A 115,343-nucleotide genomic window follows, 5' to 3' on the forward strand; every position below is an offset into this window, starting at 1 on the left:
ACGGCGATCTGTTCCACGTCGGGCCGGTGTCGATCGGCAACGACGCCACGATCGGCGCCCGCACCACACTGCTTCCCGGGGCGACGGTCGGCAAGAACGCCGACGTCGCCCCCGGATCGGCCGTGATCGGCAAGGTCAAGAACGGCCAATTCTGGAAGGGCTCCCCCGCCGTGAAATCGGGCAAGGCCCGCCACCCGTGGCCCGATCACCGGCCGGGCCGCGCCCCGCTGTGGGTCGCCGTGTACGGGGTGTCCTCACTGCTGCTCGCCGGTCTGCCGTTGCTCGCACTGGCCGCAGGCCTGGCGGTGATCATCTGGGCCGTGCACGGCACCGCCTCGCCGGCCGAAGCCCTGGTGCCCGCGCTGGCCTGGACCCCGGCCGCAGCGGTCGTCGCAATGGTGACCTACGCCGCGCTGACGGTGATCGGGGTGCGCATTCTCTCCGTGCGACTCTCGGAGGGGTACCACCCGGTGCGCAGCCGGGTGGGCTGGCAGTTGTGGACCACCGAGCGCCTGATGGACGCGGCCCGCAACTACCTGTTCCCGATCTACGCCAGCCTGCTCACCCCGTGGTGGCTGCGGCTGCTCGGTGCGAAGGTGGGCAAGGACACCGAGATCTCGACGGCCCTGTTCACCCCGAAGTTCACCGAGGTGCAGGACGGCGCGTTCCTGGCCGACGACACCATGGTGGCCTCGTATGAACTGGGTGGCGGCTGGATCCACGTCGCCAAGGCCACCATCGGCAAGCGCGCCTTCCTGGGCAACTCGGGCATCACCCAACCAGGCCGCAAGGTCCCCGACGACGGTCTGGTGGCCGTGCTCTCGGCCACCCCGCACAAGGCCAAGGCCGGCTCGTCGTGGCTGGGCAGCCCACCGGTTCGGTTGCGCCGCAACGCCACCGCCGCCGATGCAATGCGCACGTTCCATCCTTCGCCCCGGCTCAAGATCATGCGCGCGGCTGTCGAGACGTGCCGCCTGATCCCGGTGATCGTCACGTTCGCGATCGGTATCGCCGTGCTGGGTGCGCTGCAGGCCATGACGATGCGGTTCGGTTTCCTCTGGGCCGCACTGTCCGGAGGTGTGGTGCTGCTGGTCGCCGGCGTGGTGGCCGGGAGCACCGCGGTGATCGCGAAGTGGTTGGTGGTCGGCCGGATTCGAGCCGTCGAACATCCGCTGTGGTCGTCGTTCGTGTGGCGCAACGAGGTGTCGGACACCTTCGTCGAGACCGTCGCCGCACCGTGGTTCGCCCGGGCCGCCAGTGGCACCCCGGTGATGAACCTGTGGCTGCGCGGGCTGGGCGCGACGATCGGCCGCGGCGTGTGGTGTGAAACCTACTGGCTGCCCGAAGCCGATCTGGTGGCACTCGAGACCGCCGCCACCGTCAACCGCGGCTGCGTCGTGCAGACACACCTGTTCCACGACCGCATCATGCGACTGGACAGCGTCGTCCTCGAAGAGGGGTCGACGCTGGGGCCCCATTGCGTGGCGCTACCGGCGGCGCGGCTGGGTGCCGGCGCCACGGTCGGTCCCGGCTCGCTGGTGATGCGCGGCGACGAGGTACCGCCGTCGACGCGCTGGCAGGGCAACCCGATCGCGCCGTGGAACATGTTCGGCAAGAAGCGTTCCGCCGACAAGGCCGGCGACAAGAGCGCTGACAAGGCCGCCAAGAAAACAGAAAACCCGGCCGCGTGACCCGATCCAAGAAGGCTGCGAAAAAGTTGGCACCCCCGCCCGTGATCGACCCGTATCTGCCACGCAACGGCAATTTCGGGTACCGGGTCTCGCGCTACGAACTCGACCTCGAGTACAAGGTGGCCATCAACCGACTTGCCGGGACAGCGACCATCACCGCGGTCACCCTGGCCGCGCTGCGCAGCTTCACCCTCGACCTGTCCGACGCCCTTGCGGTGTCGCGCGTTTCGGTGAACGGACGGCGGCCGGCCCAGTACCGATGTTCGAGCGGGAAGCTGTCGATCACCCTGTCCTCGGCGTTGCCGTCCGGGGCGGCGATGACCGTCGTCGTCCGCTACAACGGAACCCCGCGCCCCATCGAATCCTATTGGGGCGACGTCGGTTTCGAGGAACTCTCGAACGGCGCTCTGGTCGCCGGCCAGCCCAACGGCGCGGCCTCGTGGTTCCCGTGCGACGACCATCCCAGCTCGAAGGCCAGCTACCGGATCCAGATCAGCACCGACAGTCCCTACTATGCCCTGGCCAACGGTGAACTGATTTCCCGCAAGGCGCGCGCCGGGCACACCGTGTGGACCTACGAGCAGGCCGAACCGACGTCGAGCTACCTGATCACCCTGCAGATCGGCCAGTACGAGCGCCAGCGACTGACAAAGGCGCCGGTACCGATGCACGCCGTCCTGCCCGCCCGGTTGCGCCGCGAGTTCGACCACGACTTCGAGCACCAACAGCAGATGATGAAGTTGTTCATCAAGCTGTTCGGCCCGTATCCGTTGGCCAGCGGCTACACCGTGGTGGTCACCGACGACGATCTCGAGATTCCGCTGGAAGCCCAGGGCATCTCGATCTTCGGGGCCAACCACTGCGACGGACACCGCGGTGCCGAACGCCTCATCGCCCACGAGCTGGCCCACCAGTGGTTCGGCAACTCGGTGACGGCGCGGCGCTGGCGCGACATCTGGCTGCACGAAGGATTCGCCTGCTACGCGGAGTGGCTGTGGTCCGAGCACAGCGGCGGGCACAGCGCAGCGGAGTGGGCCCGGCATTATTACGACCGCTTGCGGGACAAGCCCCAGGACCTCCTGTTGTCCGACCCCGGCCCCGAGGACATGTTCGACGACCGCGTCTACAAGCGCGGCGCACTGACCCTCCATGCGCTGCGCACTCTGATCGGTGACCGCAACTTCTTTGCGCTGCTGCGGGATTGGACGGCACGGTACCGGCACAGCACAGCGTTCACCGACGATTTCACCGGGCTGGCCGCCGGCTACACCGACGAGCCACTGCAACCCCTGTGGCAGGCCTGGCTCTATTCGAAAGAGCTGCCGGACCTGTGACCGACGGCGGCGGCGCCCCCGGGTTCGATGCTCTTCGCGCAAGCGGCTCATCGGCCACAGGCCCCATCACGCGCAGCAGTGTCGCCCGCGTCGGCCTGGCCACGGCGATCAGCGCACTGTGCGGATATGCCGTGTTGTACCTGGCCGCGCGCGACCTGGAGCCCGCCGGCTTCTCGGTGTTCAGCGTGTTCTGGGGTGCGTTCGGTTTGGTGACGGGGGCCGCCAACGGTCTGCTGCAGGAGGCCACCCGTGAGGTGCGCTCGTCTCAACGCCTTGATCTCAGCGGCCGGCCCACCACCCACCCGATGCGGATCGCGGCCCTGGTCGGCATCGTCGCGGCCGTGCTGATCGCGGCCAGTTCACCGCTGTGGAGCACGCACGTCTTCGCCGAGTCCCGGGCGCTGAGCGTGGTGCTGCTCAGCGTCGGGCTGGCCGGATTCTGCCTGCACGCCACCTTGCTCGGCATGCTCGCCGGGGTGAACCGCTGGACGGAGTACGGGGCCCTCATGGTCACCGACGCCGGGATCCGGGTGGCGGTGGCGGCAGCGACGTTCGCGCTCGGCTGGGGGTTGGCCGGATTCCTGTGGGCCACCGTGGCCGGAGCCGTCGCGTGGCTGATCATGCTGATCGCCGCACCCGCGGCGCGGATGGCCGCCGGCCTGCTCACCGCGGGCAGCCCCGTGACGTTCCTGCGCGGGGCCGCGCACTCGATCGCCGCGGCCGGCGCCAGCGCGATCCTGGTGATGGGATTCCCCGTGCTACTCAAGGCCACGTCGGGTGATCTGGGCGCGGCCGGCGGTGTGGTGATCCTGGCCGTCACGCTGACCCGCGCCCCGCTGCTGGTTCCGCTCACCGCGATGCAGGGCAATCTGATCGCCCACTTCGTCGACCAACGCGACAAACGGCTACGCGCACTGCTGGCCCCGGCCGCCGCGGTGGCCGGTCTGGGGGCAGTGGGTGTGGCCGCGGCCGGACTGCTCGGCCCCTGGCTGCTGCGGGTCGGGTTCGGTGACGAGTACCGAGCAGGGGGTCCACTGCTGGCCTGGCTGACGGCGGGCGCCGTCGCCATCGCGATGCTCACCCTGACGGGAGCCGCCACCGTCGCCGCCGCGCTGCACCGGGCCTACGCGCTGGGCTGGATCATGGCCACGGTCGCGGCGGTGGCGCTGCTGTTGCTGCCGCTGGGATTGGAGGCCCGCACCATCGTCGCGCTGCTGTGCGGACCGCTGGTGGGCATCGCGGTTCACCTCGGCGCGCTGGCGCGTGCGACCCTTGAGTGAAACGGAGCGGCTCCGGCCGCGACATCAGGCCGGAGTGTAGTTTGGTGCCCATCGACATGCGCTTTCAGGACGTTTGGATCATCATCCCCGCCTTCAACGAGGCGAGCATCATCGGCGACGTCATCTCTGACGTGCGCTCGGTTTTTCCTAACGTGGTCTGTGTCGACGACGGCAGCCGCGACGGCACCGCCGAGCTCGCGTTGCAGGCCGGCGCCTACGTCGTCCCGCATCCGGTGAATCTCGGCCAAGGCGCGGCGATCCAGACCGGCGTCGAATACGCGCGGGCACGTCCCGACGCCCGGGTGTTCGCCACCTTCGATGCCGACGGCCAGCATCAGGTCAAGGACGTCATGCGAATGATCGACCGGCTGGACACCGACGGCGCCGATCTCGTGGTGGGCACGCGATTCGCCAACCCCGATGCGCACGCCGTGACTCACACCCCGCCGCTCAAGCGGATCATCCTGCGCGCCGCGGCATTCCTGAGCCCGCAGAGCCGCGCACTCGGGCTCACCGATGCGCACAACGGCCTGAGGGTGTTCAACAAAAAGGTGGCCGACGAACTCGACCTCACCATGAACGGTATGAGCCACGCCGGTGAGTTCATCTCATTGGCGTACGAAAGCCGTTGGCGCGTGGCCGAGGAGCCGGTCGAGATCCTCTACACCGACTACTCGAAGTCGAAGGGGCAGCCGCTGCTCAACGGCGTCAACATCCTCTTCGACGGGCTCTTACGCAGGAGGCTGTCCCGATGAACTGGATTCAGGCACTGCTGATCATCGCAGTGCTGGTGCTGTTGGCGTATCTGCTCGGGTCACGACGCAGCGCGCGGTCCAAGGCGTGGGTCAAGGTCGGTTTCGTGCTGTTCGTGGCAGCGGGCATCTACGCGATCCTGCGTCCCGACGACACCACCGTGGTGGCCAATTGGCTTGGGGTGGACCGCGGTACGGACCTGATGGAATACATGCTCATCATCGCGTTCGTATTCGTCACGCTCTCGACGTACCTGCGCCTCAAGGACATCGAGTTGCGCTACGCCAGGCTGGCCCGGGCAGTGGCATTGCAGAACGTGCGGAGCCCGGAAGACGTCTAGCGGCTGAGCAGCGCCGCCAGCGCCGCGATCCGGGCGTCTTCCAACTCTGGCAGCGGCAGTACCCGCCGCACCATGGCGGCGCCGTCGAAGGTGTTGAGCAGGATCGCCAGCACCACGGTCAGCGAATCCTCCGGGATCTGTTCGATCCCGGGCGTGCTCTTGGCGGCTTCGTGGATGTTGTCGATGTACTCGACCAGCACCGTCTGCAGCGGGCCGCGAAGCTTCTCGTCGGTGCGGGCCGCCATCAGCAGCTCGTGCCACACGGTGTTGGTGTCGCTGCCCGCGATGTCCCGCAGGATCGTCAGCACCGCAGGCAGCGCCGGCTGCTCGGCGGCGATCTCCGCGATGAGCTTGGCGCCCAACTCCAGCTGACGCCGCGCCACTTCCTGTGCGGTGGCCGCCATGAAGTCGCTCATGGTCGGGAAGTGCCGGAACAGCGCGCCGTCGGATACGTTGGCGCGCCGGGCGATCACAGCCGCCGACGCCCGCGCGTAGCCGACCTCGATGATGGTGTCGATGCCCGCGTCGAGCAGCCGTGCGACGGTCTCCTCACGTCGCTGCTGTTGGGTTCTGGCCATCTCAGACCGGAGTGCGGTCCCGGTGCTCGGCACCGGCCCGCAGGTAGCGGCCCGATTTCACCGACTCGCCATAGCCGTCGCGGAATTCGCCGTCGCGGAACACCACGGCACCGTTGACAGCCGTCGCCACGACGGCGTCGTCGCTGCGGTTGACCATGCGGCTCAGTCCGCCGTAGAACGCCACCGGCTCCTCGTGATAAGCCTCCACCGAGTCGTTGAGCCCGGCCGGATCGATCACGACGAAATCGGCCCGGTCGCCTTCACGCAGCGTGCCGGCAGGGACGCCGAACCAGTCGGCCACCTCGGCGGTCAGCCGGTGCACGGCGTGCTCGGTCGTCATGAACTGCCTGCCCGCCAGCTGCGCGTCGCGCACCCGCTTGAGCAGCTTCACCGGGTAGTTGTAGAACGCCATATTGCGCAGGTGCGCACCGGCATCCGAGAAACCCATGTGGACCGAGGGTTCCGTGGCCAGCTTGTCCAGATACTTGGGCCGGTCGTTGGCGACGATGGTGGTCCAGCGGACATTGCGCTCACCGTTGTCGACCAGGACGTCCAAAAACGCGTCGAGCGGGTGGATGCCACGCTCGTCGGCGATCTGCCCGAAGCTCTTGCCGATCAGGGCCCTGTCGGGGCATTCGACGATGGTGGCGTCGTGGAAGTCGCGGTGCCACAGGGTGGGTCCGAGCACGCGGCGGTCGAACGACTTGCGGAACCGGCGGCGGTACTCGGGATCGGCGAGCAACTTGTTGCGCTCGAACTGATCCTTGAGATGCAGGGCCGCGGTGCCCGCACCGAATTCTTCGAACACCGGCAGATCGATTCCGTCCGAATACAATTCGAACGGTACCGGCAGATGCTGGAAGCGCACCTTGGCTCCGAGGATGCGGTTGAGCAGCCGGACGCCCGGCCCCAGCACACGCACCGCACCGGGCGAGGACTTGGCGTCGGCCGAGACCAGCAGGCTCATCCGGACGTCCCGGCGGCGGCCGAACCAGCCGCTGCTCTCCAGGAAGAAGTTCAGTGCCTCATGGACTTTCGCCACATTCGGCGCGCTCTGCAGCATCCGTCCGCGCTTGCGCAGCACCTTGATCAGGCGCCGGCGCTCACGCCAGGTCGCGAACGTCGAGGGCAGTGCGCGTGACCGGAACCGGTCACCGTCGAGCTTGTCGATGGCCGCGTCCATCCCGGACAGGCCGAGCATGCCCGCAGTGAGGGCCTCGTCGAGGCGGGCCGCCATGGCTTCCAGTTCGGCGTCGGTCGGAGTGACCCCGCGGGTGGTGGCCCGGTCCAGCCCCAGCACCGAGGCGCGCAGATCCGAATGTCCGAGCAGCGAAGCGATATTCGGGCCGAGGGGCAGCTCGTCGATGGCGTCGATGTACTCCGCCGGGCTCGTCCACTTGCGGTGCTGCTGCAGGGCGCCCAGCACGTACTGGCGTGGGACCGCCTCGACGCGGCTGAACAGGTCGGCGGCGTCCTCGGTGTCGGCGTAGACGGTGGACAACGAGCACATGCCCAGCAGCACAGTGGTCACGCCGTGGCGCACCGACTCGCGCAGGCCCGGATCCAGCAGGACCTCGGCGTCGTAGTGCGTGTGGACGTCGACGAAGCCGGGCAGCACCCACTTTCCGCCCGCGTTGATGACGTCCGGACAGTCGGTTTCGTCGAGCGGGGTGGCCGAAACCGTGGCCACCACCCCGTCGCGGATCCCCAGCGATCGGACTTGGGGCGGGGCGCCGGTGCCGTCGAACCACAGGCCGTTGCGGACGATCACGTCGTAGGACATGGCGCAACGCTAGATGAGAAAGTGAGTACTCACAATCTTTTAGCGAGAATTACTCCGGAAGTATTCGACCGTCTTGGGAATGCCCGCGGCCAAATCCACCTGCGGTCGCCAGCCCAGCACATCCCGGGCCCGGCTGATGTCCAGCTGGGAACGACGCAGGTCACCGAGCCGCGGCGGGTGCATCTCCGGTTCGTCTGCGGCCCCGACCGCCAAGGCGATCGCGGTGTGCATTTCGCGGGTTGAGGTCTCGACCCCGGTACCGACGTTGAACCGCTGGCCACCCCCGGCGGACCCGGAAGCCTTGACGAACGCGTCCACCACGTCGTCGACGTACACATAATCGCGGGTGTCGCTGCCGTCCCCGAAGATCTTGGTGGGCCGCCCGGCCAGCAACGCCTGGGCGAAGATCGCCACCACTCCGGCCTCACCGTGCGGATCCTGCCGCGGACCGTAGACATTGGCCGGCGCGATGTGCGAGCAATCCAGGTTGTACAGATTGCGGAACATGTTGAAGTACACCTCGCCGGCCACCTTGCTCGCCGCATACGGAGAGGCCGGGTTCGTCGGGACGTCCTCACCCGTCGGGTACGACGGCGGGGTCCCGTACACCGAACCACCCGACGAGGTGTGCACCACCTTGCGCACGCCGGACTGACGGGCCGCCTCGGCCAATCGGACCACGCCCACCACATTCACCGTCGAGTCCAGTTGCGGGTCGTCCACCGACCGCTTCACCGAGATCTGGGCGGCCAGGTGAAAGATCACCTCAGGCTGGGCATCCTTGAGCAGCCCCAGCAGATCCGCGTCGACGATGTCGGCCTTGACGAACTCGAAGTTGTCATTGTTCTCGGCGCTGCTGAGGTTCTCCGCCCGCCCCGAGCTCAGGTCATCGAGCCCGACGACGCTGTGCCCGTCTGCCAGCAGCCGGTCGACCAGCGTCGATCCGATGAAACCTGCCGCTCCTGTCACCAGTGTTCGCACCGGCTCACCATACCGACGGCAGGCCCGGCCCCGCTGTATCCGTACAGTCGGCAAGAGTGAACAAGGTCGCCCGCACAGCCGCTGCGCTGATCGCGCTGCATCTGGCGGTCCGGGCGATACTCGCGTTCGGCGGCTATTTCTACTGGGACGATCTGATCCTGATCGGCCGGGCCGGAACCCAGGATCTGCTGTCCGCGTCCTTCCTGTTCGACGATCACGACGGGCACGTGATGCCCGCGGCGTTCCTGGTGTCCGGCGCGGTCACCCGCCTGGCGCCGTTCTCCTGGGTGCTGGCCGCGGTGAGCCTGGTAGTGATGCAGCTGCTGGCCTCACTGGCATTGCTGCGCGCCCTGTGGGTGATCCTCGGCTGGCGGCCGGTCCTGCTGATCCCGCTGACCTTTGCGCTTTTCACGCCCTTGGCCCTACCCGGTTTCGCGTGGTGGGCCGCGGCGCTGAACACACTCCCCATGCAGGCCGCGCTGGCCTGGGTGGTTGGTGAAGCCGTGCTCCTGGTGCGGACCGGGTCATCGCGCCACGCCGTGACGGGCGTGCTGGTGTTTCTCGGCGGGCTGTTGTTCTTCGAGAAGGCCGCTGTGATTCCCTTCGTCGCGTTCGCGGTGGTGGCGCTTCTGGGATACGTGACAGGGACCTTTGGCGTGCGCGAGGTGTGGCACCGCGGTCTTCGGCTGTGGGTCGGGTGTCTGGCCCTGACCGTCGCCTGGATCGGCGTGTACCTCGTCGTCGTCGATCAGAAGCGGTGGAGCTTCGATCTGGGCATGACCTGGGACCTGCTCAGCCGGTCGTTCACCCACGGCATCGTGCCCGGGCTGGTGGGCGGGCCGTGGTCGTGGCAGCGCTGGGCGCCGGCCTCGCCGTGGGCCACGCCCCCACTGTCCGTGATGGTGCTGGGCTGGATCGCGCTTGCCGTTGCCGTCGCGGTGGTGCTGGCGCGCAAGACTCGCATCTGGCCGGTGTTGATCGTGGCACTGGGCTACGCGGTGGCCTGCCAGATCCCGATCTACCTCATGCGGTCGTCCCGGTTCACCGCATTGGAGCTGGCGCAGACCCTTCGCTATCTGCCGGATCTGGTGGTGGTGCTGGCGCTGTTGGCGGCCGTGGGATTCTGTGCGCCGAACCGGGAATCCTCCCGCCTACTTTCGGCGTCGCGAGCGCGCAGTGCCGTATGTGTCAGTGTGGCAGTGCTTTTCGTGGCCAGCAGCATGTATTCGACCTTCACCTTCCTGAAGGTGTGGCAGGACAATCCCGTGCCCGCCTACCTGAACAACGCCCGCGCGTCGTTGGCATCCACCTCCACGGCCGCACCACTACTGGATCAAGAGGTCGACCCGCTGATCCTGCAGCGCGTCGCCGGTCCGGAGAACCTGGCCAGCCACATGTTCGCCCTGGCCAGGCCGCGACCCGAGTTCGCCTCGGCCACAACCGATCTACGAATGTTCGACCGGACCGGGAAGTTGGTCGACGCCAAGGTGACCTGGGTGCGCACCCTCGTGCCGGGACCGGCACCCAAATGCGGATTCCTGGTGCAACCCGACGAACCCGTCGTCATGCCACTCGACGGGCCCCTGTTGCCGGCTGACTGGACCGCCGAGATCAACTACCTCGCCAACAGCGACGGCTCCTTGACCATGGCACTGGCCGAAGGACCCGAGGTGAAGGTCCCGGTGCGGCCCGGGCTCAACCGCGTCTTCGTCCGACTGCCCGGTGCCGGGCAGTCGATCGCGGTACGCGCCAATACCGCTGCGCTGTCGGTGTGCATCTCTCCCGGGCCCGTCGGATTCCTGGCACCGAGGTAGGTAAACCACTGAGATACTGAGGGGTACTGCCGGAATTCTGTCGAGGGGGACGTTCTGTGAGCGCGCTTGATGGCTTCTATTCGACGTGGTCAAAAGCGCGGGCCACTTTCGGCGAAGGCACTCCGAGCGACGGGAGCCACTACGACGGCAGCAGCTCCCAGTTGCTCCGCATGAAGGGCATGATCGAATCGGCCGCCCCGGACGACCGCTGGCAGGGCACGGGGTCGGAGGCCTACGCCGCGGCGAACCAAGAACATGCCGGCGTCTACGCGAAGCTCGCCGAGCTCGACAAGAAGATGGCCGCGGAGGTCACCAACGCCGCCAATGTGGTGACGAGCGGACGCAATCAACTGAGCGCCACGAAGTCCTGGGTCGACAGCATGGTCGCCTCGCTACCGGCGACCACCGCGCAGGACCGCGAGAACAAGCTGATCCCGATCGCCAACCAAGGCATCAGTCAGGTCAACACCACCGTCCAGAACGCCAACAGGGACATGTTCGCGATCGGTACGCGAGTCACCGGGATCAAGGGCGAGTACGACGGGCTGACCAATCAGAAGTTCGGGCCAGGCGAGAAAACGCCGACGGGCCTCGAGGGTGAAGGGAATCCATCCGATCCCCCGCAGCGGGTGCCGGAAGATCCCGAAGAGTTCCGCGAGTTCTGGGAGAAGCTCAGCCCCGAAGAAAGAAACCGACTCTACGAGCAGGACCACAGGATCGGGAACCATCCCGGGATGCCATTCGGTGGCGATGAAACGGATCCCGGGAAAAACTACTTCAACAGCAAGCATCTTGCCGAACTGCAAGAATTGAAGCAGGCGGAGGTGAACCAGCTGCAATCGCGAGTGGATGAGCTCATGCGCAAGGTGTACATGGGCGACAAGAGCACCGCCACTGGCAGCGAACTCGCCTCAGCTGCCGAGGCGCTACGAGAAAGTCGCCACACATTAGACGGCTACAACGCCGTGCAATCCACCCTGGACAAAAACGACGGGACACAGCGCTATCTCGGCTTTCTCGATGATCAAGGGCATGCATCGGTCTCGATCGGCAACCCTGACAACGCATCCCGGTCAGCCATATTTGTCCCTGGCACCGGCCAGGACATGGCGGCCTTCGATGGCAGCGACAACAAGTCGCTCAAGATGTACCAAGCCGCACTGGCTGCCGATCCCAATCTCAAGCCCGGCGATGTCTCCGTCACCACCTGGATGGGCTACGACCGACCAATGGATCTGATCGAAGCCGCCGATCCGGAGTACGCCGCCAACGGTGGTTCGGCACTCGATACGTTCATGGACGGAATGCACGCCTCACACAACGGTCCGCCGGCAATCGATACCGTCATCGGCCACAGTTATGGGTCAACACTGGTCGGTGGGGCCGCTACCGGCGATGGCCACCTCGCGGCAGACAACGTGGTCGCCGTCGGCAGCCCCGGAATGCTGACTCCACATGCCAGCGACCTCAACCTCGAACCCAACGCAAACGTCTACTCGATGACGGCAGAGAACGACGTGATTCAGTTCGCCACCGATATGACGCTGGGCTCCGACCCATTTGCAACGGAATATGGCGCTACCCGCCTCGCCGCAGCGCCAGGACCCACATGGGGTCCCGACTTGCCCTCTGTTCCCGCACACAGTAGCTACTGGGACCGAGGCAATCCGGCGCTGGACAATCTGGGTGCGGTCATCGCTGGACTCCCGCCAACCCAACTCGCACCCCCGGAGATTCGTCGATGACAACAAGAATTCTCGTCGCCATCGTGACCGGGCTCTGCCTGGCCGCCACCGCCTGCACCACCGGAGGTCAACCTGTGAATACCGTTGTGCCCCAATCGCAACAAGAAGCCCAGGATACCGTTCTGAGGTACCTGAAACGAACTGTCGACGCTCTGCCACCAGGCACCGTCCTGGATGCGACACGATACGGCTCTGCCGGCTCGACCGGCTACTGCGACGACAATGACAGCACACCCACAGCACCGAGAAATTTCAGCACCATCGGTGAGCTCCGCTCGCCCCCGGGGACCGACAACAACGCCACAGTGCGGAAGGTCGGCGACATCTGGCGCAGCTGGGGATGGAGTGTGACCGAGCGCGATGAGTTCCGGAAACCCAACCAGTTCGGGTACGGCCCGGATGGCTACCGCCTACAGATCGTGTCCGCCTCACCGACAACGTTCCCACCCACGATGGACGCAATCTCACCTTGTTACCCCGGAACCATCGCCCGCGACGACATCAGCTTTCCGATGCAGATTGCATCCGAAAGCTAGCCGTCGATTCTCTGAAGGCCGCTGCGCGGACAACGATGACGGCCTGGGTCGACACCGAACTCGAAGGCCATATGACCAACCAATAGTTCAGGCGGGAAACCATCGGTGACAGCGGACCAAACGGTGCGAAGGCGAAAAGACCAGTGGCGGTGGCCAATTCCTGGTTCGCTGAGCGCGTGCCAGTTGAGACAAGGCAGGACACCTGCCTAGCAGATCGCACCACGTGGCGCCGGACCTCAGCGCCAGAAGAAGCGCACCTGTCGCCATTTCCATTGGAGGCTGACGACCGATTCTGAGGCCGTGCCAAGCTGGCAGGCATGACAGACGTACGTGAACAGGGCCTGCGAGTCCTCCAGGAGATGGTTCCGCACCTGCCGGCAGACGTCGTCGAGCCCGACGGATCATTCGGCGACGAGATGATGGCCATCGGGGTCGACAATGTCTTCGGTCGGCTGTGGAGCCGCGAAGGGCTGAGCCGACGTGACCGCAGCCTGGTCACCATGGGCATCCTGATCGCCCTGCGGGCCACCGACGAGTTCGAGTCGCACGTCAGGATCGGCCTGAGAAACGGCCTCACCGAGGACGAGATCGCCGAGGTCATCTACCACTCCAGCGGCTACGCCGGATTCCCCAACGCCAATACCGCGATGAAAGTGGCCAAAGGGGTACTCGACGGTTCGTGACCGCAGTAACCCATCATCGGACCACCGTCGACGGTGTCGACACCTTCTACCGGGCCGCCGGCCCCGTCGACGCTCCGTTGCTCCTGCTCCCCCACGGCTACCCGGCCTCGTCCTACGTCTACCGCAACCTCATGGCGCGTCTCGGCGACCGATGGCGGTTGATCGCGCCGGATCTACCCGGATTCGGTTACACCGCAACCCCGTCGCCCGACGACTTCGCCTACACCTTCAGCGCGTACAGCCGTTTCCTCCAGTCCTTCGTCGACACCATGCACCTCGACCGCTACGTGATCTGGTTGCACGACTACGGATCTCAGTTCGGGCTCCAGCTCGCCATCGCCGAGCCCGAACGCGTTGCGGGCCTGGTCATCCAGAACGGTGACATCTACGAGGACGCCTTCGGTCCGAAGTACGACTTCCTCAAGGAATCGTGGAACAACCCCGGCCCCGAGTCGCGGCGCAGGATCGCCCAACACGTCACCCTGCAGGGTTTCGAGACCGAGTTCCGCGGTGAACTCCCAAACGAGGTCGCAGACCGGATCAGCCCCGACCTGTGGACGCTGCACTGGTCGCTGATGTGTACACCGCAACGCGTCGCCAACCTGATCAGGCTGTTGGAGGACCAACCCACCACGCTGGGCTGGTTCGCGGAGGAACAGACCTACCTGCGGGAGCACCGGCCACGGACGTTGATCGTGTGGGGGCCGCATGACGGCTACATGCCGGAGAAATCCGCCCGAGCCTATCTACGTGATCTGCCCGACGCGCCGATCCACCTGCTCGGCGGAGGGCACTGGCTGCTGGAAACCCACCTTGACGAAGTGGTTCCGCTGGTCGAGGAGTTCCTGACGAACACCTACGTCAACTGAAGAAAAAGAAATGGAGCCACCCAGGGGAATCGAACCCCTGACCTATTCATTACGAGTGAATTGCTCTACCGACTGAGCTAGGGTGGCGCGCTCGGCGAACCGGGCGGCACGAGTCTACGGCAGCCATGCCCGAGCCTCCAAAGTGATCCCGAGTCGCTGGCTCCTGCGCGCCGGACGTCACCCGCGCAAAGCCTGACCGACCGTCGCCACCATGGCGTCGACCGCGAACTTCGGCTTGACGTTGACGGCCAAGGCTTCGCGGCATTCCAGCACCGCTTCGATGCAGCGCAGCAGCCGGTCGGCCGGCACATGGGTGGCCATGGCCTCGACCTTCTCGGCCATGTCCGGGTGGTTCGCCGTGACACCGCCTGCGCCCGACGACACCAACAGCGCATCGCGGAAGTAGGTCGCCAGGTCGATCAGGGCCCGGTCCAACGCATCACGAGACGCCCGGGTCTGCCGGGATTTCTGCCGCCTCTCCAGGTCCTTGAGTGCTCCGGCGGTGCCACGGGTCGTCGCCGCGGTGCCCTTTCCGGTGCCACCCGCACCGAGAGCCGTCTTGAGCTCCTCGGTCTCGGTCTCGTTGCGTCCGACGGTCAACGCCAATGCCTCGGCCTCGGCGACGGCCACCATCTCCTCTGCGGCCGCGTACGCCCGCGTCGGCGTCGCTGCGTCGCGGGCCAGCCCGAGCGCCCGTTTGCGACGGTCCCTGGCCTCGGGATCGGTCGCCAGCCGGCGGGCGCGGCCCACATGTCCGCCGCTGACCGACGCCGCCCAGCGGGCGTCCGCCTCCGGCAGCCCGTCTCCGGAGATCAAGACGTCGGCGATGGCGTCCACCGACGGGGTGGTCAGCGCCACGTGCCGGCACCGCGAGCGCAATGTGATCGCGATGTCCTCGGGATCCACCGACGGCGCGCACAGCAGGAACACGGTCGACGGTGGCGGCTCCTCCACCACCTTGAGCAGCGCGTTGGCCGCACCTTCGGTGAGCCGGTCGGCATCCTCGATCACGACGATCTGCCAGCGTCCGGTCCCTGGCCGGCGCGACGCGATCTGGACGATCTCGCGCATGTCCTTGACCGCGATGGACAGCCCCTCGGGCACGATGCGGCGCACATCGGCATGGGTGCCGGCCATCGTCGTCGTGCACGCGCGACACTCCCCGCACCCGGGAACGCCGTCCGACGTGCACTGCAGGGCCGCCGCGAAACACAGCGCCGCCACCGAACGTCCCGATCCAGGCGGACCCGTGATCAGCCAGGCATGTGTCATGGTGCCCACACTGGTGGCGCTGTGCCCCGAATCACTACGGGTGTCACCCCGAGCCGCCAAGGCGGCCGCCACCAGCTCCTGTTCCACCGCATGCTGGCCGACCAGCCGCGAAAAGACCCCGCTCATCGTCCCCAACAGTAGTGGTCAAGCCGACACAACCACGTCACAGCAGGCGCTGAACGTCCCTGTGGCCCGATACGGTGAACAGGTGACCACGGAGCCCATACCGATCGCGCGAATCGGTGCATTCGCGCGATGGGTGGCGCGTACCCCGTGGCCGGTGTTCACGCTGGGCATGCTGCAGGCCGACATCATCGGCGCGCTGTTCGTGCTGGGCTTCCTTCGCTTCGGTCTGCCCCCCGAGGACCGCATCCAGCTCCAGGATCTGCCGGTGGCCAACCTGGCGATCTTCCTGGGCTATCTGTTCGTGTCCTTCACCGTCGGCGCCTACCTGGCCCTGCGGCTGCTGATCCCGGTGATCCGGTGGCAGCGCCGCGACACCCTGCTGGCCAAGTCCGACCCCGGCATCACCGAGCTGGCGCGGGTGCGGGCGCTGAAGATGCCCTTCTACCGCACGCTGATCAGCGTCACGAACTGGTTCCTGGGCTCGATCGTGTTCATCGTGGCCAGTTGGCCGGTGGCCAGCAAATCGGCTCCGGTGGTGCTGGTCGCCACCGCGCTGGGGGCGACCGCGACCGCGATCATCGGTTACCTGCAGTCCGAGCGCGTGTTGCGGCCGGTCGCGGTGGCCGCGCTGCGCGGCGGGGTGCCGGAGAACTTTCGCGCTCCCGGGGTGATTCTGCGCCAGGTGCTGACCTGGGTGCTGTCGACGGGCGTGCCTGTCTTGGCCATCGTGTTGGCCTTGGTGGCCAGCAAGTTCTCGATCCTCAGCGCGTCCGCCGATCGGCTGATCACCCCGCTGTTGTTGCTCGCCATCGCGGCGCTGGTGATCGGGCTGAGCGGCACGGTGCTGGTGGCGATGTCGATCGCCGACCCGCTGCGCCAGCTGCGCTGGGCGTTGGGCGAGGTGCAGCGTGGCAATTACAACGCGCACATGCAGATCTACGACGCCAGCGAGTTGGGCCTGCTGCAGGCCGGGTTCAACGACATGGTGCGTGAGCTGGCCGAGCGGCAACGGCTACGTGACCTGTTCGGCCGGTACGTGGGTGAGGATGTGGCCCGTCGCGCCCTGGAGCGCGGCACCGAGCTGGGCGGTCAGGAACGCGACGTGGCGGTGCTGTTCGTGGACCTGGTGGGGTCGACGCATCTGGCGTCGACCATCCCGGCCACCGACGTGGTGAACCTGCTCAACGAGTTCTTCCGGGTCATCGTCGACACCGTCAACCGTCACGGTGGGTTCGTCAACAAGTTCCAGGGTGACGCGGCGCTGGCCATCTTCGGCGCACCCATCGAGCATCCCGACGCGTCGGGCGGCGCGCTGGCGGCGTCCCGCGAACTGCACGACGAGCTGCTCAGCGTGCTGGGGACCGACACCGAATTCGGTATCGGCGTATCGGCCGGACGGGCGATCGCCGGCCACATCGGTGCCCAGGCCCGTTTCGAGTACACCGTGATCGGTGACCCGGTGAACGAGGCCGCCCGGCTCACCGAGCTCGCGAAGCTGGAGGAGGGCCACGTGCTGGCCTCCGCCATCGCGGTCAGTGGGGCCTTGGACGCCGAGGCGCTCAGTTGGGACGTCGGCGAGATCGTCGAACTGCGCGGCCGCACCGTGCCCACCCAGCTGGCCCGCCCGATCAATCTGATGACGCCGCGCGATCTGCAGCGCGAAACCGAAAGTGACGTCTCGAGCTAACCGGGTCGCCGAATGGCCAGTTAATGCAGGCCTTTTCGCCGATCACGTGACACAACTGGCCGTTGGGCGCAGAGGCTAGGCCTTCTTGGCGGCGGCCTTCTTCGCCGGGGCTTTCTTGGCGGCCTTTTTGGCCGGGGCCTTCTTCGCGGCCTTCTTGACCGGCCCGCGGGCGCGGCGATCGGCCAGCAGCTCGGAGGCCCGCTCATCGGTGATCGACTGCACGTCATCACCCTTACGCAGGCTGGCGTTGGTCTCACCATCGGTGACGTAGGGGCCGAAACGGCCGTCCTTGATCACCATCGGCTTGCCCGAGGCCGGATCGGTGCCGAGCTCACGCAACGGCGGGGCGGCCGCGGCCTGGCGCCCACGGCGCTTGGGCTCGGCATAGATCTTGAGCGCCTCGTCGAGGGTGATGGTAAACATCTGCTCTTCGGTGGCCAGCGAACGAGAGTCGGTGCCGCGCTTGAGGTATGGGCCGTAGCGGCCGTTCTGCGCGGTGATCTCCTCGTTGTTCGACGGATCGACGCCGACCACGCGCGGCAGCGACAGCAGCTTGAGCGCGTCGTCGAGGGTCACCGTCTCCAGATCCATTGAGCGCAAGAGCGATCCGGTGCGCGGCTTGGGACCGGTCGGCTTCTTACCCTTCTTGGCCGTCGTCCCGGCATCCGGATCCTCGGGCGGTTCCGGAAGAATCTCGGTGACGTAGGGACCGAATCGTCCGTCCTTGGCGACGATTTCGTGTCCGGTCACCGGGTCGACACCCAGCACCCGTCCCTCTTGCGGTGTGGCGAAGAGCTTTTCGGCCAGCTCCAGGGTCAGCTCGTCAGGAGTGAGCTCGTCCTTGAGGTTGGCGCGCTGCGGCTTGAGCTCCCCGGGATTATCCGGGTCGGCGATCATGCGCTCCAGGTACGGCCCGTTACGGCCCACCCGGACGACGATCGCGCGACGTTCGGCATCGTCGAAGAGCTTGATGGAGTTGACTTCTCGCGCGTCGATGCCTTCGAGATTTCCACCGACGAGCTGCTTGAGCCCACCGGCCCGGGCGATCGAGCCCTCGACGCCGTGCTCACCGCCGAAGTAGAAGTTCGAAAGCCAGTTGGTGCGCTGCTCCTGACCGTTGGCGATCTCGTCGAGCTCGTCCTCCATGGCCGCGGTGAAGTCGTAGTCCACCAGCCGGCCGAAGTGCTGTTCGAGCAGTCCGACCACGGCGAAGGCGACCCAGGACGGCACCAGGGCGCTGCCCTTTTTGACCACGTAGCCGCGGTCTTGGATGGTCTTGATGATCGAGCTGTACGTCGACGGCCGGCCGATGCCCAGTTCTTCGAGAGACTTGATCAGCGAGGCCTCGGTGTAGCGGGCCGGCGGGCTGGTGGTGTGTCCGTCGGCGGTCAGGTCGGCGGCGTCGACGCGCTGTCCCTGAGTCAGGTTCGGCAGACGGCTCTCGGCGTCGTCGGCCTCACCGCCGGCCTGCTCGTCAAGACTCTCGACGTAGGCCTTGAGGAAGCCCGGGAACGTGATGGTGCGACCGGAGGCGTTGAACACGACCTGCTCGCCCGAACTGGCGGCACCGGCGATGCGCAGCGACAGCGTGGTGCCGCGCGCGTCGGCCATCTGCGAGGCCACGGTGCGCTGCCAGATCAACTCATAGAGCCGGAACTCGTCGGTGTCGAGCTGTGCATGCAGCTGACCCGGGGTCTGGAACACGTCACCGGCAGGACGGATGGCCTCGTGCGCCTCCTGGGCGTTCTTGACCTTGCGCGTGTACTGCCGCGGCGACGGATGCACGTACTCGTCGCCGTAGAGCTGCCTGGCCTGGTTACGCGCGGCGTTGATCGCGGACTCCGACAGGGTCGTGGAGTCGGTACGCATGTAGGTGATGTAGCCGTTCTCGTACAGCCGCTGCGCGATGCTCATGGTGCGCTCGGAGGAGAACCGCAGCTTGCGGGCGGCCTCCTGCTGCAGCGTCGACGTCATGAACGGCGCGTACGGGCGCCGGGTGTACGGCTTCTGCTCGACGGAGCTGACGGCCAGCTGGGCACCGCGCAGGCCCGCGGCCAGGGCTCCGGCGCTGGCCTCGTCGAGCACCAGCACCTCGTCGGGCTTCTTCAGCTGGCCCAGCGAGTCGAAATCGCGGCCGGCGGCGACCCGGCGGCCGTCGACGGTGTTGAGCTTCGCGGTGAACTTGGGCGGGGTGGCCTGTGGGTCGGACACGGACGCGTCCAGCTCGGCGCTGACATCCCAGTACGCGGCGCTGCGGAACGCCATGCGCTCACGCTCACGCTGCACGATGATGCGCGTGGCCACCGACTGCACACGGCCGGCCGACAACTTCGGCGCGACCTTCTTCCAGAGCACAGGCGAGACTTCGTAGCCGTAGAGCCGGTCGAGGATGCGGCGGGTTTCCTGCGCGTCGACCAGGGCGATGTCCAGGTCACGCGGGTTTTCGGCGGCGGCCCGAATGGCCGGTTCGGTGATCTCGTGGAACACCATCCGCCTGACCGGCACCTTGGGCTTCAGCGTCTCCAGCAGGTGCCAGGCGATCGCCTCACCCTCGCGGTCACCGTCCGTCGCGAGATAGAGCTCGTCAACGCCCTTGAGCAGGTCCTTCAGCTCGGTGACGGTGCTCTTCTTGTCGGGGCTGACGATGTAGAGCGGTTCGAAGTTGTCGTCGACATTGACCCCGAGACGCGCCCATGGTTCGGATTTGTACTTGGCGGGCACGTCAGCCGCATTGCGCGGCAGGTCACGGATGTGCCCCCGCGAGGATTCGACCACATAATTGGAGCCCAGGTAGCCAGCTATCTTCCGCGCCTTGGTCGGCGACTCCACAATCACGAGTCGCCGGACGTTTCCCTTGCTACCGCTGCCGCTATCGCCAGCCAACTGTGCTTACGCTCCACTTCTATAGTTGCCGCGCCACGCCCGGCAACTGACAATTTCGCATTACGCGCGAGCCTACGCAAACCGGCTCTCCGCGTGGGCACCATTAAATACGGGGCCAATGCGCCAACGCCGCGGCCTCCCCCGGTGGTTCCCCGACGTTTTCCACCAGGCGTGACAAGCGTCGCCGGCCACTGATCCGCAGGGCCGGATGAGAGCCTCTCGTACCGATCAGAGTCGGAGCGATTCCCACCCGCATCATGGCCGCGGCCAGCGCGGGGTGGGTGTCGGGCGCGTGCGGGTCGAGCCCCAGAACGTAGCGGTCGTCGGCTTCGGGTTCGCCTGCCGCCAGAGTCCAGGCCCGCAGCTCACGGGCCCCGGGCAGCCACCCGGGCGGCACTGTCTTGACCGCGCCCATGGTCCATTCGCGCGCGATCGGCATCAGCTGAGGGTCCGGCGCCGTACGCACCAGCGGATTGTCCTCGTCCGTCCGGGAAATCTCAGCCGCCAGCCCGACCTCGCTGATCATCTCGGCCAGGCCCTGCGCTCGCCACATCTGGTCGACGACCACCGAAATCCGGGCCGCCTGCTGACCTCCGTTGCCCGACAGAACGATCTGTCCGGGTCCGGCGAGCACCCCGGTCAGGTCGGCCACCGCGGGCGGCACCGACTCGGCCGAGAAGAAGGACAGCTGACTCACGAATCGACACTAGGCCAGCACGGGCCTTAAAACCGAGAACACCCCCGCGGTGTCCTGTGCGGACTCACGCGGGGGTGTCTCGTTTGGGTCTTGTGGCTCAGATGGCCCGAACACCCGTGGCCTGCGGCCCCTTGGGGCTTTGGCCGACCTCGAACTCAACCTTCTGGTTCTCCTCCAGGGTGCGGAAACCGCTGCCCTGGATTTCCGTGTAGTGGACAAACACGTCGGCAGAGCCGTCCTCCGGAGCAATGAAGCCGAAGCCCTTCTCCGCGTTGAACCACTTCACAGTTCCCTGTGGCATCTTTTGTTCTTTCCTTCTCTTTCAACCGGGTGCGGTCCACCGACTTCCGATGTACCGGGCCCGTTCCGACCGCCATACCAACGCGCGAGTCGACCGGAACTTAGACCCGACCTACAACCCTCGCAGGAACCGCGATCGCAACGACGATCCTGCGAGTGCGAGTACAAACACAGAAGCTGCGACCGTGATCAGTCAATCATGTTCGGGGCTCCCGCGACAGTCTCGAAACTCGGCGCGTGGTGAACAATTCGTTTACAAATCCGGGCCGAGATCGGCGGGGTGGATCGTAGGAGGGCGAACGGTGCTGCATCAGGGGTCCGATTTCGGCCGTGAGCTGCTCGCTTGCGCCGTCGACGGAACCCCTTCCGGCGAAGATCCGCTACGCCATGTTGCGGATATACCGGCGCGTCAGGGCAAACCGTTGCAGTGGCCGCGATGGGCCCATCCGGAGGTCGTTCGGGCGTTGGTCGACCGGGGTATCGCCGCGCCGTGGTCGCACCAACTCGCCGCCGCGGATTTGGCTCACGACGGACGTCACGTGGTCGTGTCCACCGGAACCGCGTCGGGTAAGTCTCTCGCCTACCAGCTGCCGATCCTGTCGGCGTTGGCCTCCGACCGGCAGGCCCGAGTGCTCTACCTGTCACCGACCAAGGCGCTGGGCCACGACCAGCTGCGCACGGCACAGCACCTGACCGAGACGGTGGCCGCGCTGCGCGACGTCGCGCCCGCTCCGTACGACGGCGACAGCGCCACCGAGGTGCGCCGGTTCGCCAGGGAGCGGTCGCGGTGGATCTTCTCCAACCCCGACATGATCCACCTGTCGCTGTTGCGCAACCATGCCCGCTGGGCCGTGTTCCTGCGCCACCTCAAGTTCATCGTCGTCGACGAATGCCACTACTACCGGGGCATTTTCGGTTCCAACGTGGCGATGGTGCTCCGCCGCTTGCTCCGGTTGTGTGCCCGGTACTCGCCAGATGGGTCGGGGCCGACGGTGATCTTCGCCAGCGCCACCACGGCATCCCCGGCGGAGACCGCCGCCGAATTGATCGGGCAGACCGTCGCCGAGGTGACCGAGGACGGCTCCCCGCAAGGCGCCCGCACGATCGCGCTGTGGGAGCCGGCTCTACTGACCGACCTCATCGGCGAGAACGGCGCGCCGGTCCGGCGTTCGGCCGGCGCCGAGGCAGCCCGGGTGATGGCCGACCTGATGACCGAGGGGGCGCGCACCCTGACGTTCGTCCGGTCCCGGCGCGGCGCGGAGCTCACCGCGCTGGGTACCCGGGCCCGATTGGAGGAGACCGCACCCCAGCTGGCTGATCAGGTGGCCTCCTACCGCGCCGGCTATCTCGCGGAGGACCGCCGTGAGCTGGAACATGCGCTGACCGACGGGCGGCTACGCGGGCTGGCCACCACCAACGCGCTGGAACTCGGTATCGACATCGCCGGGCTGGACGCGGTGGTACTCGCCGGGTTCCCCGGCACCGTCACCTCGTTCTGGCAGCAGGCGGGCCGGTCCGGCCGGCGCGGACAGGGCGCGCTCATCGTGCTGATCGCCCGCGACGATCCCCTCGACACCTACCTCGTGCACCATCCGGCCGCGCTGCTGGACAAACCGATCGAGCGCGTGGTGATCGACCCGACGAACCCGCACGTGCTGGGCCCGCAATTACTCTGCGCCGCAGCCGAACTACCGCTCACCGAGGCCGAAGTCCGGTTGTGGAGCGCCGAGGCGGTGGCCGAGACCCTGGTCGACGACGGCTTGTTACGCAAACGTCCAGGCGGCTACTTCCCCGCTCCCGGGGTGGAACCGCACGCGGCCGTGGACATCCGCGGCTCCAGCGGCGGCCAGATCGCGATCCTGGAGGCCGATACCGGCCGAATGCTGGGCAGTACCGGGGCCGGCCGCGCGGCAGCCACGCTGCATCCCGGTGCGGTGTATCTGCACCAGGGCGAGACATACCTCGTCGACTCGCTGTCGTTCGAGGACGGTGTCGCGTTCGTGTATGCCGCCGATCCCGGCTACAGCACGTTCGCCAGGGAACTCACCGACATATCGGTCACCGGACCCGGCGAGCGTAGGGCGTTCGGCCCGGTCACCGTGGGCCTGGTTCCGGTGTCGGTGACCAACACCGTGGTCGGCTACCTGCGCCGCCGCATCGACGGCGAGGTCATCGACTTCGTGGAACTGGACATGCCGCCAAGCACGCTCGACACCATGGCGGTGATGTGCACGATGACCCCGGAAGCGTTGCAAGACAACGGCGTTGACCTTCTTGCCGTGCCGGGAAGCCTGCACGCGGCCGAACACGCCGCGATCGGTCTGCTCCCGCTGGTGGCCAGCTGCGACCGGGGCGACATCGGCGGGGTTTCGACGGCCGTCGGCCCGGTCGACGGCCTGCCGTCGATCTTCGTCTACGACGGATACCCGGGCGGCGCCGGTTTCGCCGACCGCGGATTCCGCAATCTGGCTACGTGGTGGGGCGCGACGGCCGACGCGATCGAGGCTTGCGAATGTCCGAACGGCTGTCCGTCCTGCGTGCAGTCACCCAAATGCGGGAACGGCAATGACCCGCTGGACAAATCGGGCGCGGTAAGAGTGCTCCGCCTGGTGCTCGGCGCGCTGAGTACTTCCTCAGCGATCCCCCGACCGCGTTGACGGCCGACCCCTCGACGGCCGACTACACGGATCGACAACTACGTGGCTGCATTCGGCCACGCCGAACACCAGACGTTGCGACGAACGGTCGGACAACGCGATCCGTTCCCAATCCCGGAGGCCGGGCGCAGTGGCAAAGTACGTGAACTCACTCATGTTTGCAACCCGACAGACCTGACTTGGGACACCTGTGACCATGATCCGCAGATATTCGGTGCGGATTCCGTCGTCGTCGGACGTCAAGCCAGCTACCGGCCCGCCGGTAAAATGCCGCGCATGACCCACGACTGGCTGCTCGTGGAGACACTGGGTAGCGAGCCTGCGGTGGTCGCACGAGGTCTGCAGACAAAGAACCTCGTCCCGATCAGTGTGTTTCTGCGCCGAAATCCGCATCTGATGGCAATTCAGAGCGCGATCAGCGAAACCGTGCAGGCCGGCCAGGGTCTCAGCAGCATCACTCCCAAGAAAGACCGCGTAATCCGCACCGAGGTGGTGCGGATGTCGGACGGACACATCCACGGGGTGCACGTCTGGATCGGACCGTCCGACGCCGAGCCGCCGCAACGCCCTGTCCCGGGGCCGCTGGTCTGGGACCTGACGACGGGGGTGGCCACCGATACCGCCGAATCCCTGCGCAACAGCGGCATGAACCCGGAGACCGAAGCCACCCACGACCGCGCGTTCGCCGATGACCTGCCTGCCAGGGACCTCAACGGCAGTGAGGCAAAGGTCCTGGCCATGGCACTCAAACCCGTGGTGGGCGGCACCTTGTGCACCACCTGGGATGTCACCGACCACAACGGAGAGCTCATCACCGTCGGATTCGTGGCCCGGGTCCTGCTGGAACCACAGGACGACGGCTCCGAGCGACTGGTCTCCCGGGCCATGAACTGGCGCAGCGAGCGCGAGAAGGCTGCGGTGCGCCCCGACAATCTCGCCCAACGCATCCTCGACGGGCTTGCTCAGCCAGGCGTGCATCGCGCGCTTGTCGGCCTCGACGACTGGAAGCTGCTGAAGTGGCTCGACGATCCCGCACCGTTCTTCGACTGGCGTAACCGCGACGGCGGGCAGTCCCGTATCCACCCGGCCGACGCCAGGCACATGGCGCGGATGACCGCGGATTTCACCGACGGGGTCACCACGGCCGTGTTGAGGATGCGCGCCGAGGACGGCGGTTGGCAGCCCGTGCACATGACGATCAACCGCATCGAACTCGACGAGGACACCTTCGCGGGCCTCATCGCCCTGCGGCTGCCGACCGAAGACGAGGTCGCCGCGGCAGATCTCGACCAGCTCGACTAATCGCCGCAACTCGACCGCACGGCGACTCGATTACACGACCACTCGATTACACGGCGACATCCACCGGTCCGGCGCGCGCGACCGCCCGGGCGGGGCCGACTCCCCACCGACCGAGCCGAACCGGAACCGAGACCTCGAGCACGACGTCGAGCCCCTCGATCCGGCACTCCGCGACCACCGACCGCATCCGGGCCGCGATCTGACCGGCCTGCCGGCACGCCGCGTCCGGGCCGGAGACCACGGCGCCGGCAGCGCCCACCGCGGCCAGGTCCGCCGCGGCTTGGGCCCGGTGCCGGGCCGTCGCCGCGGCGCCGAGGTAGGCGCCGCCGGCCGCGAACGCGATCAGCATCGCGATCATCGCGGCCGCCAGCGGTGTGGCAGACCCCCGCTCACCCGACGCCGGGTTCGGCAGCCGCGACCGCCTCGGCGGACACCGTGAGCCCCGGCAGCACCGTCGCTGCACTGACCCGCGCCACCACGAAACCGCCGTCCTGGCCGACGTGCACCATCGCGCCCGACGGGGCGACCCGGCGTGCGGCCGCCGTGGCCGCCTCACCTTCACCCCGCGCTGCCAGGCGAGCGGCTTCCCGCGCGGCGTCGATGCAGCGGATCTGCATGCCGACCGCACTGACACCGCCGACGCACAAGACCAGAACAACCACCAGTGAGGCGATGGCAAAAGCTGCCTCGACGGTGACCGCACCCCGATCATCCAGACGGTCATCTACACGTTGGTGTTCAGTGCCCGGCTGATGATGTTGGTCAGCGCGGTCACGATGGAGTCCCCGGTGACCACCGTGTACAGGATCGCCCCGAATGCCGCGGCCGCGATGGTGCCGATGGCGTACTCGACGGTGGACATCCCTGATTCGTCGAGCATCAGCAGCGCCGCCCTCGCGTTCGCGCGCCGAAAGATGCCTTCTGCCATAGTTTTTCCTCCCTTTGCGGTGTGTGTTCACAACAGTCCTGAACCCAGCACGTCATCGGCCAGGCCGGCGACCACGGGTATGACGCCCAGACACAGAAACGCCGGCAAGTAGCACAGCCCGAGCGGACCGGCGACCAGAACCGATGCCCGTTCTGCCACCGCGTCGGCCGAGGTGGCCGCGTCGTGACGAGTTTGCACGGCAAGCTCGGCCACCCCGTCGGCCAGCGCACTACCCGAGGCGGCCGACCGGCGGGCCAGGCGCAGCAAGGCCTCGGCGTTCTTGTCCTGGGGCACAGCGGCGTTGCTTTCATGGCCACCGGTCCAGGCCCTGGCCGGATCCGCCCCGAGCGCCAGGAGTTCGGCTGCCCGGCGCAGCAGCGGTGCCAGTGCCGGTGGAGCCGCCGGGGCAACTGCCGCGGCGGCGGTCGACACTGCCAATCCGGCGGTGAGACAGGCCGCGAACAGATCGAAGGTCGAGGCGGCAGCCAGCGGGTCGTCGGTCTGTGCCCGTTGCAGGTTTGCCCGCCGTACCGGCGTGGGCGCGGCGCGGCTGCGCACCCGCGCCGGATCCGCGCCGATGAGCAGGGCGATGGCGAGAAGCACTGCTGCCCAGCTCATCTCAGTGCCCGTTCGGTGATCCGGTCCGACCACAGCAGCCCCGCACAGGCAAGGAGCACTCCGGCCATCAGAAGCCAGCCGCCCACGCCCGCGCCGCACAGGAAGTTCAGGGGCCGCGCACCGATCAGCTGGCCCAGCGCGATACCGGCCACCGGCAGTCCGGCCAGCACCGCCGCCGTCGCCCGCGGGCCTGCCATCGCCGCTTCGACATGCGAGGAAAAGCGTTCGCGCTCAACGATGTCGCGTTGAGCGGTGCGCATGAGGGTGGCGATCGACAGGCCGTACGCGTGGGCCAGGCGCCAACAGTCCGCGAGCCGGTGCCAGTGGGTCGGTAGGTGGGAGGCTGCCGCCGCATCTTCCAGACCGGCTGCGACGTCGGCGCCCAGGCGTGCCCGGGCGGCCACCGCACTCATGCCCTCGTGGACCGGCCCGGACACTTCCGCGGCCGCGGTCGCGAAGGCGTTGACCGGATGGACACCGGTGCGCAGTTCACCGACCAGCACGTCCAGGGCGGCCTGCAGCGCCGCGGATTCGTGTCGTCGCTGTCGGCGGGCGGCACGCTGCCTGCGGCGTAGTGTCGCCGTGCCCGCCACCAGTGCCACAGCCCCCGCGACCGTCAGCGGTACCAGCCAAGCCAGAACTACTCCCGCCACCACCACGACCGACGCTGCATACCCCCGGCGCCGGCCAGGCACATCCAACCGCCGCAACGCGGCTGCCCGCCGGGGTGTTGCCGGCCACAGCAGGAGAGCGGCCGCCAACGCGAGTGCACTCGCCGTCACGACGCAAGCCGACGTTCGACCAGCGCGTTGAGAGCGTCTGCCCCGCAACCCAACCCGGTTTCGGCATGCCAGGCAGTGACAACCTCCAGGTCACCGCGGACCGTACGGCGCAGAACCGCGATCTCGGCGAGCCTGCGCTGCCCGGCACCGTCGCGCCCGACGTGCAGCAGGACCTGCACGGCCGCCGCGAGCTGACTGATCAGCGCGGCGCGGTCCAAACCGCCGAGCGCACCGAGGGCCTCCAACCGGGCCGGTACCTCCGCGGGACTGTTGGCGTGCACGGTGCCTGCCCCACCGTCATGTCCGGTGTTCAGCGCGGTCAGCAGGTCGACCACCTCGGCCCCACGAACCTCACCGACGACGATGCGGTCCGGACGCATTCGCAAGGCCTGCCGGACCAAGTCACGTACGGTCACCTCGCCGACGCCTTCGACGTTGGCGCCCCGGGCGACCAGCTTGACCAGATGTGGGTGCGGCGGCGCCAGTTCGGCGGCGTCCTCGACACAGACGATGCGTTCGTGACCGGCAACGGCACCGAGCGCCGCGGCCAACAAGGTGGTCTTGCCACAACCTGTGCCGCCCGAGATCAGAAACGCCAGCCGGGCCCGGATGACGGCGCGCACGAGGTCGGCTGCCTGCGGAGGAATAGCCCCGGATCGGGTGAGGGTGTCGAGATTCTGAGTGGCGGGCCGCAATACTCGCAGCGAAAGACAGGTCCCCGCCGCAGCGATCGGCGGCAGGACTGCGTGCAGACGCACGGTGAACGGTCCGACGCCGGTGAGCTGACCGTCCACCCATGGCTGCGCCTCGTCGAGTCGGCGCCCCGCCAGCAGCGCCAACCGCTGGGCCAACCGGCGGACCGCCCCTTCGTCAGGGAAACGCACTGTGCTGCGGTGCAATCCGCTGCCGTCATCCACCCACACCGCATCAGGTGCGGTGACGAGGACATCTGTGGTGGTCGGCGCACACAGCAGCGGTTCAAGGACGCCGGCACCGGTCAGTTCGGTCTCCAGGAGCCGCAGGTTGCTCAGAACCTCGGTGTCGCCGAGCAGGCCGCCGGACTCGGCCCGGATCGCCGCGGCGACCACCAGCGGACTGAGCGCGCCCGGGCTCGACGCCGACGTTTCGGCGACCAGCCGCTCGCGCACCCGGTCGATCAGTGAGACGCTCATGCCGCCTCCTGCGCGGGGTGTCCGGCCAGCACGGACAGCACTCGCCGCGCCGCCACGCCCAACGGGGAGCGTGGCCGGACCCGCAAGCCGCCGCGTTCCAAGAGCTCGGCGATGCCGGCCTGGGGTCGCATCGCGGCCAGCAGCGGCAAGTCGACGATGCGGGCCACCTCGGCCGCCCGCAACCCGCCAGGCGACGGGCCGCGCACCACCACACCTGCATTCGGGTTACAGGCCAGCACCCACGGCCGCGCGGCCGCCGCCGCGGTACACGAACGCACATCGGCAGGGGTCACCAGGACCACCAGATCGGCTGCGTCCAAAGCAGTTTCGGCTGCGTCGGTGGCGCGCCGGGGCACATCGCACACGACCGTCACGCCGCCACGGCAGCCCGCATCGATGACCGCGCCCAGCGGCCCGGCCTCGATATCGCTGCCCGAACGCCCGCTGGAGAGGACGCTGACCCCGTCACGGCGGGGCAGCGCGTCGCGCAGCGCCGGATAGCCCAACCGGCCGCCCTGCAGCGCCAGGTCGGGCCAGCGCAGGCCGGCCAGGTCCTCACTGCCCGCCACCAGGTCGATCCCTCCACTCCACGGGTCGGCCTCGACGAGCAATGAGGTGGGCGCCGTTTGCGCCAGTGCCACCGCGAACACCGACGCTCCGGCGCCTCCACGTGCTCCCACCACTGCCACCACCGGACCGCGCCCGGCATCGTCCCGGCATGAGGCTTCGGAGAGGGCCGCGACCAGGTCGGCGTCCTGGGCGGGAAGGGTCACGACGTGTTGCGCGCCGACCGAGATCGCTGCCTGCCAGTCGTCGGGCCGAGGGGCGTCGCGACCGATCAGGATGACCCGAGAGCGACGGGGCAGCCCGCGGGCGGCGCATCGCTGTGCGGCCGGCGCATCGAGCAACACCGCGGCCGCCGCCGTCCAGACCTTCTTTCCGGAGGGTTCGTCGACGAGGACGAGTCCGACGCCGGCAGCGGCGGCGACCCGGGACACGTCGTCACGCAGCAGGGGGTCCCCGATGAGGGCCAGCACGGTGCCGGGCGGGTTGATCGAGGTGTTCGAGTCGGCCATATGCCCACCTTGCGGGCAACCACACGGCGGGCACCATCACCAATTCACGGATTGTGGATGAAGTCGGGCCTGTGGATCGATCCGCGGCAGAACAGCAGGAAAGCGGGGCCGGGCGCCAGACTGAAAATACGGTTCCGCTACCAATGGGCTCAGCGGCGGAAGATTCCTACCCCAGAAAAAGGACGACCCCCGCCAGGGGGGGAGGAGGCGGAGGTCGTCGTGTATCAGCCCCGGGGGGTCGGGCTGATACACCCTCGGCATAAGCCGAGTAATGCTCACTATACACACGGAACTGCCAAAACACGCAAGAGACACCGCTGTGGGCTACCAAACAAGATCCGGGCATCGCGTCCGGAAGAATATGTCTTGAACTGCCATTTTACGTCGCCGGTCGAATAACGCGGCGCACGTGCCTCTATGCTGGCGCTGTGACCGCATCCGATCGGGCTGCCGGGGAATCGATCGCACAGCAATCCGGGCCGCACGACCTTCGGCCAGTGCGCACCGCGGCCTTCTTCGACCTCGACAAGACCGTCATCGCCAAGTCGAGCACGCTTGCTTTCAGCAAACCGTTCTTCGATCAGGGCCTACTCAATCGGCGAACGGTCCTCAAGTCGACATATGCCCAATTTCTGTTCCTGATGTCGGGCGCCGACCACGACCAGATGGACCGCATGCGCAGCTACATCACCAACATGTGCACGGGCTGGGATGTCGAACAGGTCAAATCGATCGTCGGCGAGACCCTGCACGACATCGTCGACCCGCTGGTGTTCGCGGAGGCGGCCGAGCTGATCGCCGACCACAAGCTGTGCGGCCGCGATGTCGTGGTGGTGTCGGCGTCGGGCGAGGAGATCGTCGCGCCGATCGCCCGGGCGCTGGGCGCCACCCACGCCATGGCCACCCGGATGGTCGTCGAAGAGGGGCGCTACACCGGGGAGATCGCGTTCTACTGCTACGGCGAGGGCAAGGTCGAGGCGATCCGCGCGCTGGCCGCGCGCGAGGGCTACGCCCTGGACCACTGCTACGCCTATTCGGATTCGGTCACCGACATCCCGATGCTCGAGTCCGTCGGGCATCCCACCGCGGTCAATCCGGACCGGGGGCTCCGCAAGGAGGCCGCTTCGCGCGGCTGGCCGGTGCTGACCTTCACCAGGCCGGTGTCCTTGCGTGACCGCATCCCGGCGCCGTCCGGGGCCGCGGTGGCGACCACTGCGGCTGTTGGGATCAGCGCCCTGGCGGCCGGCGCACTGACGTATTCGATGTTGCGACGTTTCACGTCATGACTTACCGCATGCGGTAGCTGAAACCCCGGCGTAACGATCAGAAGTCGGGTGCATTTCACCCTTGCTGTGACCGTGGTCACGTAGTACAAAGGAACCACGGAAGCTTGGATGAGGCCAAGGTCTAGCCGGAAGAGAAGGCTAAATCTCCCGAACCGAGCTCCCCAGCACGGGTCCCGGCACCCACGCGGAGCACATGCCGCGGAATAGGCAAAAGTGTTGCGGGCCTGCGTGATTGCGAGGAGCGGACGGCCACGACGGCCCTTTGGGTAGGGTTGCAGCCGAAGCGCATCGCAAGGACGCCGAGGCCACCCACGCAACCCATCTGGCACGCTTGGTAACCGGAATCCGTGCTAGCGGGCGGCGAGCCGAAACACCGTTTCGGACCGTCGCCCGCTTTCGTTTGCTGAGAGCACCTAGGAGTGGAGCGTCAGCCCGCCGCTGACTGGGCGATCTGCAGCGCCTCCCGCGCGCCGCCCTTCAGCGCCTCACTACTGAGCAGCAGCCATGCGGTCAGCCCGTCGGGCGTACCCGAGGCGAATCCCCGTGCGGCAGCCCGGTACTCCCCCGACTTGCGCATCCAATGCACTTCGGGAACCCCGAGTCCGTGCGGGTCCAACCCACTGGCGATCGTCACCAGTCGCGAGACTGCGCGGGCCACCACACCGTCGGCGGTACCGAACGGAGCCAGGCTGAGTAGTTCGCCGTGGGCGACGGCGGCCAGCACGGGGCCGGGCACCTTGGAGCCGCCGACCACGATCCCGGTCAGCAGCTCGAGACGACGTCCGACGTCGGGGTCCGCGCGTGGCCGGCCCAGGTGTTCGTCGTCGGTGAGGTCCGCGGCCGCCAACGCGTGCAGGCGGGCGAGTGCCTGCATCGGAGCTCGCTGCCACACACCGACCAGTGCGGTGGCGCCGCCCTCGAGAGCCTCCGCGACCCGGATGGCGCCGGCGGTCACCGGATCGGGTTCACCGTCGGCGGAGAGCTGGATGGCACCACCGTCGAGCACCGCCGAGGCCCGCGCCGCCCGCAGAGCCGCCTCAGCCGCGGTCTGCGGCCAACCGCGCAGATTGAATTTGTGGCGATGCGCCCGGCCCAGGGCCTCACGCGCCTCGTCGCTGGCCGCGGAAACACCGGGCAGGTCGACCAGCGGTGCGAGTGGATCGGTCATACGCGAAACGCTAGCCGACCGCTGAACGCCATCTCGTCGACCGTTGGGCGCAGAACGGCCACCGCCCGGCAACCGCCTTGTGAGGTCCCAACGTCACTGCAACGTTCGGTGACTAGGCTCACACTCATGTCAAACGCGCCAGCGACGTCTACTGATGTTCCGTCAGCCTATCCGCCGCCTGCCGATTTCGCGGCCAACGCCAACGCGACAGGCGAGTTGTACGCCGAGGCCGAGAAAGACCGGCTGGCGTTCTGGGCCGCCCAGGCCGAGCGGCTGACATGGCAGACCCCGTTCAGCGAGGTACTCGACTGGTCGGAGGCACCGTTCGCGAAGTGGTTCGTCGGCGGCAAGCTCAATGTCGCCTACAACTGCGTCGACCGTCACGTCGAGGCCGGCAACGGCGACCGGGTCGCGATCCACTGGGAGGGTGAGCCCGTCGGTGACGCCCGCGACATCACCTACGCCGAGCTCAAGGATGAAGTCAGCAAGGCGGCCAATGCGCTGACCGCGCTGGGGTTGACCGCCGGCGACCGCGTCGCCATCTACATGCCGATGGTCCCCGAGGCCATCGTGGCGATGCTGGCCTGCGCGCGCCTGGGCGCCATGCACAGTGTTGTCTTCGCCGGGTTCTCAGCGTCGGCTCTCAAGGCGCGGGTCGAGGACGCGCAGGCCAAGCTCGTCATCACCACCGACGGGCAGTATCGGCGCGGCAAGGCCGCCTCACTCAAAGACGCCGTCGACGAGGCCGTCTCGGATCAGCCGTCGGTCGAGCACGTACTGGTGGTGCGCCGCACCGGCATTGATGTCAACTGGACCGACGGCCGAGATCTGTGGTGGCACGAGACCGTCGACAGCGCGTCGACCGACCACACTCCGGAAGCCTTCGACTCCGAGCATCCACTGTTCCTGCTGTACACCTCGGGGACCACGGGCAAGCCAAAGGGCATCGTGCACACCTCGGGCGGTTACCTGACCCAGGCGGCGTACACGCATTACAACGTCTTCGACCTCAAGCCCGAGACCGACGTGTATTGGTGCACCGCAGATATCGGCTGGGTGACCGGCCACACCTACATCACCTACGGCCCGCTGGCCAACGGCGCGACCCAGGTGGTCTACGAGGGAACCCCCACCTCACCGACCGAGCACCGCCATTTCGAGATCATCGAAAAGTACGGTGTCACGATCTATTACACCGCGCCCACGCTGATCCGCACCTTCATGAAACTGGGCCGCCAGATCCCGTCGGCGCACAACCTGTCGAGCCTGCGGCTGCTGGGTTCTGTGGGCGAGCCGATCAACCCCGAGGCCTGGCGCTGGTACCGGGAAGTCATCGGCGCCAACAAGACTCCCGTTGTGGATACGTGGTGGCAGACCGAAACAGGGGCGATCATGATCTCCCCGCTGCCCGGTGTCACCGAGGCCAAACCCGGCTCGGCGATGACCCCGCTGCCCGGCATCTCGGCCAAGATCGTCGACGACGAGGGCAACGATCTGGTGCCCGGCGCCGACGAAGCCGAACACGTCACCGGCTATCTGGTGCTCGACAAGCCGTGGCCGTCGATGCTGCGCGGCATCTGGGGTGACCCGCAGCGGTTCAAGGACACCTACTGGTCGCGCTTCGCCGAGCAGGGCTGGTACTTCGCCGGTGACGGCGCCCGCTATGACGCGCAGGGCAACATCTGGGTGCTCGGACGCATCGATGACGTCATGAACATCTCCGGGCACCGCATCTCGACCGCTGAGGTGGAGTCGGCCCTGGTCGGCCATTCCGGGGTGGCCGAGGCCGCCGTCGTCGGCGCCAGCGACGACACCACCGGGCAGGCGATCTGCGCGTTCGTCATCCTCAAGGCCTCCGCGCACGGCGGGGCCGACACCATGATCGAGGAACTGCGCGCCCAGGTGGCCACCGAGATCTCCCCGATCGCCAAGCCCCGCGAGATCCATGTGGTGCCCGAGCTGCCCAAGACCCGCAGCGGCAAGATCATGCGCCGTCTGTTGCGCGATGTGGCCGAGGGCCGCGAGCTCGGCGACACCTCGACCCTGGTCGACCCCAGCGTCTTCGAGGCCATCCGCGCCAGCAAGTAGTTCCGCCGAGCAGACGCGGACTCGCACGAAAACCGGCCTGACGGTGTGAGTCTGTGTCTGCTCGCGATGAAGGATCAACCGATCGGGACGAAACCCGTTCCCGGTCGGTTCTTGGCGGTGATGTCAGCCAACTGCGTGTTGAACGACATCGTCACCGCCGGCGTATGTAGGGGCACGAACTGCACCACGCAGGTCGGCAGGTCGTCGGAGTAGGCGCCGTGGATCATGCCGACGAGCCGGTTGTTGACGGTGACCGGCGCGCCCGAGTCGCCGGGCTGTCCGCACACCTGGTTGACGATGGTGCCCGGATCCTTGCCCGGCCCCCATGTGACGCCACACGAATAGCCCGTGGTGCGACCGAGCTTGCAGGCCACGTCACCGAACGCCGGATCGGGACCCAGGCCGTCGATCTGGAAGCCGTTCACGTTTTTGGTCGGAGTCACCTTCGCCGGATCGAACTGGATGACGGCATAGTCGAGCAGGTCGTTGCCGGCCACCATCGTGCCCACCACGCCTGCGCCGTTGGCGCCCTCCGCCGACACCACAGCGCCTGGACCACCGCAGTGGGCCGAGGTGAAACCGATGAGGCGGCCGGCGTTGTCGTGTCCGATGGTGGTGAGCGTGCAGAACGACTCGCCGTTCACCACGATGCCCGAGCCGCCGCCCAACACCACCGGTGGATCAGCGTGGGCAATCGCCGGCGTGAAGATGGCAACGAGGGCCATGATCGGCGCACCAATCAGCGATTGCCAGCGGTGCCTGCTCGTCAAATGTCCTCCGATCGACGCGCCCGACCCGCGCAACTCAAGATTGCGCTCAGTCTACTAAGACTGTGATGTCGGCCGGGATCGTTAACGGCTTCGCCGCATGGCAACATGAACGCCATGAGCACAGGCGACCGCAGGGACGGCGTTCCGACGACGGTGACCTCGATTCCGCTCGTGGACCCGCATGCCCCCAAGCCCGACCCGTCGATCGGTGACCTGGTCAAGGATGCGACCGCGCAGGTTTCCACCCTGCTGCGCGCCGAGGTGGAACTGGCCAAGGCCGAGATCACCCGGGATGTGAAGAAGGGCCTGACCGGCAGCGTGTTCTTCATCGCCGCGCTGGTGGTCCTGTTCTACTCGACCTTCTTTTTCTTCTTCTTCCTGGCCGAGCTGCTCGACACCTGGATCTGGCGTTGGGTGGCCTTCCTGATCGTGTTCGGCCTCATGGTGCTGACCACCGGGGCGCTGGCGCTGTTCGGCTTCCTGAAGGTGCGACGGATCAAGGGCCCACAGCAGACCATCGAATCGGTCAAGGAGACACGCGAGGCGTTGACGCCCGGCCACGACAAGGTCGCGGTGCCCGCTCTCCAGACCCGGCCGGCCACCGACCCGTCGGGCTGGTAGTGCCCCCACCCGACCCGTCGATCGCCAGGATCGATGGGCCATGGCGGCATCTGCAGGTGCACGCCAACGGGATTCGCTTCCATGTCGTGGAGGGCGAGAGCTCGCAGCCCGACCGTGTGAGAGGGGGCGAGAGCTCGCAGCCCGACCGCCCGCTGGTCATCCTGTTGCACGGGTTCGGCTCGTTCTGGTGGTCGTGGCGTCACCAGCTCACCGGACTGACCGGCGCCCGGGTCGTGGCGGTGGACCTCCGCGGCTACGGCGACAGCGACAAACCACCGCGCGGTTACGACGGCTGGACCCTGGCCGGGGACACCGCCGGGCTGGTACGCGCGCTGGGACACAAGTCCGCCACCCTCGTCGGGCACGCCGACGGCGGCTTGGTGTGCTGGGCGACGGCAGTGCTGCATCCGCGTGCGGTCGACGCGATCGCTCTCGTCAGCTCACCGCATCCGGTGGCGCTGAGGGCCTCCACGTTGACCCGTCGCGATCAGGGCCGCGCCCTGTTGCCGTCGATGCTGCGCTACCAGCTGCCGGTGTGGCCGGAACATCACCTGACCCGGCACGACGGCGCCGAGTTGGAGCGTGTGGTCCGCAGCCGGGCCGGGGCCAAATGGCAGGCCGGCGAAGACTTCTCCCGCACCATGGGTCATCTGCGTCAGGCCATCCAGATTCCGGGTGCAGCGCACTGCGCATTGGAATACCAGCGGTGGGCGGTGCGCAGCCAGCTGCGCGGCGAGGGCCTGAGGTTCATGCGCTCGATGAAGCGCCCGATCGGCGTCCCGGTTCTGCACATGCGCGGTGACGCCGACCCGTACGTCCTCGCCGACCCGGTGCACCGGACCCAGCGTTACGCACCGCACGGCCGCTACGTATCGATCACGGGTGCAGGGCATTTCGGCCACGAAGAACAGCCTGAGGCAGTCAACGAACAGCTGCGCCGGTTCTTGGCGCAGCTGTACGCGAACTGATCAGGAGTTGATGCACGTCCCGGTGGCGACCCGCTGAGTGTTGCCGATCTGGGCCAGCTGGTGCTCGACTTCCTTGGCCGTCAGCACAAACCCGGTGTCTGCGTCGTCGACTGCCGCACCGAACACCACGCCGAGCACCTTGCCGGCCCGGTTGATCATCGGCCCGCCCGAATTGCCTTGCCGCACCGTGCCCCTGACCGTGTAGACCTCGCGGGTGACGGTGGTGGTCCGGTAAATGTCGGGACCGTTGAGTTCGATGATCTCGCGCACGCGGGCCGGGGTGGCCAGGAAGTCACCACCACCGGGGTAACCCATCACGACGGCATCGGTGCCCTTGGGAGCCGGTTGTTCGGCGAACTGAAGCGGAGTGATCGGCAGGTCCGGGACGTCGAGGATCGAGATGTCGGCGTTGGGGTCGTAGGACACCACGCCCGCGTCATAGGTCTTGCCGTCGGCTTCGATGGTCACACTGTCGGCACCGGCCACCACGTGGGCATTCGACATCACCCGGTTGGGTGCGACCACGAATCCGCTGCCCTCCAGCACCTTCTGGCAGCTGGGCGCGACACCGCGGATCTTGACGACGCTGGCCCGGCTGGTCGTCACGATGGGATCGGTGGCCAGCGAGGCGTCCGGGGCGTCGACGTTGACGATCGGGGTACGGCCGAAGGGTTCGAGCACGTCGGGCAGGCCGGAGGTGTCCAGCAGGGCCGACAACCGGTTGGGCACCGAACGCATCCAGGTCGGGGTGTACTTGTCGACCTCGGTGAGGACGCGTGAATTCTTCACGGCCGCAGCCAGATTCGGTTGATCGGATGAGGTCAGCAGGCTGCCCAGCAGCCAGGAGGCGACCAGGACCGCGACCAGCATCAGGCTCACTCCGACCGCGGAGTCCAACACCCGGAAGAACGGGTTGCGGATGGTGCCGCGCACGGCACGGCCGAGCACCACACCGGCGATCTCACCGATCACCACGAGCGCAAGGATCAGGAACAGCGTGGCGAACAGTTTGGTGCGGTCACCGCTGATGTGCGGGATCACGTGCGGGGCCAGCAGCACACCGGCCACCGCACCGAGCACCACACCGATGAAGGACAGCAGGGAGCCGAGCGCGCCGGAACGCCAGCCTGAGATGGCTGCGACGAACCCGATGCCGAGGATTGCGAAATCGAGCCAGACCGAAGGTGTCATCTATATCCACTTCAACATGAGGCTTCACCGTAACCGTTGTCATGCCCGACGAGGGCCATTGCGTCATCGAGTCCGCGGACGTCCTCGGTGTTCCAGGGCTCGGCCCAGCCCGCGACATCGAGGATCGCCGAGATGACCTGGCCGGTGAAACCCCACACCAGCATCTCGTTGAGCAGGAATGCCGGCCCGGCGAATCGGCTGGTGTTGGCCTCTCGGTACACCATGAGCCGGTTCTCCGGGTTGATGAAGGCCCGCAGCGGAACCCGTGCCACGACCGCGGTCTCGGATTCGTCGACGACGGCTACCGGCCCGGGATCGGGCGAATACGCCAGCACCGGGACCACGTGGAATCCCGACGGTGGGATGAACATCTTCTCCAGGGTGGCCAGCGGGTACAACCGGCTGGTGTCGATGCCGGTCTCCTCCCACGCCTCCCGGAAGGCCGTGCCGACCGGGCCCTCGTCGCCGGGATCGGTGGCGCCGCCCGGGAATGCGGCCTGGCCGGCGTGGTGGCGCAGCGTGGAGGCGCGGACCGTCACCAGCAGATCGGCATCCTCGGGCAGATGCGGGGGCGCTCCTTCGCGTGGTCCCGAGAACAGCACCAGCACCGCGGCGTCGCGCAGCGCGCCGGCCTCGGCGGCTTGATTGTTGGCTTCGACGATGCCGGCCAGCACCTCGGGCGGGACCCGGCGGCGGTAGGCGTCCGGCACCCGGTCGAGGTTGTCCACCAGCGGCTTGAGCCAGGCCGGGGCGGCATCCGGGAACAGCCCGTCGCGCGTCGATCTCACTCCGGGTGCTCCTATCGGCTAGAGCGGATCTTCTCGTCGACCGCCGCCGCGATCTCGTCGGCGCTGACGAAGGAGCGGGGCAGGGTCCCGGCCACGCTACCGTCCGGGCGCAGTACCACCGTCGCAGGCATGACGTTGGGCACCTTGAGCGCGGCCGCGATCAGTCGCCGACCATCCTGCAGCGTCGGCAGCCGCACTCCGAGTTCGGCGAGGCGGACCAATGCCGCCGTCTCGTTCTCGTCCTGGTGCACCGTCAGCACCAGCACGTCGTCCCCGACCCGGCGCTGGTATTCGGCCATCGCGGGCAGCTCGTCGGCGCACGGTCCGCACCAGTAGGCCCACAGGTTGAGCACCACGGTCCGGCCTGCGAGTGCCGACGCCACGTCGACGGGCTTCCCGTCACCGGCGCAGTCCAGGGTGATGCCGCCCAGCAACCCAGAATCAGGAGCACCCGCGTCCTCCTTGTCTTCTCTGGGTCCGGGACATGGCGGAAGATCGGCACGGGCCCGGGGTCCGGCCAGGGCCTCGGGGGTGTCGGCGTCACGGTGGTCACGGGAGCTGGACTGCTGCCCGGCGCCGGCCTGCGGCGCCGGCTCGTCGCGCAACTCCATCCAGAACGCGGTACCCAGCGCCACCAGAACCACCAAGACCACCACGGTCCAGCGGGTCGAAACGCTCACGGAGTGCTCATCGCGGCGTTCACAGCCCGGCCAGCGCCAGCAGATGCTCGGTCTCCGGGCCCTTCACCAGCGCTGCAGCGGTCTCCGGATCCGTGGGTCCGAGCCCGAACGACGGACAATCCTTGGCCAGCACACATACCCCGCAGGCGGGCTTGCGGGCGTGGCAGACCCGGCGGCCGTGGAAGATCACCCGGTGGCTGAGCAAGGTCCATTCCTTGCGTTCGATGAGCTCACCGATCGCGAACTCGACCTTGACCGGGTCCTCCTCGGTGGTCCAGCGCCAGCGCCGCACCAGTCGCCCGAAGTGGGTGTCCACGGTGATCCCCGGGATGTCGAACGCGTTGCCCAGGATGACGTTGGCGGTCTTGCGTCCGACGCCGGGCAGGGTCACCAGGTCCTCGATGGTGTCGGGTACCTCTCCGTCGAACCGGGTCACCAGCTCCTGACCGAGCCGGATCAGCGAGTTGGTCTTGTTCCGATAGAACCCGGTCGGCCGGATCAGCTCCTCCATCTCGGTGCGGTCGGCCTGCGCGTAGTCCAGCGCCGTGCGGTATTTGAGGAACAGCGCGGGCGTCGTCAGGTTCACCCGCTTGTCGGTGCTCTGTGCCGACAAGATGGTCGCGACGGTGAGCTCCAGGGGATTGGTGAAGTCGAGCTCGCAGTAGACATGTGGAAACGCCCGGGCCAGTTCACGATTCATCCGTCGAGCCCGACGTACCAGCCCCAGGTGGGTTTCGGCGTCCCACTTCTTGGACCGGCGCGTTTTCCCTGTTGAAGCGGCAGCCGCAGTCACGTCAGTCAGCGTACTGAGGTCGCCGGACATTCTCCTGTGCGGACCGGTGATCATTCGTGACCCCACTGAGACCTACGCCGTGTTAACTACTGCCTTGTGTCGTGGTTGCTGGTAGCGCTCACCCCGGGGTTGCTCATGCTGGCGGCGTTCGGGCTCGAGCGGCTCGAAGCGGGTTTGGCCCGTGAACCGGCCCCGGCGGCCCCCGCCCCGCGGGTCAAGCCGGTGACCATCGACCTCGAGAGCGAGCGTTTGCCGACGCGCTACTACGAACCGCAGGCCATAAATACTGGGTTTCCTGCGTCTCGACCTGTCAATCGTGTGTAGCGTGGGCTAGTCGCGAAACCGCGTACCTCTAGACTGAGCAGGAAGTATCAGTAAGAGGACAACACACTTAATAGCTTAAGGGGCAACGTGGACGAGATCCTGGCCAGGGCCGGAATCTTCCAGGGCGTCGAACCGACCGCCGTATCGGCGCTGACGAAGCAGTTGCAGCCCGTCGACTTCCCGCGCGGGCATACAGTCTTCGCCGAGGGCGAGCCCGGCGACCGCCTGTACATCATCATCTCCGGCAAGGTGAAGATCGGCCGGCGTTCGCCGGACGGTCGTGAGAACCTGCTGACCATCATGGGTCCGTCGGACATGTTCGGCGAGCTGTCGATCTTCGACCCGGGGCCCCGTACCTCGAGCGCCACCACCATCACCGAGGTGCGCGCGGTGTCGATGGACCGTGACGCACTGCGCGCGTGGATCGCCGACCGTCCCGAGATCGCCGAGCAGCTGCTGCGCGTGCTCGCCCGCCGTCTGCGTCGCACCAATAACAACTTGGCCGACCTCATCTTCACCGACGTGCCCGGCCGCGTGGCCAAGCAGCTGCTGCAGCTGGCCCAGCGGTTCGGAACGCAGGAGGGCGGGGCGCTGCGCGTCACGCACGACCTGACCCAGGAAGAGATCGCCCAGCTCGTCGGCGCATCCCGCGAGACCGTCAACAAGGCACTGGCCGACTTCGCCCACCGCGGGTGGATCAGGCTGGAGGGCAAGAGCGTCTTGATCTCCGACAGCGAGCGCCTCGCCAGGCGCGCCCGCTAGCTTCTCTTTTCCGCGAAACGGTATTCCGGCAGCATTTGTTCGAGTAACAAGCTGCTGGAATGCCGTTTCGGCGTTCAGTCAGCTTCGCAGGTAATCCAACTGGGCCTGCACCGACTTCTCCGCGGCATCCCAGAGTTTCTGGTCGACATCGGTGTAGACGTGCTCGACGACCATGCGGGCCGAGGCATCCTCACCGAGTTCCCGTAGTGCTGCCCGAATCTGATCCAGCCGCTCCTCGCGGTGGGTCAGGTACATCGCTGTCACCGCTTGGAGATCGGGAAGGTCGGGTCCGTGTCCGGGGAGTACCGTGCGGGCGCCCAGGCCTTGCAGGCGCCGCAGGGATTCCAGATAGTCACGCAGGCTGCCGTCCTCGGTGTCGATGACGGTGGTGCCGCGCCCAAGCACGGTGTCGGCGGTCAATACCGCGTCCTCGAGCACGAACGACAGTGAATCCACGGTGTGCCCGGGGGTGGCCATCACCTTGATCCGCAGCCCGGCCGCATCGATCACTTCACCGTCGGTCAGCGGGCCACCCAGGCCGCGAAGGAAACCGCTGCCGACGGAACGGACGGTGGCGCCCGTCAACTCGACCAGCTTGTCGATGCCGCCGGTGTGGTCCTCGTGCTTGTGACTGATCAACACCAACGGGACGGTGCCCAATTCGGCGATTCGGGCGATGTGGGCCTCATCGTCGGGGCCGGGATCGACGACGACCATCTCGTCGCTGCCCGGGCCGCGCAGCACCCAGGTGTTGGTGCCCTCCAACGTCATCAGGCCGGGGTTGTCGCACAGGAGTACGGAGGCCGATTGGGTGACAGGCCGCAGCAGCCCGTAAGCCGGGTGCTGCAGATCAGACCCAGCCGTCACGCGACCTCTACGGTGATTTCGACTTCGACCGGCGCATTACGCGGCAGCTCCGACACGCCGACGGCCGACCGTGCGTGCGCGCCCGCCTCGCCGAAGATCTCACCGAAAAGCTCAGAGGCGCCGTTGACGACGCCGGGCTGTCCGTTGAAGCCGGGCGCGGAGGCGACGAAACCGACCACCTTGACGATCTTGACGACGGAGTCGATGCCGACGAGCGCGTGCACTGCGGCCAGCGCGTTGAGGCCGCAGATCCGGGCCAGCTCCTTGCCCTGCTCGGGACTGACCTCGGCGCCCACCTTGCCGGTGGCCTGCAGTTCACCGGCCTGGATAGGCAACTGACCAGCGGTATAGACCAGGTTGCCGGTCCGCACGGCGGGCACGTAGGCGGCCAGCGGGGCCACCACGTCGGGCAGTTCGATGCCGAGCTCGGTCAGCCGGGCGCTGACGCTCATTTGGGCCGCTTCAGGTAGGCGACATGCTGCTCGCCGGTCGGGCCGGGAAGCACCGAGACGAGCTCCCAGCCGTCCTGTCCCCACTGGTCGAGAATCTGTTTGGTGGCATGGGTCAACAACGGGACCGTGGCGTATTCCCATTTGGTCGCTTCGCTCATGGGCCGAGCTTATCGGTCGGACACACAGGCTTGGTTAGCATGCACTGGTGGCAACCACTGAGAGCGGCGCCAAACATGTCGGCTGGCCGTCGCGGCTGACCAAGGCCCGACTGCATTTCGTAACGGGCAAGGGCGGCACCGGCAAGTCCACCGTCGCTGCGGCGCTGGCTTTGGCCCTGGCCGCCGGCGGCCGCAAGGTGCTGCTAGTCGAGGTCGAGGAGCGCCAGGGCATCGCGCAGCTGTTCGACGTGCCACCGCTGCCGTACGAGGAGGTCAAGGTCGCCACGGCCGATGGGGGCGGTCAGGTCAACGCGCTCGCCATCGACATCGAGGCCGCATTCCTGGAATACCTCGACATGTTCTACAACCTCGGCCTGGCCGGCCGGGCGATGCGCCGCATCGGGGCCATCGAGTTCGCCACCACCATCGCGCCCGGTCTGCGTGACGTGCTGCTCACCGGCAAGATCAAAGAGATCGTGACGCGCACGTCCAAGGACGCCAAGGGCAAGCGCGGCGTGTACGACGCCGTGGTGGTGGATTCCCCTCCCACAGGCCGTATTTCGCGGTTCCTGGACGTCACCAAGGCGGTCTCCGACCTGGCCAAGGGTGGGCCGGTGCACTCGCAGGCCGACGGTGTGGTCAAGCTGTTGCACTCCGAGCAGACCGCCATTCATCTGGTGACGCTGTTGGAGGCACTCCCGATCCAGGAGACGCTTGAGGCGATCGAGGAGCTGACCGAGATGGGGCTGCCGATCGGGAGCGTCATCGTCAACCGCAACATCCCGGCGTACCTGCCGACCGAGGATCTGGCCAAGGCCGCCGAGGGCGACATCGACGCCGACGCGGTCCGTGCCGGCCTGAACAAGGCCGGAATCACGTTGGCGGACAATGATTTCGCAGGCCTGCTCACCGAGTCGATCCAGCACGCCACCCGGATCGCGGCTCGCGCGGAGAGCGCCGAACAGCTCGACGCCATCGACGTACCCCGCCTCGAACTGCCCGCGCTGGCCGACGGCGTGGACCTGGGGAGCCTGTATGAACTCGCCGAAGCACTCGAACAGCAGGGGGTCCGATAGTGAGTGCCAAACCGCCCACCCTTGACATGCACGCGATCCTGTCCGACACCGCCAACCGCGTCGTAGTCTGTTGCGGCGCAGGCGGAGTCGGCAAGACCACTACCGCGGCCGCGATGGCGCTGCGGGCGGCTGAATACGGCCGCACCGTCGTGGTGCTCACCATCGACCCGGCCAAGCGACTGGCCCAGGCGTTGGGCATCAAGGATCTGGGCAACACCCCGCAGCGAGTACCGCTGGCGCCCGAGGTGACCGGTGAGCTGCACGCGATGATGCTGGACATGCGCCGCACGTTCGACGAGATGGTGGTGCAGTACTCCGGATCCGACCGCGCCGACGCCATTCTGGAGAACCAGTTCTACCAAACCGTGGCGACGTCGCTCGCGGGCACGCAGGAGTACATGGCGATGGAGAAGCTCGGCCAGCTGCTGGCCGAGGACAAGTGGGATCTGGTGGTGGTGGACACCCCGCCGTCGCGCAATGCGCTGGACTTCCTCGACGCGCCGAAGCGGTTGGGCAGCTTCATGGACAGCCGGCTGTGGCGGATGCTGCTGGCGCCGGGCCGCGGCATCGGGCGGCTGGTCACCGGCGCCGTCGGGCTGGCGATGAAGGCCCTGTCCACCGTACTGGGCTCGCAAATGCTTTCCGATGCAGCAGGTTTCGTGCAGTCACTGGACGCCACGTTCGGCGGGTTCCGGGAGAAGGCCGACCGCACCTACGAATTGCTCAAGCGCCGCGGCACCCAGTTCGTGGTGGTGTCGGCGGCCGAGCCCGATGCGTTGCGCGAGGCCTCGTTCTTCGTCGACCGGCTGTCGAACGAGCACATGCCGCTGGCCGGGCTGATCCTCAACCGCACCCATCCCACGCTGTGCGATCTGCATGCCGAGAAGGCCGAGGAAGCCGCTGACGAGTTGGCGGCCGACGATCCGGATTCGCTGGCCGCGGCCGTGCTGCGCATCCATGCCGACCGGGCACACACCGCCAAGCGCGAGGTCCGTCTGCTGTCCCGGTTCACCGGCGCCAACCCGCATGTGGCGATCGTCGGCGTGCCGTCGCTGCCGTTCGATGTGTCAGATCTCGACGCGCTGCGCGCGATCGCCGATCAGATCACCGGAGAGGCGGCCGACGCCGCCTGACCGGCGTTCTCCAGATAACGACGGATTTCGCTGCCCAGCATTCCCATCGCCTCCAGGCATGGATCGCGGTGGTCCTCACCCCAGGCCCAGTTCGCCAGGACGGCGTAGCCCACCCGGCGTCCGCCGGCAGGGTGCCCGACGCATCCGATGTCGATGCGTGCATCGGAGATGGTCCCGGTCTTGTTCCAGAGTTCGAAGCCGGCGTCGGGCTCGGTGTGGGCCAGCGGGTCCAGGCCGAATGCCCGCACAGGTCATCGATCCGATGGTCCTGCTGCCGCAGCAGATAGAGGATGCCGGAATCCGCCACCCGGTCCGGTCCTCGGCGGTGGTGGCGACGACTTCTCGCAGGTTCACTCACTGCTGCTGATTACCATGTGCCACAACCGAATACACTACGGTCGGCTGCGTTCTGGCGCGCGCGGGCCGGATGAGCCCGCGTAGGTGCACCGAGGCTAGACCGCGCTGCGGTGGTGCTTGCGCTGGGCGGCGAAGAACTCGGCCCAGGAAATAACTTCGGGATGCTGCTTGAGCAGCGCACGACGCTGGCGTTCGGTCATCCCGCCCCAGACACCGAACTCGACGCGGTTGTCCAGTGCATCGGCACCGCATTCGAGGATCACGGGGCAGTGCCTGCAGATCACCGCGGCTTTGCGTTGTGCGGCGCCGCGGACGAACAACTCATCCGGGTCGGCCTGACGGCACCTGGCCTGGGACACCCAGGCGATCCGGGCTTCGCCCTCGCCTCGGTGGACCAAGTTGGCGGCTGGGGCGGAAGCGTTCGTCTTATCTGCGACAGTCCTTGTACCTGACACCAGCGATCCCTTCGTTCCAGCCATCTCCCCAGATGGCGGGCGTTGAACCTTCCGGTGTAGAACGCCATTGCGATCTACGCCACATTGCGCCAGCCTGTGTTACCTGGATCGCACTGTGTGTCCAAGCTAGGTGGTCAGAGGGTATTAACGCAACAGTTTGCGAACCACTTTTTTGGGACGGCCGTGCCGTCTGACCGGTGTTTGGGCACATTGCGGTATTTCTGCAGGCAAGCGCGATGTGTCGGTACGCCCCGCTCGCGGGCAACCGCCCTCAGCGAGATAGCTACTCTGTACCCATGCCGGAGCCGCCGACACGACCGCCCGCGCAGCCACCCCAAGCGGTCACCATCATCAAGCTCGCCTGGTGCTGCCTGCTGGCCAGCGTGCTCGCGGCCGCCTTCATGTTCCCTGTGGTGGGTGGAATCGGGCTGATGTCCAACCGGGCCTCCGACGTGGTGGCCAACGGTTCGGCCGCCCTGGTCGAGGGTGAGGTTCCCCAGGTCTCGACCATGGTCGACGCCAAGGGCAACACGATCGCCTGGCTGTATTCACAGCGCCGGTTCGAGGTGGCCAGCGATCAGATCGCCAACACCATGAAGCTCGCCCTCGTCTCGATCGAGGACAAGCGCTTCGCCGAGCACAACGGCGTGGACTGGCAGGGCACGCTGACCGGCCTGACGGGTTACATGCGGGGAGACTCCGACACCCGCGGTGGCTCGACCATCGAGCAGCAGTATGTGAAGAACTATCAGCTGCTCGTGGTGGCACAGACCGATGCCGAGCGCCGCGCCGCGATCGAAACCACACCGGCACGCAAATTGCGTGAGATCCGCATGGCGCTCACGCTGGACAAGACGTTCACCAAGCCCGAGATCCTGACCCGCTATCTGAACCTGGTCTCGTTCGGCAACGGTGCGTTCGGCGTTCAGGACGCGGCACAGACCTATTTCGGCGTCAACGCCTCCGAGCTCAACTGGCAGCAGGCCGCCCTGCTGGCCGGCATGGTGCAGTCCACCAGCGCGCTCGATCCGTACACCAATCCCGACGGCGCCCTGGCCCGGCGGAACCTGGTGCTGGACACCATGATCGACAACATCCCGCAGGAGGCCGAGGCGCTGCGGGCGGCCAAGCAGGAGCCGCTGGGCATCCTGCCGCAGCCCAACCAGTTGCCGCGCGGCTGCATCGCAGCCGGTGACCGGGCGTTCTTCTGCGACTACGCGCTGGAATACCTGGCCCGCGCGGGCCTGTCCAAGGAGCAGGTGGCCAAGGGTGGATACCTGATCAAGACCACGCTGGATCCCGACGTACAGATCCCGGTGAAATCCGCGGTCGACAGCGTCGCCAGCCCGACCGGTGACGGCGCCAGCGTCATGAGCGTCATCAAACCCGGCAAGGAATCCCATCCGGTCCTGGCGATGGCCAGCAATCGCACCTATGGCCTCAACACCGACGCGGGCGAGACGATGCAACCGCAGCCGTTCTCCCTCGTCGGTGACGGCGCCGGGTCGATCTTCAAGCTCTTCACCACCGCCGCGGCCATGGACATGGGGATGGGCATCAACACCCAGCTTCAGGTGCCCCGCTTCTTCCAGGCCAAGGGGCTGGGCAGCAGCGACACCCCTGGATGCCCGGCCGCCACCTGGTGTGTGAGCAACGTCGGCGGCACCAGCGGCAGCATGGACGTCACCAAGGCGCTGGCCACCTCGCCGAACACCGCCTTCGCCAAGCTCATCTCGCAGATCGGCGTGCAGCGCGCGGTCGACATGGCGGTGCGTCTGGGCCTGCGCTCCTACGCGATGCCCGGCACCGCCCGCGACTACGACCCCGAGAGCAACGAGAGCCTGGCCGACTTCGTCAAACGCCAGAACATCGGCTCCTTCACACTGGGTCCCATCGAGGTCAACGCACTCGAGCTCTCGAATGTCGCGGCGACCCTGGCCTCCGGCGGCACGTGGTGCCCGCCCAACCCGATCGCCCAGGTGATCGACCGCCGCGGCCAGGAGGTGTCGGTGACCACCGAGACCTGCGAGCAGGCGGTCCCCGAGGGCCTGGCCAACACCCTGGCCAACGCGATGAGCAAGGACGATCAAGCCGGCGGTACCGCCTCCGGCGCGGCCGGGTCGGTCGGCTGGGATCTGCCGATGTCGGGCAAGACCGGCACCACCGAGGCACACCGCTCGTCCGGGTTCCTGGGCTTCACCAATCAGTACGCCGCCGCGAACTACATCTACGACGACTCCACCAGCCCCGGCGAGCTGTGCTCGTTCCCGCTGCGCAAGTGCGGCGACGGGGACCTGTACGGCGGTAACGAGCCGGCCCGCACCTGGTTCACCGCGCTGAAGCCGATCGCCAACAACTTCGGTCCGGTGGTCATGCCACCGACCGATCCGCGTTACGTCGACGGCGGCCCCGGCTCGGTGGTGCCCACCGTGAACGGACTGGACGAGACGGCCGCGCGCCAGCGGCTCAAGGAGTCCGGATTCCAGGTGGCCGACGGCGCCGCCTCGGTCAACAGCAGCGCGCGGTACGGCACCGTTGTCGGCACCTCGCCGGCCGGGCAGACGATTCCTGGCTCGATCATCACGATCCAGGTCAGCAACGGGATCCCGCCGGCTCCGCCGCCGCCCCCAGTGGCGTTCCCGTTCCCGGGCGGGCCGCCGCCCGAGATCGGCCAGACAGTCGTCGAGATCCCGGGCCTGCCGCCCATCACCGTCCCGGTGCTCGGGCCTCCACCACCCCCGTGAGCATTGGTTCGCAGTAGGCTGGCGTGCATGTCAGTGAAGAAGGCAGCTGCCGTCACCGCCGGTTCGTTGGTAGCCGGGATCGGCTACGCGTCCCTGATCGAGCGCAACGCGTTCGTGCTGCGGGAAGCGACCATGCCGGTACTGGCCCCGGGCTCCTCGCCCCTTCGGGTGCTGCACCTGTCGGATCTACACATGCGCCCCAACCAGCGTCGCAAGCAGGCGTGGTTGCGGGATCTGGCGCGCCTCGAACCCGATTTGGTGGTCAACACCGGCGACAATCTGGCGCATCCGAAGGCCGTGCCCGCGGTGGTGCAGTCGCTGAGTGAACTGCTTTCGGCGCCTGGGCTGTTCGTGTTCGGCAGCAACGACTACTTCGCGCCGCGGCTGAAGAACCCGCTGAACTATCTGACCAACCCGGAGCATCGCTCGCACGGAGAGCCGCTGCCGTGGCAGGACCTGCGCGCGGCCTTCACCGAGCGCGGCTGGCTCGACATGACCCACATCCGTCGCGACGTCGAGGTGGCCGGGCTGCACATCGCGGTGGCCGGCGTCGACGATCCGCACCTCAAGCGCGACCGGTACGACACCATCGCCGGCCGGGCCAACGGCGCGGCCAACCTGACGCTGGGCCTTACGCACTCCCCCGAGCCTCGGGTGCTCGATCGTTTTGCCGCCGACGGCTACCAGCTGGTGCTGGCCGGGCACACCCACGGCGGGCAACTGTGCCTGCCGTTCTACGGGGCGCTGGTGACCAACTGCGAGCTCGACCGCTCGCGAGCCAAGGGCGCGTCCAAATGGGGCTCGCACATGCAGTTGCATGTGTCGGCGGGCATCGGCACGTCGCCGTTCGCGCCGATGCGGTTCTGCTGCCGCCCCGAGGCCACTCTGCTGACGCTCGTCGCGGCACCGACCGGCGGTGGGCATGTCGGGACCAGGGCCGGGCAATCCAGCCCGGCCGTCTCGGCCCGGTGAGCCAACCAGCCAGTACCGCGTCGCGTCCCCGGCCACGTCGGTGGGTCGACAACGCGGTGCGGCTGATCGAGGCGGATTCTCGCCGCAGCGCCGACACTCATCTGTTGCGCTACCCGCTGCCGGCGGCCTGGTCTCAGGACGTCGACGTGCAGCTGTATCTCAAGGACGAGTCCACCCACATCACCGGCAGCCTCAAACACCGGCTGGCCCGGTCGCTGTTCCTGTACGGGCTGTGCAACGGCTGGATCGGTGAGGGCACCACGATCATCGAGGCGTCCTCGGGGTCGACGGCGGTGTCCGAGGCGTACTTCGCGGCGCTGCTGGGCCTGCCGTTCATCGCGGTGGTGCCCGCCTCGACCAGTGGCTCGAAGATCGCGCTGATCGAAGCCCAAGGCGGCCGTTGCCATTTCGTGGCCGAGTCATCACAGGTGTACGCCGAGGCGCACCGGTTGGCCGAGGAGACCGGCGGGCACTATCTGGACCAGTTCACCAATGCCGAGCGGGCCACCGACTGGCGGGGCAACAACAACATCGCCGAGTCGATCTACGAGCAGATGCGGCTGGAACCCCATGCGGTCCCGGAGTGGATCGTGGTCGGAGCGGGCACCGGCGGCACGAGCGCGACGATCGGCCGCTACATCCGCTACCGCAGGCACGCCACGCAGCTATGTGTGGTCGACCCGGAGAATTCGGCGTTCTTCCCCGGCTATGCGCAGGGCCGCGACGACGTCGTCACGGGAGCGTCCTCACGTATCGAGGGCATCGGCAGGCCGCGGGTGGAGCCGTCGTTTCTGCCCGGCGTGGTCGATCGCATGATGGCTGTCCCCGACTGTGGGTCGGTGGCCGCGGCGCATCACGCCAGCCGGGTCCTCGGTCGCCGGGTGGGCCCGTCGACGGGAACCAATCTGTGGGGCGCGTTCGGCCTGCTGTCCGAGATGGTCGCGCACGGCCGCAGCGGATCGGTGGTGACCCTGCTGGCCGATAGCGGTGACCGCTACGCGGACACCTACTTCGATGCGGACTGGCTCAAGGCCCAGGGGTTGGACACCTCGGAGTCCGCGGCGGTGCTCTCGGAATTCGAGCGCTCGGGCAGCTGGGCCTGATCGGTCTCGGCCGTCACGAACAGCCACAGTGCTGCCAGGGCGAAGAACCCTAGGTAGATGAAGGCGCCGAGGACGGTCATGGGTCGTATAACGCCGCCGACGGGTGGTTCCTTCCCATCCCGCCCATCCCGCACCGCTGGTTCGCCGATTTCTACTCGTGGGTCGCGGTGCGTGGCCAACGATTCGCCGATTTCTACCTCAGGGTCGGCATCCACGCGAAGCACGACCCTGCGGTAGAAATCGGCGCACACACGACGGGCATCTGCGTACAGCTGGGCGTTTGGCTTTCGAGCTACCCGGTGCGATACGCTGTCGGAGCTTCACGCGGGGTGTGGCGCAGCTTGGTAGCGCGCTTCGTTCGGGACGAAGAGGTCGTGGGTTCGAATCCCGCCACCCCGACAGTGCAAGCAAGGCCCAGACCACAATTATCCGGTCTGGGCCTTGCTCTTTATCGGGTCAGAACCGGCTCACTCGTGCTGATGGCCTTTCTTGCCGTGGCCCTTGCCATTCCCATGTCCATTGCCATTGCCATTGCCGTCGCCGCCTTGATCCCATTCGTCTTCGGGCATGGTCGGCAAGAAAGTGGGCACGCTGGTGGCGGCCGGCACGGTCGGCTCCACAGACGTGGTGACCGGCGTGACGGGTGCGCGCTGCGGCGGCGGGTCGGAGACCAACAGGATGGCCGCCAGCGCCACACCGGCCAGCAGCCCCGCGGTCAGCAAGGCCATCTGAACGCGCGAACGCCGCGGCGGCGGCGGCGGTGGTAGCGGCAGCGACGGAGGCAGCAACAAGGTGGCGGGCCGGACCGGTGGCGCAGGCGGGGCCGGGTGAAGCGCGGCCCGCATCTGGGCGGCGTCGGCGAAGCGGTACGCCGCATCCCGCGACATCGCGCGTTCCACGACGTGGATCAGAGCCGGATCGACGTCCGGGCGCATTGCCGCAATCGGTGTCAGCGGGTCCTCGAGCACCGCTCGCATGGTGGCCACCGGGGTCTCGCGCTCGAACGGCAGCTGCCTGGTCAATGCCTCGTAGCCCAGCACACCGAGCGCGTAAAGATCGTCCGACGGCGATGCCGGCTGGCCGGTGATCCGTTGGGGGCTCAGGTAATTCGCGGTGCCGAAGACCATCCCGACGCGCGTGTGGGCGGCCCCGTCCGTCTTGGCGATGCCGAAGTCGGCGAGCTTGGCGGCACCGCTTCTGGTGATCAGGACGTTGCCGGGCTTGATGTCGCGGTGCAGGATGCCCGCGCCGTGCGCAGCGGTCAGCGCACCGAGCAGATCGGTCAGCACCCAGCGCACGCGGTCGGCGGAAAGCGGTCCCGCGGCGATCTCCTCGGCCAGCGTCGGCCCGGGCAGCCGTTCCATCACGATGTACGGCGTCCCGTCGTCTTCACCGCTGTCGTGGACCGCGACGATGTTCGGGTGGTTAAGTGCGGCGGCGGCCCGCGCCTCGTTCTCGAAGCGCCGACGCGTCACCTCGTCGGCGGCCAGCGCCGGATAGAGCAGTTTGACCGCGACCGGACGCGACAGTCTGGTGTCCCAGCCGTCGTGCACCTCGGCCATGCCGCCGCGGCCGAGAACGCCGCGTAGCTGGTAGCGGCCGCCGAGCGCCGCCGTCATAGAGCCCCTCTCCGGTATGCGCGGTATGCGCCTGAATCCAAGTATCCCGCAGGGCCGTCGTGCGGCATGCTGACACCATGCCCCGGTTCACGCTGGAACCCGCCGATGCCGATTTCTTCACGACGGCTCCGCACATTTTCACTTATCGCAAGCGCTTCGCAGCACCACCCGACAAGGTGTGGGAATCGCTGGTGTCCGATGAGTCCCTGGCCGCATGGGGCCCCTCGGTCAAGAAGGTCGACTGGTTGACGCCGAGGCCGTTCGGCGTCGGCACCTCCCGCGAGGTCACGCTGGCTCCCGGGGTCGTCCGGGTACACGAGACGTTCTTCCGCTGGGAGGAGGGCCGCCGCTACTCGTTCACCGTCGATCACGCGAGTATTCCGTCGCTGCGCCGGTTCGCCGAGGACTACCTCGTAGAACCTGCCGGCGACGGGCAGACCCAATTCACCTGGATCGTCGCGATCGAGCCGAAGCCGCTGTTCGCATGGCCGTTCAAAGGTCTGGCGCCGGCGGTCAAGGCGGCGTTCGGCCGGTTGGCCTCCGACGGCGCGCGATACTTCGCCGAGAAGGTGTGAGCGAGGCCCCAACCAAGCAGTTGATAGCCTCGGCCGATGGCCGCGCTGAGCTGGATCGCCCAACTGTTGCAGTTCGACCGCCACGGCGATGACTTCTGCATTCAGGAACCACGCCGAGGGGCGACCGAGCGGCTGTTCGGCGGCCTGATCGCGGCACAGTCACTGGCTGTGGCCGGGGCCACCGTGGATGACGGCAAGCTCCCGCAGTCGCTGCACGCCTACTTCGTCCGAGGCGGCAGCTACAACGCCGACGTCGAGTTCCACGTCGACCGCATCCGCGACGGACGCGCGTTCGCCACCCGGCACGTCACCGCCAGCCAGGACGGCAAGGTGATCCTGGAGATGATGGCCTCGTTCCACGAGCCCGAGCCAGGTCTGGACTGGTCCCCCGAGACCTCACCGTCGCTGGAGTTCGACGTGGCCGTCCCGAAGACCGACGTCATGGATTTCGGCGACAAGTTCGACCTGCGCACCATGCCGAGCGACACCTCGGAGTTCGCGATCTCACCGTTCTGGATCCGCACGCAGGACGAGATCGAGGACGATCCGCTGATCCGGGCGTGCACCCTGGCGTTTCTGTCCGACCTCGGTCCGGTCCCGTCGGCATTACCGCCGACGGTGCCGCTGCGGTCGGACCTCGGCTTCGCCGCCAGCCTGGACCACTCGATCTGGTTCCATCGCCCTTTCCGGCCTCGCGGCTGGCACCGCTACGAGCTGCAGTCGGCGAACCACAACGATTCCCGTGGCCTGGCGCGCGGTTCGCTCTACGACGCTGCGGGTGCGCTGATCGCGAGTGTCAGCCAGGAAGCCCTCTGGCGCATCTAGCCCGGCACGTTTGCAAGGCCGCCATGGCGGGCAGTCGGTGGCATGAAGATCTCCGATGTCGCGTCCTGGCCGATCGAGCTCGGTGCCGCGGTGCGACACCGTCGCCTGTTCCACCCGAGCGGCGTGCTGGCACGCGGCACCCTCGAGCGCACCGCGCCCACCAGCAGAGGGCTGCCGCTCTACTCGTGCGATGTCGTCGGGAGGCTGTCGAAAGGGGTCGGGACACCGGATTCCGTGCCGGATATCGCCGGGCTGGCCTGGCGGATGCCACCGCAACTGTCCGGCACGCCATGGGATGTGCTGTTGGCCTCCACCCTGGCCGGCAATCGATTTGTGTTGTGGCCGGCCAATTCCTGGACCGGGATCACGTTCTCGAGCGTGATGCCGCTGCGATTCGACGGTGCACTGTGGTGGCTGCGGGCACGGCTGACCACCGAGTTCGACGGCGGCGGCCTGTCCCTCGACAGCGTGAACAGTCAGTTGGAGCGTGGCGGAATCCAGTTCGACATCGAACAATCCCCTGCCACTGGCGAATTCGAGCCCTTGGCCCGGTTGTCGCTGCGCCAGAAGCTGCCGCACGGCCGCGACGTCTCATTCGATCCCGCGCTGCACGAGGCCGACGGTGTCCGCCTGGTGCCCAATTGGCTTGCCGACGTCCGCCGCTCGGCGTATCACAGCAGCCGTGTCGGGCGGGACGCTGAATAGCCTCCGGAGTGACGCTCAGTCGGGCGGTTCCTGGCTGGTGCTCTCGGTGGTGTCCACATCCGGAGTGTCCTCCGGCACGTTCTTGGCGCGCGCCCGCCGGGCGGTGTCGTCACCGTTTTTGCCCTTGCCACCCGTGTCACCGCGATCGTCCCGGTGTTGCTCGTCGTAGATCCCCTTACCCGTTGGCATCTAGGTGAGATACCCGTCGCCGTGAGTTTCAACCCGACGGGCGCGCGCCGACGGCCGGTCCCCTACGCGGGCACCGACCGTCGGCTTTCAATCACGCGGTAGCGGAGTGTTGTTCGTGGGTGAACGGCTTTTCGCCGTGCACGGCGGGGACACCGTCGGGATTGTCCTCGGCTCCGCGGTTCTTCCGGGCCTCGCTGCCGAGCCAGTCCTTCTCCGGCTTCTCGACGTACTCCCACTCCATGCCCTCGACCCACGGCCCCTGTCCCTGGTTCCACGGGCCGCGCACATCGCCGTGTCCGTTGGACATGTTGAACGCGACGTTCTGGAAGCGATCGTCGCCGGGCAACTGCCCGGGCGGGAAGTTGACCGGCAGGTCGTTGAGCGCCGCGGTGAACTGCTGGAAGTGGGTGACCTCGCGGGTCATCAGGAATGTCAGCGTGTCCTGTACGCCGGGATCGTCGGTGAACTGCTTGAGATATTCGTAGACGATCTTGGCCCGCGATTCTGCGGCCAGATTGCTCCGCAGGTCCACCGACGGGTCGCCGTTCGAGTTGACGTAGGAGCCACTCCACGGCACTCCCGCACAATTGCTCACATCGGGTCCCCCGCCGGTCAGGGCGAAGTAGAGCGGGTTGGCCGCGACCCCGTGGATGATCTGATCCCGACCGTCCGTGCTGGCCACCGCCGGCATCCAGTCGCAGCGCTCGTTGGCGATCTTCAAGTCGTCATTGAGCCCGTCCAGCAGCATGGTGATCATCGAGCCGACCATCTCCAGATGCGACAGCTCCTCGGTCGCGATGTCCATGAACAGGTCGTACATCTTCGGACTCTTCTCCCGCAGTACGAACGCCTGGGTGAAGTACTGCATGGCGGCCTTCAATTCGCCATTGGCGCCGCCGAACTGCTCCTGCAGCAGCGTGGCGAAGCGCGGGTCGGGTTCGGTGACCCGAACCTCGAATTGCAGATCCTTGTTGTGAACAAACATCCCGGGTACCTCCAGGGCTGATCGACGGCTAGGGATGCGAGCGGATACCCGGCACCTGCCGCCTCAAACTCCCTGGAGGGCCCCAGAGCTGTAGGGCCTTAGAGCTGTAGGGCCTTAGAGGCGCGCCTTGACCGCGGCCGACAACCGCGCGCCGTCGGCCTTGCCGGCCGCGATGGCGGTGGCGGCCTTCATCACCTGGCCCATCTGACGCATGCCCGGCCGCTCTCCGATCTGTTCGGCGACCTGAGCGATGGCGGTGTCGGCGACATCGGCGAGTTCGGCGTCGGTCAGCGGGGTGGGCAGGTATTCGTCGATCACGCGGGCTTCGGCGTGCTCGCTGGCCGCCAGTTCTCCCCGGCCGTTCTGGGTGTAGATCTCGGCCGCCTCGCCGCGCTTCTTCGATTCTCGGGCCAGCACCGCGATCACCTCGGCGTCGGACAGTTCCCTGGCCTGCTTGCCCGAGACCTCCTCGCTCTGGATCGCGGCCAACACCATCCGCAGGGTTGCTGTGCGCAATTTGTCCTGCGACTTCATCGCGCTGGTCAGATCCGCACGCAGCTTGTCCTTGAGCTCGGCCATAGCGTCAACCTACGCTGCGGTCAGGGCTGGCCCACATGGAATTTCGCATCGACCGAGGCCGAGACTTCGATATCGGCGGGGGCGAATTCCAGTTGGGGTCCCTCGCCGCGGCCCGCAGGCGCAGCCATTGCCCGCAGCATCCCCGGCCCGGACGGCCCCACCGGGCTGCGCCCCAACATTCCGGCGTCGGCGATCGTCACGGGCCGCACCGGGCCGAGGCCGAGCGCGTCGGAGTAACGCTGGGCACGGGTCACGGCGTCCTGCACGGCGGCGGTGTGCACCTGGCTCACCAGCTCGTCGCGGCGCTTGGCGGTCAGCGCCCATTCGATCCTGGACAGGGAAAAGCCGCCGGTGTCGGTGATGTGAGCACCGACCCACCGCGACAGCGCGGTGAAATCGCTGAATTTGACCTGGATGTCGACGCTGGCGTGGTGCACCAGCGGCAGCTGCTTGCCCTCCTTGTTCCAGGGCCGGTTGGCCCAGGTGCGCACCCGGCCGGTGGACCACCAGGTGACCGGGCCGGAGTCGGGCTTATGCAGCGGTGTGATCGATGACTTCACGGCGTCGAGGTCACCGACGACCCGCTCGTACACCGGCTCGATGGCCGGTCCTTCGTAGCCGAGCGTGGCGTGGACCGTCGCCCGTTCGGGCGGCTGGAAGGCGGAAAAGGATCCACGCACGATGATCTCGGTCGGCATGTCCTCACCGTAGTTGCTGTCCGGCAACCCGGGAGGACAGGATGGGGAGCATGACGAGCGCTCGGCCACACCTTGCTCACTTCTCGGCAGGGACCGTCATCCCGCTTCGTCCGCTGAGCCTGACCGACATCTTCAACGGCGCCGTGGCCTACATCCGCACCAATCCGAAAGCGACGCTGGGCCTGGCCACCGTGGTTGTCCTCGCGTCACAGATCATCACGCTCGCACTGCAGATCGGGCCGCTGTCCGCGCTCGGCGAATTCGACTCCTCGCTGCAGGGTGAGGCTCCGTCGTCGGGGACCATCGCGGTGTTCGCCGGTGGCGTGTTCACCGGCATCGTCATCACGACGCTGGCCTCGCTCCTGCTCAGCGGCATGCTCACCGTGGTGATCGGCCGGTCCGTGTTCGGGGCGGGCATCTCGGTCGGTGAGGCCTGGCGGCGGCTGCGGGGACGGTTGCCCGCGCTGATCGGGCTGACCGCGCTGCAGGCGCTGGCGTTGATCGTCGTCGTTGCCGGTGTCGCGGTGGTGATCGCCGGTGCGGGCTCCCTCGGCGGTGGCGCGGCGGGGTTCGCGGTGGGCGCCCTGCTGGTGCCGCTCGCCCTGCTGGGAGTGCTGTATGTGTCGACGGTCCTGCTGTTCGCGCCTGCGGTGATCGTGCTGGAACAGCTCGGCGTCGTCGCGGCGATCAGGCGCTCATTCACGTTGGTGAGCAAGGGTTTCTGGCGCGTGTTCGGCATCTGGGTGCTGGCCACCATCGTGGCCGCGATAATCGGCTGGGCCGTCGGTGCGCCGTTCAACGTGGCCGGGCAGATCATGTCGATGGTTGCCGAAGGGCCGACGCTGCCTGCACTGATCTTGACCGCCGTCGGCTCCGCGATCGGGCAGATCGTCACCGCACCGTTCAGCGCGGGCGTCGTGGTGCTGCTGTACGCCGATCGCCGGTTCCGGGCGGAGGCGTTCGATCTGATGCTGCAGACCGGCGTAACCGCCCCGGTGGAAACCACCGACCAACTGTGGCTGCCCCGGTACATCTGAGGTGACGAGCATCGACATCGACCGTGACGCGGCGCACGACGCCGCGCAGAACGAATTGGCCAAGCCCATCTATCCCCGGGCTTCACCGACCGATCAGATCGGCGAGTGGCTCAACGATCTGCTGTACCGGATCACCGCCGCCGGGTCCAGGATTCCCGGCGGCTGGTTCACCATCTCGGTGCTGGTGATCCTCGTCGTGGTGGCCGTCGTCGTGGCGGTACGCATCGCGCGTCGCACGATGCGTACCTCCCGGTCCGCGGACCGGGCCCTGTTCGGCAGTGAGGAGCTCAGCGCCGCGCAACACCGTTCGATCGCCGAACAATATGCCGCACAAGGCGATTGGTCGGCCGCGATCCGGCACCGCGTCCGCGCGCTGGCCCGTCAGCTTGAGGAGGCCGGGGTGCTGGCCGCGGTCCCGGGCCGCACCGCCACCGAACTCGCCCGCGACGCCGCCGCGGCGCTGCCCGGCCTTTCGACCGAGCTGTTCAGGGCGGCAACGATATTCAATGACGTGACCTATGGTGAGCAGCCGGGCACCGAGTCCGCCTACCGCACGATCGCCGCTCTGGACGAGGTCCCGACACGATGAGCACCGGTTCGGTCAAGGCTCGCCTGCGCACGGCCCGCTGGGTGCTGCTGACGTTCGCCGTCATCGTCGCGGTGGCGGGCCTGACGGTCTACCTCACCGCGCCGCGCCCGGGCGGGGCGATGGATCCGGAGTCGACGTCACCGGAGGGTACGCACGCGTTGGTCAGCCTGTTGCGCGATCACGGGGTCGAGGTGATCACCGCCGCCGACGTCGCCGAGGTCCAGCGCGCCGCCCGGCCAGGAACCCTGCTGGTGGTGGCGCAGACGATGTTTCTAACCGGCGACGAAACCGTCGACCGGCTGGCCGCCACCCCGGGCGACCTGCTTCTGGTGGGGCCCACCGGACGCACCCGGGAGAAGCTCGCTCCGAAGGTCACCCTCGACACGCCCACGGAGTTCGGCGGTGGCGAGCCGGATTGTGAACTGCCCGAGGCAGACCGGGCCGGCAGGACACAGCTGGGCACCACCGATACCTATACGGCTGCCGGCAGCACGCCGGTGACGCTCTGCTACGGCGGCGCACTGGCCCGTTACCACGACGGGCCGCGCACCGTGACCGTGGTGGGCACGGGCGACTTCATGACGAACTCGCGCCTGCTCAAAGAGGGCAACGCCGCCTTGGCGATGAACCTCGCGGGCGCCGCACCGCGGGTGATCTGGTATGCGCCACAGCATTTCGAGGCCAGCTCGGCCGGCGACGGCAAGTTGGCGGATCTGGTACCGCCGCAGGTCCGGTGGATCGTGCTGCAGCTGTGCCTTGTGGTGGCGCTGCTGGCGTTGGCGCAGGGCCGGCGGCTCGGCCCATTGGTGGCCGAATCGCTGCCGGTCGTGGTCCGCGCGTCGGAAACCGTCGAGGGTCGTGGACGGCTCTACCGCTCGCGCCGGGCCCGTGACCGGGCTGCCGACGCGTTGCGCGCCGCGGCGATCGGCCGGTTGTTGCCGCGGCTCGGTTTGAACGCCGCGGCGCCGCCGCAGGCGGTCGCGGCCGCCGTCGCCGCACGCTGCGGCACCGCCGCGAACGCAGCCGGCCACATCCTGTTCGGCCCGCCCCCGGCCACCGATGCCGACCTCGTCCATCTCGCACACCAACTCGACGACATCGAAAGGCAGGTCGCACACTCGTGACTCAGCCCCACCCGGAGAATGCCGGCCCAGATTCAGCCCGTGAAGCCCTGCTGGCCCTGCGCAACGAGATCGCCAAGGTGGTGGTCGGTCAGGATGCGGTGATCAGCGGTCTGGTGGTGGCGCTGCTGTGCCGCGGGCACGTGCTGCTCGAGGGCGTGCCAGGCGTGGCCAAGACCCTGCTGGTGCGCACGCTGGCGGCGGCCCTGCAGCTGGAGTTCAAACGGGTGCAGTTCACGCCGGACCTGATGCCCGGTGACGTCACGGGTTCCCTGGTGTACGACGCACGGACCGCCGAGTTCGAATTCCGCTCCGGCCCGGTGTTCACCAACCTGCTGTTGGCCGACGAGATCAACCGGACACCGCCGAAAACCCAAGCGGCACTTCTGGAGGCCATGGAGGAGCGTCAGGTCAGCGTCGACGGCACGCCTCGCCCGCTACCCGACCCGTTCATCGTGGCGGCCACCCAGAATCCGATCGAGTACGAGGGCACCTACCAACTTCCCGAGGCCCAGCTGGACCGCTTCCTGCTCAAGCTCACGGTGCCGCTGCCGCCGCGGGATCAGGAGATCACGATCCTGAGCCGGCACGCTCACGGTTTCGACCCGGGCGATCTGTCGGCGGTGCAGCCGGTCGCCGGCGCCGCCGAGCTGGCGGCCGGGCGCGACGCGGTGCGCAAGGTGCTCGCCGGTGACGAGGTGCTGGGCTACATCGTCGACATCGTCGGCGCCACCCGGCATTCCCCGTCACTGCAGCTCGGCGTGTCCCCGCGTGGCGCGACCGCACTGCTGGCCACGTCACGGTCCTGGGCCTGGCTGTCAGGCCGCAATTACGTCACGCCCGATGACGTCAAGGCGATGGCCCGCTCGACGCTGCGCCACCGGGTGGCGCTGCGCCCGGAGGCCGAGTTGGAGGGCGCCACCGCCGACGGGGTGCTGGACGGCATCCTGGCCGCCGTTCCGGTACCGCGCTGATGGTTCTCACCGGCCGCGCCGGTCTGGTGGCACTCGTCTGCGTGCTGCCGATCGCGTTGGCCCCTTGGCCCGCAACGGCTTTCGCGGTGTTGGCGGTGCTATTGGCCGTGGCCGTTGCTGCCGATGTCGCACTGGCCGGGCGGGTCGGCGGGCTTGCGCTGACCCGGAGCGGCGATTCCACGGCACGATTGGGTCAGACCGTCGACGCGGTGCTCACGGTGCACAACACCGGGCGACGCCGGGTGCGCGGCGCGATCCGCGACGCCTGGCCGCCCAGCGCGTCGGCACAACCACGCGCGCATCAAGTGAATATCGCTGCGGGACAGCAGATATCTCTGGCCACCCGGTTGCGCCCGGCGCGTCGAGGTGATCAGCGCTCGGAACTGGTCACGGTGCGCTCGATCGGACCCTTGGGGCTGGCCGGCCGGCAGCATTCGCGGCAGCTGCCCGGACAGCTGCGGGTCCTGCCGCCGTTCCTGTCCCGCAAGCACCTGCCGTCCCGGCTGGCCAGGCTGCGGCAACTGGACGGTGCGATACCGGTGCTGATCCGCGGTCAGGGCACCGAATTCGATTCGCTGCGTGAGTATGTGGTCGGCGACGACGTCCGTTCGATCGACTGGCGGGCCACCGCCCGGCGCGCCGACGTGGTGGTGCGTACCTGGCGTCCGGAACGCGACCGGCGGGTGGTGATCGTGCTCGACACCGGACGCACCTCGGCCGGCCGGGTCGGGGTGGATCCGACCGCATTGGATCCCGGTGGGTGGCCGCGGCTGGACTGGTCGATGGACGCGGCGCTGCTGCTGGCGGCCCTTGCCTCGCGGGCCGGCGATCACGTCGACTTCCTGGCCATCGACCGGGTGACCCGCGCCGGGGTATGGGGCGCCTCGCGCACCGAACTGCTGGCCTCGATCGTCGCGGGGATGGCGCCGTTGCAGCCGGCGCTGGTCGAATCCGATGCCACCGCAATGGTTTCGGCGGTGTTGCGGCGGGTGCGCGGGCGGGCACTGGTGGTGCTGTTGACGGATCTGAATGCCTCGGCCCTCGACGAGGGGTTGATGACTGTGCTGCCGCAACTGTCGGCGCGCCATCAGGTGCTGCTGGCCGCCGTCGCCGACCCGCGGGTGGACCAGCTGGCCGGCGGTCGCTCCGACGCCGCGCAGATCTATGACGCCGCGGCCGCCGAACGCGCCCGCAATGACCGGCGGGCCATCGCGTCGCGGTTACGCGGACATGGTGTCGATGTGGTCGATGCCCGGCCGGAAGACCTGGCGCCGGCCCTGGCCGATCACTACCTGTCGATGAAGGCCGCGGGCAAGCTCTAGTTCCTGGCACGAGCAGACGCGCAGGCCGCCAGATCTGCCGGAACACTGCGACCGAATTAGCTCCGATCTATCGATGACTACCCGCTTCCACCACAGCGCTTTTTGTCGGAGGTTTGATATGGCCCTATGCACCGTCGAATACGTTTCCGACCCGGGTTGATAACCCATGCTCGACCTCCCTGACGCACCGCGGAAGCCTTCCTTGAACAAACCACACATCTGTCGATCAAGACCTGCACCCGCAACGGGATGTAGGTCGGTTATCGGATAATGTGTTCCATTCACGACGGTAAAGGTGCGTCCGCGTTGGTGGCGGACGTGCTCCTCGGAGCATGGGCGGGGTTCGACTCCCCGACGCGCCACGTATGAACGAACCACCAGTGAAGATCGATATTCAGTGGTTCGGCGTCACAAGCGTCGAATCGCTCGCGTGGCACGACACGCAACTGCTGAAGTATTTCAACGTCAGACCGCATCGCGGCCTGATGACGGAGTTCGATGTCGGGACGCAGCATCAGGTTGTCCCGCACTCCCTTACTCCCACAGACGGGTTGCATCGAGTGCTATCGAGAACGGTCTACGGCGGCGCTCATGAACTCGGCAGGCTCCCGTATCTCGTCGAAAACCACCTAGATGGCCATACTCTCCAAATTGTTTCCATAAGGGGCGAGCTGTTCCCAGGAAATGTCCTGGTGCTGACCGTAAAGGGAAGGATCGAGTTTCCTGAGTTTGGCGGCTGGTTCGACAAGATCTACCCCAGCCTGCGAGAACTCCGAACACCGCGATCCTCACACGTCATAGACTCTCTGATCAGGCAGTTCATCGCAGTGGCCATTGGCGGGCGCGACTTCCCCGCTGAGCAAGTCTCGTTTCGCGACTACTTCGTGTTGCAGGTTAATAGCCACCCCTTCTTTGGCGCCCAACCGTCGGAGTCTTTCTATCGCGACTTTGTGGCACTACTGACCGACGCTGTGAGGCCACTGGATTTGGGTAAAGTAGTGGTTGACTCCGTCGCGGAAGAGAATCGGACGCTTAACGAAAAAGCCGAGGCGGAGATGTTGCTCATCAATCGGCAAGGTGGCGTCTACTTCCTTCCCAACGGACCGTATGAAAGCCCAAATCGCCATCGCTTCAAGAAAGTGTCTGGCCTTGCGACGATCGCGCTGTTCACTCGCCAGTTCCTGAGCAACTCTAGCTCCTTCCGTGACCGCCATCCCGGCATGGCTACCTTTGTCGCAGAACGACTTCGGCGATTTATCGATCTTCCTGAGCTAGTGTTTGAAACAAGTTTCGCAAATCACCACACCTGGCAACGACTCTCAGAATCACTCAAACTTCAGCTCCAGCTGGAAGATTGGGATTCGCGGTCTACGCAAGCGGAGGCCACCGTAGCTTCCCAAGCCACTATTGCGCCAGCGCGCTGGTGGGAAATTCGAGATTTCGAACGCGACATGGACACAGATAGATGACAACCACAGCGTGTAGAGGTCGATGGGTTGTCGACCTTCTTCGTCTTCGGCATGAACAGCGCTTGACTACAGGTTTAGGCGAGTTCGTTCAACGACGCCCTCTGGCGCCAAAATCGGCAAGCGCCAAGCCTACAGCCAAGGCGAACGTACAGACGAAATGTTCGTGCCTTAAGGGCATCACGGCGGGGTTGCCAGAGCGGAGGTATATGGCCCCAACCCCACCATCACGCTTCCGGCGGCGGCTGCACGAGGATCATATTCTCGGGTTCAACGTCGCCGGACCAGGCGAGGGTCGGCAGCTCCGCCCCTTGGAGACCCGCAAGTTCGAGCGCCGACTTTCCCAACAAGTGTGCTGAGCGGATGGACTCACCGTTGGCAACCGAAGCGTAGAACCTTGCGGCATACATGATCGCATCGCCATCGTCGATGCTGTCAGCCATTCCGATGGCGAAGGGCACAACTTGGGCAACACGGTCATCGATCTGCGCAGCTGACTTGCATGCGTTCAACACCACCAGCAGCGGAGGGTAGCTAGTTGCCTGTATAGCGCGTTGGAACGCACCTGCCGTGACGACTACACCCTCGTGCCACTCGTCACGCTCCTCCTCAAACTGGATGAACTTCTCGTCACTGTGACCGGAAAAGTGGATCACGTGAGGACGGAACTTAGAGATCCCATCCAACAAGTCAGTCGTCGTAGCGGCAGGACGGACATCGAACTCGATCAAGTCTCGGTGCAGCGCAGACTCTACTGCAGCACGTATTCGCTTCTGTTCGCGTCCGATCCGCAGATCGCCCTCCGGCGACGCACCGAGAACTAGGACTCGTAGCTTCTCGGGCCGCGGAGGTCGCGGCTCGAGGCCACCTGCGTGATTGACAGCCGACTCAATACGACGAATCCGAAAATCCATCACAGAAGTGTCTGCGGCGGCGGCCCGTGCGGTTCGCTGCTGCTCCCGATTCCGTTTGCGCCCAGCGGCCTCAGCCTCCGACTGTTGAGCGCGCGCGAGCTTGGCGATCAATGCTGCCTCTTCTCTCGCGTATCCCGATGCCTTACCGTGCCACTTGGCTGCCTCGTTCCCGGCGGCTGCAGCCTTGCCTTCAAGACGTTCTGCTTCACGCTGCTTGCTGCGAGTCACAGAATCGCTCCTCGTCTTTGCACCTATCTGTCTCGCTTTTGCCGCATCCGCGCGGTACTTGGACTCTTTAGTCCGCTGGTCGCCAGCCTTCTTCTCGGCATTGATGCGCTGTTCTCGCTTCCTCTCGAGATCTCGTTGGTACTGACTTGCGCTCATCCACACACCCATTCGTCCGAATCGTCGCCACGTTCGTCACCCACGCAGGAGGTACCACGGAGACTGACAGATGGCGCCGTCGACTCCAGATTGACACGCGGTGAAATACATAATGGCCGCCGGTAGAGGCCGCCTTGGTAGGTCAGGAAATATCCCAAAATTGAATGGTTGTTAGCACACTGGGCACCTGATCGAAGGGACTTGCATGCCGAGCGCGCGTGCGCAGTGAAACGGAAACTGGCTCGGCACACCCAACTGCACCAGGCGGCGATAGGTCAGCGCGCCCAGATAAACGATGAGCTCGATAGTTCAGCTCGAAATAGATTCGTTCTGGGCAGGCGGGCTGGCTCGAACCGCGCCAATGGATCTCGGGGTACCGACGCGTCTGCCCGCCGGGAAAGTTCGGCGACGTAAATCAGCCCGTCGGCACCACGTCGGGAGCATCTTCCAGGTCCCCGGTCTCCCCGGCCCGGACGGCCTTGCGGCCGAAGTGGAACACATAGCTCAAGAAGGCCAGTTCGGCGACGACACCGATGCCGATCCGCATCCAGGTCGGCAGCGGCGATGGCGTCACCAGCGCCTCGATCAGGCCGGATACCAGCAGTACGACCGCCAGTCCGATCGCCGCCGCGACCACCGCTCGCCCCTGTTCGGCCAGCACCTGCCCGCGCGGCCGGTCGCCGGGGGCGATCACCGTCCAGCCCAACCGCATTCCCACCGCGCCGGCCAGGAACACCGCGGTCAGCTCGAGTAGTCCGTGCGGGGTGAGCAGGCCGAGGAACAGGTCGCCCTTGCCTGCGCCGAACATCAGCCCGGCGTTCACACCGAGGTTCGCCGCGTTCTGGAACAGCACGTACGGGATGGGCAGCCCGAGCAGGATCGCGAAGGCGATGCACTGTGCGGCCACCCAGGAGTTGTTCACCCAGACCTGCAGGGCGAACGATGCGGCCGGGTGCTCGCTGTAGTAGGACTCGAAGTCGTGGTTGACCAATTCGTCGATCTCGCTGGGGGTTCCGATGGCCGCGTGCACTTCGGGGTTGCCCGATATCCACAGCGCCACCGCGACGGCAACCATGAAGAACGCCACCGCCGTCCCCAGCCACCAGCGCCACGACCGGTAGGCCACCACCGGGAAGGACACCGTCCAGAACCGGACGAACTCACGCCACAGCGGGGCATGCGCACCGGTCACCGCGGCGCGCGCCCGCGCCACGAGCCCCGACAACCGCCCGACCAGTACCGAATCCTGGGACGCCGATCGCACCATCGACAGATGCGTGGAGACCCGTTGATAGAGGTCGACGAGCTCGTCGACCTCGGCACCGGACAACCGTCGGCGTCGTTTTACCAACTGCTCCAACCGGTCCCAGGTGGGGCGATGGGCCATCACAAACGCATCGACGTCCACCTGGCAAAGCGTAGTCGGTAGCGTGTGTCGGTATGGTTTGGCAGCCCGCGCCGGTGGTCACCGGGGACGCCGTAGTCCTCGACGTTGCGATCGCCCAATTGCCGGTGCGCACGCTGGCCGCACTGATCGACATCGTGGTGATCGGCATCGCCTACGTGGTGGGTGTGGTGTTGTGGTCGATCACCCTGACCCAGTTCGACGACGCGTTGTCGGCCGCGATCCTGATCATCTTCACGGTGCTGACCCTGGTGGGTTATCCGGTGGTGATGGAGACCGCGACGCGTGGCCGGTCGCTGGGCAAGATGGCGCTGGGTCTGCGGGTGGTGGCCGAGGACGGCGGCCCGGAACGTTTCCGCCAGGCCTTGTTCCGGGGGCTGGCCGGGTTCGTCGAGATCTGGATGCTCACCGGTGGGCCCGCGGTGATCTGCAGTCTGTTGTCGGCCAAGGGCAGGCGGCTCGGTGACATCTTCGCCGGCACGGTGGTGATCAGTGAGCGGGGGCCCAAGCTGAATCCGATTCCGGTCATGCCGCCTGCACTGGCGTGGTGGGCCGCGTCGCTGGAACTGTCCGGGCTGGGCCCCGAGCAGGCGGAATTGGCCAGGCAGTTCCTGGCCCGGTCCGCACAACTCGATCCGCGGATACGCCATGAGATGGGACACCGGATCTTCGATGAGGTGGCCTCGCGCATCTCGCCCCCGCCGCCGCCGGGCGCGCCGGCCGAGTATGTGCTGGCCGCGGTGCTGGCCGAGCGGCACCGTCGCGCGCTCGCCCGCCTGATGCCGCAGGCCCAACCGATGACCTATCCCTCGCCGTACCCGACCTATCCGTCGCCTCCCACCAGCGGATTCACGCCGCCGAGCTAGCGTGTGGGACATCACTGTCCCATTTTGGTCCGCTTATGCTACATTTTGATCCATGACCAACTCGGTATCGACGCACAGCGGGCCGCGGGAGCGCACCCGTAAGGCGATTCTCGATGCCGCGATGACGGTCCTTGCCGACAATCCGTCGGCCTCACTCAGCGATATCGCCACCGCGGCCGATGTCGGCCGCAGCACCGTGCACCGGTACTACCCGGAGCGCACCGAGCTGCTGCGCGCCCTGGCCCGGCACGTGCACGAGCTCAGCAATGCCGCCATCGACCGTGCGGATCCGATGCACGGCCCCGCCGACGCGGCGCTGCGCCGCGTGGTGGAGAGCCAGCTCGACCTGGGTCCGATCGTGCTGTTCGTCTACAGCGAGCCGACGATCCTGGCCGATCGTGAGTTGGCCGCCCACCTGGACACCGGCGACGAGGCAATCGTCGAACTGCTCAACCGAGCCTCGGTCGACAGGCCCGAATATCCCCCAGGATGGGCCCGGCGGGTGTTCTGGGCCCTGCTTGACGCCGGCTACGAAGCCGCCAAGCAGGACGGCACACCGCGCCACCAAATCGTCGACGCCATCATGACCAGCCTGACCGCGGGCACCATTCACCTGCGCGGCTGACCCAAACTCTTTTCAAGTACTTGGAGCCAACCCCATGTCCATCCGTCTCGAAGGCAGCCCCTCGGTGGCCTCAACCCCCAAGCGCTCGTGGGTAGCGCTGGCCGTATTGATGTTGCCGGTGCTGCTGATCGCCATCGACAACACCGTCCTGGCCTTCGCATTGCCTGCGATCGCCGAGGACTTCCGCCCCGCGGCGTCCACTCAGCTCTGGATCGTCGACGTCTACTCACTGGTCCTGGCCGCACTGCTGGTCGCGATGGGCGGGCTGGGTGACCGGTTCGGCCGACGCCGCCTTCTGCTCATCGGCGCCACGGGCTTCGCGATCGTCTCGGTTGCCGCGGCTTTCGCGCCGAGCGCGGCCTATCTGGTCGTCGCCCGCGCGGCGCTCGGCGTGTTCGGCGCGATGCTGATGCCCTCGACGCTGTCGCTGATCCGCAACATCTTCACCGAGGCGTCGTCGCGCCGGCTCGCGATCGCCATCTGGGCATCGTGCTTTACCGCGGGCTCGACGCTTGGCCCGATCGTCGGCGGCGCATTGCTGCAGCATTTCCATTGGGGCTCGGTGTTTCTCGTGGCGGTGCCGATCCTGCTGCCCCTGCTGGTGCTGGGGCCGCGGCTGGTGCCGGAATCACGTGACCCGAATCCGGGTCCGCTGGATCTGCTGAGCGTGGCGCTGTCGTTCACCGCGATGCTTCCGTTCGTGTGGGCCATCAAGACCGCTGCCCATGACGGCTTGTCCGGCAGTGTCGTCGCGGCATTCGCGATCGGCGTCGCCGCGGGCGTGCTGTTCGTGCGGCGGCAGAACCGCAGTGCCACACCGATGCTCGACATGGGGCTGTTCTCCTACGCGCCGTTCAGCGCGTCGATCCTGGCGAACTTCCTGTCGATCGTGGGCCTGATCGGGTTCATCTTCTTCATTTCGCAGCACCTGCAGTTGGTGCTCGGCCTGTCACCACTGGCAGCCGGTCTGGTGACACTGCCGGGTGCGGTGGTGTCGATGATCGCCGGTCTGGCGGTGGTCAGGGCCGCCAAGCGGTTCGCACCCGACCGCCTCATGGTCTTCGGCCTGGTGTTCGTCGCGGCCGGGTTCGCGCTCATCCTGCTGTTCCGCCACGACCTCTCGGTGGCTGCGGTGATCGCGTCGTTCGTGGTGCTGGAGCTGGGTGTCGGCGTGTCGCAGACGGTGTCCAACGACACCATCGTGGCATCGGTGCCCGCGGCGAAAGCCGGTGCGGCGTCCGCGGTCTCGGAGACCGCGTACGAGCTGGGCGCGGTGGTGGGCACCGCGACGCTCGGCACGATCTTCACCGCGTTCTACCGCAACAACATCCAGGTGCCTGCCGGGCTGACCTCGACGCAGGCCGGTGATGCCGCCGAGAGCATCGGCGGGGCGGTGTCGGTGGCCGCCGAGCTGCCCGCCAAGACCGCTGACGTGCTGATGGATTCGGCGCGCCTGGCGTTCGATTCCGGCATCGCGCCGACGGCGATCATCGCGGCGACGCTGGCGCTGACGGCGGCTGGGATCGTGGCGGCGGCGTTCCGCAGCCAGCGGAGTTGAGGCCCATTGGCCAGTGGTGACACGTGATCCGCGAATATCCGTGCCACAACTGGCCACTCGGCGAGTCGCTCAGCGCTGAGCCAGCCCGACCAACATCAGCACTGCACCGACGAACCCGGTGACCGTGCGGACATGGTTCCACGCCGTCCAGGTGGTGAAGTAGGCCTGCCATTCGGCCACGGCGTCGGCGGGATCGGCACGGTCCAGGCGATTGTTGAGCGGGACGTTGAACACCATGGTGACCACGAAGCCGAGCACCCCGAAGACCGCCCCGGCCAACAGCACCCAGCTGCCCGGCTGGCCGATCCGGGTCAGCGCGACGATCCCGACAGCAAGTGCCAACAGGGCAGATCCGATGAAGAACAGCAGGAACGGCGCGTTGTTGTTGGCTTCGGTGTTCATGCCGCGCATCGCCGTGAAGGCCTCCGCCGGCCCGGTGCGGTCGAGGCCGCGCATTACGAATGTCGAGAACGCGTAGAAGAGGCCGCCCATCGCCGCGCTGGCAAGAGCGGCGGCTGCGGTGAGGACGACGACGGGGCTCAGGTTCATACGAACAGCGAACCGCCGATCGGCCGGACGTTCCATCGCTGACAGTCCTGTTTTCATACGTGGGAGTCTTGATAGATGACGCGTGATTTCGACGCCCTGGTGGCCGAGGCCGAGTCGGCACCCGTCGAGGGTTGGGACTTCTCCTGGTTGCAGGGCCGGGCCACCGAAGCGCGGCCGTCGTGGGGATACGGGCGCTTGATGAGGGACCGGCTTGCCCAGGCGACGGCAGCCCTGGACATCCAGACCGGCGGTGGTGAGGTGCTGGCCGGTGCCACCCAGTTGCCGCCCACGATGGCCGCGACCGAGTCGTGGCCCCCGAACGTGGCCGCAGCGACCAGACTGCTCAGCCCCCGCGGTGTGGTCGTGGTCGCGACCGGCGAGGAGCCGCCGCTGCCGTTCGCCGACGCGGCTTTCGATTTGGTGATCAGCCGGCATCCGACCACGGTGTGGTGGGACGAGATCGCCCGGGTGTTGACCCCGGGCGGCTCCTATCTGGCCCAACATGTCGGCCCGGCAAGCGTTTTCGAGTTGACCGAGTTCTTTCTCGGACCACAGCCGGAGGCCCGCAGGGCGCGCGATCCCGAAATCGAGTCGGCCGCGGCACGGGCCGCGGGCCTCGACGTCGTCGACCTGCGCGCTGAACGCCTGCCGATGAAGTTCTTCGACATCGGCGCGGTGGTGTACTTCCTGCGCAAGGTCATCTGGATCGTGCCCGGCTTCACGGTTGACGGCTATCGCGACCGACTCGCGGCACTACACGGGCGAATCGAGGCCGACGGCCCCTTCGTCGCGCACTCGTCGCGGCACCTGATCGAGGCGCGCAAGCCGGGTTGAGCGTTAATCTACGGTTGTGGACGCCCTGGTCGGCCTGCTCGACGGGGTACGCGCGCGGGGCGCGTTCGTGTTGCGGCTGCGCATGGACCCGCCCTGGTCTCTTGCCATCCGCGACGAAGCACCGTTGGCGCTGATCTGTCAGACCCGCGGTGACGCCGTGATCGTCGGCGATCACAGCGGCACATTCCGGTTGGCCGCGGGCGACGTCGCGTTGACCCGTGGCACCGAAAACTACGTCTTCGCAGACGATCCGGGCACCCTGCCGAGTGTCGTCATCCACCCCGGGCAGCGTTGCACGACGTTGTCCGGTGAGGATCTGCATTTCGAGATGTCACTGGGCCTGCGCAGTTGGGGCAACAGCGCAGCCGGATCATCGGAGTCCATCGTCTGCGCCTACGAGGGCCGCAGTGAGGTCAGCGCCCGCCTGCTCGACGCGCTGCCCGCGGTGCTCGTGCTGCGGGCGGACGAGTGGGACACCCCGCTGATCGATCTGCTGTCCAGCGAGGCCGGCCGCGACGGCCCCGGGCAGGAGGCCTACCTCGACCGCCTGCTCGACCTGCTGCTGATCGGGGTGTTGCGCACGTGGTTCGACCGGGCCGGCAATGCCCCGTCGTGGTGGCAGGCCGAACGGGACCCTGTCGTCGGACCGGCCCTGAAACTCATCTACAACAATCCGGCCCACTCCTGGACGGTGGCCAATCTCGCTGCAGCCGTGGGATGTTCGCGTGCGGTGTTCGCCCGGAGGTTCACCGATCAGGTGGGCGAACCGCCGATCGCGTTCCTCACCGGCTGGCGGCTGGCGCTGGCCGCCGACCTGCTGCGGGGCAGCGAAGCCACGATCGCCGCCGTGGCCCGGCAGGTCGGCTACTCGACGCCGTTTGCGTTGAGCAGCGCGTTCAAGCGCGCGTATGGCCTCAGCCCGAATGAACACCGGGCAGTGTGACGACTCCACTCTCGACAACCGATAGATCCCGATATATCGTTGACGCATCGGAAGCGCTAAGGAGCGCTCCTCAACGACAACGAAGGATCCACTCCCATGACCAACCCATTCACTCCACAATCAGGCGGCTTCGGATTCGTCCCCCTCGGACGCGAAGAGGCCCGCATCATGTTCCGGCAGGCCCGCGCCGCTCGCCGTGACCTCCGCGAGCAGATGCGCGCGCAAGCCGAGGCCGTTCGCGACCAGGGCGTCGACGCCACCTGCCAGACCGGATTCGGCTTCGACGGGCGCGGCGGACGAGGACTCGGCTTCGGGTTCGGGCCCGGCCCGCTCGGCGGCCCCCTCGGCGGACCGTTCGGCGGGCACCGCGGCCGCGGCGGACGACGCGGCCGGCGCGGCGATGTCCGCGCCGCCATCCTGACCCTGCTGACCGAACGGCCCATGCACGGCTACGAGATGACGCAGGAGATCGCGGCCCGCAGCAACAACCTGTGGAAGCCAAGCCCCGGCTCGGTGTACCCGACGCTGCAATTGCTGGTCGACGAAGGACTGATCGTCCCGACCGAATCCGAGGGCAGCAAGAAAACCTTCGAGCTGACCGAAGAGGGCCGGCAGGCCGCGGCCCAGATCGAGACCCCGCCGTGGGCCCAGATCGCCGACGATGCCGATCCCGGTGCCGTCAACCTGCATTCGGCCGTCACCCAGCTGATGGCCGCCGTCGGCCAGTCGGCCTTTGCCGGCGGCGAGGACCAGCGGCAACGCATCCTCGACGTCGTCAACAACGCCCGCCGCGAGATCTACCAGATCCTCGGCGAGGAGTAGAGCCCGTAGGCTGCCCTCGTGGGCAGCCTCGTCACAACCATCGCGCCGGCCGTCGTCGCAGTCCTGACCGCGGCCGGCGCGGTCATCGGACTCCAATTCCGCGATGTCGACGCCTTCGAGCGCCGGCGCAACATCTGGCAGTGGCTTCTGGTCCTGCTCGCCGCGGCGGCGACCTTGGGTGCGATCGGCTCGGCATCCGGCGTGGGGAGCCTCATCGAGGCCACCATCATGGCGGTGGTCGGGGTGGCCGCCGTCATCGTCGCGCATGTGCTGTGGCGGCGGCGCGTTCCCGATGCCGAACCCCGCAACGTTGCGATCGCGACGGCCGCGGCGGCCTGCGCGGTCCTGGTCATCGTCGGCACCACGGCGCTGACCTACACCGGGAACAAGGGCTGCCGTCAGGTCGATCCGCTGGTGCAGACCAGTCGCGCGAGTTCAGGCGCGCTCATGCCGTCCATGGAAGCCAATCAGGGACCGACCGTCGGCGACTTCACCGACTGGGCCAAGATCATCCGCGAGCAGGCCGATCAGGTGACCGACGGCGAAGTCGCCCAGCACGCGCACCGCCTGGGTGAGCTGGCCGGACAGATCACCGATTCCGTCCGGAACAACGACAAGGCCCAGCACGCGTTGCTCGGCAAGCAGTACTACGACGAGCTCGGTTCGATCCTGAGGACGTGCCAGATCCAGGTGACTCGCTAGATCTCCACCCAGTCCAGGGTGCGCGAAACAGCTTTGCGCCACCCGGCGTAACCGGCGGAACGCTGCGCGTCGTCCCACTGCGCGCTCCACCGCCGGCCCTCCTGCCAATTGGCCCGCAGGTCATCGGCGCCGTCCCAGAAGCCCACCGCGAGCCCGGCCGCATACGCCGCGCCCAGCGCAGTCGTCTCGGCCACCACGGGCTTGACCACGTCGACCCCGAGTACGTCGGCCTGGATCTGCATGCAGAGCGCGTTGGCGGTGATTCCGCCATCGACTTTCAGAACCTCAAGGTGCACACCGGAATCGGCTTCCATGGCCTCCACCACGTCGCGGCTCTGGTAGCAGATCGCCTCCAGGGTGGCCCGCGCCAGGTGGGCGTTGGTGTTGAAGCGGGACAGCCCGACGATCACGCCTCGGGCGTCGGAGCGCCAGTACGGTGCGAACAAGCCCGAGAACGCCGGCACGAAGTAGACGCCGCCGTTGTCGGCGACCTGTCTGGCCAGCGCCTCGCTCTGCGCCGCCCCGCTGATGATGCCGAGCTGATCGCGCAGCCACTGCACGGCTGACCCGGTCACCGCAATCGAACCCTCAAGGGCATAAACGGGTTTCGAGTCACCGAACTGGTAGCACACCGTGGTGAGCAGTCCGTTTTCCGAACGCACGATCTTCTCGCCCGTGTTGAGCAGCAGGAAATTGCCTGTTCCGTAAGTGTTTTTGGCCTCGCCCGGTTCCAGGCACACCTGGCCCACCATGGCGGCCTGCTGGTCGCCCAGGATCCCCGTCACCGGCACCTGCCCGGCCAGGGGGCCGTTGTCCCGGGTGATCCCGAACGAGGCCGGGTACGACGACGGCTTGATCTCGGGCATCATCTGGCGCGGAATGGAGAAGAACGACAACAGTTCGTCGTCCCAGTCCAGCGTCTCCAGGTTCATCAACATGGTGCGGCTGGCGTTGGTGACGTCGGTGACGTGCACGCCGCCGCGGTAGCCACCGGTGAGGTTCCAGGTCACCCACGTGTCGGCCGTGCCGAAGATCGCGTCGCCGTTCTCCGCGTCGCGCCGCACCCCCTCGACGTTGTCGAGGATCCACTGAATCTTGCCGCCGGAGAAGTACGTCGCGGGCGGCAACCCGGCCTTGCGCCGGATCACGTCACCGCGGCCGTCGCGGTCCAGCGCGGCGGCGATGCGGTCGGTGCGGGTGTCCTGCCAGACGATGGCGTTGTGGTACGGCCGGCCGGTGTGGCGGTTCCAGACCAGCGTGGTCTCCCGCTGGTTGGTGATGCCCAGTGCGGCAAGGTCGTCGGACACCAGGTTGGTCTTGTTCAGCGCGGTCATGATCGCCGCGGCGGTGCGCTCCCAGATCTCGACCGGGTTGTGTTCCACCCACCCCGCCTGGGGCAGGATCTGCTGGTGCTCGAGCTGATGGCGGCCCACCTCGGCACCGGCATGGTCGAAGATCATGCACCGAGTGCTGGTGGTGCCCTGGTCGATCGCAGCTACGAAGTCGGCCACTGTGTCCCTTTCCCGGGTCGCTGTCGCTTCCGCCCTCCGAAACGTCCATCATGGCTTACATGGCTGCCGACCCCCCAGATATCGACCGGATGCCACGGGGCGGATTCCGCGCCTCGTGTTTGGACCGGCTGCTGGAGACCGACCGGTTGGAGTACCTCGACCGCGACGACGTCAGTGTTTCGGTCAAGCGTCAGGTGATCGGGGCGCTGGACTGGACCGGCCGGTTCTTCAAGAACCATCAGCGCTTTGCCGCGATCGCGCTCGACCTGGTCGCCGATGTGCCCGATCCGCGAATCCTGGAGTTGGGTGCGGGGCACGGCGGGGTGTCGCGTCAACTGCTGGCCGATCACCCGTCGGCGCGGGTCACCGTCACCGACGTCGACGCGGAATCGGTGGCCCGCATCGCCGCGAGCGATCTCGGTAGCCATCCCCGGGCCGAGGTCCGCCAGATGGACGCCACGGCGATCGACGCCGCCGACGGCAGTTACGACCTGGTGTTGTTCGCGCTCTCGTTCCACCACCTGCACCCGGCGCAGGCCGCGCGCGTCTTCGCCGAGGGCACTCGGGTCGCCGACACCCTGCTGATCATCGACCTCCCCCGGCCGCCGGCTCCACTGCACCTGCTGCGCCTGGCGACGATGCTCCCGGCGGCCGTGCTGCTTCCGTTCGCGCACGACGGCGTCATCAGCTCACTGCGCAGCTACAGCCCCTCGGCCCTGCGCAGCCTGGCCCGTCACGCCGACCCGGCGATCGAGCTCACGCTGCGCAGCGGACTGAACCTGCCCCAGATCGTCATCGCCAGGCGCCCAAGGTGAATCGCGTCAGGCGCGTCGTTTGACCTGAGGCGCCACCGAGAAGAGATCGGCGACGGTGGAGGCCAGCTCGAGGAAGGACTGCCGGGTGGCCCGGCTGAGGAAGCCGAGGTCCACCTCGGCACCTTCGGCGAGGTGATCGTCGAACGGGATCACGTGCAGGGCGCGAACCCTGGGCAGGAAGTGATTCGACAGCTGCGCCATGTCGAGCCCCAGTGCGCCGGGCCGCGACGCGCTGACCACGACGATCGCTTTCGGCACAAGATGTGAATAACCATGGCGCTCAAGCCAATCCAGGGTCGCCAAAGCACTACGCGCGGAATCGATGGCAGGCGATGCGACGATCACGATCGCATCCGCGGCATCGAGCACGCCCGCCATCGCCGAGTGCACCAGCCCGGTGCCGCAGTCGGTCAGGATGATGTTGTAGAAGCGCTGCAGCACGCTCAGCACACCGCGATAGTCGTACTCCGAGAAGGCCTCCGAGGTGGCCGGGTCCCGCTCGGACGCCAGAATCTCCAGGCGGCTGGTGCTTTGGGAGGTATGGCGGCGGATGTCGGAGTAGCGCGAGATGCTGTCGTCGAGAAGCACGTCGCGCACGGTGGAATTGCATTCATTGGGCCCGCGCTGGGCCAGCGTGCCGAAGTCGGGGTTGGCGTCCACCGCGATCACCCGGTCGCCACGGGTGGCCGCCAGCGTGGCACCCAACCCGACGGTGGTGGTGGTCTTGCCCACGCCGCCCTTCTGCGACAGCAGGGCGATGTTGAACGGACCGCCGACCACCGGCTGGTTGACCCGGTCAATGAGTGCCTTCTGGCTGGATTCCTGCTCCGAGACACCGGGGTTCAACCCCGTGGCCCGGTACACGGCCTTGCGCCACCCCGATTTCGGCGTGGGCGCGGTACGGACCAGACCGAGATCGCCGTTGGTCGGCACCACCGGCGGACGTTGGCCCGGCATTCCCTCGGGCTTCATGGAGGTGAACGGAGTTGGCTCCGGCGGTCCCAGCGTGAGCCGCTCGTCATCGCTGTCGGTCATGGCTGCGTCCTCCCGTCAACTCGATGCCGTCATGCCGAGCACCTGTTTGAGTGCCGCCCGCATATCGGCCAATTCGATCCTCATCAACTGCGTCTCGTCGAGTTCCGACAAGTTCGTACCGTGGATCTCGCTGAGCCGGTACTCGCGTTCCTCCTCGGCGGCCTCGATCACGTTGCGCACGAATCGGCCGTTGCCGGCCAGGTCGATGCCGGGCCGCAGCTGCCCCGTCGCATCGAGTGCTTCGCTCTGGCAGAGCGTGACGCATGAGCTGACGAGTTCGTCGTAGGCGGCCTCCGACAGTTCGGAATCCCTGTTGCGTGCGACCAGCTTTCCGATGTCCCCGAGTTCATGGGGACCGTAGGAACCGAAGCGGATCCGTTTGGTGAACCGCGACGCCAGACCGTCGTTGGAGGCCAGGAAGCGATCGATCTCTGCGTCGTAACCGGCGATGATCACCACGAGACGGTCGCGGTCGTTCTCCATGCGGGCCAGCAGCGTGTCGACCGCCTCCCGGCCGAACGCGTCGCCGCCGGACAGCCCGGTCTGGATCAACGTGTAGGCCTCGTCGATGAACAGCACGCCGTCCATCGCCGAGTCGATGAGTGCGGTGGTCTTGATCGCGGTACTGCCGAGATGCTGACCGACGAAGTCGTGCCGCTTGGCCTCCACGATGTTGGGTGTCCGCAGCAACCCGAGCCCGCAGTAGGTCTGCGCCACCACCCGGGCGATCGTGGTCTTGCCGGTTCCCGGCGGTCCGGTGAACGCCAGGTGCAGACTGCGTGCCGCCGAGCTGAGCCCCTTGTCCCCGCGCACCTTTGCCAGCATCGCCGCCGATTTCAGTTTCGCGACTTGGAGTTTGACCTCCGACAAGCCGATCTGCCGGTCCAGTTCCTCCTGCGCTGCCCGCAGGTATTCGTTGCCACGCTCCGACAGGTCGTCGGCCATGAGGTCTTCTGCCGATGGCACGCTGGTCGGGTCCCAGCGGTCGGAGCGCGAGTCGATGATCTCCTTCGAGGTGATCACGAGGCGGTACTTCGGGTCGGCCAGGGCGGCGGCGTTGGCCTCGAATCCGGGGTCCTCGCTGTAGATCCGTTCGAAGATCACCCTGGCGTCCTGCTCTTCGCCCATCTCGCGCAGCGTCAGGCCCTTGCAGAACTCCGCTGCCCGCCGCGCTCCGGGAACGGGGCCCTCGATCGCCCGGTCCAGCCGCCGGATGCCCTCCCCGAACAGTCCCATCTGCGCGCACGCCGAACCGACCATCAGATCGGCGCCGGCGCTGATGTAGCTGTCGGTGAACGATCCCGAACTGCTCAGCGCGGTCAGGACGTCGGGCCAGCGCTGGGTGGTGAAGTGCAGCACTCCACGGACATACGCACGGATCTCGCCGGTGTCGCCCTCGGAGGGGGTGGTCGTCTGGTCAAGTTTGTCGAGCACCTGTTCGGCCTCGTCGAAATCCTTGGCGGCGATCATGCTGGCCGCGTAGGCAAGCCACATCTCGGTCTTGGTGCTCAACGGGTAGTCGAGGTACAGACCGGTCTGGAAACGTCCGCTCAGCGCGCGTTGCGGCAGGCCGAGTCGGCGCTGCTCGCGGAACAACGAGAGTGTGCTGGTGCGGTACAGGTGGTAGACGACCTCGGGACTGGTGTCACCGGTGGCCGCGCGCCCCAACCACGCATCGCACATGTCAGGGTCGTATTCGGTGGCCCGACGGAACGCCAGCGCCGCGTACTGCAGGTCGCGCTCGGTTTCCAACCCGTCGATGGGGATGCCGAGCGACAGCACTCCGGCATCGAAAACCCGCTGCGCATCGGTGGATCCACTCATCGGAGGTGACACATCTCCTCACTGCACGGTCAGCCGCGATTCACGCGCCATCTCACCATTACGTCCCGCTTGAGCGCCGAACGGACGCCCGCGAGTGTACTAAGTTTGGCGGTCGGGGCACCTTGGTGCCGAAGAAAACAGTGCCGCAGCTCGGGTTCGAGGGAGGCCAGGATGGCACAACCGGTGCAGTCGGCCGGCGGAACGATTTCGGTGCACACCACCGAACGCGGTCTGCCCGTCGCGCTACGCCTCGACCCGGTCGAGTTGAAGAAACCGCCCGGCCAACTGGCCGACGAGATCCTGGCGCTGTGCCGCTTGTCGGCGGCCCGCGCCCAGGTCGAGCGCAGGCGCGAGCTGACCGAAAAGGGTTACAGCACATCGGTCATCGAACCGCTGAAGCTGGCGACCGAGGATGAACTGGCCCGCGCCGAGGATGAGGTCCTCGGCGAGGAGGACGAACTCCCGCCCACCTGGGGCAGGTCGGTATGAGCGGGCTTGCCGACTCCCTGATCGGACGCATCCGCAAGCAGCGTGACCTGGTGCAGGCCATGGATGAGCACTGCCAATCGATTTCGGCGCGCGTCACCAGCCGGGACGGGAACGTCAGTGCCGAGGTCGACGGGATGGGCGCCATGACCGGGCTGTGGCTCGGGCCCGCCGCACACAAGCTGGGCGCCGACGCACTGGCCAAGCTGATCGTCGAAACCGCTGGTGCCGCCGCGCAGGTGGCGACGGCGCGCCAGCAGTTTCTGTCCCAGGAATTCGCGCAGCGGATGCAGGAACTGCAGGAGGCTCCGTTGACCCGTTGGGACGGGAGCGCGTTCGAACCCGAGCGTTAGCGCCGCCGCTGGGCAAACCGCGCGTGCTGAGCCGGCCGCGACCCACCCGTTATCCCCTGAGCTGCGAAGCCGTCCCCGACGTGGCCGGACAATTCATACGGGAATCGGTATTCCAGCAATTTTTTGCCGGCACGCTAATTACCAATACGAACGATCTACACGCATTATTTGCAGAAAATTCAGTTAGCTGCGGTCGGTCGGCACGGCTATAGTTTGTGGGTCTCGTGCCCACACAACCCCAGCTTCCAGCCGGAAAGGTATTAGCACGATGAGCGACATTTTCGCCGCCCAACCTTCGGGGATGGCCACCTTTTCCGCCGCGAACGAGGCTGCCGCATCGGCGATAACCGCAGCCGGGTCCGCCGACTCAGCAGCGATGCTCATGTCAGCGGCGGCCGCACTCGGGCCCATCGGCGCTGTCTATCTGGCGGCATTCGGCCCAGCTCAGGCCAATAATTTGGCCGGCACGCTGCTGGTCGGCGGAGTACACGCCGCTACCGGCGCCGCCACCGAATTGTCCCGGTCGGCCGTCCTGTCCAACGAAGACGCCTAGGCGCGACGCGCTATGCCGACAGTTTTGCCTCCCCAGCCGGTAACTCCGGTCGGTCAGCTAGCTCAGCAGGTTCCCGGCTACGACGCCACCCCGGTTATCGCTGCTCAAGAACAGAACCTGCAAGATTTTCTGAATTTGCCGGTCCGACAAATTCTCGATCGGTTGGGTTTGCCACCAATCGGAGATCAAAAGCCTCCGGAGGAAGCGCCGCCGGAGGAACAACCCCAGGAACAGCCCCCCGCCAATCCGATGGATCCGAGCGCGTTGATCAGCCCGGTCACCGACGCGCTGAGCACTTTGGGCAGCGGATTGTTCGAGGGCGTCGATCCCACGACCATGCTGCAGTCGATCTCCACGATGTTCGGCTCCACCGGCGGCTCGATGCAGAAGTCGGTCAGTTCGGCCGGCGACGCGTGGGAGGGCGCTTCGGGCACCGCCGCGGCCGCCAAGACCACCGCCGCCATTTCCGACGGGCAGGAGGTGGCTGCGCAGTCCGATGCGCTGAGCACGAGTTTGAACGCGGCCGCCGCCAACGTCGGCCAGGCCCGGGTCCGGCTGATCGCGATCATCACCGAGTTCGCCGCCACGATCGCGGCGATCGGCCCCATGATCATCTTCCCGTGGGGCTGGGCAGCGGCAATTGCGGCCGCCAACAAGGCAATCGCCACCACCGCCGAAGTGATGACCGAACTGCAGAGTTCCCTGGCCACCCAGGCCGCGCAGGTCACGACGGCAGGCGCGCCGGTCGGGGTCACCTCCGCTCCCGAGGCCTCGTCGCTGGCCGGCCTGGCGTCGCCCCTGATGTCGATGGCGACCAAAGGCGCCGAGGCCGGGGTGCAAGCCGGCACAGGCGCGGCGTCCGCGGCCAGTCAGTCCGCCGCCAATCCCGCCATCGATCCTGCCGTCGATCCCCTCGCATCGGACCCGGCCGCGGCCGGGGGTGGCGCAGCGCTGGCAGGAGCCGGGAAGGGCGGTGGTGGCGGAGGCGGTATCGGGGGCGGCGGAACGCTGGCCGCCCGCTCGCTACCGATGTCTTCGATGCTCCAAGCCGAAACTGCCGGCGCCCCAGCACAATCGGCTGCACCAAGGGTGGGCGGTGTGGGCTCGCCCGGCATGATGGGCGGCGCACCGATGGGAGCGATGGGCGCCGGGCAGGGCGCCAACGCCTCGTCGAGCAACAACCACACGTCGGCGTCGTTCCTTCACACCACCGATCAAGGCAGCGAGATCGTCGGCGATCTCGGCACCGCGGCCCCTCCGGTCCTCGGAGAGGCCGACCCGTATCAGACCCCGGACGTCGAACTCCGGATCTAGCCAACCCGCGATAAGGAGAAGTGTTATGGCCGACAGCGCCGGCATGTCCATCCAGCCCGCAGAAGTCCAGGAGATCAGCCGTGAACTGGACGAGCTCGCCAACCGCGTACAGCGAGTGATGGCCGACGAGGCCCCCAACCTGACCGTCACCGCGTCGGGCCGCGATGAGGTATCGCAGCGAATCGCCCAGACGCTCAACGAGGTTCACACCTCGTTCGGTACCTCCACCGATCAGGGCATGGCCGAGGTGCACGAAGTGGCGGCGACGCTGCGCGGCCATTCGTCCAACATCGCGGCCTCCGAGGACTTCGCCGTCTGACCAGACACATCATCATCTGAGTTCTGTCGACGAGGGGAGGGGTCTGGGCGTGGGGTTCACCGACGTTGCGTGGGAGTCGCGCAGCACCGAGCAGCTGGCGCGCGACCTCACCGAGGGGCCCGGCCCGGCCTCAGTTGGCGGAGCCGGTGCGGCCTGGATCCGGGTCGCCAACGAATTGGCCAACGTATCCGGCGATTTCGACAAGCTGGTGGCACGCCTGCGGACTGTCTGGGACAGCCAGGCGTCCACCGCCGCGGCCCAGCGCCTCGAAGAGTTCGGCAAGTGGCTGCAGGCGATCAGCCTCAGCGCGGCAGGCAATGGTCAGCGTGCCGAAGAGGCCGCGGTTGCCAACACCGTCGCAGTGTTGGCGATGCCCAGCGTGTCCGAGGCCATCGAGGCCAAGACGGCCCAGGACATGATGGCCTCGCTGGCCGCTTACAACGGAGCCGTGCTGAACGGAACGTTCGCCGAGTTCGACGCGGCCGCCACCGCCGATCAGGCCAATGCGGCGGCGGTCATGCAGCAGTATGAGGAGGCAGCCGCTCCCCTGGCGCAGCCGTGGGAGCAGCCGCTGCCCCCGCAGGTGTCGAACGGCGGCGCACTCAAAGCCGAACAGGGCGGCGAGGGTGCCGCAGGGGGTGGCGGCGGAGCCGCCGGAGGCGCCGCAGCAGTGCCACCGCCGCCGCTGATGCCCATGTTCGCACCGGGCGTCAAGTCGAGCGCCGACCCGAAGGCGTTGCAGAAGACCGGATTCGCCGGCACCGGGGGCGGCGGCTCGGGCACCGGGATGAGCGGTGCCCCCTATGCACCGATGGCGGCGATGGGGCGCGGCGACCAGAACCGCGACTACGAATCGGTACAGCCCGCAGCGACCCTGGACGGGGCCGGTGAGCCCGGCGCCGGGGTTTCCGACGCCGGGCAGGCTTGGCTGCCCGCCGCACAGCAGAACGACGCACCGTTCACGGTGTCGAACGTCAGCTGGGGTCCCGACACCGCAGTGTTCGACGAACTCGCCGCGCCTGAGGTGCCCGCGGGTGAGGGCTTCGCCGATGAACCGGAACGCACGCTCGAGCAGGTTGACAACCGCTGGGTCACTCCTCCGGTGATCGGCGTCGACCGGGGGCTGAACCTATGACCACATCCCTGGCACCGCAATTCGTGGTGAACGACGACGAAATGCATGTTCTGGCAGCGCGTCTCGGTGTCCAGGCGCTGCCGCTGGTGCTGGATCTGCGCCCGCGGCACCCCACCGAGACAGCACGGGCCGAAGCCGCCGGCCGGGCAGGCCAAAGCCTGACCGAGCGCGGCCTGATCGTGACCGGTGAGGTCAGCGCGGAACTCGCCGAGGTGGTGCAATCACTGCAGCGGCCCGAGCGGGAACTCGCGATGCGTTTGGTGACCCCCGACGGCCTGGCCCGCGTCACTGTCGTACGGTCTGGGGCACAATGCATTTCGGCCTGCCGAGTCGGCAACGAGATCACCCTGCACTTGATCGCCGACGGCGCAGACTTGCCGAGCGCCGCACGCGCCCTGTTGCGTCGGCTGCCGGCGTCTGCCCCCGCCGAGATCAGCCCGGTCGGCGGGCCGCTCAGCGAAGTCAGCCAGGCATTGTCCGACACCCACGACGCCACGGTGTTGTCCGACCGTATCCGGGCGCTCGGAGCCGACACCCGGTCCGCGATGATGCTGGGTTCGGCGCTCGCGGCGCGACTGGCATTCGCCGAGATCGTCTACTACGCACTCGATGAGGACGTCGACCGCGTCTCACGGTCGGTCGGTGCGGTCGGCGTCTTCTACACCAAACGCGGTCGTGTCGTCGGTGCCCCCAGCGCCTCACCCAGCGGCCAGCTGTGGACCACCCTCAAGCCGGGGTCCGACCACACGATCAAGCAGGCCATCGGCCAACTCGTCGAGCTGTCCGGCTACAGATGGGGGGACTGCTAGATCCGCTCCGTGTTCACCAGCGAAATCTCAACGACCGTCCGGCGATTCGCGCCGGGAATGACAAAGAGAGGTAAGACATGGCGCTTCAACTGACGCCTGCGGAAGCCAAAGCGAAGATCGAGAACATCGACAAGCAGATGTTGGATGTCCGGCGGTTGGCCGCACAGATCCTCGAATCCACCGAGGCCATGACGTCCAGCTCGTGGACGGGTGGCCGGGCCGCAAAGTTTCGCGGCATCATGACGCAGCACAACGAGGACTTCACCTACGTCATCAACAACCTGCAGCAAATCGTCGACAAAGGTAAATCCGACATCAACGCCCTTGTCAGCCACGAAGCCGATTAGAAAACGAAAGGTCTGATCCAATGGACATGGACAAGATCACATACCAGTACGGCGCCAACAACGCGTCCCTCGACGACATTCAGGGGATGACCAACAACGCACAGGCGATGCGGGATGAGGTCAACCAGGTCTTCACCGCGCTGCAGGGCGTGTACGAGGGCGAGGCCGCTGCGACGCTGTTCCAGAAGCAGACTCAGATCTTGGATCAGATGGACCTGATCCTCAATGAGATCACCCAGACCCGGTCCGGGGGCAACCAGTCTCAAGAAGACGCCGCGGCGCTCGACGCCCACCTTGCCGGCGGCTTCTAGCACGGCGCGCTTGTCGGCGGGCTCGGTTGTCGGCACCACCGGCGACCGGGCCCGCTTGCGCGTACGGTTTCCCAGCAGCCAGAAAGAAAGGGGCTCAGCATGATCACCGATGACGTGGCCTCGCTGCGCCATGGCGTGGAACCGTGGTTCATGACTGGCTTCGAGTTCCGTTGCGCCTGGGAAGCACTCGGCCTGGATCGGATGCCGTCGCCGCTGTCCTACCGTCATCGTGGGCCCAAGTACATGTCCGAGGTGGCGGCCGATCGTCGCGAGGCATTGGCCCGGTTGCGCGCCAGCTTGACACCGAATCGTGTTCGCATTCTCGAAGCGTTGCGGTACCCGGCGTACCTGCTACAGGGATTCGGCCAGATCGAGGCCGGCCAGATCTATCGATTACTCGGGGTGATCGGCACGACCGGCTACTGCGCCGTCATCACCCAGGACCCCAGCGAGCAGCTCATCTTCGGCGAAGATGTTCAGATCATCGGCTGCGTGAACATCGATTTTCCTCAGGTTGTTCTCGAAGCGCTCCCGGCTTACAAACCGGGTACCCGGCCGCGCAAGGAAGAGTTGCTCGAGGATGAAACACCGACCTCGGCTCTGCGAGACGCGAAGATCACCGCGCAGATTCTGCTCAGCGGTTCCCCCGAGTTCACCAAGGACTACCAGCTCCTCAACGCCGACCACCTGACCATGATCAACATCGCCGACGACGGCGCATACGTGGTGAACGAGGGTACGAAAGCGTTTCAGATCATCCCGGCAACGGTGCCCAATCTCATGCAGGTGTTCAAGAAGATCGAGAAGCGGCAAGCAGAAGCGCTGGCGGAGAAGCTTTCCGCCGAGCGGGCGGACCGGGAGTTCGATGCCCTACCTTGACACCGTTTCCGTGTACGTACCCGAGGGTACGGACAGCCAAGGCCGCCCGAAGCATCTCGCGACCGCCGCCTCGGAGATGCAGTCGGTCCACGAGATGGTGGAGATGGCCGGCCGGCAGATCGATCCCACCGCACTGTCGGCGGCAGCGGACAGCATGGCCGCCTCCTTCCACTGCGGCACCCTGTATCAGGGTGAACATTTCTGGCCGATAACCAATTCGCTCCAGCAGTCCATTCTGGGCAGGACATCTGCCGGATCCGCGACCGAGATCCGCCAGTTCTGCTCGGGTGGCCTGTACGGCGTCATGCTCGCCGATGCCGTACTGCAGGCGGGTTGGGCCGGCGACTACGCGATGGTGACCGGTGGGGACAGCATCTTTTACTTCGACCGGCATGAGTATGCGGCCAGCCCGGCAACCGAAGGTTCACTGCTGGGAGATAGCGGGTTCTGTGCGCTGCTGAACCGCAATGAGGGATTCGCCCGAATCGTGTCCGCCGCCGCCCGCTCGCACAATCCGTCAGCCGGCATGATGCACGGCAGAGCCGACGGCGCCATAGACGATCCGAAGTTCCCGACCTTGGCGGATTGGATCGCCAGGTGGGAAGACTACGACCGGCGTGGTGACGGCACGGTGAGAGACAACGCGATAGCCAGTTTTCGGGTGGCCGTCAGCACCGTGACCGAATGCTACGAACGCGCGGGTGTGAGGCCGGACGACATCGACTGGTTCGCACCGTCTTTCATCGAGCCGAGCTATGTCACGGACATGCTCGCCAAACAGACTTTCCTGCAACCCACACCCGGGCTGTATTCCTTCGCCGGACAATTCGGGCATCTGACGGTCTCGGACTTCGGCATGAACCTCGCCTATCTGATGAACAACAAGATCGCCAAGGTGGGCGACCTGGTGATGCTGTTCGCCGCAGGCAACTTCGTCAACTGCGCCGCGGTCCTGCTGCGTATCGAGAAAGAGGTGACCCTGCCATTCAACATGCCAGCGTGACACCGAGATTCACCTGACGATCATCACAGAGGAGCACCATGACCAACCCCTGGGGCGGACTGCACGCCGATACCGGAAAAAAGAAACTCTACCTCGATCCGGCCGTGATCTCGACGATCAACCGGGTGTTCGAGCCATACGAGGAAAGTCTCCAAACTCTCCAGAAACAGGCTCTCAACGAAACCGCCGGCTATTTCGGGACGCCGGCCAACCCACTCGCGGGTCACGTTGAGAAACTCTTCAATGGTCGCGGCACGCAATTGACGGATTACGTGACCGACCAGTTGACGCAGTCGACGGCATTCATCGAGACCGCCCGGGCCGCGGCGGATGCCATGCGCTCCAACCAGAACGACTAGTCACAGCACGAACGAACGGCTTGGGGACATCATGAGTGGCTTCGGAAACTACCTCGGCGCAAAGTTGGGCACTGCTGAAAACGAGGAGGGCAACAACCAGAGCGTGTACTTCAGCGCGGACGTGATGAACCCCAATTTCCCCAAGCGCGATGCCCTGGTCGGTGATGACGGCAAATTCGTCCAGGTGTCGAATGATCTGAGGGAGGGAAACAAGGCCGAGTATCAGCCGAGGAGCGAGCTTCTCGGCGATGTCAACGGAGTGTTATCCGACAACAGCACATATCTGGAGGTCCAAGACGAACTCACCGGTCCTCAGAGGCTGAACTGGGAGGAAAAAGAATTTGTCATGATGCAGGGGGAGACGAATTCTCTCAACCCCGAGCAGATCGGCATTCTGGCCACGAACTGGCAGCACATTGGCGACACCTTGAAGAAGGATACCGAGAATTTCAAGGACACTGTTCGCGATGAAATAACCGGAAAATGGTCGGGTGAGAGTGCTGCGGCGGCCGAAGCGGCATCCCAGCAGGTCACAGCCAGCGCGATCGACGAACTCAAGCCAGCTACAGATGCCATTGCGAACCGGCTGACGGTGCTGAAGGAGGCGTTTGAACAAATCAAGAGAGATTTCCCGGACGATCACCCAAACGACCAGTTGCTCGATGATGGCAAGTTCAACAATCATGAACTCAACACGGCTATCAACGATTTCAATTCCAAATATCACATCGACGGCGATGGATTCCTGAGGAACAAGGATGACGGTTACGTGACCGCCGCCGATGCCCTCAAACAGCTCGAAGAGATCAACAACTCCATCGATGCCTACCAGCAAGCCGTCCAGCTGTTTACGAACGTGTACAACCCGGCCGTGGAGGCGGCGACGCAGAACTTCCCCCATCTTCCGTCACTGCCGAAGATAACGTACGGGGATCCCACCGCCCCCGGTGGACCCGGCGGTCCCGGGGGCGGGCCTGGCGGCACCTCCCCGTTCAAGCCCGGCGGCGGCGCGGGCACCAAGCCGTTCGACAAGTCGGCCTTCGACAAGCTCAACACCGACAAACCGACCGACTACGAGAAGTACAAGCCGATCGACCAAAAGCCCACGGACCAAAACGATTCCACGACCGACCCGACAAAGGACGCACTCGACAGCCTGACCGATCCCGTCAAGTCCGCGATCGATTCGGCCACCGGAGCCGCCAAGGATGCGGCCGGCCAGCTCGCAGATGCGATGAAGAACGCCGCGGGCCAGAACCCGCTGGGTACCGGCGGTCCGCCCGAGGGTGTCCTCGGGCTCGGCCCCCAAGGGCTGGGGGGCGCGGGAGCGGGCAAGGGTGGCGGCGGTTCCGGGGGCGGAGTTCCCTTGCGTGGCCTGCCGACTGGGCTTCCGAACGGTACCCCCGCGACGGCAGCGGCGAAGATTCCCGCCGCGGCGACCGGTGCTGCCGCGGGTCTGGGTGCCGGCGCGGGTAGCCCCGGTGCGGGCGCCCCTGCCGCCGGCCAGCGCGGCGATCAAAACGGCAAGGGCCACCAGGTCAACAAGGCGTTGCGCCGCAAGAAGAACGGCAAGGACGTCATCGGCGACTCAGACGCGTCGGTACCGGTGGTCGGTGCGAACGAGGAGGCCGAGCAGCCGGAGAGCGCACCGGTCGAGCAGTCCGAGTTCCGTCGCCGCATTCCGCAGCGGGACGGCACCTGGCAGCCCACCTCGGCAGTTCAGCCCGGACCGGCGAGTCCGGCTCGTGGGCAGCACGTCACGCCGGGCCGCTCGGAGTGAGGCCTCAGGGATTGTCCTGCTGTTCCAGTGCATCGGCGGTGACCTGGAGGCCTTCGGCGTAGTAGTCGAGCAGGTTGGTCTTGGCGGTGATCGACCCGTCGACCCAGTCCAGCTGCGCCTTATAGCCTTTGGAGCCATTGGCGAACTTGTTGCCGATCTTGTCGTCGCCCCAGGCCTCGCCCTCACCGCTGAGGAACTGCATCAGCGCCGAGTGAACGGCCTTCATGTCAGTGCTGACGTAGGCGAGATACCCCGCCGTGCCGCGCAGCTCGGCCGGCGTGACGCCCAGCGGTACTGTCATCGCACGCTCCTTACAGTGGGAAAATCGTCGGGCTCTTCTTCTCCGTCGCCACGCGCGACGCGCACCGGGGTCGACAACAGATCCCTGATATCGGGGGCACCCTCGACAACGTCGGACAGTGAGGGAAACCGCTGCCGTCTCTCGGCCAGCGGGGCAAGCAACTCCGCGACCATCCGCCCGGCATCATTGGCAGCGTCTTTGGCCGCCGCGGTGATGTGCGCGCCGAGGTCGGCGAGATCATGGTCATCCAGATAGGACTCGCTCACCGCGGTGTGGATGACGACCCCGTCGGCGTCCACTGTCACCGTGACGGTCCCATCGGCGCGAGTGGCTTTGGCGAACAACCTTTCCCGCTCTGCCTCGACAGCAGCCAGGTCCGCAAATTGCTCTTGCACGAGCGCCAGCGCATCGATCAGTTCATGCCGCGCCGCATCATTGTCCATATCTTCTTAATCCCCGTCCCCACCGCTGGCCGCCGCAGCACCGCCGCCGTCCGCCGTGGATGCGGTGGTGCTGCGCGCCGCAGCTCTACCGCGCACCCCACCGGTGACCGCGGTGGGCACCGAGCCGAGGACAGAAACGGGGTCGATCGGTTGACCCGTCACCAACGAGCCCGTCACCTTCTTGGACATTCCGGCGACGTACCCGACGGCGGCCCCCTTCACAGCTGAATTGCCCAGTGCGCGCTGACCGTAGATGCTGACCGTGCCCTGAGTCGCGCCGCCGACCGTGTTGGCCAGTGCGACGACTCCCAGCCGGTTCCAGTCGACTCCGTTCTGATGCCCCTTGGACTGCTGTACCCCTTGAATGAACACTTCTTGTCCCAGGGCTTCGGCTGCCTCCACACCGGCTTTTTTGATGATCCGGTGCACGGTGGTCTTCGTCATCGCCTTGCCCAGGTCGGTCATGATGTCTTTGAGCAACATCGACACGACCTGACGGATGGCCGCGGACGTCGACGCTTCGATGAGCGGTATCTGGGCTGCCGATGCGCCGAACGTCACCGAGGTCTGAGCCAGCGCCCAGGAGATCTCGAACGCCGCGATGGCAAGCGACGTCAGGATCTGCAGTTTGGTGTATTCGATGTTCTTGCCGGTGCTTTCGGCAAGAGTGCCGAGAGCCGCCATCGCATCGGCCAGTTTGTCGACCGAGGCGTCCCCGTCGAACAACAACGCGAACTGCTTGTCGGCGGCGCCCGCCGTCACGCCCTGCAGCACCGAACTGGTGCTGGCCCGCATCCGGTTCAGCTCGGGAATCAGATCCCTCAATTGTTCGGCACGGTCGCCCCATTGACCGCCGATGCGGTACATGGCGTCCTCGTCGCCCTGCGGCCATTGGTAGCCGACCAAGTAGGACACCCACTGTAAAGGCCCGGGGATGTGCAGGGTCACGCGTTCCCCCGTCGGCGAAAAGTTCCATGCAGCATCGCAATTCACGCTATTGCGCGCTACCGCACTCCGCCATTTCTGACGGCCTTGTTCGCCGAGAGTTCAGCTACCCGCCAGTTCTATGTTGTTTCGGCGCGGCTATTCGGCCAAGAGGCCCGCCAAGCTCAGCTGGTTGGCCGCGGCGTAGATCTGTGCGTCTGGGCGGTCACCGAAAATCGCTGCGACATCATCGACCGTGGCGGTGCGCTCGGTGGCGACCTCCAACAGCGCCTGACACCGATCGAGCGTGGCCGCTCCGGTCTGGCTCGTCATCGCAGCAACCGTCGCATCTGGGGTCCAGATCGCGGGCAACGGGAGGTCGAGTTCGCCGGAGGTGTCGGTTGCCCCTCGGTACCACTGGCCGTCGGCCCACCAGAAGCAGAAACTCAGCAGCCCGTTGCGGTTTCGGGTGTTCAGCACCGAGTCGTTGACCCACGCGGGCGCTCCCCCGTAGAGATCGGGCAGCGGCCGGCCACCGTTATAGGCAGCCTGAAGCAACTCCGAATTCCATTTCCCGCCGGAGAGCACCGCGCGATCGCCGGGCAACAGGAACAACGTCGACCCGCTGCGGGCGTCACTCTCGAACCAGGCATAGCCGGGATAGATGCGCGGGCCCCAACCAGATCCGCGCCCTACATGCGTCGCCGACAGGACCGCCCAGCGCGCCAGCAGATCGGGAAGCGGTGGGATCTGGCCGGTGGCGACACCGGTGCGGCCGGCGGCCTGATCGGCAGCGGCATCTGCGGCCGCCCGGGCGGCATCGCGCCCCTGCGCGTCGGGCCCGGCGGTGTAGCCCGCGAGCCACACCGGCACGCGCGTGCGGGGGTAGGCGTCGAGGTCGTTGCGGTAGTGCTCCGCGGCCACGATCTGATCGTCCGGGAACGGCTCGTCGCCGTAGTCGTAGTCGACCGTCGTCTCACCGCGGTTGTTGACGTTCAACAGCAGCCGCCACCACGGCCCGGCGCTCATGCGGGCCGAAAGCTCGCGTTGTTGGCGCACCAGGTCGGCGATCGACTGCGGCACGGGCACCAGGCCGGTCCGGTCCTGGGCCCAGAACTGCAGCTGGGCGATCTGCGATGAGACGGTGAAGGCGAACACCGCGGAGAACTCGTCCCAGCCTTCCGGACCGAGCTGGGCCAGCTGCTGCACGATCGAGTCGATGAGGCGGGACGCTTCCTCGGCCGCCGCGGCGTCCGCACCGGTCGGTACGTCGCCCACCGGCGCGGGTGGCTCGTCGACGATGGTGAAGTCCGCGATCGCCGACGGGTCGTCGGCAGCCGCCAACCGGAACTGTCGCTCGAACTCGGCCATGAAAGCCGCCTCGTCGGACGCCGCGCCACTCTGTTGGGCCGCGCCATTCGGCGTGGCCGAACCATTCGGCGCGGCGGCACCGTTCGGCCGAGACGCAGGTTCCTGAGCGGTGAACGCCTCACGCGCCTGTTGCGGTGGGATCGACGACGACACCTCCTCGATACGCCCGGAGTCGCCCACCAGGAAGATGGACCGCCCGACCGGGATGTCAAGGAACGCCATCGGATCGCTGTCGTCGACCTCGACCGGTGCGTACACGCTCCAGCCCTTGTCGAACCGGTCGGCTGCCAGCCCTTCGGTCGGGTAGTCGAGCCCCCGGGACCTGATCCAATCCGTGACCAACGAGATCGCCTGTGCCGCTTCCATTGCCCCTTACCTTCCCAGCTTCTGCTGTTCGGCTTCGATTTCGTCGGCGAGCGCCGAGCGCTCGGCCTGTTGGCGCGCCAGCAGCTCGGCACTGAATGCCGCCCAGGCCGCGTCCTGCTCCGGCGTCATCTGAGCGCCGTGCACCTCGGATTCGACATCCGGATGGTCCTCCAGGAACTGGTTGAACAGCGCACCCATCTCCCGGCTGTGCTTGCGGTTGAGCTCAATCCGTCGCGGGTCCATCTCTACTCCTCGTCACCCTCGTACAGTGCCAACTGGTCGAAAACCACCAATGCCACCCGGTCCGGGTCATCTGTCGGGTGCACGCGCAGCGTGTGATGTGGGTTCGGTGCGTCGTCGACGATGATCACGCTCTTGATGCCGGCCGGAAGATTCGCCGGCCAGTCGATCTCGTCGGTGGGTTCCTCGACGAGCACATGGGCCCGCTTTCCGCGCAGGCCGGTCTGGTCGTACCGCAGCGGCGTGGGCTTCCGGCTGGTCATGTCGTGTCCTCTTCCTGATCCTGCGGACGGTCGTCGTGGGGCCCCCTCATGGGCGGCAGATCGGGCGGATTGTCCGGATCGATACCGAGATCTGCGTTCACACTGCCACGGCTGCGGGTGGAGCTGGCAACGATGGCCTCGTAGATCTCGTCCCCGACGCGCCCCTTGGCGCGGTTTCGTTCCACCAGCTCGTCGAACGTGGGGTTCGGTTCGTTCTCGTTCAGCCATTCCGCCGCCCTCCGGTCCGCCATCAGGGAACGGGTCCAGCTCCGGATGGTCGCCCTCATCCCGTACATCGTCCTGGCCCGTTCCTCGGCGCTGACGCCGTCGCGCAGGAGCTGGTCCCGCAGCTCCCGCATCCGGAGCTCGTAGGTGGTGTAGACGGTGCGAGTCTCCTCGTCGGACAGCGTTCCCGCCGCGTAGTGGCTGTGCGTGGCGCCGTCGATGATGGCTTGGTAGACGTCGTCTCCACTGAGGCCCTTGCCCTCGTAGCGGGCGACCAGATCCTCGAACGTCGGAGCACTCTCGTGGGCCGACAGCCAGTCGGCGGCCGGGCGGTTCTCCATCAGTTCCCGGGTCCAGGCCCGCAGTGAGCTGCGCAGGCCCGACAGTATCCTGGCGCGGTCCTCGATACTGACGCCGTCACGGATCATCTGCTCGTCGAGGGCCCGCATCCCGAGTTCGAACTGTGAGTACACCGCACCGGTTTCGATGTCGGTGAGGCTGCCCGGGGACATGCGGCTGTGGGTGGAGGTGTCGATGATCGCTTCATAGATCGCATCCCCGGTCAGCCCGCGCTCCGCGTTGCGCGCGACCAGGTCGTCGAATGTCGGGTTGGTTGTGTTGCGCAACAGGAACTCTGCCGCTTCCCGGTTGCTCATCAGCCCATATGCCCATGACCGCAACGCGTTCCGGGCGTCTGAGAGCCTTCTGGCGCGTTCCTCTGCGCTGACGCCGTCGCGCATCAGTTCTTCGTTGAGCGCACGCAGCTTGTTCTCTCCGTCGCCGAAGGCCGCGATGGCCTCGCCCTCGGACAACGTGCCCGGTGCGTGCTGCGGCAGACCCAGCGGTGCGAGCGGATCGGCCGGCAAATACTTCACCATGTCGATCGAGACGTTCTCCAGCAGTCGGCGCCCCAGGTTCGGTTCCGCGTCCGTCTCCAGGATGGCGATGTCGACGGGCTCGGGCAGTCGGGGGTGGTCGACTTCCAATCTCGGCAGCATCTCATCGAGCTCCGCCTGGCCCTCGGCACTGAGCCCGTCGTACATGTCCGCGGCCCTCATCTTGATCTGGTCCAGCGCCCCCTGGAGATTCATCAGATCTGGGCCCCAGGTGAAGCCGCGGCGGGCCCAGGCATTGCTGCCCTGCCAATCCGAGGTCAGCTCGATCCGGTCGACACCGGAACGCACGTAGAAGCGCTCGAGCTCAGCCGAGAGCGCCTTGGAGAATCCCTGGCCGCGGTGCCGCGGGTCGGTGATGGCCATCAGGCCGTGGTGGACGACGAGGTTGCCGTCATCGTCACGGTGGAACACCCGGTCGAGCGACCCGATGTCTCTGTTGCCGTGCAGGATTACCCCGGCGAGCGCGACCTGGTCGCTGCCCGGGACCGCCTCGGCTTCGAACTCGACCCGGTACGGCCCGTACATCCCGGACAGGTCTTCGGCGAGTTGTTGGCCGCGCTGCGGATCGGGGTTGTCGACGAGTTCCGCGAGCGGGTCGGCGTAGCGGGTGTCGACGACCCGGGTAGTGCGATTCTCGGAACGATATCGCTGTTGTCGCCGTAGGTAGTCCGGATCCCGCGGTAGGCCTCGGACGTCCCCGACGGCTTCTGCGGCGGCAAGTTGTAGGGGCACGTCGGCGAGCGGGTCGACAGCGTTGCCGTCGGCATCGAGGAAGCCGACCGCGGTGCGGTCCACCGCGACCTGGCCCCAATGCGGCGGCCAGCCGGCTCGCTCGCCGGTGCGCCGGTCGATCAGATAGATCTCGCCACCGTCGTTGACGGCGAGGTAGGCATGACCGCCTTGGCGCATGCCGGCCCAGCGTGATGCCAGCACGGCCGACGATCCCGGGCCGAGCTCGTGCAGCCGTTGGGCCACTTCCGCATACGACGCGAAGTGAGCACCGGAGCCCACGGCTTCGAACAGCGACCTGGCCGCCACCCCGGTCGACGTCACCTGCGCAGTGATCCGGAACTCGCGTCCGTACCTCTGCGACAACACATCGGCGACCCCAAAGGCACAGTTGTCGGCGGGGTCGGCGACGGGCGGCGCGAGATCGTCGAGTCGCACGGACCGCATCGCCGCCGGGTCCAGAACTTTCGTCGTCTGATCAGGATTGGTGACCAGGGTGCGGTGGCCCTCGAGTTGAATGTGCTCGATGTGCCCGACGATCACCCGGCCGAAGTTGGCCAGTGACTCGTTGCGTACGCCGGCGTCCTTGTCGACGAACGTGCTGTAGAAGTTGTGGATGTCGTAGTCGCCACCCTTGGTCATCACGGTCAACGGGAATTCTGAGGTGACGCGCTGCGCCCCAAAGAAATCCATCGCCGGGTCGACACCGTAGCCGCCCCGGAAGTCCCCCCGTGAACCGGGCGTGGTGCCGCCGTGCTGCGTGAACGAGTCGGTGGACGCCGTCGCCACATAGACGTCGACTCCCGGACCGAACTCGCCGGCGTGGTTCATCGGCCCCAGACCGGGAGACCCGTACAGGGTCACCGTGCGGATCTCGCCGTCCAAGCGCGCATCCACGCCGGCATGGCCGGCGACGGCCGACCCCAGACAGTGTCCGAACACGTGGTTGTCGCCGAACCTGATACCGCCTTCCGACCATGCGGTGCGCCCGGCGTTGAACGCCCGGATGTCGTTGAAGAGCGCATCGCCGCCGGTTTCGCCGCCGTCGTCGAGCATCGTGTCGTAGCCGATCCAGGTCATCGAGGCCACCGACGCGGTCGGGTCTTCGAGCAGTGCGGACGTCGCATGGTTGAGGGCCGTTCCCATGCCTGGGCCCAGTTCCTGGATGGTCATCCCGCGCCCCGGAATATTCCAGACCACCGACTCCGCGAGATACGGATCGACACCGAAGCTCACGACGGCCATCCCCGCACCGTGAAATGCGCCGGTGTCTAGCCTCAACAGGTACGGACCATCGACGCCTGCCCGCTGGGCCGCCGCGGCACCGCGCTCCAGCGCGGCCTCAATACTGTTGATACGCAGTAATTCCAGCTTCTTCTCGAAGCCCAGCCGGATGTCACTGTTGAGTTTGGCCTGCAATCCGTCGCGATACTCGAGCCAATCGTGCAGTACCCGGGTATTGGCCTCATGGCGGTCGAGCGGCGGGACACCTTCGGCGTTGCCGATCTGCACCGGATACGTCGCGATCAAGGCCTGGCGCTGATCTGCGTTCAACCCTTTCCACCACGTTGCGTTGACCCGTGCGTTCTCGACCGCTGTACCCGGATCGGGCAGAACCCGTTGCCCCAAGGCCTCATCGGCAACGTGCGCTGGTGTAGGTGGCTCGGCCGGCAAGCCTTTGACGTTGCCTACGGAGTCGGCCGTGCCGAGCCTGAGCGGGACGTCGTGCAGCGGGTTCACCGCATCGCCGTTGGCATCGAGGTAGCCGACCGCGGTGCGGTCGACCGCACCCTGGCCCCAGTGCGGCGGCCATCCCGTGCGCTCTCCGGTCGTCGGATCGATCAGGTAGATCTCGCCGCCGTCGTTGACCGCCAGATAGGCATGTCCGCCGCTGCGCCCACCCGTCCAGCGCGAGGTCAACACCGCCGACGATCCGTCACCGAGTCGCCGCAGAGACGCTTCGACTTGGTCGTAGGTGGCGAAGCGCGACGAGGATCCGACGGCTTCGTACAGCGCCCGCGCCGGTACACCACTGCGGGTGGGTTCGACCTCGATCCGGAACGGGCGCCCGTACCGGGCCGACAACTCGTCGGCCACCCCGTACGCGCAGTTCTGCGCAGGGGCTTGCGGGTCGGCGACGGCTGGGCCCGGCAGGTACTTCACAAAGTGGACCGAGGTGTTGTCCAGCAACTTTCGGCCCAGCTCGGGTTCCTCGGCCGTCGCGAGAATCGCAAGGTCGATCGGTTCGGGCATCCTCGGGTGACCGACTTCGAGCCGCGTCGCGATCTCGTCGAGAACCGCCTGAGCCTCGGTACCCACATGAGCGCGCAATCGCAGCGCGGCATCTTTGATCACATCGAGGGACTGGTGGAGGTGATAGAGATCGGTGGACCAGGTGAACCCGCGGCGCGCCCACGCGTTACTTCCCTGCCATTTGGACACCAACTCGATGCGATCGACACCGGAGCGCACGTAGTACTGCTCCAGCTCCGAGGTCAGTGCTTTCGAAAAGTCCTGCCCGCGGTATTCGGCCCTTTCGATTCTGATGATGGTGTTCTCGACGACGAGGTTGCCGTCCTCGTCGCGTGAGAACTTCCGCGTCAGATAGCCGATCTCCGTGTCCCCGCTGCGAATCAGTCCGTGCAGGGTGAAGCGTTCGCCGCCGACGATACGCTCGGGAGAGAACTCGACCTGGTAGGGGCCGTACTGCCCGGACAGGTCCTCGGCGAGTTGGCGGACATCGTCGCGGTCGAAGCTGTCGACCACTTCCCGCAACTGCTCGGCGTAGCGGGTGTCGACGCGTCGGGTAGCCGGATCCTGCGATCGGTATTCCTGTTGTTGCCCAGCGAAATCCGGTGCGTCGGGGTGGCCCTGGACGTCACCGACGGCATCGACGGCCTCGACGTCGAGGTACCTGACGGCATGCCAGGTGGTGTTGGTGAGCAGCTTCTTGCCCAAATCGGGATGGCCCGGGGCGGTGAGGCGCGCCAGATCGAGGGGCTCTGGCAGGCGCGGGTGGTCCGGGTGCAGCCGCTGAACAACCTCGTCGAGAACGGCCTGCGCCTCCGGACCGACCTGTGCCTGCAACTTCTGCGCAGAGCTTCTGATGCTGTCCAGCGATTCCCGTAGTTTCACGGGGTCCGGCGCCCAGCTGAAACCCCAGCTGGCCCAGGCGTATGCACCGTCCCAGGCGGCTACCATCTCGATCCGCTCGACGCCCGAGCGCGCGTAGAGGGGCTCCAACTGTTCGGCCAGGGCCTTGGAGAATCCCTTTCCCCGATGGGATGGACTGGTGATCTCGATCATCCCGTGCTCGGCGACCAGATTGCCCGCGGCGTCCCGGTTATACGACCAGTAGATCATCCCGATCTGCTTACCGGCACTCATTATGCGACCGGCGATACCCGTGGCCTCGTCTGGAACCCGCTGCAGCTCAACGCGGAACGGGCCGTAGACGCCGGAGAGATCGGCGGCCAGCTGGTCCACCCGTTGTGGGTCGGACGCATTGTCCACTACGTCGCCCACCGGTTCGGCGTACCGGCTCTCCGCCGCCCTGTCGGCGGGATCCTGTGCCCGGTATTCCTGTTGCCTGGCCAGGAACTCGCGGTCGTCCGGATGGCCCTGGACATCCCCCACCGCATCCGCCGCCGAACCCGGCATCTCGTCGACGTACTTGATGCCGTACCAGGATGTGCGGCGAAGCAATTCGCGACCGAGCTCGGGGTGGCCGTCCGCGCTGAGATTCGCGAGCTCCGAAGGCTCCGGCAGGCGCGGATGGCCCGGCTCCAACCGCCCGATGACCTCTTCGAGGACCACCTGCGCCTCGGCGGTGATCGAGCTCAGTAGCCGCTGCGCGGCAGCCTTGACCGAGTCGAGGGATTCCTGCAGTTCGTCTGCACGTAGATCCCAGCTGAATCCCCGCCGGGCCGATGCGTACGCCCCGTTCCGAACAGCCAGCAACTCGATGCGGTCGACTCCGGAGCGTGTGTAGTACTGGTCGAACGCGGCCAGGAACGCCTTGGAAAAACCTTTACCTCGGAAGGCCTCGTCCTCGATGGTCATCTCGTTGTGGTGGGCGACGAGATTTCCGCTCTCGTCGCGGATGAAGATCCGGTCGATTTCGCCGATTCGCCTGGCGCCGCTGAAGATCTCGCCCTTGAGCTGCAGCGCGTTCGGCAGCGCTTCCCCGCTGAACCGCACGCGGTAGGGCCCGTACATACCCGACAGATCGTCGGCGAGCCGCTGAGCCCTGCCCTGATCCATCGACTCGCTGATCACGTCACCGAGGGGTTCGGCGTGGCGGGTGTCTACGGCTGGGGTGACCGCATCAGCGGCAGCGACGTACTTGACGCCACTCCAGTATGTATTGGTCAGCAGGTCGCGGCCCAGATGCGGTTCCTGGTTGGTTGCCAATGCTGCCAGGTCGATGGGTTCCGGTAGGTCGGGCTGGCTCGGATCGAGCCGTCGCATGACCTCGTCGAGGAGCGCCTGCGCCTCGGGACTGACCTGATCACGCAGTTGGAGAGCGGAATTCCTGACGTTGTCGACCGATGCCCGCAACTTCGCCGGGTCGGGATTCCAGCTGAAACCTTGACGGGCCCAGGCGTAGCCGCCGTCCTGCTCGGTGCGCAGCTCGATCCGATCGACTCCGGAGAGCGCGTAGTACTGATCGAGTTGTGCGACGAACGCCTTGGCGAAACCCTTGCCGCGGAACGCCTTGTTCGGGATGTCCACGACGTTCTGGTGAGCGACCAGGCTCCCGTCGCGGTCACGAACGTAGGTCTGCTGGGTAAAGCCGATCTCCTCGTCGCCGCTGATGATCGCACCGCCGATGATGACCTTGCCGGTCTGTTCTTCTGCAACGGCCCGGAACATCTCGACGCGGTACGGCCCGTATACCCCGGAGAGGTCCGCCGCCAGTTGCTGTACCTGGTCTGTGGCGAAGCTGTCGACGATCTGCCCCAGCGGTTGGGCATAGGTCGAGTCGACGCGGCGGGTGGTGGGGTCCTGGGCGCGGTACTCCTGTTGCCTCGTCAGGAAGTCATCGGCGGCTGGATGGCCCTTGACGTCGCCGACACTGTCGGCGGCGTGAAGCGAAACCTGAACGGGCTCATCAGAGATCGGGTGTACCGGGTCGCCGTTCTGGTCGAGGTAGCCTACGGCGGTGCGGTCCACCGCGCTTTCACCCCAGTGTGGCGGCCACGGCGAATACTGCCTGGTGCGAGGGTCGTAGAGCTGCACCTGCCGGCCGTCGGTGACAGCGAGGTAGGCATGACCACCTTGACGGCCGCCATCGGCCGCCCAGCGCGACACCACGATGGCCGACGATCCGGCGGGCCGGCCCAACAATTCGGCCTCGATGTCGGCATAGGTCGCGAACTGGGAACGCGACTGCGCCGCCTGGAACAGCGCCCAGGCCGGCACGCCGGTGGCCGACGGCGGGATGGACAGGTCGAAGCGCCCGGGGTAGATCCTCGACAGTTCGTTGGCCACCCCGTAGGCGCAGTTGTCCGCGGCGCCACGCGATGTGTCGGACCGCCCGAACAGGTTCTGCAGCCACCCCTTCAGGCCGGTGCGGGCCGGAGCCACCGATGCGGGGTCCAGGTACTTGACGTAGTGCACGCCGTTGCGACCGTGCACGGCTCCGGTGCCGTCGAGCAGGCGCTGGCCGAGGTCCGGTTCTGCGGTCGTGGCCAGATTCGCCAGGTCGATGGGCTCCGGCAGCCGTGGGTTACTCGGATCAAGCTGTTGCACAACCTGATCCAGAACGGCCTTGGCTTCGTCGCTGACGGTCTCGCGTAGTTGGCGGGCCGACTGCTTCACCCGGTCGAGCGATTCCTGCAGCTGATTGGTCCTGGGGTCCCAGGCGTAACCTCTTCTGGCCCAGGCGAAGCCGCCCTTGTCGTGGGTGGTCAGCTCGATCCGGTCGATGCCCGAGCGCACATAGAAGCGTTCCAGCTCGGAGGTGAGGGACTTGGAGAACCCTTTGCCGCGCAGGTTCTCGTCCGTAATGACCAGGCCGGTGTGGGCTGCGACCAGGGTGCCGTCAGGATCCCTGTTGAACTGTCGCTGAATGGTGCCGATCTTCTGGTCGCCGTTGAAGATCTCGCCGGTCAGGAGGACCACGTCGGTCAAGTTCTCGTCGAGACTCAGTTGAATGCGGTAGGGCCCGTATCGGCCGGACAGGTCCTGTGCGAGCTGGCGGCCCCGGGCGTGGTCGGAGGCGTTGTCGACCACGTCACCCATTGGCTCGGCGTAGCGGGTGTCTACCACCCGGGTGGCCGGATCCTGTGCCCGGTACTCTGCCTGCCGCTGGACGAACTCCGGATCATGCTGCGGACCTTGAACTTTGCCGATTGCATCGGCAGCGTCGAGCTGCAGCGGAACGTCGCGGGTCATCGGTCCGACCGGATCGCCGTTGGTCTGCAGATAGCCGACGGCGGTCTGGGTTACCGCGTTTTGCCCCCAGTGCGGCGGCCACGGCGAGTACTTGCGGGTGTGCGGATCGTAAAGCTGCACCTGGCCGTCGACCTTGACGGCCAGGTAGGCGTGACCACCCTGACGCCCGCCGGCCCACTGCGACGTCAGTACGGCCACCCGCAGCGTCGGATCACCCAGCAGGGCCGCTTCGACCTCGTCGTAGGTAGCGAACCGCGCATCGGCGCCGACCGCCCGGAACAAGGCGCGCGCCGGCACACCGCGCCGCGACGTAGTGGCATCCAGCCCGAAGTTCCGGCCGAACAACGTGGACAACTCTTCCGTGACGGTCACGGCGCAGTTGGGCGGCCGACGCCACAGCGCGTTCCAGAAACGCCTGCCGCCCACCCGATCCCCGGCGGGTTCGACGGTGCGCAGCAGCGGTGCGTGCCGACTCCGGCCCAGCTCGGTGCGGTGCTGCTCTGTCGTGATGGCATCTGTGCGGCCCGCGGCAACGCGACCGAGGTTTGTCGTCGCCTCCGTGTTCAGGAAATAGGTGTGATGCGTGCCGCCCGTGAGCAGGCGATTCATCGACACGGAGGGTTCGGCGGTGACCCGCACGGCGCCAAAGGAATCCATCGCCGGGTCGGTGCCGAGACCGATCCCGAAGACCCGTCCGCTGGAGCCGGAGGTACGTCCGCCCAGCGCCGTGACCACATCTCGTGACGAGGAGGCGACGAACACGTTGTCGGCACCGATCCCGAACTCATCGGCGGTGCGCACCGGGCCCACGCCCGGGGAGCCGACCAGAGACACCGTTCGGACGTGACCGGCGAATCGCCCGTTCTGGCCGGCATATCCGGCGGTGGTCGATCCGTAGGAGTAGCCGAACACGTGGTTGCCGGTGAAGTGGCTGCCGTCGCCGGCGAGCGTGTCGCGGGCAGCATTGAACGCCGTGATGTCGCTGTAGAGGATGTCACCGCCGGTGCGGGCCATGCCGTGCCCGGCGGACCGCAGGGTGCTCCAGCCGCTGGGCGCGTCGTATCCGACCCAGGCGATCGAGGCCGCGGACAGGCCCGGGTTGTTTTGCTGAACCGCCTGCAGGTGATGCAGTGCGGAGGTCGTGTTGAAGCCGAGCAGCGTGTCCACCGTGCTGCCGACACCTGGCACGTGCCAGGACACCGAATCCGCGGTGTACGGGTCGGCGCCGTAGCTGAGCACGGCGCGTCCGTCACCGCCGAACTCTGTCGGGTCGAAGGCCAGCAGCAGCGGACCGTCAACCCCGGCCTGTTGCGCATCGACCGTTGCCTTGCGTATCGCGAGGTCGAGTTTGTCCATCCGGCGGAGGAACTTGCGTTCGGCGCCGCTGAGCCGCTCCCCGCGGTCCGCCTTCGACTGGAGCGCATCCGCTTGCTCCCGCATCTGTTGCAGGACATTGCGGTTCGCGCGGTCCCGGTCTGCTGCGCTGACGCCTTCGGCATTGCCGATGTGCTGCGGATACGTCTCAACGATGGCGCTGCGCTGTTCGTCGGTCAGGCCCGACCACCAGCGGGCGTTGTTGGTCGCCCGCGCCGCGGCTTCCTCGGCCGGTCCCATCGGGTTGCGCAGTTCATCGGGCCGCACGGGCGGTATCCGCCGCGACAAAGCGTCGTCGGCGATCTGCCGGACGTGCTCGTCGGTAGCGGGTTCCATTGGGGTGGGCGCAGTTCCGGGCTCTTGCCGGCCGGCCTGCTCTCCCACCAGCGTGCCGGTCCGGCCCGGGTGATCGGTCGCGACCCAGTCCACGCCGAGGTCGCGGGCGAACTGTACATCGGCTTCGTTGTTGACCGTCCAGCAGTAGGTGGCCAGTCCACGCGCGGCCGCCGCACCGACGAGTTCGGGGTTGTTGCGCAGGGTTTCGATGGACGGACCGATCGCGCTGGCGCCGACCACGCCGGCCAGATACCGGGCCGACGCTCCCAGAAGCACGGTGGGGACATTCGGTGCGGCACTGCGGACCCGCAACAGCGCGTCGGGGTAGAACGAGATCACCGCTGCCCGGACCGCTTGGTCCGGTCCCGGGTTCGCCAAGCCGTGCCGTTCCAGCGCCGCGACCACTTCGCGCTCGAGCTTCAAGCCCTGCTGCGCAGGATGTTTGGTCTCGATGAACAACGTCACCGGGCGGTCGGCGTCCTTAGCAAGCTGGATGAACTCGTCCAGGGTCAGAATTCCGTGACCATCGAAGTCGAGTGCCTGCAACTCGGCCAGCGTCATGTCGCCGACCCGGCCGGTTCCATTCGATGTGCGGTCCACGGTCTTGTCGTGGATGAGCACCAACTCACCGTCTTTGGTGAGCCTGACGTCACATTCGAGGGCGTCCGCACCTTGCCGCAGCGCTTCGGTGTACGCGGCGCGGGTCTGCTCGGGGAAGTCGTGGGAAGCTCCGCGGTGGGCGACCACGTGAGCGCCGGATTCCGTCGCAACCGACAGCGGGTTGGGGCGCGAGGCGCTCGAGGTCGACGACGGCGCATGGGTGACAACGTGATTGCCCGTGAACGGCCCGGGCTCGCCCAATGATCGGCGGGTCTCGTGGAAGGCGGCCAGGTCCCGATGCAGCGCGCTGGTGTCGCCGACCCAGGCGATGGTCGCCGCGTCCTGCGCTCCGGTCGAGGTGTGCAGCCCGTCGAGCGCGCGGACGGTCACGGTGCCCAGCTGTTCGATCGACCCTCGTGCGGTGTGCCATGTCACGCGCGACGCGTGATAGGGATCGGCGCCGAAACTGATGACGGCGTGGCCGCCGCCGCTGAAGGCCGACGTGTCCAGCACGAGCACCAGCGGGGGTTGGAGACCGGCCCGGGCAGCGTCCGCGTCGGCCTGTCGCACCGCGAGGTCAAGCCGGTCGATACGTTCCAGGAAGGCTCGTTCTTCGCGGCTGACGGGGCTGAACTGGTCGAGCTTGGTACGGATGTGGTCGGCGCGGTCCCGATAGTGCTGCAACGCATTGCGATTCGCGGTGTCGCGGTCGGCGGCCGGTAGACCGTCTGTATTCCCGTGAGCCTGGCCGTCTGGGAGACCCTGCACCCTGCCGATGGCGGCTGCCGCGAACTGGTTGTACCACCGCCCCTTTACGACGGGTTCGCCGTTAGGACGCAGGTAGCCGACGGCGGTCTGGGTGACCGCGTCCTGGCCCCAGTGCGGCGGCCACCCCGAATACTGCCGGGTGTGCGGGTCGAAGAGGTAGACCCGGCCGTCGATGTGGACCGCCATGTATGCGTGCCCGACGGGCTGGCCTCCGCTCCAGCGCGATGCCATCACCGCCATCGAGCCGGACGGCCTGCCCAGCAGGGTCTCCTCGATCTGGGCGTACGTCGCGAAATCGGCGGCCGTCCCGAATGCCCGGAACATCGCCCGCGCGCGTGTGCCGCGACGCGAGGGCTCGGCGTCGAGCGGGATGTCACGGCCGGTCCGCGTCGACACTTCTTGTGCCAGCACCTGGGCACAGTCGTTGCCCCTGGTCCACCGGGGCACGCGGTTCCGGTTGTGCGGGTCGGTCGGGTGCATGACGCCCGGATCGTCGTCGAGGCGCATGGCCGGCCGGCTCGCCGCGGGTTCGATGGTGCGGGAACCGCTTTCGTCGACAGTTCGGTGCAGTTCGGCGTGAACGTCGTTGTGGTTCCCGGCGGCGATGCGGCCGAAGTTGGTCAGCGATTCGGTGCGGATCGCGTGTTGCGGGGTGACCAGCCACTGCCGGGTACCGGGACCGTCGGTTTCCAGGTAGTCGAAGTAGGCATTGTGGGTCGTCAGGGTGTCCTTGCGGTCCATCGACGCCGGGAACTCGGCGCTGATGCGTTGCCCACCAAAGGTGTCCATTGCCGGATCGGTGCCCAGCCCGATTCCGAACCGGCCCTGCGAATCCGAGGTACGCCCGCCCAGCCCGGTGACGAAGTCTCGTGACGACGAGGCGACGAACACATTGCGAGTGTCGATCCCGAAGTCACCAGCGCTGCGCAGCGGGCCTGCGCCCGGCGAGCCCACCAGCGTCACCGTGGTGATGTGCGGCGCCAACCGGCCACCGGCGCCGGCGTAACCCGTGGTGGTCGAACCGTAGGAATGCCCGAACACGTGGTTACCGGTGAAATGGCTACCGTCACCGGAGAATGCGTCGCGCACCGCGTTGAACGTGCTGATGTCGGTGTAGAGCATCTCACCGCCGGCACGCGCCAGACCGGGCCGGGCCACACGCGCCGACGCCGAATCGTTCGGTGCGTCATATCCCAGCCAGGCGATCGAGGCGGACGCCAGTGAGGGATTTTCGGCCCGGGTCGACTGCTGGATGTTCAACGCGCAGTGCATGATGTAGTCGAGTTTGTCCAGCTGTGACCCCAGGCCGGGTACGTACCACGACACCGAATCCGCCGTGTACGGGTCCGCCCCGAAGCTCACCAGCGCGCGACCGTCGCCACCGAACGCGCCCGGATCCAGCGCCAGCAAGAGCGGATGACCTTCCCCGGCCTGCGTCGACGCCACTTCCGCTCGCTGCATGGCATTTTCGAGCCGGTTGACCCTACGCACGAAGTCCAGTTCGCGATCGCTGATCTTCTCCCCGGCGTCGATCCTGGCCTGCACCGCCGCGGCCCGCTCTGCATATTGCCGCAGCATCTCCCGGTTGGCGCTGTCGCGGACGGCGGAGGGGATGCCTTCGGCGTTGCCGATCTGGTGCGGATACTCCTGAAGCAACGCTTGCTGTTGATCCGGCGACAACCCCGACCACCACGCGGCATTGTTGCGGGCGCGGGCCACCGCTTGCGATTCCCTACCCAGCGGATGCACCAGGTCGTCGACGGCCAGCGGTGGAATCCTTTGGTCCAGCGCCTCGTCCGCGACCAGCCGCGCCTCTGACGGCTCGATCTCACCCGCACGCCACCGTGGATTCCATGGCCGTCGCGGGCCTTCGTGCTCTACCTGGGTGTCATCGTCCAGTCGCAGTGGCCGTCCGACCGCCGGATCCACCGTGCGCCCGTCGACCACCCTGCGATAGCCCTCGTGGTGCAGCCTGTCGGTGCGGCCTGCGGCGATCCGCCCGGAATTGGCCAGGGATTCGTTCCGCACCGGGGCGCCGTCGCCCTCACTCACATGGTGGTGATAGCTCTTGTGCGTCCCGAACGTGCTCGGCGTGTTCACCGCCGCCGGGAACTCGGAAGTAACCCGAACCGCCCCGAATTCGTCCATCGCGGGATCCATGCCCAGCCCGCGTCCGGCGAAGCGGCCGTCCTGTTCCGCTCTGCGTCCGCCGAATCCGGTGACCGGGTCCTTCGATGACGACGCGACGAACACGTTGCCGTCGCCGAGGCCGAACTGCCCGGCATGGTGCATCGGACCGGCGCCCGGCGATCCCAGCAACGTCACGGTGCGAATGTCATTCTTCAGCCGGCCACCGATACCCGCGTAGCTCACGGTGGTCGAACCGTAGGAGTGGCCGAACACGTGGTTGCCGGTGAACTCGCTGCCGTCAGCGGCCAGCGTGTTGCGTGCGACGTTGAACGCGCGAATGTCGGAGTACAGGATCTCAGCACCGGCCCGCGCCAGTTTCGGGCTCAGCACCCGGCCACTGGCCATGCCGTTGGGCGCGTCATACCCGATCCAGGCAATGGATGTCGCTGCCAGCGTGGGATTTTCGCGCACCGTCGACCGCACGTGGTTAAGTGCGTTACGCATGTTCCCTTCGAGCTTGTCGACCGTGGTCGCAAACCCGGGCACCAGCCACGACACCGAATCCGCCTGATACGGATCCGCACCGAAACTCACGACCGCCCGGCCGTCACCACCGAACTCAAAGGGGTCCAGCGAGAGCACCATCGGGCCACCGACCCCGGCCTGCACCGCATTCGCCGCCGCTGCCTGCAGCGCCGCGTCCAACCGGTTCACCCGCAACAGATTCGCGAGGTCGTTCTTCCCCGGTCGCACGCCACGGTCGATCATCGACTGCACGTGCTCTTGGAAACGTTTGATCGCAAGGCGGTTCGCGGCGTCCCGGGCGACCGGCGGAATACCCTCCGCGTTGCCGATCCGCGCCGGATACGTGTTGATCAACGCCTGCCGCTGCGTATCGTTCAGGCCCGCCCACCACTGTGCGTTGGCCTCGGCCCGCGCCGTCGCTTCCCCAGCCCGGCCCAGTGGGTTGACCAGATCGGCGGCCCCCGCTGGCGGAATGCGCTGTGAGAGCGCCGCATCCGCCACCGCCTTGGTTGCCGCGTGCGGCGTCGGGCTACTGCTCGACGTCCAATTGGGTTCGGTGACGGCGTGCTGCGGTTCGACCTCGATGTCGCCATCACGCCACCGCGGGTTCCACCAGTTGCGGCCCTGGTTGTCGCTCCGATTCGCCGCGGGTTCCACAGTTGCTCTGCGGGTTCCGAACAGGCGTCCCGGCCGCTCCTGCATGGAGCGGTGGGTTTCGTGGTCGAGTCGTTCGGTGTGCCCCGAGGCGATGCGGCCCAGGTTCGCCAGCGATTCGGAGGGGACCGCGTTCGCCGGAGTGACCAGCCACTGCCGGGTGCCCGGACCGTCGGTCTCCTGGAAGTCGAAGTACGCGTTGTGGGTGGCGGTGGTGTCCTTGCGGTCCATCGAAGCCGGGAATTCCGCGCGCACTCGCTGCGCACCGAAGGTATCCATCGCCGGGTCGGTGCCCAGGCCCCGGCCCAACCGGCCCGTTGAATCCGCGGTCCGCCCACCGAGGCCCGTCACGAAATCCCGCGACGACGACGCGACGAACACATTGCGGGGGACGATCCCGAAGTCACTGGCCTGCTGTAACGGACCCGCCCCGGGCGAACCGAGAAGCGTGACCGTGCTGACGTGCTCCGCCAGGCGGCCGTCGCGTCCCGCGTAGCAGGTGGTCGTCGAACCGTACGAATGCCCGAAGAGGTGATTGCCGGTGAAATGGCTACCGTCCCCGGCGAACGCGTCACGCGTCGCGTTGAACGCGCTGATGTCGGCGTGCAGGATGTCGCCGCCGGCCTCGGCCAACGCCGTACTGCCCACCCGGACTGTCCCCGAGTTGTTCGGTGCGTCATAGCCCAGCCAGGCGATCGAGGCCGCCGACAGAGACGGGCTCTCGGTGCGCGTCGACTGCAGGATGTTCAGCGCGCAGTGCATGAGGTAGTCGAGTTTGTTGATCTGTGCCCCCATGCCGGGCACGTACCACGACACCGAGTCCGCGACGTACGGGTCGGTGCCGAAGCTCACCAGCACGCGCCCGTCCCCGCCGAATGCCGGCGGGTCGAACGCGAGGATGAACGGGTCTCCCACGCCGGCCTGCTGAGCGGCCACCTGCGCCCGTTGCAGGGCGTGCTCCAGGCGATTCACCCGCAACAGGAAGTCGAGCTGGGTGCTGTTGGGACTGTTGCCGGCATCGATCTGAGCCTGGATGCCGGCGGCCTGGTCCAGATAGCGTTGCAGCACACGACGATTGGCGGTGTCCCGATCGGCGGCCGGAATGCCTTCGGCGTTGCCGATCTGATACGGGTACGCCGTTATCAGATCGCTGCGCTGCTGCTCGTTGAGCCCCGACCACCAGGCCGCGTTGGCCTGGGCCCGGGCCACCGCCTGCGGCTCGTCGCCCAGCGGGGTGACCAGCTCGTTGATGCCGACCGGCGGGATCCGTTGCCCCAGCGCCTGATCCGCTGCCACCTGCGCGGCCGACGGCTCGACCTCGGCCGGATGCCACCGTGGGTTCCAGGGCCGCCGTTCCCCTGGCTGATCGCTCTGATTGTCACTGTCGAGCCGTAACGCCCGACCCTCGGCAGGGTCCACGGTGCGCCCGTCGACAACCGTGCGGTGCCTTTCCTGGTGCAGTCTCTCGGGGTGTCCCGCGGCGATCCGGCCGAAGTTCGCCAATGATTCGGTACGCACCCGTGGATCGGCATCGCCGTCCATGTATCGGTAGTAGCTTCGGTGGGTTCCCACGCTGCCGCCGTCGTTCATCGACGCCGGGAACTGGGCGGTGATCCGGACCGCCTCGAATTCTTTCATCGCCGGATCCATGCCGAGCCCACGTCCCGCGAATCGTCCGTCCTGACCGGGCACGCGCCCACCCAGCCCGGTAACCGGATCCAGCGACGAAGACGCGACGAACACGTTGCGGTTGCCGATCCCGAACTCACTGGCATTGCGCATCGGACCCGCACCCGGTGAACCGAGCAGCGTCACCGTGCGGATGTCGTCGGCCAGCCGTCCGTTGCGTCCGGCGTAGCTCGCGGTGGTCGAGCCGTAGGAGTGCGCGAAGATGTGGTTGTCACGGAAATGGCTGCCGTCACCCGCTGCGGTGTCGCGTGCGGCGTTGAATGCCCGGATATCGCTGTACAGGATCTCGGCGCCCTGGCGGGCGAGTCCGGGGCCGACAACCCGACCGGTCGCCGCACCATTCGGAGCGTCATATCCGATCCAGGCGATCGACGTCGCCGCCAGTGTCGGGTTCTCCTGGAGCGTCGACTGCAGGTGGTTCAGCGCATTGCGCATGTTCCCTTCGAGCTTGTCGATGGTCGTGGCGAATCCCGGCACCAACCACGACACCGAATCGGCCAGATAGGGATCTGCACCGAAGCTCACGACCGCCCGGCCGTCGCCACCGAACGCCGGTGGATCGAACGCCAGCACCAGCGGTGGGTCGATGCCGGCATCCGCCGCTTCGCGCCCCATGGTCCGCAAGGCGGTATCAAGGCGGTTCATCCGCAGCAGATGGTTCTTTTCCCGCTTGGTCAGTTTTTCGCCGCGATCGAGCTTGTGCTGCACATGTTCCCGGGCGATCCGCAGGGCGGTGCGGTTCGCCAGGTCGCGGGTGGCCGGTGGTATGCCCTCGGAGTTTCCGATCTGGGCCGGGTAGGTCTTGACGAGCGCATCGCGCTGGTCTTCTGACAGGCCCGACCACCAGCGGACATTGGCCTCGGCCCGGGTTCTGGCATCCTCGGCCACACCCAACGGGTTGACCACGTCCTTCGCGCTGACGGATGGGTCCCGCTGCGCCAGTGCCTCATCCGCGATCTCACGGGTGCTCTGGACGGCGGGGGTCGTCGGCTCAAGCGCCGGAACATCGGTCTCGGAAGGCGGTTCGAGTTGTGGGTGGGTTTCGCGGTTCGCTCCGAAAGATTCACCCGAGGGGTCGACGCCGATGCTGAGCTCGGCGACCGGCGTTCGCCCGGCCAGTACGGCGGGGACGTCCCGCGACGTGGACGCGACGTAGACGTTGTCGGCCCCGATCCCGAACTCGGCGGCGCGGCGCACCGGCCCGGCTCCCGGCGAGTCGGTGAGGGTGACGGTACGAATGTCGTTGGCCAGCCGACCGTCTCGGCCGGCGTAGCTGACGGCGGTCGTGCCGTAGCCGTGGGCGAAGATGTGGTTGTCCGTGAAGTGGCTGCCGTCGCCGGCCCACGTGTCGCGGGCGGCGTTGAAGCCCCGGATGTCGCTGTAGAGGACCGCGCCGCCCTCACGGGCCGACCCGCGTCCGGCCACTCGCCAGCTACTCCAGCCACTGGGTGCGTCGTAGCCGAGCCACGCGATCGAGGCGACCGACTGCCCGGGGTTCGCCTGCAGCGTGGCCTGCAGGTGATCGAGCGCGCCGTCCATGCACGCGCCGATGCGGTCGATCGTGGTGCCCTGGCCCGGCACATGCCACGACACCGAGTCCGCTCGATAGGGATCGCCGAAGCTGACGACCGCACGGCCGTGGCCACCGAATTCCGATGCGTCGAAGGCCAACAGCATCGGGGCATCGACACCGGCGTCCTGCGCGCGGGCTTGTGCGTCAGCGAACGAACTGTGGATTCGATCGAGCCGGGCCAGCATCTTGCTCTGCGCCCGGGTGAGCCGGTGACCGTCGCCAAGCAACGACTTCAACTGCGCACGTTGCGCTTCCAGCAGTTGCGTATTCGCCTCATGCCGGGCGCCGGGCGGGATGCCCTCCGCGTTGCCGATGTGCTGCGGGTGCACGTCGATCAGGGCCCGCTGCTCCGGTCCGCTCAGTCCGGCCCACCAGGCCGCGTTGGCTCGTGCCCGCGCGTCGGCTGACTCCATCAACCCCAGCGGGTTTCTCAGGTCGCCTGCGTCCACCGGTGGTACGCGTTTCGCGAGTGCCTCGTCGGCGATCTGGCCCTGGGGCGTGACGTCGCGCCACTGCTCGCCGGGCGCCTGATCGCCGGTGCCCTGCACGTCGCCGACGGCGATCGCGGCGTCGAGATCGTCGGGCCGGGTGCCGAGCTCGTTTACCGGATTACCCTGTGCATCAAGGTAACCGACGGCGGTCGTCGACACCGCGCTCTGGCCCCATGACGGCGGCCAGCCCTGCCGCTCCCCGCGGTGGAGCAGATACACGTCTTTGCCGTCGAAGACCGCCACGTAGGCGTGCCCGCCCTGGCGCTGCCCGTCGCCTGCCCACGCCGACGTGATGACCGCGGCCGAACCGGGTTCCATTCCTCGCAGCGTGGCTTCGATCTCGGCGTAGGTGGCGAAGTCCGCCCGCGACCCGACAGCCTGGTAAAGGGCCCGCGCGGGCATTCCGGTGGCTGTCGGCTGCCCGTCGACCTGGAACTGCTTGCGGAAGTGCGATGACAGATCGTCAGCGGCGTCGAACACGCAGTTCTGGTCACCCCGCCTCGGACCACCAGTTTCGGTGACCTCGGAATCCGTGTTCGCGGGTGCGACGTCCGCACCGCTGTCCTGCGTGGTGTTCTGCTTCGTGTTCTGAGCGGTCTCTTGGACCCGCGCCGCGGGCAGGCCCGCCGCCTGCGATTCCGCGCCGGCCGGTTGCGCGGTCGGCGGCGCCTGCCTCGGCTCCGTCGGCTTCGAATCGGGTTTCGCCGCAGCAGGTTTGGTGGCCGGTTCGGCGGTCGTGGGCGTGGTGGGCGGGGTGGTCGGCGGTGTGGGCGTGGGCGTGGTCGGCGGCGTGGCCGGCGACACCGTGGTCGTCGACGACGACGGGGCCCCGACGACCGGCGGGCCGTGTTGCTCGGGGGCTTCCGGCACGGGAGCCTGCTGCGGCTGCACCGGATCAGCGGTTGTCTGGGGGGCCTCTGCCACTTCGGGTGCGACATGGGCGCCTTCGACCTGCTGCCCCGGATCGACCGACACCGGCTCCGCGGCTACGGCCGCCTGCGGCACGTCCGTCGTCGCAGCATGCGCCGGTGGGTTGGCGACCTCCTGATCCGGACTGAGGGTGGCCGTATGCGCGGGCTCATCCGCGGGAATGTCGGCCGTATCGCCGTTGTCCGGCTGCGGGTTCGGCGAATGCTGCTGGTCATCCCGGTCAGCGGGTGCATGTTGGGTCTCGGCGTCGGTGTCGGTGTCGGTCTCGGCGTCGGCTTGATCGGGTGTCTCGTCGGATTCCTGATCGGTGGACTCGTCCACCCCATTGTGGCGTTCCCCGTTGCGGGAGGACGGCTTCGAATCCGCCTGTGGGGTGGTGTTGTTCGTCTGGCTACCACCACCGCGTCCCAGACCCGCCTTGGCGGGTGCGGCCGATTGCCCGGTGGAGTCGTTCTGGGGAGTCCGGCTGCTATCGGTCTTGCCGTCGTCGTCCTGCTGGCCCGTATCCAGCATCTTGCCGTCCGGATCATCGCCCCGCAGACCGACATTCGGAGCGTCGGGACCCGGAAGCCCGGCCGGATTTGTGTGGTCGGTCTGCTGACCCCCCTGGCCTCTGCCGAGACCGTTCATACCGCCGAGACTGGTACTGGTCGAACTGGCGAGGATCGACAACGTGTCGAATTCACCACCGACGGACAAGGTGCCGGCAACGTTGCCCGTCACTCCGGCGGTGAACATGGTCACCGCACCCTTGGCGCCCGCCGTTATCCGGTTGCGAGAAACATGTCCCATCCCGTGCATCATCGGGACAGCGGTCATTCCGCCCGCGCCGCCACCGACGGTCGAGGCAATCGCGGTCTGCTTGAACCGGTCCCATCGGAAGTCGGCGTGTCCGTTGTTGGCTTGGATGCCCTGGACGATGCCCTCTTGAAGCAGCCCCTGCGCCAGCTCCTGCCCGGATTCCTTGAAGCCTTCGTGCAGGAGCCTCTTCATCATGGTCCTGGTCAGCAGTTCGGCCATCTTCTCGCCGATCCGCCGAATCGCCCATGCGACGAGCGCGCGTATCCACGCGATGGTCGTGGTTTCGATGACGGGGATCGCGGCCGTCGACGCCCCGAGCGTCGGGCTGGACATGGCCAGGCTGTAGGAGATCTCGGCAGCGGCGAGTGCCAGTCCGACGATGATCGACAGCTTGCTGTATTCGATCTCGGAGCTGAAATTGGTGGCGCCCTCGCCCATTCCCGAGATGCCCTCGGCCAGTTTGTCCACGGTGTAGTCGCCGTCGAACAGCATGGCGAACTGCTTCTCCGCCGCTTCGGCGGTGTCACCGAACAGGACCGACATGGTCTCTCCGCGGACCCTGCTGAGGTCCGGGATGAGTTCCTGCAATGCTTCGGCGGCAGCTTGATAATGCTCGCCGATACGACGGGTGCGGGTCTCGCTGCCTTGCGGCCACTCACCGCCCGCGAGGTATGACACCCATTGGAGCTCGGGCGGGATCTGTATGTCCATAAGCGAATAGCTGCGTCAGCCGGCCTACGCGGCGCACCGCCCCATGGCGCTGACCGCTACGCCTGTTCGTTTTGCTCGAAGGAGTCCGCAGAGCCCTTCAAACCGTCCGAGTAATAATCGAGCAGATCGGTTTTGACGACCACCGAGCCGTCGACCCAATCCTTTTGCGCCAGATACCCTTCGCCGCCTTTCGCGAACCCGTCACCCATCTTGTCGTCACCCCACGCGGCACCCTCGGCCGCCAGGTTGGCCTGCAGCGTGGACAGCACGTTCTTCATCCGGACGCTGACATCATTCAGGTCCTTCGAGGTTGCCCGCAGCTCTGAAGGTCCGACACCGAGCTCGTCAGCCATGGATTCAGCTCCTCACGGTGGGGAATGCGGATTCGTCCGTATCGTCTTCCTCTGGTCCGCGCGCGCGGACGACCGCGTCGTCGTCGCCGTACACGGACCTGGTCAGGTCACGCAGATCGGGCGCACTGTCCACGATGTCCGACAGCGACGGCATCATCCTGCGCCGCTCCTCGATCGGCACCATCAGGGCAGCGGCCCGCTGCGCCACGAGTTGCGCCGCATTCTGCGCGGCTGAGGTGACGTGGCCGCCGAGTTCCTCCAGGTCGTACTCATCGAGGTACGACTCGTCGATCACGGTCTCCATGACATGGCCGCGGGCATCGACCGTTACCTGGACCAAGCCATCAGCCGCGTCAGCGGTCGCGGTGAGCTGTTGCTGCTCGCGCTGCACCGCCGCAATATCGGCCATCTGCTCTTGGACCAGGGCAAGTACCTCGGTCATCTGATGCCGGAGGGCATCGTTGCTCATTCCGGCCAGTGTTCCAGATTCACCCAGGCACTGCCAGGCAGTTAACCGAATCTGATTTGAAATTCCCATGTTTGAGCGGGCGCACAACAGTCGGGCGTGAAATTGCCATTGTCGCAATGCTGCTCGCACGTCAATTTGCCCACCGTGTCGAGATAGCCGAAGCCAACTGGATAGTCCCGACTACTGGCCGATAGCTCAGATGCCCTGGGACCGGCCGATCGATATTTGCCTCGCTGACCGAGCGGGTGAGTCAGCGGTACTGGGGTGCGCCCCGCAGCCTGGGAAACTTCTCGGCAACGGCAGCAGCCAATTCCAGATACGCCTGGAGCGTGGCCGGGTCCAGCAGGTCGAAATCGACGTCGGCACCCTCGGCCAGATGCGGATCGAACGGGATCATGTGCACCGAGCGGCACCGCGCCTCGAAGTGCTCGTAGACCTTGTCGAGTTTGAGCTTCGCCGATCCGGGCCGCGAGGCGCTCAGCACCACATGCGCCTCGCGTACCAACGCGGAATGCCCGTGCTGCATCAACCAGTCCAGCGTCGCCGATGCACTCCGCGCCGCGTCGATGGCGGGTGAACTGACCAGCACGATCGCATGCGCCAGATCGAGCACACCCGCCATGGCGGAATGCATGATGCCGGTACCGCAGTCGGTGAGGATGATGTTGTAGTAGCGACGCAGGATGCTGACGGTGCGGCGATAGTCGGATTCGCCGAACACTTCCGACACCGCGGGTTCCTGCTCGCTGGCCAGAACTTCCAGCCGGCTGCCCGCCATCCGCGTGTGACTGCGCACGTCGGCGTAGCGCTCGATGTCGGGATCCGACAGCAGATCGCGCACGGTGGACTGGCTCGATGCGTCGCGCACCCGCTCTGCCAGTGTCCCGCGATCCGGGTTGGCGTCGACCGCGATCACCCGGTCATGGCGCATCATGGCCAGCGCCGAGCCCAATCCCAGAGTGGTGGTGGTCTTGCCGACACCGCCCTTGATCGACAGCACGGCGATCCGGAAGTCGCCGGCGATCGGCTGACGGATCTGCGCCAGCAGGTCGTCCCGCTCACGCTCCCGGCGCGATTCACCGGGATTGACGCGGCCGGCGCTGGCCAGATGCACAGCCCGGCGCCATCCCGAATGAGGTGCATTGCGGGCACGGTTGATGATTCCGGCGTCGTCGAGCGAGGGCGGCACCGGAGAGTACTGGGGCGGCGCCCCGCCCGCCTGGGGCGGCAGCGGCGGCAGCGTGCCGGGCGGTGGGATGAATCCCGGCGGCGGCAACGGCAGCGGCGGCAACGGCAGGGGCGGCAGCGGCGGTGGCGGTGGTGCCGGCCTGGCCGCCTCCGGTGGGGGTGTCGGCCTGGCCGCCTCCGGCGGCTGGGCCGGTCTGGCCGCCTCCGGCGGCTGTGCGTGCCGGGCCGCGTCCGGCGGGAGGGCATGCCGTGCGGTCTCCGGAAGTGGCGGAATCGGGATCAACCCGGTCGGAGGTTCCGGCTGCTCAGGAGCCGGAGGTTGAGGCTCAGGCTCACGTTCGACGGGCTCGGGGCCGCGCTGCGCTTCCCGGTGGTCGAGGTCGAACCGTTCGGCGAACTCTCGCGACCCGATCGTGCTGTGCATCTGCCACGGAGGCGGGGCCAGCCGACGGGCCGGCGGGGCCGGGGCAGGTTCGGGCGCAGGTTCAGGCGCGGGCGGAGGTTCGGGCGCGGGCGGAGGCGACACCGCGAAGGCATCGGTCGTTTCATCGGCGGGCGATGCGGCGGTATGGGCTTGCCGGGCGGTGCGTTGCGCCGCAATCTGTTCCAGCAGTGCGGCAGCCCGGGCCTCCACCGCATCCAATTCACCAGGAGCCAAGTCGTCGAGCGAGGTCTGCTCAACGCTCGGCTGATTCTCGTTCGGCATCTTCCTCCTAACTCACCTGTTCCGCCGCCGGGCAGCAGCCACCGCCACCGCCGCCACCATCAACGCAAGACACGCCGCGGTGACGGTGAAGACGATCCTGCGCGCCCGCACATTACCCGCATCAGG

Annotated in this window: 97 protein-coding genes, 2 tRNA genes and 4 pseudogenes (2 of these 103 cut by a window edge); 53 read left to right on the forward strand and 50 right to left on the reverse strand. The window is 67.0% G+C overall.

The features are described from left to right. The 5 genes in view from QQ25_RS28465 to QQ25_RS28485 are tightly spaced (at most 56 nt apart) and all read left to right on the forward strand, a layout consistent with a single transcriptional unit that may run on beyond the window. On the forward strand, window positions 1–1,691 hold the 3' end of the coding sequence (locus QQ25_RS28465; protein WP_039325767.1) for a Pls/PosA family non-ribosomal peptide synthetase. Its footprint begins 2,254 nt before the window's first position; 1,691 of the gene's 3,945 nt are visible here — the last part of the coding sequence; its start codon lies off the left edge, out of view; its stop codon occupies window positions 1,689–1,691. Beyond that, window positions 1,688–3,025: a M1 family metallopeptidase gene (locus QQ25_RS28470; protein ID WP_039382411.1), complete on the forward strand. Its 1,338-nt coding sequence runs from the start codon at window positions 1,688–1,690 to the stop codon at window positions 3,023–3,025. Before QQ25_RS28465 ends, QQ25_RS28470 begins: the two co-directional genes overlap by 4 nt. Continuing rightward, window positions 3,022–4,305 carry an MATE family efflux transporter gene (locus QQ25_RS28475; RefSeq protein ID WP_052236125.1) on the forward strand — a complete coding sequence of 428 codons (1,284 nt, stop codon included), beginning with the start codon at window positions 3,022–3,024 and terminating at the stop codon, window positions 4,303–4,305. Before QQ25_RS28470 ends, QQ25_RS28475 begins: the two co-directional genes overlap by 4 nt. A gap of 56 nt (window positions 4,306–4,361) precedes the next feature. Further along, entirely contained in the window at window positions 4,362–5,060 is a 699-nt protein-coding gene (locus QQ25_RS28480; protein ID WP_039325771.1) for a polyprenyl-phospho-N-acetylgalactosaminyl synthase PpgS, read from the forward strand. Next, window positions 5,057–5,398 carry a DUF2304 domain-containing protein gene (locus tag QQ25_RS28485; protein WP_039325774.1) on the forward strand — a complete coding sequence of 114 codons (342 nt, stop codon included), beginning with the start codon at window positions 5,057–5,059 and terminating at the stop codon, window positions 5,396–5,398. The genes QQ25_RS28480 and QQ25_RS28485 overlap by 4 nt, the downstream gene beginning before the upstream one ends. On the opposite strand, the gene QQ25_RS28490 is transcribed toward QQ25_RS28485, so the two are convergent. The 3 genes from QQ25_RS28490 to QQ25_RS28500 are packed head-to-tail and all read right to left on the reverse strand — an operon-like array spanning window position 5,395 to window position 8,740. Then, complete coding sequence (locus tag QQ25_RS28490; protein ID WP_039326982.1) at window positions 5,395–5,976, reverse strand: TetR/AcrR family transcriptional regulator; 582 nt, start codon at window positions 5,974–5,976, stop codon at window positions 5,395–5,397. The two genes, QQ25_RS28485 and QQ25_RS28490, sit on opposite strands and share 4 nt — an antisense overlap. Window position 5,977: 1 nt before the next feature. After that, complete coding sequence (locus tag QQ25_RS28495; RefSeq protein ID WP_039325776.1) at window positions 5,978–7,759, reverse strand: N-acyl-D-amino-acid deacylase family protein; 1,782 nt, start codon at window positions 7,757–7,759, stop codon at window positions 5,978–5,980. Between the two features lie 39 nt (window positions 7,760–7,798). Continuing rightward, a complete protein-coding gene (locus QQ25_RS28500; RefSeq protein ID WP_039382412.1) occupies window positions 7,799–8,740 on the reverse strand; it encodes a GDP-mannose 4,6-dehydratase in 942 nt (313 codons plus the stop codon). A gap of 56 nt (window positions 8,741–8,796) precedes the next feature. Between QQ25_RS28500 and QQ25_RS28505 the strand changes: the two genes are divergently transcribed. The 4 genes from QQ25_RS28505 (at window position 8,797) to QQ25_RS28525 (ending at window position 14,387) form a co-directional block, all read left to right on the forward strand. Beyond that, window positions 8,797–10,554, forward strand: a complete 1,758-nt coding sequence (locus QQ25_RS28505; RefSeq protein WP_039382414.1) for a hypothetical protein — start codon at window positions 8,797–8,799, stop codon at window positions 10,552–10,554. Between the two features lie 56 nt (window positions 10,555–10,610). Beyond that, window positions 10,611–12,299 (forward strand): alpha/beta hydrolase, encoded by a 1,689-nt coding sequence (locus tag QQ25_RS31025; protein WP_101906433.1) that lies wholly within the window; start codon window positions 10,611–10,613, stop codon window positions 12,297–12,299. A gap of 853 nt (window positions 12,300–13,152) precedes the next feature. Beyond that, a complete protein-coding gene (locus QQ25_RS28520; RefSeq protein ID WP_039325782.1) occupies window positions 13,153–13,518 on the forward strand; it encodes a carboxymuconolactone decarboxylase family protein in 366 nt (121 codons plus the stop codon). Then, on the forward strand, window positions 13,515–14,387 hold the full coding sequence (locus tag QQ25_RS28525) for an alpha/beta fold hydrolase (protein WP_039382416.1): 873 nt from the start codon (window positions 13,515–13,517) through the stop codon (window positions 14,385–14,387). The genes QQ25_RS28520 and QQ25_RS28525 overlap by 4 nt, the downstream gene beginning before the upstream one ends. Window positions 14,388–14,398: 11 nt before the next feature. On the opposite strand, the gene QQ25_RS28530 is transcribed toward QQ25_RS28525, so the two are convergent. Beyond that, window positions 14,399–14,474, reverse strand: a tRNA-Thr gene (locus QQ25_RS28530). Window positions 14,475–14,564: 90 nt separating this feature from the next. Beyond that, window positions 14,565–15,785: a DNA polymerase III subunit delta' gene (locus QQ25_RS28535; protein ID WP_039325784.1), complete on the reverse strand. Its 1,221-nt coding sequence runs from the start codon at window positions 15,783–15,785 to the stop codon at window positions 14,565–14,567. Window positions 15,786–15,867: 82 nt separating this feature from the next. On the opposite strand from QQ25_RS28535, the gene QQ25_RS28540 reads away from it, so the two are divergent. Further along, the gene (locus tag QQ25_RS28540; protein ID WP_039326987.1) at window positions 15,868–17,472 is read left to right on the forward strand and encodes an adenylate/guanylate cyclase domain-containing protein; all 1,605 of its coding nucleotides are present in this window, start codon (window positions 15,868–15,870) and stop codon (window positions 17,470–17,472) included. A 75-nt stretch (window positions 17,473–17,547) separates the two neighbouring features. Here the strand turns inward: QQ25_RS28540 and topA are convergent, their stop codons facing one another. From topA to QQ25_RS28555, 3 genes are all read right to left on the reverse strand, one after another. Beyond that, complete coding sequence (gene topA, locus QQ25_RS28545; protein WP_039382418.1) at window positions 17,548–20,355, reverse strand: type I DNA topoisomerase; 2,808 nt, start codon at window positions 20,353–20,355, stop codon at window positions 17,548–17,550. A 103-nt stretch (window positions 20,356–20,458) separates the two neighbouring features. Beyond that, window positions 20,459–21,052, reverse strand: a complete 594-nt coding sequence (locus QQ25_RS28550) for a hypothetical protein (RefSeq protein WP_039325788.1) — start codon at window positions 21,050–21,052, stop codon at window positions 20,459–20,461. Between the two features lie 97 nt (window positions 21,053–21,149). Further along, window positions 21,150–21,353, reverse strand: a complete 204-nt coding sequence (locus QQ25_RS28555) for a cold-shock protein (RefSeq protein WP_003882601.1) — start codon at window positions 21,351–21,353, stop codon at window positions 21,150–21,152. A gap of 301 nt (window positions 21,354–21,654) precedes the next feature. Between QQ25_RS28555 and QQ25_RS28560 the strand changes: the two genes are divergently transcribed. Next, complete coding sequence (locus QQ25_RS28560) at window positions 21,655–24,009, forward strand: DNA 3'-5' helicase SftH (RefSeq protein WP_039382420.1); 2,355 nt, start codon at window positions 21,655–21,657, stop codon at window positions 24,007–24,009. Between the two features lie 276 nt (window positions 24,010–24,285). Then, complete coding sequence (locus QQ25_RS28565; RefSeq protein ID WP_039326989.1) at window positions 24,286–25,311, forward strand: PAS domain-containing protein; 1,026 nt, start codon at window positions 24,286–24,288, stop codon at window positions 25,309–25,311. Window positions 25,312–25,357: 46 nt separating this feature from the next. On the opposite strand, the gene QQ25_RS31440 is transcribed toward QQ25_RS28565, so the two are convergent. The 7 genes from QQ25_RS31440 to ssd are packed head-to-tail and all read right to left on the reverse strand — an operon-like array spanning window position 25,358 to window position 29,887. Next, a complete protein-coding gene (locus QQ25_RS31440) occupies window positions 25,358–25,774 on the reverse strand; it encodes an Rv3654c family TadE-like protein (RefSeq protein WP_082017717.1) in 417 nt (138 codons plus the stop codon). Further along, complete coding sequence (locus tag QQ25_RS31445) at window positions 25,701–26,027, reverse strand: TadE family type IV pilus minor pilin (protein WP_082017746.1); 327 nt, start codon at window positions 26,025–26,027, stop codon at window positions 25,701–25,703. The genes QQ25_RS31440 and QQ25_RS31445 overlap by 74 nt, the downstream gene beginning before the upstream one ends. Before the next feature lie 8 nt (window positions 26,028–26,035). Next, window positions 26,036–26,239 carry a DUF4244 domain-containing protein gene (locus tag QQ25_RS28580; RefSeq protein WP_039382427.1) on the reverse strand — a complete coding sequence of 68 codons (204 nt, stop codon included), beginning with the start codon at window positions 26,237–26,239 and terminating at the stop codon, window positions 26,036–26,038. A gap of 27 nt (window positions 26,240–26,266) precedes the next feature. Next, a complete protein-coding gene (locus QQ25_RS28585) occupies window positions 26,267–26,857 on the reverse strand; it encodes a type II secretion system F family protein (RefSeq protein ID WP_039382429.1) in 591 nt (196 codons plus the stop codon). Further along, window positions 26,854–27,639 carry a type II secretion system F family protein gene (locus QQ25_RS28590; protein WP_039382432.1) on the reverse strand — a complete coding sequence of 262 codons (786 nt, stop codon included), beginning with the start codon at window positions 27,637–27,639 and terminating at the stop codon, window positions 26,854–26,856. Before QQ25_RS28590 ends, QQ25_RS28585 begins: the two co-directional genes overlap by 4 nt. Then, window positions 27,636–28,811: a TadA family conjugal transfer-associated ATPase gene (locus QQ25_RS28595; RefSeq protein ID WP_039382435.1), complete on the reverse strand. Its 1,176-nt coding sequence runs from the start codon at window positions 28,809–28,811 to the stop codon at window positions 27,636–27,638. The genes QQ25_RS28590 and QQ25_RS28595 overlap by 4 nt, the downstream gene beginning before the upstream one ends. Then, complete coding sequence (gene ssd / locus QQ25_RS28600) at window positions 28,808–29,887, reverse strand: septum site-determining protein Ssd (RefSeq protein WP_039382436.1); 1,080 nt, start codon at window positions 29,885–29,887, stop codon at window positions 28,808–28,810. The genes QQ25_RS28595 and ssd overlap by 4 nt, the downstream gene beginning before the upstream one ends. A 428-nt stretch (window positions 29,888–30,315) precedes the next feature. Between ssd and QQ25_RS28605 the strand changes: the two genes are divergently transcribed. After that, window positions 30,316–31,173 carry an HAD-IB family hydrolase gene (locus tag QQ25_RS28605; RefSeq protein ID WP_039325815.1) on the forward strand — a complete coding sequence of 286 codons (858 nt, stop codon included), beginning with the start codon at window positions 30,316–30,318 and terminating at the stop codon, window positions 31,171–31,173. A 427-nt stretch (window positions 31,174–31,600) separates the two neighbouring features. Here QQ25_RS28605 and QQ25_RS28610 read toward each other — a convergent pair whose 3' ends face one another. After that, window positions 31,601–32,341, reverse strand: coding sequence for a Fic family protein (locus QQ25_RS28610; protein WP_039325817.1), 741 nt, complete (start codon window positions 32,339–32,341; stop codon window positions 31,601–31,603). Window positions 32,342–32,467: 126 nt separating this feature from the next. Here QQ25_RS28610 and acs point away from each other — a divergent pair, with 126 nt between their 5' ends. Beyond that, window positions 32,468–34,429, forward strand: coding sequence for an acetate--CoA ligase (gene acs / locus QQ25_RS28615; protein WP_039382439.1), 1,962 nt, complete (start codon window positions 32,468–32,470; stop codon window positions 34,427–34,429). A gap of 74 nt (window positions 34,430–34,503) precedes the next feature. On the opposite strand, the gene QQ25_RS28620 is transcribed toward acs, so the two are convergent. Beyond that, entirely contained in the window at window positions 34,504–35,154 is a 651-nt protein-coding gene (locus QQ25_RS28620; protein WP_052236127.1) for a S1 family peptidase, read from the reverse strand. A gap of 159 nt (window positions 35,155–35,313) precedes the next feature. Between QQ25_RS28620 and QQ25_RS28625 the strand changes: the two genes are divergently transcribed. Both QQ25_RS28625 and QQ25_RS28630 read left to right on the forward strand, forming a co-directional pair. After that, on the forward strand, window positions 35,314–35,820 hold the full coding sequence (locus QQ25_RS28625; RefSeq protein ID WP_039326994.1) for a phage holin family protein: 507 nt from the start codon (window positions 35,314–35,316) through the stop codon (window positions 35,818–35,820). After that, a complete protein-coding gene (locus tag QQ25_RS28630) occupies window positions 35,820–36,788 on the forward strand; it encodes an alpha/beta fold hydrolase (RefSeq protein ID WP_039382442.1) in 969 nt (322 codons plus the stop codon). The genes QQ25_RS28625 and QQ25_RS28630 overlap by 1 nt, the downstream gene beginning before the upstream one ends. On the opposite strand, the gene marP is transcribed toward QQ25_RS28630, so the two are convergent. The 4 genes from marP to nth are packed head-to-tail and all read right to left on the reverse strand — an operon-like array spanning window position 36,789 to window position 40,270. Further along, window positions 36,789–37,979, reverse strand: a complete 1,191-nt coding sequence (gene marP / locus QQ25_RS28635; RefSeq protein WP_039325822.1) for an acid resistance serine protease MarP — start codon at window positions 37,977–37,979, stop codon at window positions 36,789–36,791. Between the two features lie 11 nt (window positions 37,980–37,990). Next, a complete protein-coding gene (locus tag QQ25_RS28640) occupies window positions 37,991–38,767 on the reverse strand; it encodes an NUDIX hydrolase (protein ID WP_039382444.1) in 777 nt (258 codons plus the stop codon). Between the two features lie 11 nt (window positions 38,768–38,778). Then, on the reverse strand, window positions 38,779–39,447 hold the full coding sequence (locus QQ25_RS28645; protein WP_039382446.1) for a TlpA family protein disulfide reductase: 669 nt from the start codon (window positions 39,445–39,447) through the stop codon (window positions 38,779–38,781). A gap of 19 nt (window positions 39,448–39,466) precedes the next feature. Next, complete coding sequence (gene nth, locus QQ25_RS28650; protein ID WP_276014693.1) at window positions 39,467–40,270, reverse strand: endonuclease III; 804 nt, start codon at window positions 40,268–40,270, stop codon at window positions 39,467–39,469. A 381-nt stretch (window positions 40,271–40,651) separates the two neighbouring features. On the opposite strand from nth, the gene crp reads away from it, so the two are divergent. Next, complete coding sequence (crp, locus tag QQ25_RS28660) at window positions 40,652–41,326, forward strand: cAMP-activated global transcriptional regulator CRP (protein WP_003883807.1); 675 nt, start codon at window positions 40,652–40,654, stop codon at window positions 41,324–41,326. A gap of 78 nt (window positions 41,327–41,404) precedes the next feature. Here crp and QQ25_RS28665 read toward each other — a convergent pair whose 3' ends face one another. Genes QQ25_RS28665 through QQ25_RS30715 form a run of 3 tightly spaced genes read right to left on the reverse strand, consistent with a single transcriptional unit; the run spans window position 41,405 to window position 42,803 of the window. Next, on the reverse strand, window positions 41,405–42,193 hold the full coding sequence (locus QQ25_RS28665) for an MBL fold metallo-hydrolase (RefSeq protein ID WP_039382448.1): 789 nt from the start codon (window positions 42,191–42,193) through the stop codon (window positions 41,405–41,407). Then, complete coding sequence (locus QQ25_RS28670) at window positions 42,190–42,645, reverse strand: RidA family protein (protein WP_039382450.1); 456 nt, start codon at window positions 42,643–42,645, stop codon at window positions 42,190–42,192. Before QQ25_RS28670 ends, QQ25_RS28665 begins: the two co-directional genes overlap by 4 nt. Next, on the reverse strand, window positions 42,642–42,803 hold the full coding sequence (locus QQ25_RS30715) for a Sp36 family protein (RefSeq protein ID WP_088305483.1): 162 nt from the start codon (window positions 42,801–42,803) through the stop codon (window positions 42,642–42,644). The genes QQ25_RS28670 and QQ25_RS30715 overlap by 4 nt, the downstream gene beginning before the upstream one ends. Before the next feature lie 44 nt (window positions 42,804–42,847). Here QQ25_RS30715 and QQ25_RS28675 point away from each other — a divergent pair, with 44 nt between their 5' ends. Both QQ25_RS28675 and QQ25_RS28680 read left to right on the forward strand, forming a co-directional pair. Then, entirely contained in the window at window positions 42,848–43,879 is a 1,032-nt protein-coding gene (locus QQ25_RS28675; protein WP_198530901.1) for an ATPase BagA, read from the forward strand. Then, the gene (locus QQ25_RS28680; RefSeq protein ID WP_039325842.1) at window positions 43,879–45,012 is read left to right on the forward strand and encodes an ATPase BagB; all 1,134 of its coding nucleotides are present in this window, start codon (window positions 43,879–43,881) and stop codon (window positions 45,010–45,012) included. Before QQ25_RS28675 ends, QQ25_RS28680 begins: the two co-directional genes overlap by 1 nt. Here the strand turns inward: QQ25_RS28680 and QQ25_RS28685 are convergent. Both QQ25_RS28685 and QQ25_RS28690 read right to left on the reverse strand, forming a co-directional pair. Continuing rightward, on the reverse strand, window positions 44,979–45,260 hold the full coding sequence (locus QQ25_RS28685) for a serine hydrolase (protein ID WP_039382452.1): 282 nt from the start codon (window positions 45,258–45,260) through the stop codon (window positions 44,979–44,981). The two genes, QQ25_RS28680 and QQ25_RS28685, sit on opposite strands and share 34 nt — an antisense overlap. Window positions 45,261–45,464: 204 nt before the next feature. Then, a complete protein-coding gene (locus QQ25_RS28690; RefSeq protein WP_039326996.1) occupies window positions 45,465–45,824 on the reverse strand; it encodes a WhiB family transcriptional regulator in 360 nt (119 codons plus the stop codon). 296 nt (window positions 45,825–46,120) lie between these two features. Between QQ25_RS28690 and ponA2 the strand changes: the two genes are divergently transcribed. From ponA2 to QQ25_RS28710, 4 genes are all read left to right on the forward strand, one after another. After that, window positions 46,121–48,568: a transglycosylase/D,D-transpeptidase PonA2 gene (ponA2, locus tag QQ25_RS28695; RefSeq protein ID WP_039325845.1), complete on the forward strand. Its 2,448-nt coding sequence runs from the start codon at window positions 46,121–46,123 to the stop codon at window positions 48,566–48,568. A gap of 27 nt (window positions 48,569–48,595) precedes the next feature. After that, entirely contained in the window at window positions 48,596–49,540 is a 945-nt protein-coding gene (locus QQ25_RS28700) for a metallophosphoesterase (protein ID WP_039325847.1), read from the forward strand. Then, the gene (gene cds1, locus QQ25_RS28705; protein WP_039325849.1) at window positions 49,537–50,643 is read left to right on the forward strand and encodes an L-cysteine desulfhydrase Cds1; all 1,107 of its coding nucleotides are present in this window, start codon (window positions 49,537–49,539) and stop codon (window positions 50,641–50,643) included. The genes QQ25_RS28700 and cds1 overlap by 4 nt, the downstream gene beginning before the upstream one ends. A gap of 325 nt (window positions 50,644–50,968) precedes the next feature. Continuing rightward, window positions 50,969–51,042: transfer RNA gene (locus QQ25_RS28710), tRNA-Pro, on the forward strand. A 68-nt stretch (window positions 51,043–51,110) separates the two neighbouring features. Here the strand turns inward: QQ25_RS28710 and QQ25_RS28715 are convergent. Beyond that, entirely contained in the window at window positions 51,111–52,262 is a 1,152-nt protein-coding gene (locus QQ25_RS28715; protein WP_039382454.1) for a serine/threonine-protein kinase, read from the reverse strand. 77 nt (window positions 52,263–52,339) lie between these two features. Here QQ25_RS28715 and QQ25_RS28720 point away from each other — a divergent pair, with 77 nt between their 5' ends. The 3 genes from QQ25_RS28720 to QQ25_RS28730 are packed head-to-tail and all read left to right on the forward strand — an operon-like array spanning window position 52,340 to window position 54,367. Next, window positions 52,340–52,837 carry an SRPBCC family protein gene (locus QQ25_RS28720; RefSeq protein ID WP_039325852.1) on the forward strand — a complete coding sequence of 166 codons (498 nt, stop codon included), beginning with the start codon at window positions 52,340–52,342 and terminating at the stop codon, window positions 52,835–52,837. Between the two features lie 36 nt (window positions 52,838–52,873). Further along, window positions 52,874–53,662: an acyl-CoA thioesterase gene (locus QQ25_RS28725; RefSeq protein WP_039382455.1), complete on the forward strand. Its 789-nt coding sequence runs from the start codon at window positions 52,874–52,876 to the stop codon at window positions 53,660–53,662. A 42-nt stretch (window positions 53,663–53,704) separates the two neighbouring features. Next, complete coding sequence (locus QQ25_RS28730; RefSeq protein ID WP_039325856.1) at window positions 53,705–54,367, forward strand: hypothetical protein; 663 nt, start codon at window positions 53,705–53,707, stop codon at window positions 54,365–54,367. Between the two features lie 15 nt (window positions 54,368–54,382). Here QQ25_RS28730 and QQ25_RS31155 read toward each other — a convergent pair whose 3' ends face one another. From QQ25_RS31155 to QQ25_RS28745, 4 genes are all read right to left on the reverse strand, one after another. Beyond that, entirely contained in the window at window positions 54,383–54,556 is a 174-nt protein-coding gene (locus QQ25_RS31155; RefSeq protein WP_165612151.1) for a hypothetical protein, read from the reverse strand. A gap of 91 nt (window positions 54,557–54,647) precedes the next feature. Continuing rightward, window positions 54,648–55,541, reverse strand: coding sequence for a manganese catalase family protein (locus QQ25_RS28735; protein WP_039325858.1), 894 nt, complete (start codon window positions 55,539–55,541; stop codon window positions 54,648–54,650). Window positions 55,542–55,655: 114 nt separating this feature from the next. Next, window positions 55,656–56,120, reverse strand: a complete 465-nt coding sequence (locus QQ25_RS28740) for a GatB/YqeY domain-containing protein (RefSeq protein WP_039325860.1) — start codon at window positions 56,118–56,120, stop codon at window positions 55,656–55,658. A 20-nt stretch (window positions 56,121–56,140) separates the two neighbouring features. Further along, window positions 56,141–56,818, reverse strand: a complete 678-nt coding sequence (locus tag QQ25_RS28745) for an SIMPL domain-containing protein (protein WP_052236159.1) — start codon at window positions 56,816–56,818, stop codon at window positions 56,141–56,143. A gap of 50 nt (window positions 56,819–56,868) precedes the next feature. Between QQ25_RS28745 and QQ25_RS28750 the strand changes: the two genes are divergently transcribed. From QQ25_RS28750 to QQ25_RS28775, 6 genes are all read left to right on the forward strand, one after another. Then, on the forward strand, window positions 56,869–57,855 hold the full coding sequence (locus QQ25_RS28750) for a DUF7847 domain-containing protein (RefSeq protein WP_052236128.1): 987 nt from the start codon (window positions 56,869–56,871) through the stop codon (window positions 57,853–57,855). A gap of 1 nt (window position 57,856) precedes the next feature. Further along, window positions 57,857–58,444, forward strand: a complete 588-nt coding sequence (locus tag QQ25_RS28755) for a DUF4129 domain-containing protein (RefSeq protein ID WP_039382460.1) — start codon at window positions 57,857–57,859, stop codon at window positions 58,442–58,444. Next, complete coding sequence (locus QQ25_RS28760) at window positions 58,441–59,568, forward strand: DUF4350 domain-containing protein (RefSeq protein WP_039382462.1); 1,128 nt, start codon at window positions 58,441–58,443, stop codon at window positions 59,566–59,568. The genes QQ25_RS28755 and QQ25_RS28760 overlap by 4 nt, the downstream gene beginning before the upstream one ends. After that, the gene (locus QQ25_RS28765; protein WP_039325866.1) at window positions 59,565–60,539 is read left to right on the forward strand and encodes an AAA family ATPase; all 975 of its coding nucleotides are present in this window, start codon (window positions 59,565–59,567) and stop codon (window positions 60,537–60,539) included. Before QQ25_RS28760 ends, QQ25_RS28765 begins: the two co-directional genes overlap by 4 nt. Beyond that, entirely contained in the window at window positions 60,539–61,861 is a 1,323-nt protein-coding gene (locus QQ25_RS28770) for a DUF58 domain-containing protein (RefSeq protein ID WP_039382464.1), read from the forward strand. The genes QQ25_RS28765 and QQ25_RS28770 overlap by 1 nt, the downstream gene beginning before the upstream one ends. A 380-nt stretch (window positions 61,862–62,241) precedes the next feature. Further along, window positions 62,242–63,330 carry a hypothetical protein gene (locus tag QQ25_RS28775; RefSeq protein WP_039382466.1) on the forward strand — a complete coding sequence of 363 codons (1,089 nt, stop codon included), beginning with the start codon at window positions 62,242–62,244 and terminating at the stop codon, window positions 63,328–63,330. A gap of 224 nt (window positions 63,331–63,554) precedes the next feature. Here the strand turns inward: QQ25_RS28775 and QQ25_RS28780 are convergent, their stop codons facing one another. After that, window positions 63,555–64,625, reverse strand: a complete 1,071-nt coding sequence (locus tag QQ25_RS28780) for a CHAT domain-containing protein (protein ID WP_039382788.1) — start codon at window positions 64,623–64,625, stop codon at window positions 63,555–63,557. 415 nt (window positions 64,626–65,040) lie between these two features. After that, on the reverse strand, window positions 65,041–66,033 hold the full coding sequence (locus tag QQ25_RS28785; protein ID WP_039325871.1) for a stage II sporulation protein M: 993 nt from the start codon (window positions 66,031–66,033) through the stop codon (window positions 65,041–65,043). Between the two features lie 32 nt (window positions 66,034–66,065). Here QQ25_RS28785 and QQ25_RS28790 point away from each other — a divergent pair, with 32 nt between their 5' ends. Genes QQ25_RS28790 through lfrA form a run of 3 tightly spaced genes read left to right on the forward strand, consistent with a single transcriptional unit; the run spans window position 66,066 to window position 69,079 of the window. Beyond that, complete coding sequence (locus tag QQ25_RS28790) at window positions 66,066–66,896, forward strand: RDD family protein (RefSeq protein WP_039325873.1); 831 nt, start codon at window positions 66,066–66,068, stop codon at window positions 66,894–66,896. A 52-nt stretch (window positions 66,897–66,948) separates the two neighbouring features. After that, a complete protein-coding gene (locus tag QQ25_RS28795; RefSeq protein ID WP_039325875.1) occupies window positions 66,949–67,521 on the forward strand; it encodes a TetR/AcrR family transcriptional regulator in 573 nt (190 codons plus the stop codon). Window positions 67,522–67,555: 34 nt separating this feature from the next. After that, window positions 67,556–69,079, forward strand: a complete 1,524-nt coding sequence (gene lfrA / locus QQ25_RS28800) for an efflux MFS transporter LfrA (protein WP_039325877.1) — start codon at window positions 67,556–67,558, stop codon at window positions 69,077–69,079. Between the two features lie 69 nt (window positions 69,080–69,148). Here lfrA and QQ25_RS28805 read toward each other — a convergent pair whose 3' ends face one another. Next, entirely contained in the window at window positions 69,149–69,628 is a 480-nt protein-coding gene (locus QQ25_RS28805; RefSeq protein WP_039382469.1) for an anthrone oxygenase family protein, read from the reverse strand. Between the two features lie 75 nt (window positions 69,629–69,703). Here QQ25_RS28805 and QQ25_RS28810 point away from each other — a divergent pair, with 75 nt between their 5' ends. The 4 genes from QQ25_RS28810 to QQ25_RS28825 all read left to right on the forward strand — a co-directional run bounded on the left by QQ25_RS28810 (window position 69,704) and on the right by QQ25_RS28825 (window position 72,929). After that, entirely contained in the window at window positions 69,704–70,462 is a 759-nt protein-coding gene (locus QQ25_RS28810; protein ID WP_039382470.1) for a class I SAM-dependent methyltransferase, read from the forward strand. A gap of 16 nt (window positions 70,463–70,478) precedes the next feature. After that, entirely contained in the window at window positions 70,479–71,405 is a 927-nt protein-coding gene (locus tag QQ25_RS28815) for an AraC family transcriptional regulator (RefSeq protein ID WP_039382471.1), read from the forward strand. A gap of 96 nt (window positions 71,406–71,501) precedes the next feature. Beyond that, the gene (locus QQ25_RS28820) at window positions 71,502–72,227 is read left to right on the forward strand and encodes a PadR family transcriptional regulator (RefSeq protein ID WP_039325885.1); all 726 of its coding nucleotides are present in this window, start codon (window positions 71,502–71,504) and stop codon (window positions 72,225–72,227) included. Between the two features lie 18 nt (window positions 72,228–72,245). Then, window positions 72,246–72,929, forward strand: a complete 684-nt coding sequence (locus QQ25_RS28825; RefSeq protein ID WP_039382473.1) for a hypothetical protein — start codon at window positions 72,246–72,248, stop codon at window positions 72,927–72,929. Here the strand turns inward: QQ25_RS28825 and glpK are convergent. After that, window positions 72,926–74,440, reverse strand: coding sequence for a glycerol kinase GlpK (gene glpK, locus QQ25_RS28830; protein WP_039325890.1), 1,515 nt, complete (start codon window positions 74,438–74,440; stop codon window positions 72,926–72,928). The genes QQ25_RS28825 and glpK overlap by 4 nt on opposite strands. A gap of 50 nt (window positions 74,441–74,490) precedes the next feature. On the opposite strand from glpK, the gene QQ25_RS28835 reads away from it, so the two are divergent. Next, the gene (locus QQ25_RS28835; protein ID WP_039325892.1) at window positions 74,491–75,255 is read left to right on the forward strand and encodes a class I SAM-dependent methyltransferase; all 765 of its coding nucleotides are present in this window, start codon (window positions 74,491–74,493) and stop codon (window positions 75,253–75,255) included. A gap of 6 nt (window positions 75,256–75,261) precedes the next feature. Here the strand turns inward: QQ25_RS28835 and QQ25_RS28840 are convergent. Both QQ25_RS28840 and eccA read right to left on the reverse strand, forming a co-directional pair. Next, window positions 75,262–76,251, reverse strand: a pseudogene (locus tag QQ25_RS28840) (MinD/ParA family ATP-binding protein); the annotation flags it as partial. A 54-nt stretch (window positions 76,252–76,305) separates the two neighbouring features. Continuing rightward, entirely contained in the window at window positions 76,306–78,114 is a 1,809-nt protein-coding gene (eccA, locus tag QQ25_RS28845) for a type VII secretion AAA-ATPase EccA (RefSeq protein ID WP_039382475.1), read from the reverse strand. A gap of 171 nt (window positions 78,115–78,285) precedes the next feature. On the opposite strand from eccA, the gene QQ25_RS28850 reads away from it, so the two are divergent. From QQ25_RS28850 to QQ25_RS31195, 13 genes are all read left to right on the forward strand, one after another. After that, window positions 78,286–78,603, forward strand: coding sequence for a hypothetical protein (locus QQ25_RS28850; RefSeq protein WP_039382478.1), 318 nt, complete (start codon window positions 78,286–78,288; stop codon window positions 78,601–78,603). Beyond that, window positions 78,600–78,953: a YbaB/EbfC family nucleoid-associated protein gene (locus QQ25_RS28855; RefSeq protein WP_039382480.1), complete on the forward strand. Its 354-nt coding sequence runs from the start codon at window positions 78,600–78,602 to the stop codon at window positions 78,951–78,953. The genes QQ25_RS28850 and QQ25_RS28855 overlap by 4 nt, the downstream gene beginning before the upstream one ends. A 268-nt stretch (window positions 78,954–79,221) precedes the next feature. After that, a complete protein-coding gene (locus tag QQ25_RS28860; RefSeq protein ID WP_039382482.1) occupies window positions 79,222–79,506 on the forward strand; it encodes a hypothetical protein in 285 nt (94 codons plus the stop codon). A gap of 162 nt (window positions 79,507–79,668) precedes the next feature. Continuing rightward, the gene (locus QQ25_RS31030; protein ID WP_157847858.1) at window positions 79,669–80,820 is read left to right on the forward strand and encodes a hypothetical protein; all 1,152 of its coding nucleotides are present in this window, start codon (window positions 79,669–79,671) and stop codon (window positions 80,818–80,820) included. 25 nt (window positions 80,821–80,845) lie between these two features. Then, window positions 80,846–81,139, forward strand: a complete 294-nt coding sequence (locus QQ25_RS28870) for a PE family protein (RefSeq protein WP_039325906.1) — start codon at window positions 80,846–80,848, stop codon at window positions 81,137–81,139. A 49-nt stretch (window positions 81,140–81,188) separates the two neighbouring features. Further along, entirely contained in the window at window positions 81,189–82,274 is a 1,086-nt protein-coding gene (locus QQ25_RS28875; protein ID WP_039382483.1) for a PPE domain-containing protein, read from the forward strand. Then, on the forward strand, window positions 82,271–83,083 hold the full coding sequence (locus QQ25_RS28880) for an ESX secretion-associated protein EspG (protein WP_039325909.1): 813 nt from the start codon (window positions 82,271–82,273) through the stop codon (window positions 83,081–83,083). The genes QQ25_RS28875 and QQ25_RS28880 overlap by 4 nt, the downstream gene beginning before the upstream one ends. Before the next feature lie 77 nt (window positions 83,084–83,160). Beyond that, the gene (locus QQ25_RS28885) at window positions 83,161–83,430 is read left to right on the forward strand and encodes a WXG100 family type VII secretion target (protein WP_039325910.1); all 270 of its coding nucleotides are present in this window, start codon (window positions 83,161–83,163) and stop codon (window positions 83,428–83,430) included. A 26-nt stretch (window positions 83,431–83,456) separates the two neighbouring features. Beyond that, window positions 83,457–83,741, forward strand: a complete 285-nt coding sequence (locus QQ25_RS29910; RefSeq protein WP_131546249.1) for a hypothetical protein — start codon at window positions 83,457–83,459, stop codon at window positions 83,739–83,741. A gap of 99 nt (window positions 83,742–83,840) precedes the next feature. Then, window positions 83,841–84,620, forward strand: coding sequence for an ESX secretion-associated protein EspG (locus QQ25_RS28895; RefSeq protein WP_052236129.1), 780 nt, complete (start codon window positions 83,841–83,843; stop codon window positions 84,618–84,620). A 94-nt stretch (window positions 84,621–84,714) separates the two neighbouring features. Continuing rightward, window positions 84,715–85,623, forward strand: a complete 909-nt coding sequence (locus QQ25_RS28900; RefSeq protein ID WP_169748653.1) for a 3-oxoacyl-[acyl-carrier-protein] synthase III C-terminal domain-containing protein — start codon at window positions 84,715–84,717, stop codon at window positions 85,621–85,623. A gap of 38 nt (window positions 85,624–85,661) precedes the next feature. Then, entirely contained in the window at window positions 85,662–85,982 is a 321-nt protein-coding gene (locus QQ25_RS28905; protein ID WP_039382489.1) for a hypothetical protein, read from the forward strand. A gap of 31 nt (window positions 85,983–86,013) precedes the next feature. Beyond that, window positions 86,014–87,762 (forward strand): hypothetical protein, encoded by a 1,749-nt coding sequence (locus QQ25_RS31195; protein ID WP_039382491.1) that lies wholly within the window; start codon window positions 86,014–86,016, stop codon window positions 87,760–87,762. A 4-nt stretch (window positions 87,763–87,766) separates the two neighbouring features. On the opposite strand, the gene QQ25_RS28915 is transcribed toward QQ25_RS31195, so the two are convergent. From QQ25_RS28915 to mycP, 13 genes and pseudogenes are all read right to left on the reverse strand, one after another. Further along, entirely contained in the window at window positions 87,767–88,063 is a 297-nt protein-coding gene (locus QQ25_RS28915) for a WXG100 family type VII secretion target (RefSeq protein WP_039382493.1), read from the reverse strand. After that, the gene (locus QQ25_RS28920; RefSeq protein ID WP_052236130.1) at window positions 88,060–88,506 is read right to left on the reverse strand and encodes a YbaB/EbfC family nucleoid-associated protein; all 447 of its coding nucleotides are present in this window, start codon (window positions 88,504–88,506) and stop codon (window positions 88,060–88,062) included. Before QQ25_RS28920 ends, QQ25_RS28915 begins: the two co-directional genes overlap by 4 nt. A 6-nt stretch (window positions 88,507–88,512) precedes the next feature. After that, window positions 88,513–89,454: a WXG100-like domain-containing protein gene (locus QQ25_RS28925; RefSeq protein WP_039325922.1), complete on the reverse strand. Its 942-nt coding sequence runs from the start codon at window positions 89,452–89,454 to the stop codon at window positions 88,513–88,515. Window positions 89,455–89,589: 135 nt separating this feature from the next. Continuing rightward, window positions 89,590–91,167: a hypothetical protein gene (locus QQ25_RS31450; RefSeq protein ID WP_052236131.1), complete on the reverse strand. Its 1,578-nt coding sequence runs from the start codon at window positions 91,165–91,167 to the stop codon at window positions 89,590–89,592. A 6-nt stretch (window positions 91,168–91,173) separates the two neighbouring features. After that, window positions 91,174–91,410 (reverse strand): hypothetical protein, encoded by a 237-nt coding sequence (locus QQ25_RS29920; RefSeq protein ID WP_052236132.1) that lies wholly within the window; start codon window positions 91,408–91,410, stop codon window positions 91,174–91,176. Window positions 91,411–91,412: 2 nt separating this feature from the next. After that, on the reverse strand, window positions 91,413–91,670 hold the full coding sequence (locus QQ25_RS28935) for a DUF7161 family protein (RefSeq protein WP_036475921.1): 258 nt from the start codon (window positions 91,668–91,670) through the stop codon (window positions 91,413–91,415). Continuing rightward, on the reverse strand, window positions 91,667–101,629 hold the full coding sequence (locus tag QQ25_RS31550; protein WP_324607915.1) for a toxin glutamine deamidase domain-containing protein: 9,963 nt from the start codon (window positions 101,627–101,629) through the stop codon (window positions 91,667–91,669). Before QQ25_RS31550 ends, QQ25_RS28935 begins: the two co-directional genes overlap by 4 nt. 57 nt (window positions 101,630–101,686) lie before the next feature. Beyond that, window positions 101,687–102,406 (reverse strand): annotated as a pseudogene (locus tag QQ25_RS31465) (glycerophosphodiester phosphodiesterase); the annotation flags it as partial. Window positions 102,407–103,864: 1,458 nt separating this feature from the next. Next, window positions 103,865–112,501: pseudogene (locus QQ25_RS31470) on the reverse strand (alpha/beta hydrolase); the annotation flags it as partial. Between the two features lie 56 nt (window positions 112,502–112,557). Beyond that, entirely contained in the window at window positions 112,558–112,854 is a 297-nt protein-coding gene (locus tag QQ25_RS28945) for a WXG100 family type VII secretion target (protein WP_039382496.1), read from the reverse strand. 4 nt (window positions 112,855–112,858) lie between these two features. Continuing rightward, window positions 112,859–113,323, reverse strand: a complete 465-nt coding sequence (locus QQ25_RS30420) for a YbaB/EbfC family nucleoid-associated protein (RefSeq protein ID WP_064875133.1) — start codon at window positions 113,321–113,323, stop codon at window positions 112,859–112,861. Window positions 113,324–113,573: 250 nt separating this feature from the next. Next, window positions 113,574–114,989, reverse strand: a pseudogene (locus QQ25_RS31615) (MinD/ParA family ATP-binding protein); the annotation flags it as partial. A 240-nt stretch (window positions 114,990–115,229) separates the two neighbouring features. Then, window positions 115,230–115,343: the 3' portion of a type VII secretion-associated serine protease mycosin gene (gene mycP, locus QQ25_RS28960; RefSeq protein WP_039382500.1), read on the reverse strand. 1,269 nt of this gene lie beyond the right edge of the window; the window shows 114 of its 1,383 coding nt (coding positions 1,270–1,383); its start codon lies off the right edge, out of view; its stop codon occupies window positions 115,230–115,232.

The sequence above is a fragment of the Mycolicibacterium setense genome (assembly GCF_000805385.1).
Lineage (GTDB): Bacteria > Actinomycetota > Actinomycetes > Mycobacteriales > Mycobacteriaceae > Mycobacterium > Mycobacterium setense.

What these genes read in the sequence shown, in the direction of transcription:
- eccA (WP_039382475.1), bottom strand. Translation starts at nt 78,114, where the DNA reads ATGAGTGGATCCACCGATGCGCAGCGGGTTTTCGATGCCGGAGTGCTG.
- QQ25_RS28820 (WP_039325885.1), top strand. Translation starts at nt 71,502, where the DNA reads ATGACCAACCCATTCACTCCACAATCAGGCGGCTTCGGATTCGTCCCC.
- QQ25_RS28770 (WP_039382464.1), top strand. Translation starts at nt 60,539, where the DNA reads ATGGTTCTCACCGGCCGCGCCGGTCTGGTGGCACTCGTCTGCGTGCTG.
- QQ25_RS28790 (WP_039325873.1), top strand. Translation starts at nt 66,066, where the DNA reads ATGGTTTGGCAGCCCGCGCCGGTGGTCACCGGGGACGCCGTAGTCCTC.
- QQ25_RS28625 (WP_039326994.1), top strand. Translation starts at nt 35,314, where the DNA reads ATGAGCACAGGCGACCGCAGGGACGGCGTTCCGACGACGGTGACCTCG.
- QQ25_RS28730 (WP_039325856.1), top strand. Translation starts at nt 53,705, where the DNA reads ATGAAGATCTCCGATGTCGCGTCCTGGCCGATCGAGCTCGGTGCCGCG.
- QQ25_RS31195 (WP_039382491.1), top strand. Translation starts at nt 86,014, where the DNA reads ATGAGTGGCTTCGGAAACTACCTCGGCGCAAAGTTGGGCACTGCTGAA.
- QQ25_RS28595 (WP_039382435.1), bottom strand. Translation starts at nt 28,811, where the DNA reads ATGAGCGTCTCACTGATCGACCGGGTGCGCGAGCGGCTGGTCGCCGAA.
- QQ25_RS31550 (WP_324607915.1), bottom strand. Translation starts at nt 101,629, where the DNA reads ATGGAACCCGCTACCGACGAGCACGTCCGGCAGATCGCCGACGACGCT.
- QQ25_RS28805 (WP_039382469.1), bottom strand. Translation starts at nt 69,628, where the DNA reads ATGAACCTGAGCCCCGTCGTCGTCCTCACCGCAGCCGCCGCTCTTGCC.
- QQ25_RS28895 (WP_052236129.1), top strand. Translation starts at nt 83,841, where the DNA reads ATGATCACCGATGACGTGGCCTCGCTGCGCCATGGCGTGGAACCGTGG.
- lfrA (WP_039325877.1), top strand. Translation starts at nt 67,556, where the DNA reads ATGTCCATCCGTCTCGAAGGCAGCCCCTCGGTGGCCTCAACCCCCAAG.
- QQ25_RS28480 (WP_039325771.1), top strand. Translation starts at nt 4,362, where the DNA reads ATGCGCTTTCAGGACGTTTGGATCATCATCCCCGCCTTCAACGAGGCG.
- QQ25_RS28935 (WP_036475921.1), bottom strand. Translation starts at nt 91,670, where the DNA reads ATGACCAGCCGGAAGCCCACGCCGCTGCGGTACGACCAGACCGGCCTG.
- QQ25_RS28535 (WP_039325784.1), bottom strand. Translation starts at nt 15,785, where the DNA reads ATGAGCGGGGTCTTTTCGCGGCTGGTCGGCCAGCATGCGGTGGAACAG.
- QQ25_RS28760 (WP_039382462.1), top strand. Translation starts at nt 58,441, where the DNA reads ATGAGCACCGGTTCGGTCAAGGCTCGCCTGCGCACGGCCCGCTGGGTG.
- QQ25_RS31450 (WP_052236131.1), bottom strand. Translation starts at nt 91,167, where the DNA reads ATGGAAGCGGCACAGGCGATCTCGTTGGTCACGGATTGGATCAGGTCC.
- QQ25_RS28585 (WP_039382429.1), bottom strand. Translation starts at nt 26,857, where the DNA reads ATGAGCTGGGCAGCAGTGCTTCTCGCCATCGCCCTGCTCATCGGCGCG.
- acs (WP_039382439.1), top strand. Translation starts at nt 32,468, where the DNA reads ATGTCAAACGCGCCAGCGACGTCTACTGATGTTCCGTCAGCCTATCCG.
- QQ25_RS28880 (WP_039325909.1), top strand. Translation starts at nt 82,271, where the DNA reads ATGACCACATCCCTGGCACCGCAATTCGTGGTGAACGACGACGAAATG.
- QQ25_RS28720 (WP_039325852.1), top strand. Translation starts at nt 52,340, where the DNA reads ATGCCCCGGTTCACGCTGGAACCCGCCGATGCCGATTTCTTCACGACG.
- ponA2 (WP_039325845.1), top strand. Translation starts at nt 46,121, where the DNA reads ATGCCGGAGCCGCCGACACGACCGCCCGCGCAGCCACCCCAAGCGGTC.
- QQ25_RS28795 (WP_039325875.1), top strand. Translation starts at nt 66,949, where the DNA reads ATGACCAACTCGGTATCGACGCACAGCGGGCCGCGGGAGCGCACCCGT.
- QQ25_RS28485 (WP_039325774.1), top strand. Translation starts at nt 5,057, where the DNA reads ATGAACTGGATTCAGGCACTGCTGATCATCGCAGTGCTGGTGCTGTTG.
- QQ25_RS28745 (WP_052236159.1), bottom strand. Translation starts at nt 56,818, where the DNA reads ATGCCGACCGAGATCATCGTGCGTGGATCCTTTTCCGCCTTCCAGCCG.
- QQ25_RS28565 (WP_039326989.1), top strand. Translation starts at nt 24,286, where the DNA reads ATGACCCACGACTGGCTGCTCGTGGAGACACTGGGTAGCGAGCCTGCG.
- QQ25_RS28850 (WP_039382478.1), top strand. Translation starts at nt 78,286, where the DNA reads ATGGCACAACCGGTGCAGTCGGCCGGCGGAACGATTTCGGTGCACACC.
- QQ25_RS28700 (WP_039325847.1), top strand. Translation starts at nt 48,596, where the DNA reads ATGTCAGTGAAGAAGGCAGCTGCCGTCACCGCCGGTTCGTTGGTAGCC.
- QQ25_RS28495 (WP_039325776.1), bottom strand. Translation starts at nt 7,759, where the DNA reads ATGTCCTACGACGTGATCGTCCGCAACGGCCTGTGGTTCGACGGCACC.
- ssd (WP_039382436.1), bottom strand. Translation starts at nt 29,887, where the DNA reads ATGGCCGACTCGAACACCTCGATCAACCCGCCCGGCACCGTGCTGGCC.
- QQ25_RS28810 (WP_039382470.1), top strand. Translation starts at nt 69,704, where the DNA reads ATGACGCGTGATTTCGACGCCCTGGTGGCCGAGGCCGAGTCGGCACCC.
- QQ25_RS29910 (WP_131546249.1), top strand. Translation starts at nt 83,457, where the DNA reads ATGGACAAGATCACATACCAGTACGGCGCCAACAACGCGTCCCTCGAC.
- QQ25_RS30420 (WP_064875133.1), bottom strand. Translation starts at nt 113,323, where the DNA reads ATGAGCAACGATGCCCTCCGGCATCAGATGACCGAGGTACTTGCCCTG.
- QQ25_RS28620 (WP_052236127.1), bottom strand. Translation starts at nt 35,154, where the DNA reads ATGGCCCTCGTTGCCATCTTCACGCCGGCGATTGCCCACGCTGATCCA.
- QQ25_RS28750 (WP_052236128.1), top strand. Translation starts at nt 56,869, where the DNA reads ATGACGAGCGCTCGGCCACACCTTGCTCACTTCTCGGCAGGGACCGTC.
- QQ25_RS28610 (WP_039325817.1), bottom strand. Translation starts at nt 32,341, where the DNA reads ATGACCGATCCACTCGCACCGCTGGTCGACCTGCCCGGTGTTTCCGCG.
- QQ25_RS28945 (WP_039382496.1), bottom strand. Translation starts at nt 112,854, where the DNA reads ATGGCTGACGAGCTCGGTGTCGGACCTTCAGAGCTGCGGGCAACCTCG.
- QQ25_RS28740 (WP_039325860.1), bottom strand. Translation starts at nt 56,120, where the DNA reads ATGGCCGAGCTCAAGGACAAGCTGCGTGCGGATCTGACCAGCGCGATG.
- QQ25_RS28725 (WP_039382455.1), top strand. Translation starts at nt 52,874, where the DNA reads ATGGCCGCGCTGAGCTGGATCGCCCAACTGTTGCAGTTCGACCGCCAC.
- QQ25_RS28555 (WP_003882601.1), bottom strand. Translation starts at nt 21,353, where the DNA reads ATGCCACAGGGAACTGTGAAGTGGTTCAACGCGGAGAAGGGCTTCGGC.
- QQ25_RS28520 (WP_039325782.1), top strand. Translation starts at nt 13,153, where the DNA reads ATGACAGACGTACGTGAACAGGGCCTGCGAGTCCTCCAGGAGATGGTT.
- QQ25_RS28900 (WP_169748653.1), top strand. Translation starts at nt 84,715, where the DNA reads ATGGTGGAGATGGCCGGCCGGCAGATCGATCCCACCGCACTGTCGGCG.
- QQ25_RS28860 (WP_039382482.1), top strand. Translation starts at nt 79,222, where the DNA reads ATGAGCGACATTTTCGCCGCCCAACCTTCGGGGATGGCCACCTTTTCC.
- marP (WP_039325822.1), bottom strand. Translation starts at nt 37,979, where the DNA reads ATGACACCTTCGGTCTGGCTCGATTTCGCAATCCTCGGCATCGGGTTC.
- QQ25_RS28735 (WP_039325858.1), bottom strand. Translation starts at nt 55,541, where the DNA reads ATGTTTGTTCACAACAAGGATCTGCAATTCGAGGTTCGGGTCACCGAA.
- QQ25_RS30715 (WP_088305483.1), bottom strand. Translation starts at nt 42,803, where the DNA reads ATGAGCGAAGCGACCAAATGGGAATACGCCACGGTCCCGTTGTTGACC.
- QQ25_RS28670 (WP_039382450.1), bottom strand. Translation starts at nt 42,645, where the DNA reads ATGAGCGTCAGCGCCCGGCTGACCGAGCTCGGCATCGAACTGCCCGAC.
- QQ25_RS28580 (WP_039382427.1), bottom strand. Translation starts at nt 26,239, where the DNA reads ATGGCAGAAGGCATCTTTCGGCGCGCGAACGCGAGGGCGGCGCTGCTG.
- QQ25_RS28835 (WP_039325892.1), top strand. Translation starts at nt 74,491, where the DNA reads ATGGCTTACATGGCTGCCGACCCCCCAGATATCGACCGGATGCCACGG.
- QQ25_RS28855 (WP_039382480.1), top strand. Translation starts at nt 78,600, where the DNA reads ATGAGCGGGCTTGCCGACTCCCTGATCGGACGCATCCGCAAGCAGCGT.
- QQ25_RS28780 (WP_039382788.1), bottom strand. Translation starts at nt 64,625, where the DNA reads ATGAGCGCAAGTCAGTACCAACGAGATCTCGAGAGGAAGCGAGAACAG.
- QQ25_RS31155 (WP_165612151.1), bottom strand. Translation starts at nt 54,556, where the DNA reads ATGCCAACGGGTAAGGGGATCTACGACGAGCAACACCGGGACGATCGC.
- QQ25_RS28490 (WP_039326982.1), bottom strand. Translation starts at nt 5,976, where the DNA reads ATGGCCAGAACCCAACAGCAGCGACGTGAGGAGACCGTCGCACGGCTG.
- QQ25_RS28915 (WP_039382493.1), bottom strand. Translation starts at nt 88,063, where the DNA reads ATGACAGTACCGCTGGGCGTCACGCCGGCCGAGCTGCGCGGCACGGCG.
- QQ25_RS28905 (WP_039382489.1), top strand. Translation starts at nt 85,662, where the DNA reads ATGACCAACCCCTGGGGCGGACTGCACGCCGATACCGGAAAAAAGAAA.
- nth (WP_276014693.1), bottom strand. Translation starts at nt 40,270, where the DNA reads ATGTCCGGCGACCTCAGTACGCTGACTGACGTGACTGCGGCTGCCGCT.
- QQ25_RS28920 (WP_052236130.1), bottom strand. Translation starts at nt 88,506, where the DNA reads ATGGACAATGATGCGGCGCGGCATGAACTGATCGATGCGCTGGCGCTC.
- QQ25_RS29920 (WP_052236132.1), bottom strand. Translation starts at nt 91,410, where the DNA reads ATGGACCCGCGACGGATTGAGCTCAACCGCAAGCACAGCCGGGAGATG.
- QQ25_RS28870 (WP_039325906.1), top strand. Translation starts at nt 80,846, where the DNA reads ATGGCCGACAGCGCCGGCATGTCCATCCAGCCCGCAGAAGTCCAGGAG.
- QQ25_RS28715 (WP_039382454.1), bottom strand. Translation starts at nt 52,262, where the DNA reads ATGACGGCGGCGCTCGGCGGCCGCTACCAGCTACGCGGCGTTCTCGGC.
- QQ25_RS28885 (WP_039325910.1), top strand. Translation starts at nt 83,161, where the DNA reads ATGGCGCTTCAACTGACGCCTGCGGAAGCCAAAGCGAAGATCGAGAAC.